Here is a 115343-nt window from a genome sequence, read left to right on the forward strand (position 1 = left end):
GTCGCCGACCGGCTGCGCGGCTGCGTGACCTCGCCCGACCAGCTGGTCGCCAGGATCGGCGGCGACGAATTCGTCGCCGTCTACGCCGACCCGCCGAGCCAGGCCGCCGTCACCGAACTGGCCGCCCGCATCCTCAAGGCGCTCTCCGCCCCGGTGCTGCTCGACGACCGCCAGCTGCCCGTGCACGGCAGCATCGGCATCGTGCACGGCAAGGTCGGCGCCCGCGGCCCCGCCGACGTGCTGCGCAGCGCCGACATCACGATGTACCGCGCCAAGGAGCGCGGCGGGAACCGCTACGAGGTCGCCGACCCCGACGCCGACGCCCGCGCCATCACCCGGCACGGGCTGACCAACCAGCTGCCCAGCGCGCTGCGGCGCGGCGAGTTCTTCGTCGAGTACCAGCCGCTGATCGGCCTGGAGGACGGTGCCGTGCTGGGCGCCGAGGCGCTGGTGCGCTGGCTCCACCCGGTGCACGGGGTCCTCGGCCCCGACCAGTTCATCCCGCTCGCCGAGAGCACCGGGCAGATCGTGCCGCTCGGCCGCTGGGTGCTCGAACAGGCCGCACAGCAGGCCCGCGACTGGCACGACCTGCGGTTCACCGGCCCCGCGCCGCGGATCAACGTCAACCTCTCACCCGTGCAGCTGACCCACCCCGACCTGGTCGCCGAGGTCGCCGCGGTGCTGGAGGAGACCGGCCTGCGGCCCAGCGCGCTGTGCCTCGAAGTCACCGAGAGCGCCCTGATCGGCGCCGACGAGGACGCGCTCAAGCCGCTGCGCCGCATCGCCGACCTCGGGGTGGCGATCGCGCTGGACGACTTCGGCACCGGATACTCCAACCTCTCGTCGCTGCGATGGCTTCCGGTCAGTGTGCTCAAGCTCGACCGGTCCTTCACCCGCGGCATGCGGCAGCACCCCGCCGACCCGGTCGAGATGAAGATCGTGGAGGGCATCGTCTCGCTCGCCCACACCCTCAACCTCACCGTGACCGTCGAGGGCGTCGAGACCCGCACCCAGGCCGAGCACCTGCGCGCGCTGGGCTGCGACACCGCACAGGGCTGGTATTACGGCAAGGCGGGCCCCGCCGACCAGCTGCACACCCTGACCCTGGCCGACGCGAGCTGATCCGTCCCCGGGCGCCGCCCCCCGCACAGGACGCGCTGCGCGGGCGGCACCGGGCGCTGTGATGGAATTCCCTGGCAGACCGCATCCGACCAGGGGGTTCCACTGAGTACCGCAGCCGCAGAGACCCTGTCCGTGGCCGCGCTGCTCGTCGTGCTGGGCTTCGCCGTGATCCGGCCGCACGGCTGGCCCGAGGCCGTGGCCGCGGTGCCCGCGGCGGTGCTGCTCACCGCGGTCGGCGCGGTCCCGCTGTCGGCAGCCTGGGGCCAGATCAAGGAACTCGCACCGGTCGTCGGCTTCCTGGCCGCCGTGCTGGTGCTGGCCGAGCTGTGCGCCGACGACGGGCTCTTCACCGCCGCCGGCGACGCCATCGCCCAGGCCTGCCACGGCGAACCGCGGCGGCTGCTCGCCGGCGTCTTCGCCGTCGCCGCCGTGGTGACCGCGGTGCTCAGCCTGGACGCCACCGTCGTCCTGCTCACCCCGGTCGTCATCGCGACCGCCGCCCGCGCCGGCGCCCGGTCCCGCCCGCACGTCTACGCCTGCGCCCACCTGGCCAATTCCGCGTCGCTGCTGCTGCCGGTCTCCAACCTCACCAACCTGCTGGCCTTCACCGCCGCCGGGGTGACCTTCACCCGATTCGCACTGCTGATGGCCGTGCCCTGGCTGCTCGCCATCGGCATCGAATACGCCGTCTTCCGCCGCTTCTTCGCCGCCGACCTCACCGTGGCCGAGCACCCGCCCGAGCGCGGCGAACCGCCCGCCGTGCCGGCCTTCACCCTGGTGGTGCTCGGCCTGACGCTCGCCGGCTTCGCGGTCACCTCGCTGGCCGGGGTGAACCCGGCATGGGCGGCGCTGGCCGGCGCGCTGGTGCTCGGCGTACGGGCGCTGCACCGCCGCCGGGCCACCGTGGGCGGCCTGGTCGCCGCGGCCGGGCCGCTCTTCTGCCTGTTCGTGCTCGCGCTCGGCGTCGTCGTCGAGGCGGTGGTGCGCAACGGCCTGTCGGACGCCGCGGACGCCATCCTGCCGTCGGGCAGCAGCCTGCCCGCGCTGCTCGGGACCGCCGCCTTCGCCGCGCTGCTGGCCAACGTCATCAACAACCTGCCCGCCGTGCTCGCCCTGCTGCCGCTGGCCGAGACCGGCGGCGCGGGACCGGTGCTCGCCGTGCTGATCGGCGTGAACCTCGGCCCCAACCTCAGCTACGCCGGGTCGCTCGCCACACTGCTGTGGCGGCGGGTGCTCCGCGACCACGGCACCGACGCCTCGCTGCGCACCTTCACCCGGCTGGGCCTGCTCACCGTGCCGCCGACGCTGCTGGCGTCCACCGTCGCCCTGTGGGCGGGCCTGCGGCTCACCGGCACCTGACGCGCGGGCCGGCGGTCAGCCGCGCTTCTCCAGGGTGGTCGGCGCCCCCGCGGCCTGCGAGCCGGTGCCCAGCCGCAGATGCGTCGCGTCCGGCATGGACAGCGTGTAGACGCGGCCGGTGGTGCACGCCAGGCCCAGATCCGGGTCGCTGGGCGTGCTGGTGACCGCGCGGAAGACCATCGTGGCGCCCGTCGTCGCGGAGAGCTGGAGGTCCTCGGTGCAGCCCGCGTCGGCCCCGCTGCCCACCACCCGGACGTTGCTGACCTGGCGGCCCACCGTGCTCCCCCGCTTGCCGCCGGTCAGCGTGAGGGTCACCTTGATGTCGTCGGAGCCCTGCGCGAGGCTCCCCGGACCCTCGCCGAACCAGGTGCCGACCCACGCGGCGGGCAGCGCGTCGGCGGCGGCCGGCGACGAGGGGCCGCCCGAGCCCTTGGCGCCCGAACCGTCGCCGCCCGAGCCGCCGGTCTGGCTGAGCACCACTCCCACGACGGCGCCCGCCACCGCGACCCCGGCCACCGCGGCCCACAGGCCAGGCCCGCCCCGCCGCCGCGGGCCGGGGGAGGGCGCCGGGGCGCCGCCGTAAGGGCCGTACGGCGGCTGCGGGGCGGGGGAGGGGGCCGGGGCGCCCTGCATCGGGCGCGTGGGCGCCGGGCCGGCGTAGACCGTGCTGCCGGGACCGTACGGCGACGGGCCGAGGTCCCCTCCCCGCACCGGACCCAGCGCGGCCCGCGTCATCGACTCCCTGGCCCGCAGCTCCGCCGCCAGCTCAGGCACCGCCGCCGCCCAGCCGCCCGGGGCGCCGCCGCCCGGCAGCAGGCCCGCCGCGGCCCGCGCGTCCGGGCGGGCCGCCGGGTCCTTGGCCAGGCACGCCCGCACCAGCGGCAGCACCGCGTCGGGTACGCCGCCCAGGTCGGCCTCCTCGTGCACCACCCGGTAGAGCAGCGCGGGCGCCGAGGGCTCCTCGCCCGGCCGGTGGAAGGGCCCGCGCCCGGTGGCGGCATAGACCAGCACCGCGGCCAGCGCGAAGAGGTCGCCGGGCTCGGTCGCCACCCCCGCGGTGGCCTGCTCGGGCGGCATGTAGCCGGGGGAGCCGATCATCCCGCCGGTGCTGGTGTGCCGGGAGTCCTCCGCCGCCCGCGCGATGCCGAAGTCGATCAGCAGCGGCCGCTCACCGGCCAGCAGCACGTTGGACGGCTTGACGTCGCGGTGGGCCAGGCCGGCGTCGTGCACGGTCCGCAGCGCCGCGCACAGCTCGGCGGCCAGCGCGGGCACGGCGGGCGCCGGCAGCGGGCCGCGTGCCGCGACCCAGTCGGTGAGCGACGGCGCCGGTACGAACTCGGTCGCCAGCCACTGCGGGGCCGCGCCGGGCGGGCTGAAGTCCACCACCGCGACCGTCCACGGCGACCGCACCCGGTCGGCGTGCCTGATCTCCCGGGCGAAGCGGGCACCGAAGCCGGGATCGAGGGCGAACTCCGGCCGCACGGTCTTCAACGCCAGCGCTCTGCCCGCAGGAGTGCGCGCCAGAAACACCTGTCCCATACCGCCCGCTCCTAGCCGCGCGAACAGCGGATACCCGCCGATCGACCGCGGATCGCCGGCCCCCAAGCTCTCCATGCGCAGAGCGTACGACGGCCCGCCCGCCCGTCCCCCGCGGTTCGGCAAACCGCCGTCCTGCCGCGTATCCGCCGGGAAAGGCACCGGTGACGGGGCGTCGCCCATCCGGCATACTCCAACCCGCCGGTCGTGTTGATCAACCCGTGCCGTGATCCGGTACGGGAGCTTCGTGTCCGGGTATGCCCATCGGACGGCACCGCCCACCCACGGTGAGATGCCGCCGTCGCCCCCGAGAGGGAGGAGTGCGCCGCCATGCAGACCTACGGCCCACAGCCGGTGTCCCGCCAACTGCCCACCGAGGAGGCGCGCGACCTGCTCGCGCTCACCCGGGACCTGGCCCAGCGGGAGATCGCCCCCGCCGCGGCCGCCGAGGAGGACGCCGGGCGCTTCCCGCGCGAGACCTTCACCCTGATCGGCGGGGCCGGGCTGCTCGGACTGCCCTATTCGGAGGAATACGGCGGCGGAGGCCAGCCGTACGAGGTGTACCTCCAGGTCCTGGAGGAACTGGCGGCGGCCCGGCTGACCGTCGGCCTCGGCGTCAGCGTCCACACCCTGTCCTGCCACGCCGTCGCCCGCTACGGCAGCAAGGAGCAGCGCGCCCAGCACCTGCCCGACATGCTCGGCGGCTCGCTGCTGGGCGCCTACTGCCTGTCGGAGCCGACCTCCGGCTCCGACGCCGCCGCCCTGCGCACCCGGGCGGTGCGCGACGGCGGCGACTGGACAGTCGACGGCACCAAGTCCTGGATCACCCACGGCGGCATCGCCGACTTCTACACGGTGCTGGCCCGCAGCGGCGGCGAGGGCGCGCACGGCATCTCCGCGTATCTCGTACCGGGCGACGCCCCGGGGCTGTCGGCGGCCGTGCCCGAACGGAAGATGGGCCTGAAGGGCTCACCGACCGCGCAGGTCCACTTCGACGCCGTCCGGGTGCCCGACACCCGCCGGATCGGTGAACTCGGCCAGGGCTTCGCCATCGCGCTCGACGCCCTGGACTCCGGGCGGCTCGGCATCGCCGCGTGCGCCACCGGACTGGCCCAGGCCGCCCTGGACGCGGCGCTCGGCTACGTCCTGGAGCGGCGGCAGTTCGACCGGCCCGTCGCCGACTTCCAGGGCCTGCGCTTCATGCTCGCCGACATGGCCACCAGGATCGAGGCCGGCCGGGCGCTCTACCTGGCCGCCGCCAGGCTGCGCGACACGGGACAGCCGTTCTCCGCGCGGGCCGCCATGGCGAAGCTCTTCTGCACCGACACCGCGATGCAGGTGACCACCGACGCCGTGCAGCTGCTCGGCGGCTACGGCTACACCGCGGACTTCCCGGCCGAGCGCTACATGCGGGAGGCGAAGGTGCTGCAGATCGTGGAGGGCACCAACCAGATCCAGCGGATGGTCGTCGCGCGCCATCTGGCCGGGCCCGAGTCCAGGGGCTGACCCGCGGCGCGGGTGCGGTGGTGCCGGGCCGGCGTCGTCCACGCCGGCCGGGCGCTGCGATCAGGCCGCGAGCCGCTGCTCGGGCATGTGGATGGGCCGCGACTCGGGGCCGCCGACGTGCGAGAAGGGCTGCGTACGCCAGTCGAGGCCGGCGGGCAGCGTCAGCAGCGCCGCCAGCTCCCCCTGGGCGTCCGCGCCGGCGGCACCGTCCGCGGGGCGGGCGTCGGCCACCGCGCGGCCCGAACCGGTGCACACGGTCAGGCCGAACGGATTCCACGGCGTCGGGCAGAGCGCGTGCTGCGGCAGCAGGTCCTCGTCGGTGAAGACCGCGATGGGCCGCCCGCAGTCCGGGCAGGACAGCCGGACGACATCGCCGAAGTCCTCCTCGAACGCCTCGTCGGCGTCCATGAGGTCGTCCGACGCGTCCGCGTCGGAGTCCGCCGGCTCACCGGCGGGGAAGACGAACGCGTCGTCGCGTTCGTGGCCCTCCTCGAACGCGGGCCTGATCCGTTCGCTGCGGCTGTGGCGCACATGGTTACGCATGCTGCGTCTCCCCCTCGGGTGGGATGCCCTTCATCGGGTCGGCCCGGCATCACGCCCGCGGCCATAGCGAGCACTTCCCGCCACGCTACGCGGGTAACCACGCCATAGCGGGCAGACCGGTCCACTCGATGTGGCCTTCGTCACACCGGCCCGGATGGCTGGTTCATGCGCCCCCGCCGTGCGCCCGCGCACCCCCCTGCGCCCCCGCGCGGCTCCTTGCCCCGAGGCCGGATAAGGTGCGAACCGGCGAGGCCAGGCCAGGTCCGCCGGAAGTGGAAGCGTGACGTGATGCAAAGCAACTGGGCGAGGAACCTGACCTTCTCCGCGGCCGAAGTACGCCGCCCCGCCACCGTCGCGGAGCTGCGGTCGCTGGTCGCCGCCGGCCGCCGCGCCAAAGCGCTCGGCAGCGCCCACTCCTTCAGCGACATCGCCGACACCGACGGCACCCTGATCGAACTGTCCGGGCTGCCGCCCGAGATCGACATCGACACCGCGGCCCGCACCGTCCGGGTCGCCGCCGGTGTGCGCTACGCGGAACTGGCGGCACACCTGCACGCCGGCGGCTTCGCGCTGCCCAACATGGCGTCCCTGCCGCACATCTCCGTCGGCGGCTCCGTCGCCACCGGCACCCACGGCTCCGGCGACGCCAACGGCGGCCTGGCCACCTCCGTCTCCGGCATCGACCTGGTCACCGCCGACGGCGGCATCCACACCATGAGCCGGGCCGCCGACGGCGACACCTTCGACGGCGCCGTCGTCGCGCTCGGCGCCCTCGGCATCGTCACCCACCTCACCCTGGACCTGCGGCCCGCCTTCGAGATCCGCCAGCGGGTCCTCACCGGCCTCGAACTCGCCGACGCCACCGCGAACTTCGACGCGATCACCTCCGCCGCGTACAGCGTCAGCCTCTTCACCGACTGGCGCGGCCCGCGCTTCACCCAGGTGTGGCTCAAGCAGCTCGCCGACGCCCCCGACGCGGACTTCCCGTGGGCCAAGCCCGCCGACGCCAAGATGCACCCGGTGCCCGGCGTCGACCCCGTCCACTGCACCGACCAGTTCGACGTGCCGGGCCCCTGGCACGAGCGGCTGCCGCACTTCCGGCCCGGCTTCACGCCCAGCAGCGGCGAGGAACTGCAGTCCGAGTACCTGGTGCCGCGCAGCCACGCGGTCGCCGCGCTGACCGCGCTCGGCGCCCTGCGCGAGACCATCGCCCCCGTCCTGCAGGTCTGCGAGATCCGCACGGTCGCCGCCGACCGGCTCTGGCTCAGCCCCGCCTACGGCCGCGACACCGTCGCCCTGCACTTCACCTGGATCAAGGACACCGCCCGCGTCCTGCCGGTCCTCGCCGCCATCGAAGGCGCACTGGCCCCCTACGAGCCCCGCCCGCACTGGGGCAAGGTCTTCACCACCGCCCCCGCCGAGGTCCGCGCCCGCTACCCCCGCATGGCCGACTTCCGGTCCCTGGCCGCCGCCACCGACCCGGCCCACACCTTCTCCAACGCTTTCCTCGACCGGATGCTCCACGCATGACGGAAACCACCGGGGTGCCGGTAAGGTCGTCCGCTGTGGAAGAGCTGGATCGTCAGATCGTGGAGCTGCTCATGGCCGACGGGCGCATGAGCTACACGGACCTGGGCAAGGCCACGGGCCTTTCCACCTCCGCGGTCCACCAGCGGGTCCGCCGGCTCGAACAGCGCGGCGTCATCCGCGGTTACGCCGCGATCGTCGACGCCGAGGCCGTCGGGCTCTCGCTGACCGCCTTCATCTCCGTCAAGCCGTTCGACCCGAGCGCGCCGGACGACATCCCCGAGCGGCTCGCCGAGGTCCCCGAGATCGAGGCGTGTCACTCCGTGGCGGGGGACGAGAACTACATCCTGAAGGTGCGGGTCTCGACGCCGAGCGAGCTCGAACACCTCCTCGCTCGGCTCAGGACCCTCGCGGGTGTCTCCACCCGCACCACGGTCGTCCTCTCGACGCCCTACGAGTCCCGTCCTCCCCGCCTCTAGCCCCCTTGCGGTGGGCGGTCGCCTTTCCCCCGGTGGTGGGTTGCGCGCGCAGTTCTCCCCCAGCGCTTCGCCTGGGGGTACCCCCACGCGCCCCTGAAAAACGCTCACCCTCCAGCGCAGAGCCCCGCCCCTGCCAGGGGCGAATGCCTGGGCGTAGGAGGACGCAGGCCAAAAGGGGCGCGGGGAACTGCGCGCCCCATCACGACGGCGTCGCAGACAAGCAACGCACCGCAAGTGTGGAGTCCGTAACAGCACCCCGCAGGGAGTGGCGGGGAACTGCGCGAGAAGCCCCCACCGGGGGAAAGGGGCTGGTCCGGGGGGGTCCCCCCGGGGGAGGCCGGGGTGGGGAGGGGGAGACTGGGGGGATGCGCCCCAGTTCTGGTGAGACCAGGCCCTCGTCGGAGGGCACCCCACGCAGCAGGACTGTCATGCTGCGTGCCGGCTTCGTGTACACCCCCAGCGACCCGTTCGCGACAGCGATGGTCGTGGACGGCGACACCGTCGCGTGGGTCGGCGAAGAGGCCGCCGCCGACTCCTTCGCCGACGGCGTGGACGAGGTCGTCGACCTCGACGGAGCCCTGGTCGCACCGGCGTTCACGGACGCCCACGTGCACACCACCGCCACCGGGCTCGCCCTGACCGGCCCGGACCTGGCCGGCGCCGCGAACCTGGCGGAGGCACTGGAGAGGACCGCGGCCTATGCCGCCTCGCACCCCGCCGACCGCGTACTGCTCGGGCACGGGTGGGACGAGAGCCGCTGGCCGGAGCGGCGGGCGCCGACGCGGGCGGAGCTGGACCGGGCGACGGGCGGCCGCCCGCTGTACCTGTCGCGTACCGACGTGCACAGCGCGGCCGTCAGCAGCGGTCTGGCCGCCCTCGTACCCGGCCTGGCGGGGCTGGCCGGGCACGACCCGCGGGCGCCGCTGACGCGGGACGCGCACCATGCCGTGCGGCGGGCCGCCTACGCCGCCGTGACGCCCGCCCAGCGGGAGGCTGCCCAGCGGGCCGCGCTGCGGCACGCGGCCGCGCAGGGCATCGGCTCGGTGCACGAGTGCGCGGGCCCCGACATCTCCTCGCAGGACGACCTGACAGGCCTGCTGGCGCTGGCGGCGGCCGGCGACGGGCCGCGGGTGCTCGGCTACTGGGCCGAGCCGGTCCGCGAGGCCGCGGACCTGGACCGTGTCCGCGACCTCGGCGCGGTCGGCGCCGCGGGCGACCTGTTCGTGGACGGCTCGCTCGGCTCGCACACCGCGTGCCTGCACGCGCCCTACGCCGACGACGCCGCCGTCACTGGCGTCTCCTACCTGGACGGCGAGACCATCGCCCGCCACCTGCTGCTGTGCACGCGGGCCGGCGTGCAGGCCGGTTTCCACGCCATCGGGGACGCGGCCGTCGACGCCGTCGTGGCGGGGGTGCGGGCCGCCGCCGAGGCGGTGGGCCTGGACCGGGTGCGGGCGCTGCGGCACCGCGTCGAGCACGCCGAGATGCTGACCGGCGCCGCCGTCGCGGCCTTCGCCGAATTCGGCCTGGTCGCCTCCGTGCAGCCCGCCTTCGATGCCGCCTGGGGCGGCCCGGACGGGATGTACGCGGCCAGGCTCGGCGCCGAGCGGGCCGCGGAGCTCAACCCGTACGCGGCACTGACCCGCGCGGGTGTGCCGCTCGCGCTCGGCTCTGACAGCCCGGTCACCCCGCTCGACCCGTGGGGAGCGGTGCGGGCCGCCGCCTTCCACCGGACACCCGCGCACCGGATCTCCGCCCGCGCCGCCTTCACCGCGCACACCAGGGGCGGCTGGCGCGCGGTCGGCCGGGACGACGCGGGCGTCCTGGTGCCCGGCGCCCCGGCGGACTACGCGGTCTGGCGCGTCGGCGACCTGGTCGTCCAGGCCCCCGACGAGCGCGTCGCCAACTGGTCGACCGACCCGCGCTCCGGCACTCCCGGCCTGCCCGATCTGACTCCGGGCGGTGAGCTTCCGGTCGCGCTGCGTACGGTCGTCGGCGGCCGTACGGTCCACGCGCGGCCGAACGGGTGACCGGTGGCGGCGCCCGATGCGGCCGAACGGTGCGCGCTGGCGCCGCTGCGGCGTGTCGCATGCCGCGTGGCCGGTCCGCACTGACCTGCTGATTTGGCGAAAGCCCGCAGGTCAAAGGGCTGTTGACAGTGGCCGGTCGGAGGCGAGTAGGTTCGGCGAAGTCCACCACAGGACGTCGAACCGGGGGCCCTCCGCGGTCGCGTCGACCGCCGCTGGGCCATGGGGTGTCGCGCCGCACGTGCACGCCGCCACTGGCAGCCAGGTCCAGCGCGCACGGCGCGGAACGCGGCTCGCCAGTGGGCCTCTCCGCCCGTGAGGGTACGGAGGGTGAGCGTCGCCCGATCGGCAGGTGTGACCCGGGAAGGGCCCGGACGCCCAGTAGACAACGGCTTTGGTCGACCCGCAGCCAGCGGTTCCCAGGTCGGCCCGAAGGGCGTTCGGGCCCGTTCCGCAGCATCGCGGGGCGGGAGCGCCGACTTTGGGCGCGGCGCGGGGGGATGGGAAGCTTTGCCCATCCGCGGCTCACCCTCGCGTCATCACGGGGTACGGTCGCCTTCACCACCCTCCACCTGCAGGAAGGCCGCGACTGTGCGCCTGCGCCCCGAAACCGCTCCCGCCGCGCCCCCGGCTGAACCCGGCGTGCCGGAAAGGGCGCCCGGCGGCCCGCTGGACGCACCGGAGCCGGCGGCGCGACGCGCCTCGCGGCGCGGGCGGTTCGCCGCACTCGCCCGCAGGTCCGCGCCCAGCAGCGCGGTCGCCGCGGCGAGCGGCCTGGCACTGGCCGCCGCCTTCCCGCCCTACGACCTGTGGCCGCTGTCGCTGGTCGCGGTCGCCGCGCTGTCGCTGCTGACGCGCGGCAGGACCGTACGCCAGGGCGTCTGGCTCGGCTTCGCCTTCGGCTGGCCCTTCTTCATCTGGCTGCTCCAGTGGCTGCACACCGTCGGCTGGGACGCCGTGGTGGGCCTGGCCGCGATCGAGGCGGGCTTCCTCGCGGTGCTGGGCGGCTGCCTGGTGCTGGCCCAGCGGCTGCCCGGGTGGCCGCTGTGGGCCGCGTGCCTGTGGGTGACCGAGGAACTGGCCAGGGACCGGCTGCCCTTCGGCGGCTTCCCCTGGGGGCGGCTCGCCTTCGCCAACACCGGTTCTCCTTACACCCCGCTGGCCGCGCTCGGCGGCGCCCCGCTGGTGACCTTCGCGGTGGCGCTCAGCGGCACCCTGCTGGCCGCGGCGGCAGCGGCGGCCGTACGCCTCCACCGCACCCGGGCATGGAGCCCGCGGGCCGTGCTGCCCGCCACGGGGGCCCTGGTGCTGTCCGCGGCCGTGCTGCTGGCCGGCCTGCTCGTACCGGTTCCGACGAACGCCGACGACCACGTGCGGATCGCCGTCGTGCAGGGCAACGTCCAGCAGCCGGGGCTGCACTTCCTCGGCCGCCCGATGATGATCCTGGACAACCACGTCAAGGCCACCCTCAAGCTCGCCGCCGACATCAAGGCGGCCCGGGTGCCCAAGCCCGACCTGGTGCTGTGGCCGGAGAACTCCTCCGACCTCGACCCGTTCTCGAACCCGGCCGCCTACGACAAGATCACCGAGGCCGTGCAGGCGGTCGGCGTACCGGTGCTGGTGGGCGTCCTGGTGGACGGCCCGGACGTCGACCACGTGCAGAACGAGGGCATCGTCTGGGACCCGGTCAAGGGTCCGGGCGCGCACTACACCAAGCAGCACCCGGTGCCCTTCGGCGAATACGTGCCCTTCCGCAAGGAACTGACCAAGGTCATCAGCCGGCTGGACGAGATCCCCCGCGACTTCTACCCCGGCAGGACCACCGGTGTGCTGCAGATCGGCCCGGCGCGGCTCGGCGACGTGATCTGCTTCGAGGTCGCCTACGACAGCATCGTGCGCGACACCGTCAACGCCGGGGCGCGCGCCATCGTCGTCCAGACGAACAACGCCACCTACGGCAGGACCGGGCAGCCCGAGCAGCAGCTCGCCATGTCCAGGCTGCGCGCGATCGAGCACGGGCGGGCCGTCGTCACCGCCGCGACCAGCGGGATCAGTGCGATCGTCGGCCCTGATGGCAAGATCGAACAGCGCAGCAGGGAATTCACCCAGCAGGTGCTGAACGCCGACATCCCGCTGCGCGACGGCACGACGGTCGCCGATCGCGTCGGTGCGGCACCCGAGTGGACCCTCGCTATGGTGGGGCTTCTGTCCTGTGCGGTCGCCATCGCACTCGGCAGGCGGGACCGTACCCGCACCACGAAAGGACAAGAACAGCAGTGAACGACGGCGAGCAGCGGAGCTTCGGGCCGCTCGGCAGGGTCCTGGTCATCATCCCGACCTACAACGAGGCCGAGAACGTGGTGCCGATCGTGCGGCGGGTACGGGCCGCGGTCCCGGACGCCGACGTCCTGGTCGCCGATGACAACAGCCCCGACGGCACCGGCAAGCTGGCCGACGACCTCGCAGCCGACGACCCGTCGGTGCGGGTCCTGCACCGCAAGGGCAAGGAAGGGCTCGGCGCCGCCTACCTGGCCGGCTTCCGCTGGGGCATCGACAACGGCTACGACGTCCTGGTCGAGATGGACGCCGACGGCTCGCACCAGCCCGAGGAGCTGCCCCGGCTGCTGACCGCCCTCAAGAACGCCGACCTGGTGCTCGGCTCGCGCTGGATTCCCGGCGGCCGGGTGGTGAACTGGCCCAAGAGCCGCGAGTTCATCTCCCGCGGCGGCAGCACGTACTCCCGGCTGATGCTCGGCGTGACCATCCGTGACGTCACCGGCGGCTACCGGGCCTTCCGCAAGGAGACGCTGCTCGGCCTCGGCATGGACGACGTCGCCTCCGCCGGCTACTGCTTCCAGGTCGACCTGGCCTGGCGCGCGGTCAAGGCCGGCTTCCACGTGGTCGAGGTGCCGATCACCTTCGTGGAGCGGGAGCGCGGCGACAGCAAGATGAGCCGCAACATCGTCGCCGAGGCCCTGCTGCGGGTCACCGCCTGGGGCATCACCTCCCGGGCCGGCCGGATCACCGGCGGCAGGCCGGCCGTCGCCCGCGAGGGCGGGGCCGACTCCGACGCGGAGGGCGACCGCGAGGCCGATCGGCAGGCCCGCCCGCATGCCGGCGCCCAGCCCGACGCCGACTCCGGCACGGCGGTCACCGCGGAAGCCGGGCAGCCGTCCCCGTCCTAGGGACCGCGGTTTCCCAGGGCCTGCGGTCGTCGGCGGGTCCGCGGTCCCCGGTCAGCCCAGGATGTTCACCGCCCGCGCCACCACCAGCACCACGGTCAGCAGGGACACCGCGGACTGCGCGAGCATCAGCGCCTTCGCCCACCGCGACATCGGCATCACGTCGGTCGGGCTGAAGGCGGTGGAATTGGTGAAGGACAGGTAGAAGTAGTCGAAGAAGGCCGGCTCCCAGTGCGGCGGAGCCAGGTCGGGCGACTGCATCTGGACGAAGAGGAAGTCCGGCATGTCCCGCTCACCCTGGGCGCGGGCGGCCGGACCGCCGCGGTCCAGCTCCCAGTACAGCAGCGCGAAGATCACGGCGTTCGTCAGCCAGATCGCGCCGCCGGTCAGCAGCAGCGTCCCGGCCGCGGAGGTCTCCGTGCCGCGGATCAGATCGTCCACCAGGCGTACCGCCGAATAGGCGTTGGCGCCGCCGATCACCAGGGCCAGCCCGAGCTCCAGGACCCGGATCGTGCGCGAGCCGCGCTCGATGCGGTGCGGGTTGCCCGCCATCAGCGCCACCAGCAGGACCAGCTCCACCGCGGGCATCAGCCAGCGCGGATGCACCGTGAGCCGGGCCGGCAGCGTCAGCTGGATCACCACCACGGCCACCACCGCCGCCGTGGAGGCCCAGCGCGGCTCCCCTCGGGTGACCCGGCGCCAGGCCGGCGACAGCGGTTGCTCGGTTTCCTGCGGATTGTGCGTCACGTCCCACATCGTGTCGTCACCGAGCGTCCCGAGTCCACCGAGGTCAGCGCCTACCGACCCGGCCTTTACCCGCTCTTTGGCACACTTGAGCTATGACGACGAGTACCCCGCCCCCCGTCCGTTCGCGCCCCGCGCAGCCGCGGCGGCGCTCCCGCGCCAGGACCGTGGTGCCGCTGGTGATCGCGGCCTGGGCAGTGGTGGAGATCTGGCTGCTCACGGTGGTCGCCTCGGCTACCAGCGGCCTGGTGGTGCTGCTCTGCATCGTCGCCGGCTTCGTGCTGGGCGCCGCGGCCGTCAAGCGCGCCGGGCGCAGCGCCTGGCGGAATCTGACGGCCACGATGCAGCAGCCGGGGGTGCGGGAGGGCACCGCGGTCCCCGCCCCGGTCGGCGGCGGGCGCACCGGCCTTCACATGCTGGGCGGGGTGCTGCTGATCATCCCCGGCTTCGTCTCCGACGCGGTGGGGCTGCTGCTGCTCTTCCCGCCGACCCGCAAGCTGATCGGCGCGCTCGCCGAGCGCGCCGCGGCCCGCTCGCTGCGCCGCCACCCGCCGCAGCCCGCTGACCCGGGGTCGCTCGGCGACCTCTTCCAGCAGGCCCAGCAGGCCGGTGAGCAGACCCGAATCCACCGCCCGGACGGCAAGGTCATCCAGGGCGAGGTCGTCGACCGGGACCAGCGCAGGAAGGACTGAGACGGGGGCCGGGACCGGCGGTACGTCCGCCGGGGCCGGCGCCCGCCGGACCTGGGTACGACAAAACCGCCCGGCGGAAAACGCAACACTGCGTTCCGCGCCGGGCGGGATGGTCGGTGCCGCCCCCGGACGTCACCCGGGGACCGGCGTCAAGCTGTCTTGCGGTTGTCGCGCGGATGCACCGCGATGTTCATCGCCCCGGAGCGCAGGACGGCCAGCCTTTCGGCCAGCACCTCCTCCAACTCCTCCAGCGTGCGGCGCTCCATGAGCATGTCCCAGTGCGTGCGCGCGGGCTTTGTGGTCTTCTCCTCCGGGCCCTCTCCGTCCACCAGGAGTGCGGTCTGGCCGCAGGCGCGGCACTCCCACTCCGGCGGAATCTCGGCCTCGACCGAGAACGGCATCTCAAATCGATGTCCGTTCCGGCATGCGTACTCAACGGTCTGGCGCGGGGCCAGATCGATACCGCGGTCGGTCTCGTAGCTGGTGGCCCCGAGTCGCGTGCCGCGGAGAGCTCGCTCACTCATGAATCGTGCCTCCCGGGCTTGGTCGCCCACAGGACAGGTGTCGCTGTCGTCGTCATCCGGTCAACGTCCGGTCGGCGGTGAAGATTCCCGATGAGGGATATGCGTCGCCCGTCGTGTCGCCCCTGTTTGTACCCACCGGCGCCCGCTTTGTCACATCTGAGGGGAGATGTCACCCGGCGTTGTCATATCTTTTGCGTGCAGTAACGGTCAAGCTAAGGGGCCAACCGCGTACACTACCGGTCCACACCGCCGGAGGCTAAATCGTGTCCGCCACCGCGCGTTCCCGCGGCACCGGTGCGGTCGGAGCGCCGACGCGGGAGTGGCTACCCGCCCCGGAGCCGCCGAAAACCCGCAGGAAGAACTGGGCGAGCGGGCCGATGGCCAGCGCGTAGAGCACCGTGCCGACGCCGACCCCGCCGCCGAGCAGGAAACCCGCGACCAGCACGGTCAGCTCGATGCCGGTGCGGATCAGCCGCAGCGAGCGTCCCGTCCTGCGGTGCAGGCCCGTCATCAGGCCGTCCCGCGGCCCGGGACCGAAGCGGGCCGCGATGTACAGCCCGGTCGCGACCCCGTTGAAGAGCACCCCGCACAACAGCAGCGGGACGCGGGCGGCGAGCGCCTCCACGTGCGGGACCAGCGCGCAGGTCGCGTCGATCGAGGCGCCCACCAGGACGACGTTGGACACCGTGCCGAGGCCCGGACGCTGCCGGATCGGCCACCACAGCAGCAGCACCACCGCACCGACGAGAATGGAGACGGTGCCGATGCTGATCCCGGTGTGCCGGGACAGGCCCTGGTGGAAGACATCCCACGGGTCGAGGCCGAGGTCGGCGCGGATCACCAGGGCGTCGGTCACCCCGTAGAGGACCAGGCCGGCGTAGAGCTTGACGAGGCGGTCCACCGGCAGCGGGCCGCGAGGAAAGGCGGGTGGACGGGCAGGTGGACGGGAAAGCGGACGGGACGGAAACGGGCGAAACGGCGACAACGGAACCCCCCTGGCGGTCATGTGGGCGCGCGTGCCACTGTGTGGCCTGTAAGGGGAAGTAATCCATGGCCAATCCGCGGAAGGTGGACTGAGTTTCATGTCGCAGTGGACTGCGTCGGTCAGCGCGGCACATCTGGCCCGGCTGCTGGAGCCGGGCCCGGCGCCCGGCGGAGGCGGCCGCAAACTCCCCGCCTACCGCGGACTGGCCGACGGCGTAAGGCTGCTGGTGCTCGAAGGCCGGGTCCAGGTCGCGGCCCGGCTGCCCGCGGAGAGGGAGCTGGCGCTCGCGCTCGGGGTCAGCAGGACCACCGTCGCGGCCGCGTACGAAGCGCTGCGGGCCGAGGGCTTCGCGCGGTCCCGGCGTGGCGCAGGCAGTTGGACGGCGATCCCCGAGGGCCACCTCCTGCCCTCCCGCAGCCTCGAACCGCTGCCGCCGGACGCCGCCGGCTCGGTCATCGACCTCGGCTGCGCCGCGCTGCCCGCGCCCGAACCGTGGCTGACCCGCGCCATGCAGGGCGCGCTCGCCGAACTGCCCGCCTACGCCGCCACCCACGGCGACTTCCCCGCCGGCCTGCCGGTGCTGCGCGAGGCCATCGCCGACCGCTACACCGCCCGCGGCGTGCCGACCATGCCCGAGCAGATCATGGTGACCACCGGCGCGATGGGGGCGATAGGGGCCGCGGCCCGGCGGGTGGTCGGCTTCGGCGAACGCGTCGCCGTGGAGTCGCCCAGCTACGCCAACGTCCTCGAACTCTTCCGCGAGACCGGCGCCCGGCTGGTGCCGGTCGCGCTGCGCGAGGGCCTGGGCGGCTGGGACATGGAGGCGTGGCGCCGCGTGCTGCGCGACGCGGCGCCACGGATGGCGTACGTCATGCCGGATTACCACAACCCCACCGGCACGCTGATCGGCGACGAGCAGCGGCGCGAGCTGGTGGAGGCCGCCAGGGCCGCGGGCACGGTGGTCGTGGCCGACGAGACGATGGCCGAACTCACCCTCGACGGCGATGATTCGGGCGTACGTCCGATGGCCGCGTTCGACCGCGGCGGGACCGTGATGACGGTGGGCTCCGCCAGCAAGGCGGTCTGGGCCGGGCTGCGGATCGGCTGGGTCAGGTCCACACCCGACGTGGTGCGCCGGCTGGTCTCCGCCCGCGCCTACCTCGACCTCGGCTCGCCGGTCGTCGACCAGCTCGCCGTCGCCTGGCTGCTGCGCGGCGGCGGCTGGGACCAGGCGCTCGCAACCCGCCGCCGACGGGCCCGCGAATGCCGCGACGACCTCGCGGCGGCGCTGCGCGAGCACACGCCCGACTGGGACTTCACGGTGCCGCGCGGCGGCATGACGATGTGGGTACGCACGGGTGACGTGTCCGGCTCGCGGGTCGCCGTGGCCGGCGAACGCCTCGGCGTCCGCGTCCCCTCCGGCCCCCGCTTCGGCGTCGACGGCGCCTTCGAGTCCTACGTCCGCGTTCCCTTCACCGTCAGCGGCTCCACGGCGGCCGAGGCGGCCCATCGGCTCGCCGCCGCGGCTGATCTCGTCCGCTCGGGTGCGGCCCCCGACGCCGAATCCACCGGCCTCTTCGTGGCGTAGCCCCCCGCGCCCGGGGGTGCGGCTCCCCTTGCGCGGGGGGCACGCTTCCGCGGGTCGCGGTGGGTGGGGGGTGCCCCTTCGGTAGGGGGTGCCTTTCCCCGGGGACGGGGGTGCGACTCCGTTTGCGCGAGGGCGCGCTCTCCCTGGTCGAAGGGGCGCTGCGGTCCCTTTCGGCGAGGGGGCGCCCCTCAGGGGCGCGGGGAACTGCGCGACCAGCCCCCGCCGGTGGTCCGGCACGGACCGAACAGCCCCTCTCGCACGGTGGCGACGTGCAGCTTGTCGACGGCTGGTCGCGCAGTTCCCCGCGCCCCTGGGGTGGTGGCGGTCCGTCGCCACATGACGGTGGGTGGTGGGTTGCGTGCGCGGTTCCCCGCGCCCTGGGTGGTGGCGGTCCGTTGCCGTACGACGGGGTGGTGGGCCGGGCGTGCCCGTGCGGCGCCAGCCGCGGAGCAGGTGCAGCCCCGGCCCCCCGGGGTGGTGGCGGTCCGTCGTCGTAGGGGCCGCCCTCGGGACGTTATCCGAGGTCGGCCACCGTGCGGATGACGGCCTCCTTGCGGAGAGCGGATGGCTCGGGGTCGGGGGCAGGGGTCGGGGCCGGGGGAATCGTGGTGGGGAGGAGGGCGAGGACGGCGTCGCGGTGGAGGGCCGGGGCCTCGTCGTCGTAGGGGTCGGGGGTGGAGGGGACCTGGATGCGGAGGACGGGGCCCGTACCGAGGCGGGCGTACCCCCGGCCCGGGGGAACCTCCGCGGCCGGGGTGGTGCGCTGGGCGGCGCCCAGGACCGCCTCGACGTGCTCCGGCGCGAGCCGGCCGAGCACGACCCGCGCCCGGGTGTGGGCGATCACCACCGGCGCCAGCGCCTCCGTCGCGTCGAGCTGGTCGGCGACGGCGACGGCGACGCTGGCCGTACGCCCGTGCCGCAGCGGCACGTCGAGGAGCAACTGCGGGTCGGGACGCCCCTCGGCGAGGGCGAGTTGGCTCAGGGCGGTCGGCCGGTCGACCAGGATCCACAGCGGGCGGCGCGCGTCCTCGTCGACCGGGCGGCCTTCCTGCCGGGCGCGGCTGACCGCGACGAGCCGGCGTTCGGTCTCGTGCGCGGCCCATTCCAGCGTGGCGGACGCGCCGAGCAGTCCGTCCTCGACGGCGAGCACTCCCGGGCGCCCGGTCAGGCACGCGTATTCACCCGTGCCGCTGCCGTCGACGATGACGACGTCTCCGTGCACGAGCGACTGGAGCGCGATGGACCGCAGCAGGCTGGTCGTCCCGGTGCCCGGCTGGCCGAGCGCCAGCAGGTGCGGTTCCGTGGAGCGCGACCCGGTGCGCCACACCACCGGCGGCGCGTCGCGGGCCTCCTCGCCGCCCCCGGCGACCGGCACGGTCCGCGGTACGGCCTCGGTGTCGGTGAAGCCGAGCACCGTCTCGCCGGGCGCGGTGACGAAGCGCTGGGCGACGATGTCGGTGGGCAGCGGCGGCAGCGCGGTGAGGGTGAGGTGGTTCTCCTCCTCGTTCCAGTCGAAGCGGTATTCCCTGCCCCGCCCGGCCTTGGCGTGCAGCAACTGCTCGACGCGGGCGCGTGATTCGGCCTCGCCGTCGGTGAAGTAGGCCGGGTAGCGCAGGTGCAGCCGGGTCAGCCGGCCGCCCTCGAAGTCGAAGGAGCTGAAGGCCTTCGCCCAGCTGCCGTCGTAGGCGTAGAGCGGCGCGGGGTCCGCGGGGTCGGACAGGTAGGGCACCAGCGCCTCGTACAGCGACTGGAGCCGCCCGGTCTCCGCCTCGCCGGGGCCCGCGGACGCGGCGGCGCCGCGGTCCCGGCCCATCCAGGCCGCGGAGGCCAGCAGCGCGACGACGGCGAGCAGCGGCCCGTACGGCATCATCAGCACGACCACCGCCCCCGCGGCGGCCAGCAGCAGCGCGGGACCGCGCCGGTCCTTGGGGGTGCGGCCCCACCAGCCGCCGGTCCAGGCCGCCTGCCGCCGCATGCCGCGGGCGATGGTGATGACCGGGTGGAGGACGTCGGAGGCGCCGTCCGCGGCGCTGCGCGCCAGGTCGCGACCGCGGACGAGCGCCGGTCGGCTGCTCAGGATGCTGGGAAGGGGACGCCTTGCCACGGTTGCTCCATGGGGTGGTTCGGGTGCGGGAACCGCGGGGGACGCGCGGCGGTGCAGCGGGGGAGGGGAAGCGGCGGCGGGTGGGACCGAAAGCGGACCCGGGAGCGGGCGACCGCTCCCGGGCCTGCGGGTGGCGTGCGCCGTGCCGTCCGCGGGGACGGCCGGCTAGATCTTGATCCCGCCCAGCAGGCTGGCCAGGCTCGCGCCGCCCGCCGTGATGCTCGGGGCGATGGCGGTGCTCGCGAGGTAGAAGCCGAAGAGAGCGCTGACGATGCCGTGGGACACCTTCAGCCCGTCTTTGCGGAAGAACAGGAAGACGATGACGCCGAGCAGAACGACGCCGGAGATCGACAGGATCATGGGCTTTCTCCTGGGTGATGGGGACGGTCACCATGAGTTCCTCCAGGGTCACAAAAAGTCATGTTTCGCGCTCGGTGGCAAACGGGTGATTTGTAGAGAATTTCCCCCATGTGAGTGGGTTGTGGGGCGCTGTGAGCGGCCCGGCGGCCCGGGGCGCCGCCGTGTTCCTCCCGCCCGATCGGGTGACGCCGGGAGTGCCGCCGCCCGCCCGCCGCGCAGGCGTCCCGCTCCGGCAGGATGGCCCTGTGCAGCTCACCCCGATCACCTGGCCCCGGCTCGCTGAGGCCCTCGCGGAGCGGATCGCCGCGACCCCGCCGCCCGCGGGACCGTGGTGGCGCGTGGCGGTGGACGGCGCACCCGCCGCCGGCACCGCCGGCCTCGCGGACGCGCTGGCCGCCGCGCTGCCCGCCCTCGGCCACCCGGTGCTGCGGGCGAGGGCGCAGGACTTCTGGCGGCCCGCCTCGCAGCGCCTCGAATACGGCCACGAGGACGTGGACGCCTACTACCAGCTGTGGCTGGACACCGGCGCCCTGCGCCGCGAGGTGCTCGACCCGCTCGGGCCCGGCGGCAGCGGGCGGGCGCTGCCGTCGCTGCGCGACCCCGGCACGGACCGCTCCACCCGGGCGGACTACGTGGCGCTGCCGTCCGGCGGCGTCCTGGTGCTCGACGGCCCGCTGCTGCTCGGGCAGGGGCTGCCGCTGGATCTGACGGTCCATCTGCGGCTGTCGGAGGGTGCGCTGCGGCGGCGTACGGAGCCGGCCGAGCAGTGGACGCTGCCCGCCTACCAGCGCTATTCCCGCGAGGCGCTGCCGGAGGAGAGCGCCGATGTCCTGGTGCGCGCCGACGATCCGCGGCACCCGGCCTGGACCGGCTGACGCGGCCGCGGCGTACGGCAGGCGGTACCGCCTTGCCGTGGGGGTACGCGCCCCGCTAGCGTCCTCGAACACCATGACTGTCGCCACCGCGCCGCTGACCGCCGAGCACATACCCCTGGCCGTGCAGCGCTACGACCGCTGGTTCTCGCGCGCCCGGCGTCCCCCGTCCCAGCGGGCCTGGCTGACCGACGGACCCGTGCGCGGCGACGAGCTGGTGGGCAGGCTGCACGCCGTCCCCGGCCTTGAGGCCTGCCGCGCCCTCGACGGCGACGGCCACCTGATCGGCTACCTCGCCGCCCAGCCGGTCACCCTCTCTGCCGACGACCCCGCGTCGCTGCGCACCCACCCGCGCTCGGCCCTGGTGCCCTACGGCGGCCACGCGCTGCCCGGCGGCCGGGAGACCGAGGTGCTGCGCTCGCTGTACGCCAAGGTGGCCGAGCGGCTGGTCGCCGACCGCCGCCTGGTGCACTACGTGCAGGTGCCGGCCGGCGAGGTCGCCACCGCCCCCTGGGCCGACCTCGGCTTCGGGCGCGAGCTGGTGCAGGGCCTGATGGCGGTCAAGGCCAGGGGCCGCCAGCCGCGCGGTGTCGAGGGCCTCGGCATCCGCAGGGCGGGGCCCGGCGACCTGCCGCAGGTGGGCAGGATGGCCGCGGAGTCCTCCCGGCGGCAGCGCGAGTCCGCGATGTTCCAGCCGCAGCCCGAGGGCGCGCTCGCCGCGCTGCGGCTGCACTATGCCGACGCGCTCGCCGACCCGCGCTGCGGCGCCTGGATCGCGTCCCGCAGGGGCGAGGAGATCGCCATGGTGCTCGTCGTGCCCGCCACCCCGGACCCGGTGATACCGGAGTCGTGCGTCGAGCTGGCCGAGGCGTACGTGGAGCCGTCCGCGCGCGGCGAGGGCATCAGCCGGGTGCTGCTGGCCACCGCGCTGGCGTGGGCGTACGACAACGGCCACCGCTACATCGCGGCCCGCTGGCACTCCGCCTCGCCGCTCGCGGCGGGGCACTGGCCCGCGGTCGGCTTCCGGCCGGTGGGCTACCGGCTCAGCAGGGTCCTCGACGCGCGGATCGGCGGAGCGCCGGGAAGCTACTGACGGGCCGCCAGTCGCAAGTCCGGACGTAAGTGAAATCCCGGTATGAATCGGGCATTTCGTGGTGGTGTGCGTCACCGTCCGGCCGCCGCGTGACGGGTGTCACCGGGGGAACACGGTCCGGCTTCCCCGCGACACCCGCTGTTCCCGACCTGGCCCGTTTCTCACCCCGCGTGCCCGCTCGCGCCACCCGCGGTGACCGCCGCGCACACGCACCGGTGTCCGCGGATGGCGAGGAGTAACCGCCGGTACGGGCGAAATGGTGCGGCATGCCGCGTTTGGTTGCCCGCCGCTCCCGGGGTCGTCTAGCTTCGCCCCTACCGCGGGCAGCACGTCCGCGGCAGCCGCCGGGCGGGACGCCGAATCCTGCCGCCGCCCGGTCACGGGAACAGCCGAGCATTCAGGGCAGGAGCGGGGGACCCAGGTAAGCCGCCGTCCGGGAGACCGGACGGCTCGGGGTGAAGCCGTGCCCGCCGCCCGCGCATCGCACAGCGCGGCAGCGGCGGACCGCGGCCGGGCATCTCCTGCCCGAACCCGACAGCTCACCTCGCAGGCGTAGGAGAGGAATTCCCCCATGCCCGCAAAGGGTCAGCACCGCAAGCCCCGCTCGCTCAACCGCCTCACCAAGGTGTGCATAGCCGCCGGTACCGGAGCCGCCGCCCTCGCGCTGCCGCTGGTCTCCGTCGCCCACGCGTCGGCCGCCGAGCCCTCCAAGGCCCCCGCCGCCTCCGCCACGTCGCATTACACCGTGGTCCCCGGCGACACGCTGGCGAAGATCGCCACCGCCCACCACGTGAAGGGCGGCTGGAAGCCGCTCTACAACGCCAACAAGAAGGTCATCGGCGCCAACCCGAGCCTGATCCGCCCCGGCATGCACCTCACGCTGAACACCGCCGTGGCCAAGGCCGCCCCCGCCCCGGCCAAGAAGGCCGCCCCGGCGGCGGCGAAGAAGGCCGTCAGCTCCTCCGGCTACACCAAGCCGGTCGGCGACGCCGCCATCGGCACCCCCTACCACGCCGCGGGCTCCAACTGGTCGTCCGGCTACCACACCGGCGTCGACTTCCTGGTCTGGAGCGGCACCCCGGTCCACTCGGTCGCCGCGGGCACCGTCGTGCACGCCGGCGCCGACGGCTCCTACGGCAACGACGTGATCATCAAGCACGCCGACGGCAAGTACACGCTGTACGGCCACCTGACCAACCCGGTCGTCTCGGTCGGCCAGAGCGTCACCGCAGGCCAGGAGATCGGCATATCCGGCGCCACCGGCAATGTCACCGGCCCGCACCTGCACTTCGAGGTCCGGACCACCCCGAACTACGGCTCGGACATCGACCCGGTCGCCTACCTCGCCGCGCACGGCGTCACCGTCTGACCCGAACGACGGCGCAGACGGCGCCCCAGGATGTGCCCGCCCGGTCCTCAGCACCGGGCGGGCACCGCCTTTTCCCGGGCTACCCGAACATCCCTGCCAGCTCGCCGCGGGAGACCACGCCGAGCTTCGGATACGCCTTGTAGAGGTGGTAGCCGACCGTCCGCGGGCTCAGGAACAGCCGGGCCGCGATGTCCTTGTTCGACAGGCCCTCCGCTGCCAGCCGGACGATCTGCGACTCCTGCGGGGTGAGCCCGGCCGCCCCGTCCACCGTGCCGCCCTCCCGGCCCGCCTCGGGCACCGTGCCGCCCGCCGCGGCCAACTCGCCCCGCGCCCGGCCCGCCCACGGGCGCGCGCCGAGCCGCTCGAAGGCGTCCAGCGCCGCCCGCAGCCGCACCCGGGCCTCGTTCTTGCGCCGCGCCCGCCGCAGCCACTCGCCGTACAGCAGGTCGGTACGCGCCGACTCCATGGCCCGCCGGTGCGGGTCGTGGGCCGCCATCGCCTGCCGGAAGTACGCCTCCGCCTCCGCGTCCGGCGCCCGCAGCGCCCGGCAGCGGGCCACCAGCGCCGCTGCCCAGTCCTGCCCCGAACGCGCCGCCCACGCCTCGAACCGGGCGAAGGGCGCGTCCGCGCGCCCCGGCACACCGAGCCGTACCGCCGCCTCCACCAGGTCCGGGACGCTGCGGGTCGCGCAGATGTGGTGCCGCACCGACTCCCCGCCGAGCAGCGCCAGCCGCTCCAGCGCCGCCTGCGCGCGGCCGAGCCCCAGGTCGAGCAGCCCCTGCGACCAGTACGCCCACGGTGCGCCCGGCGCCATCGCCGTGCCCGAGCCGCCCGCGAGCGCCGTGTCCACCAGGCGGCGGCATTCCTCCTCGTCACCGCGCACCGCGGCGATGTGCGCCAGGGCGCTGCTCAACTGGCTCACCCACTGCCGCTGACCGGTGTCCGCGGCGATCCGCAGCGCCTCGGCCGCCGTCGCGGCCGCGTCGTCGTAGCGGCCGTCGAAGATCTCCGCCTCGGCGCGGAAGAACATGATCGTGGTGAGCCGCCCCACCCCGCCGCTCTCCCGGCTCTCGGCGGCCAGCGCCGTGGTCAGCTCGTGCGACTGGGCGTCCTGCCCGAGGGTCAGGCCCACCCCGCACAGCATCACCAGGTCCCGCGGGTCCACCCGGCCGCCGTGCGCCGCCCGCGCCGCGTCCGCGGCCGCGCCGACGGCAGGCGGGACCCGCCCCGCCGCCTCCCGGCCCAGCGCCGCGGCCAGGAACACCGCCACCGGCAGGATCGGCGCGTCCGCGGGCAGCGCCAGCGCCGCCAGCCGCTCGACGGTGTCCGCGACCTCGTCCGCCCCGAGATACCAGGCGGTGTGCGTGGCCTGCACCAGCATCCGCGCCGCCCGCGCCGGATCGCTCCCCGCGACCAGCCCGGCACCCTCGATGAGCCGCCGGTGCGCCCCGGGGAAGTCCCCCTCCCAGAAGTCCGCGAGCCCGCGCACATGGAGCGCCCGCGCCATCGCCTGCCCGGCGGGCTCAGCGGGGCTCGGCGGCTCCGCGCCGGGCGTGGGCGTCCGGTGGGGTCCCGAGCCGTCGTCGGTGTGCCGGGGGACGGGTGCTTCTGCGCCGGGGGAGCCTGGCGCGTTCCGCTCGTCCGGGCCAGGGGTGTCGCCTGGGGGCCGTACGGGCGGCCGGCGGGGTCCGGTGTCGCCGGCGGAGTGCCCGGGGGAGCCAGGGGGATCGTCCGGGCCAGGGGCGCCCTTGACGGGCCGGTGGGTGGCTGCCGCACGGGCGGCCTGGTCGGCGAAGGCGCGGGCGCGGGGGATCTCGCCGGCCTCGGAGGCGGATTCGGCGGCCAGGAGGAGGCGGCGCAGGCGGGCGCCGGGGTCGGTGCTCAGGCGGGCGGCGCGGTCGTACGCGGCGGCCGCCGCGGTGTGGCCGCTGCGTTCCCTGGCGCGGCCCGCGGTCTTCTCCAGGGCGGTCGCCACGCTCTCGTCGGGGCCGGTCGCGGCGGCCGCCAGGTGCCAGGCCCGGTGGTCCGCCTCGCGCTCGGGGTCGGCGGCCCGAGCCAGCGCGCGGTGGGCGGCGAGGCGCTCGGGCAGCGCGGCCCGCTGGTGGATCGCGGCCCGCACCAGCGGGTGGCGGAAGCGCAGCGCCGTGCCGTCCACCGTCACCAGCCCGGTGTCCTGCGCGGGCGGCAGGTCCGCGACGTCCGCGCCGAGGTCGGCCGCGGCCCGCAGGATCGTGCCCAGCTCGCCGGTGTGGTCCGCGGCGGCCACCAGCAGCAGCGTCTGGGTGCCCCGCGGCAGGTGGCTGGCCCGGCCGTGGAAGGCCAGTTGCAGCCGGCTGGTCAGCGGCAGCGTCCCGGCCCCGGCGCCGGCCCCGGCGTCGGATTCGCGCAGCCCGACCGGCAGTTCGAGCAGCGCCAGCGGATTGCCCTGCGCCTCGGCGAGGACCCGGCGCAGGACCGGCTCGGCGAGCGGCCCCGCCCGGTCGGCGAGCAGCGCGGCGGCCGCCGCCTCGTCCAGCGCCGCGGGGCGCAGCTCGGGTAGTCCCGGCGCGGCGAAGGCGCCCTCGCCGTCCCGCGCGGCGAAGACCAGCGCGACGCCCTCGGCGTCCAGCCGGCGGGCCGCGAAGAGCAGCGCGTCGGTGGACGCCCGGTCCAGCCACTGGGCGTCGTCCACGACGCACAGCAGCGGCCCGTCCCCGGCGTGCTCCGACAGCAGCGAGAGGACCGCGAGCCCGACGAACATCGGCTCGCCCGCGCCCTCCGTCGCCAGCCCGAACGCCGCCCGCAGCGCCCGCCGTTGCGGCTCGGGCAGCGCGTCCAGCGCCCCCTGTGCCGTGCGTAGCAGCAACTGGAGTCCGGCGAAGGGCAGTTCCGCCTCGAATTCGACGCCCGAGCCGCGCACCACCGTCATGTCGCCGGCCGCGGCCACCAGGTCGTCGAGCAGCGCGGTCTTGCCGATCCCGGCCTCACCACGCAGCACCAGCACCCCGCTGTGCCCGGCCCGCGCGCCGTCGAGCAGCGCGCGCAGCGCCGCCGCTTCCCCGTCCCGTCCGTGCAGCATGCCCAGCACGCTAACCGACGTCCTGGCGGCCGCCGTTCACGCCGGGCCCCAGCCCCTGCCGGATCGCCGACTCGACCGGCGAATAGGCCCCGTCGGGCCGGTCCAGCTCCAGCGGCACCGCGGGGTGGAGCGGCGGCTGCGCCAGGAAGCGCGGCTGCGTGCCGTGGTGGGGCTGCGCCGCGTGCACCAGGAAGGGGTGGCACAGGAAGACGTCGCCGGCCCGTCCGGTGGCGAGCACCTCCGGGCGGTGGTCCGTGGCGGCGACCATGGCGGGCGCGATCCCGAGTATCGACGCGCCCGCCTCGCCGTACGGGGCGAGCAGCGCCGGCATGTCCAGGTGCGAGCCGACGCGGATCCTGGTCGGCGCATTGTCCTCGGTGACGTCGGTGAAGAGGAACAGCATGAGCAAGGCCCTGTCCCTGGACCGCACGTTGGCGAAATACCAGGTCTCGCCCTCGGGCAGGTAGCTGCCGTCGATGTGCCAGCCGGCGTCGTCCGGCTCGTCCTCGTGCGGGAAGCGCAGGGGGAAGGAGCCGATGGACGGTCGCGGCGCCCAGCGTCCAGGCCCCACCAGGGCGTCGAACGCGGCATGCAGCACAGGGGTGTTGGCCGCGGCGACGAAGGGCGGCTGCGCCATCCCGCCGACCCAGCGCACCGGTTCGGTCCAGGTCGCCCGGTCGTCCGGGTCGCACCCGGTCTCCTTCCACAGCAGCGCCTCGCACTCCCGTGCGGTCTCCGTGGAGAATGCCCCCTCGATCTTGACGAAGCCGTCCCGCAGGAAGGCCTCCGCCAGCTCCGTACCGCCGTCGTCTCCCGCGTGATCGCCCATGGGCCCGATCATCACGCGGCCGGGCCGCCGCGGGCCACCGGATTTCGACCGGCGGGGGGCGTGTCAGCCCTGGCCGGGGAGGGTGCCCTGCACCTGCCGCAGGAAGGCGCTGTTGTCCGGCGACTTGCGCAGCCTGTCGAGCAGTACGTCCAGGCCGGACTGCGCGTCCCGGCCGTGCAGCACCTGCCGCAGGCCGCGCACCACGGGCAATTCCGCCGCCGTCAGCAGCAGTTCCTCACGCCGGGTGCCGGACGCCGTCACGTCGACGGCGGGGAAGACCCGCCGCTCGGCCAGCGAGCGGTCCAGGTGCAGCTCCATGTTGCCGGTGCCCTTCAACTCCTCGTAGTAGAAGTTGTCGGCCCGCGACCCGGTGTCGATCAGCGCGGTCGCGAGGATGGTCAGCGAACCGCCCTCCTCGGCCAGCCGCGCCGCGCCGAACAGCCGCTTCGGCCCGGACAGCGCGGCGGCGTCCACACCGCCGGAGAGCGTACGGCCGCTGCTCGCACCCGCCGTGTTGTGCGCCCGGCACAGCCGGGTCAGCGAGTCCAGCAGGATCACCACGTCCTGCCCCAGTTCCACCAGCCGCCTGGCCCGCTCCACCGCCAGCTCCGCGAGCGCGATGTGCTCCTTCGCGGGCCGGTCGAAGGTCGAGGAGAGCACCTCGCCGCGCACGCTGCGCCGCATGTCGGTGACCTCCTCGGGGCGTTCGTCCAGCAGCACCACCATCAGGTGGCACTCCGGGTGGTTGGCGGCGATCGCCGCCGCGATGTTCTGCAGCAGGATGGTCTTGCCCGCCTTCGGCGGGGCCACGATCAGCCCGCGCTGGCCCTTGCCGATCGGGGTGACCAGGTCCATCAGCCGCCCGGACAGCGCGCCCGTGCCCTTGAGGAGCCCGCTCTCCAGCCGCAGCCGCTCGCGGGGGTGAAGCGGCGTCAGGTCGGCGAAGTGCCGCCTGCCGTGCTGTGCGGGCCCGCCGTTGACCAGCAGGACGTCGCCGAGGGCGCCCGGCCGTACGGTCGTGCCCTCCACCAGGTCGCCCTTGCGCAGCCCCGCCTTGCGGATCTGCGCGGCGGAGACCTGGACGTCGCCGGGCGACGCGTGCCACCCGGAGGTGCGCAGGCGGCCCTGGCCGCCGGCGCCTTGGATGTCGAGGACACCCGCCACCCGGGCGGATGTCTGCGGCCGTACGTCCGGCCGTTCGAGAATGTCGGTCATGGAGTCGTCCTTTCGCGGACGGAAGAGGAGGGTGCGGCGCGAGCGGAAGGATCACGCTCCGCGGACCGCGGACATCGCCCGGTGGCCCGGGGTCGTGGCAGAAGGGCCACGGCGCTGGGGGCGAACCGGCGCGCATTCGCTGCGCATGAGTGAAGAGGACCGCCGAACCGGGGGCGACTGCCGTCGGGCGGCGGGAATTCGGAACGAGCACCGGCGCCACTGAAAAGAGGGCGCAGACATGTGCTAGTGAAACTGTAGCACGCCCCCCGCACCGGTCAGCGGTTCCGGCCGCCGCCGGTCTTGCGCCGCAGCAGCACGACGGACGCGGCCGCCACCACGGCGAGGCCGCCGCCCACGTACCAGGCACGTGCCGACGCGTTCGAGGAGTGCGCGGCCGGCGCCGGAGTCGGCTTGTGCTCCGCGGGCTTCGGCTGCGCCTGCTCCCGCTTCGCCGGTACCGGGGCCTGCGCGGGGGCGCCCTTGAGGTGGTAGGCGGTCGGCGCGGCGTTCAGGGTGCCCACGGAGGTGGTGTGCCCCGCGGCGGCGAAGCCCCAGTCGAGCAGCTTGCCCGCCTCGGTGTAGACGGCCTGGGGCAGGCCCGACTGCGGGTTCATCACGGTGACGATGAGCGTCCTGCCCTCCCTGGTCGCGGCGGCGACCAGGGTGTTGCCGGCGTTGGTGGTGTAGCCGTTCTTCACCCCGATCAGCCCCGGGTACGGGTGGACGCCGCCCGCGCCGGTCAGCAGCCGGTTGGTGTTCTGGATGCCGAACGACTTCACGTACACGCCGTGCGCGTCGTAGCCGCCGGGGAAATCCGCGCTCACCGTCGAGGCGTAGCCGGCGAAGTCGCGGTTCGCCAGGCCCGCGCGGGCGAACAGCGCCAGGTCGTAGGCGGAGGAGACCTGGCCGGGGTTGTCGTAGCCGTCCGGCGAGACGACATGGGTGTCGTCGGCGCCCAGCATCTGCGCCTTGGCCTGCATCTGGGCCACCGTCAGCGGCACCGAGCCGTTCATGTGCGACAGGACGTGCACGGCGTCGTTGCCCGACGCGAGGAAGACGCCGCGCCACAGGTCGGCGACGGTGTACGTCTGCCCGGCCTGCACCCCGACCAGGCTGCTGCCGGCGCCGATGCCGGCCAGGTCGCCGTCGGTGACCTTGTGGGTCTCGCCGGCGGGGAAGCGGGGGAGGACGGTCACCGCGAAGAGCGTCTTGAGGGTGGACGCGGGCGGCAGTTCGCGGTGCGCGTTCTTCGCGGCGAGGACCTGGCCGGTCCGGGCGTCCGACACCGTCCACGACAGGGCGCTGATGCCGGACGGCAGGTGCGGGGCGCCGTCCTCGCGCTGCACCTGCACCCCGGGTTCGCTGAGCTGCGCTCCGCCGACCTGCGAGTCCCCGGCCGCGTGGGCCGGTGCCGCGAGCACGGCCAGGCAGCATCCGGCACCGAATACGGCGCCGACGCGGTGGCGGACACGGGTGGCTGCACGGCGGTTGCTCATACGTTCACCGTATGAACGCCAATGCCCTCCGGGCGCGGTGGCGAGGCCCATCCGGGCGCCCACGCCCTCCCCCCGAGTGAACAACTGCTCCGACCAGCCCACCCCCTCCGGCGGACGGTGGGACTACTACGGCTCCCCTTCCGCCAGGGGGGCGCTTCCGCCGGCGCGGCGGGTGCGGGGCGCCCTTCGGCCAGGGGCGCCTTCCCCGGGCGCGGGCGTGGGGGTGCCCCTTCCGCGGGCCGCGGTGGCGCTGCGGTCCCTTTCGGCAAGGGGGTGCCACCCGGGGGCGCGGGGAACTGCGCGCTCAGCCGACCACCGGCGGGTGGTCCGAGCGAAGCGAGATGGGGGTACCCCCAGGCGAAGCTCTGGGGGAGGACCGGACTGCCCCTTTCGGCCGGTGGCGACGTGCAGCCAGCCGACGGCTGGTCGCGCCCGCGCGGCGTCAGCCGCAGATCAGGTGCGGCCCCGCGCCCCTGGGGTGGTGGCGGTCCGTCGTCATACGACGGTGGGTGGGGGCTGGTCGCGCCGGCGCGGCGTCAGCCGCAGATCAGGTGCGGCCCCGCGCCGCTGGGGTGGTGGCGGTCCGTCGTCATACGACGGTGGGTGGGGGCTGGTCGCGCCGGCGCGGCGTCAGCCGCAGATCAGGTGCGGCCCCGCGCCGCTGGGGTGGTGGCGGTCCGTCGTCATACGACGGTGGGTGGGGGCTGGTCGCGCCGGCGCGGCGTCAGCCGCAGATCAGGTGCGGCCCCGCGCCCCTGAGAGTCGCCCGCACGGGAAGGGGCGCCCCCGGTGGTTGGTTCCGGAGGCGCGGGGCGGCGGGGGCCGGTCCCCGGGGGCGGGGCGCCGGTGGGGCGCGAGGGGTCAGGTGAGGAGAGTGGCCAGGAGGCGGTAGGACTCCAGAAGCCGACGGCGGTCATATGTGCTGGTCGTCACCAGGAATTCCGCCGCCCCGCTCCGCAGGAGCAGGGACTCCAGCGCCGGCGCGACGTCGGACGGCGTGCCGGCCAGGTGGCCGGCGGCCAGCGCCGCCGAGAAGGCGGACCGTTCACGGTCCGTCATGGGCGTGGACGAGACCGTCGAGGCGGGCTGGAGCGGGGGGAAGACACCGTGCGTGCGCGAGTAGGCCGTCGACCAGGCCTCTGGCAGGAGCAGGCGGTGGGCCGCCTCGGCGGTGGGGGCGACGGCGACCGTGCCGGAGAGGACGACGTACGGGGCGGCGGCCCAGGGGGAGGGGCGGAAGGCGGTCCGGTAGCGCTCGACCGCCCGCAGCATCGCGTCCTCGCCGCGCACCGCCGCGATGACCAGCGGCAGCCCGAGCGCGGCGGCGAGGTCGGCTCCGCTGCCGGTGGCGAGCAGGAAGGGCGCGGGCCGCAGGCCCTCCGCCGGGAGGGCGTGCACCCCGCGGTGGGCGGTCTGCTCGCCGGTGAACCAGTCGAGCAGCTCGCCGACCTGCTCGCCGAAGGCCTCGGCCGCGTCCTTGCCGCGGCCCAGCGCCCGCCGCACCCCGTCGGTGAAACCGACCGAGCGGCCGAGGCCCATGTCGATCCGGCCGGGGAAGAGCGATTCGAGTACGCCGAACTGCTCGGCGACCACCAGCGGCTGGTGGTTGGGCAGCATCACCCCGCCCGTGCCGACCCGGATCCGCGAGGTGGCGGCGGCGATCGCGGCGGCCAGCACCGTGGGCGCGGAGCCGGCGACGCCGGGCACGCTGTGGTGCTCGGAGACCCAGAAGCGGTGGTAGCCGAGGGCCTCGGCCTCCCGCGCGAGGGCCACCGTCTCGCGCAGGGCGCGCGAGCCGTCCTCGCCTTCCCTGATCCTCGACCGGTCGAGGATCGAGAACGGCGTGTCGCGCAGTACGGAACTCACTCTTCTTCCAACGCCCTCGCGCGCCGGTGATTCCCCGCCTGCGCAGGGCGGCGTACCGGGGGCGTACGCGTGCCGTGCGCCCTTGTGGCTCGCCCGGGGCGGGCCTACTCTGTGCCCGGCCCGGCAAATCGGGCGTACGGCAAGCCCGGTCGCCGAGCGCGGCTCCGGGCCGGTCCTGGAGAGGACTCGTGCTATGCCCTTACGCGGACGCCACCGCCGATACCGCCCGAGCAGGGTCTCCCAGGCCTCGCTGACCGTCACCGCGGGCGGGGCCGGCCTCGCGCTCCCGCTGATCGGGCTGAGCAGCGCGCACGCCGAGTCGGCCGGGGTGTGGGACAAGGTCGCCAACTGCGAGTCGTCCGGCAACTGGCACGTCAACACCGGCAACGGCTACTACGGCGGACTGCAGTTCACCTCCTCCACCTGGAAGTCCTTCGGCGGCGGCAACTACGCGGCGCGTGCCGACCTGGCGACGAAGAACCAGCAGATAGCGGTGGCCGAGAAGGTGCTGCGCAGCCAGGGCCCCGGCGCCTGGCCGGTCTGCTCGGTGCGGGCCGGGCTGACCCGGCAGGCGGCCGACGCGTCGCACAAGGTGCATGTGCCCGCGGCGAAGATCCGTCCCGCGCCGGTGCACACCGCCCACGCGGCGAAGACCCCGGCGGAAAAGGCGCCCGCCAAGGCCCCGGCCAGGACCGCGGCCAAGACCCCGGCGAAGCCGGCCGCACACGACCGCTACACGGTCGTCCCCGGCGACACGCTGTCCGGGATCGCCTCCGACCAGCACGTCAGGGGCGGCTGGCCGAAGCTCTACGCCGACAACCGCGGGGTCGTCGGCGGCGACCCCGACCTGATCCTGCCCGGCCAGCGGCTCGCGCTGACCACCCCGCGGGCCGCGCCGGTGAAGGCCGTGCAGAAGGCGGCCCCGAAGCCCGCGGCCAGGCCCGCGCCCAAGGCCGTACCGAAGCCGGCGCCCAAGGCGGCCCCGAAGAAGACCGCCACCGCCGTCTCCGTGCACACCAAGCCGGCCGCCGCCCCGCACCGCAGCGGCTACACCCTGCCGGTGCACGCCTCGCTCGGCACGCCCTACCACGCGTCGGGCAGCCACTGGGCCAGCGGCTACCACACCGGCATGGACTTCCTGGTCCCGACCGGCACCGCCGTCCACTCGGTGGCCGAGGGCAAGGTCGTGACGGCCGGCTGGGGCGGCTCGTACGGCTACCAGGTGGTGATCAGGCACGCGGACGGCCACTACAGCCAGTACGGCCACCTGTCGCAGATCTCGGTCAAGGTCGGCCAGCAGGTCAACGAGGGCCAGCGGATCGCCCGCTCCGGCTCGACCGGGAATGTGACCGGGCCGCACCTGCACTTCGAGATCAGGACGGGCCCGGTCTACGGCGACGACATCGACCCGTTGCGCTACCTCCGCGCTCACGGCGTGTCGGTCTGACCGTCCGGTCGTCCCGTCCGGTCGGCGTACGCGGCCAGCGGCGGCAGCAGCGCGGTGAGCCAGCACGCGGCGAACAGCCAGCCGCCGAGGACGTCCGACGGCCAGTGCACCCCCAGGTAGACCCGGGTGCAGCCGACGGCCAGGGCCAGCAGCCCGCACAGCGCCGCCGCGGCCCGGCCCCGGGCGTCGGGCCGGGCCCGCAGCAGGCCCCAGGCGAGCAGCGCGGCGGCCATCGCGCTGGACGCGGTGTGCCCGGAGGGGAAGGCGTGCCCCGACGCGTGGGCCACCCAGTCGGCCGCGGGCGGCCTGGCGCGGTGCAGCGCCGCCGCGAGCAGGGTGCGCAGCGCCTGGCCGGCCAGCAGCACGAGCACGGCGAGCACCGCCACCCGCGGCGCCGCCCGCCCCGCGGTACGCAGCCTGCCGCCGCCCGCCAGCCAGCCGCCGAGGGCGGCGGCCAGATAGGGCCAGGGTCCCGTCCCGATGCCGGTGACGGCCCGCGCTGCGGCCGCCGCGCCCTGCGGGCGGTGGGCGACCGACCAGCGGTGCGGCCCGGTGTCGAAGCCGTACGGTGTGCCGTGCCTGGCCAGCACCAGCCAGGCCAGCAGGCAGAAGGCGAGGGCGAAGGCTGCGGGCCACACCAGCCGGGACCAGGGCGGGCGGAGGGTCATCGCGCGGGTGGTCCCCTTCCCGGCACCGGGGACGCGGCCGTACGCGCCGGCCGCGGCAGTGAATGACTACAGGTCTGTAGTCAGACTACCGCCACGGCCGCCGCGTACCGGTGGGCGCGCCGACCCGGTGCTACGGGCGGGCCGTCGGCACGTTCTCGTGGACCTTCAGCGGGTCCGTCACCGCGACCGGCTCCAGGATCTGCTCGATCTTCGCCATGACCTCGGCGTCGAGCCGGACGCCGGCGGCCTTGGCGTTCTCCGCGACCTGCTCGGGGCGGGAAGCCCCGACGATCGCGGCGGAGACGTTGGGGTTCTGCAGCACCCAGGCGACCGCGAGCTGGGCGAGGGACAGGCCGGCGTCGGCGGCCAGCGGCTTCAGCTGCTGGACGCGCTCCAGGATGTCGTCCTGCATCCAGCGGCTGATCATGTTGGCGCCGCCCTTGTCGTCGGTGGCGCGGGAGCCGGCCGGCGGCTGCCGGCCTGGCAGGTACTTGCCGGTGAGCACGCCTTGGGCGACCGGCGAGAAGACGACCTGGCCGAGGCCCAGCTCCTCCGAGGTCGGGACGACCTCGCCCTCGATGATCCGCCACAGCGCGGAATACTGCGGCTGGTTGGACACCAGCGGGATGTGCAGCTCGCGCGCCAGCGCGTGGCCGCGGCGGATCTGGTCCGCGGTCCACTCCGAGACGCCGATGTAGTGCGCCTTGCCGGAGTGCACGACGTCGGCGAAGGCCTCCATCGTCTCCTCCAGCGGCGTGAACCGGTCGTAGCGGTGCGCCTGGTAAAGGTCGACGTGGTCGGTCTGGAGCCGTCGCAGCGAGTTGTCGATCGACTCCATGATGTGCTTGCGCGACAGGCCCCGGTCGTTGTGACCGGGGCCTGTCGGCCAGAAGACCTTGGTGAAGATCTCCAGGTTCTCGCGGCGCTCGCCCTTGAGGGCCCGGCCGAGTACAGACTCGGCGCGGGTCTGCGCGTAGACGTCCGCGGTGTCGAAGGTGGTGATGCCGACGTCCAGGGCGGCCCGGACGCAGGCGGTAGCCGCGTCCTCCTCCACCTGGGACCCGTGGGTGAGCCAGTTTCCGTAGGCGAGCTCGCTGACGATCAGGCCGCTGCGGCCGAGGTGACGGTATTCCATGGTGATCGACCTTAATCGCCACCCCGGCGCGCGGTGAAGGCGCCCAGGACCTGGGCGCCTCCGGCCTAGGACGCGTAGGCCTCCAGTTCGGAGAGTTGTCCGGCGGGCCAGCCGGTGTTGCCGGTGACGGTGAGCCGCAGGTAGCGGGTGCCGGTGGGGGTCAGGGTGATGGTGGCGGTGTTGCCGGTGGCGGGGTTGAGGGTGTAGCCGGCGGAGGACTTCAGGGTGGTCCAGGTGCTGTTGTTGGTGGAGCCCAGGACGGAGAGGGTTTCGGTGCGGGTGGCCCAGGCGGTGGCCGGGGGGAGTTTGATCACGACGCGGCCGACGGTCTGTGCGGAGCCGAGGTCGACGGTGATGGACTGGGGGAAGGCGTTGTTGGTCGATTCCCAGTAGGTGTTGGCGTTGCCGTCGACGGCGTTGCCCGCGGTGTAGACGTCGGCGTGGCCGGTGTCGGTCACGCTCCGCCCGCGCGCCAGGTTGGTGTTCGCCGGCGTGGTGGTCGGCGGGGTCGTCGTGGGAGTGGTCGGCGGGGTGGTGGTCGGTGTGGTCGGCGGCGTGGTCCCGCCGCCGGTGGTGCCGCCGCTGCCGCCGGTGGGCACACCGCCGTTGGTCCAGATCGGCGTCGGCCAGGTGCCGGTGCAGGTCTGGCCGGTGTTCCAGCCGGAGTTGCCGCCGCCGTCGGTGATCTGCAGGCTGGTGCCGACGCAGTTGTGGATCGGGGTCGCTGCCTGCCCGATGTTCTTGGCCTTGACGTTGATGAACGTCATGTTCGCGGCGGCCTGCGCCTGGATGGCGTAGGTGCCGGCCCCGTCGATGTTGACGTTCTTGAAGGTGACGCCGGTGACACCGGTCTCGATGGACTGGATGGCCTCGTAGGAGCTGTCGAGGATGTCGGTGTCGGTGATCTGGATGTTGGCGTCGACCTTGCCCTGGAGGCCGTCGAACCAGATCGCCCCGACGCCGAACTGCCAGTTGTAGTCGCTGTTCCCGGTCCTGATCAGGGTGTTGCGGGCCGCGGTGACGGTGCCCGCGACCGCGGTGCCCTGGCCGGCGCTGACGCCCGGGTAGCGGTTGGCGATGTGCAGGCCGCCGCCGTTGCTGATGGTGTCGGCCATCACGTTGTCGGACAGATTGAAGTCCTTGCCGCCGTACGTGACGATGTTGTTCGCCAGGATCGGCAGCACGACCGTGTTGTGGTCGAAGCTGTCGTTCACGTTCGGCACGTTCTCCGGCCACGAGGCCAGGCCGTCGTCACCGACGTTGCGCACGAAGGTGTTGGTGACCGTCGAGTTGGTCACACCGATGTGGAAGTTGACGCCGTCGGCCGTGGTGTCCAGGATCCGGCTGTTCTTGATGGTGAAGTGGTCCATCGGACCGTCCATCCAGGCGCCGACCTTGACGTGCTGGATCCACAGGTCGTCGACGGTGGAGTTGGACATCGCGCCGCCGATGCCGTTGACCTGGTCGTTGTCCTCGCGCTCGCGGATGTCGCCGATGATGGCGAAGTCCTTGAGCTGCACATTGGTGCTCGGGCCGCCCTGGTTGGCGTACTTGCCGTAGAAACCGGCCGCGCTGGACCGGTTCACCGGGTCGCGGCCGCCGAAGACGGTGTACCAGGGGCCGGCGCCCTGGACCGTCACGCCGTCCACGATCACGTGGCTGTAGAGCGTGTAGTTGCCCTGCGGGACGTAGACGACCCTGCCTTGCGCCTTGCCCGCGTCGACCGCCGCCTGCATCTTCGCGGTCGTGTCGGTGGCACCGGTCGGGTCGACGCCGTAGTCGGCGACCGCGTCAATGGCCCCCGAGGGCTTGGAGATCGCCCCGCCGACCTGCTCGAAGTCGGCCAGGTCGATGGTGAAGGTCGGCGACTGGGCGGTCGAGGTCACCTGGACCCGGATCTTGGTGCCCGCCGGGTAGGTGGCGGCGAACTTCGCCCGCGCCTCGTCGTAGAAGTGGTGCGGGTTGGTGTCGCCCGGGTTGTTGTTGAACGGGTAACCCCCGTAGTACCAGCTGTACTTCGAGGTCACCGACAGCGTCTTGACCGACTGCCCGTTGGCCTGCACGTCCAGGGCGGCGTCACGGCCCTTGCCGTCCGAGGTGTCCGGCAGGCTGTAGCGCAGAGACATCGCGTTCGCCGGCGCGGTGAGCGTGAACTCCACGTACTGGCCGACCGCGTTGAGCGTGACCGCCTGGCGGCCCGAGGCCTCCGACGGCAGGTGGCCGTAGAGGCGGTCGGGGCCGATGAGCGTGCCGTTGGTCGCGGCGTACTCGGCCTCCAGCTCCTTGAACGGCACGTTCGCGCCGCGGCCGGAGATGCCGATGGGCGACGGGGCGGGGACACCGCCCGCGGCGTGCGCGGTGGGGGCGCCCACCAGCGTGACGGCGGTCAGCGCGGCCGCGCCCGCCACCGCGAAGGACAGGACCGCCGCGAGACCGCGGCGCCCGATCCGCCCGCGCTGTCGGGGGGTCGGGGAAGTGGGGGGTGTGGGAGGAGTCGGCTGATGGCTGTGCGGAGGGTGCGACACAGGCAGGTCCTTGCGGCTCGGGGGTGGGGGGATATGAAAGCGCCCGGCCGGGGCGCTGGAGACACTACGAGCGTCGCCGCAGTAAGTCCATAAGTCAGCGCAAAACAGCGATAGTTCCTCGCAATATTCACGACATCCAACCGTCATCGAGCGAGGCGGAGCCGGTGATTTCCTGACCGCACGCAGCGGGGCCGCCCGGCGCCGCCGGCCGGGCTGTGACGGGTGGGGGAGCGGAGGTCAGCGGGTCCTGCGCGGGGACACCAGCAGGAAGGGCGCGCCCCCGCGGGCGCGGTGCTCGGTGCACTGCCAGCCGAAGCGGCCCAGCAGTCGCGCGCACCGGGACAGCGCCCGCGCGGCCGCATCGTGGTCGGCCGCGCCGTGCCAGGCGACCTCGGGCAGGCCGTCCTGGCCGCCGGCCGTCACCGCGTAACCGGCGCCGTCCGCCCGGCCCGGCGGGCAGCCGCCCGCCTCAAGGGCCAGCGCGACCGCGTGCACCGCCCGGTCCCGCTCCCAGGGGGCCGGCACGTCAGTGGCGCCGTCCAGCAGCAGCGCCCGGATCCGGAGCAGGCCCTCCCAGGCGGTCGCCACCTCGGCGGCCCGCCGCGCCCCGCCGGGCGGCGCGGCCCCCGTGCCGTCGTCGGCGGCGAAGGCGTCGGCGGCGGGCGCAGGACGGCCGGGCGCCGGGACGTCGGGCCTGGCCGCCGTCAGGTCGGCCCGCAGCCGCAGCCCTTGCGGCGACAGGTAGTAGCTGTGGTGCCCGGCGCGGCCGTGCGGCACCGCGAGGCCGCGCGCGACGAGCGCGGCGCACACGTCGGCCCTGGCGGCCAGCCGCCCGGTCGCCGGGTCGGAGCCGGTGACCGCCCGCCGCTGTGCCGCGGTCAGCGCGCTGCCCATGGGGCTCCCTCCCGGTTCGGTGCCGCCCTGGCACCGTACCCCCCGGCACCGACATCCCCGACCGGCGATAACTCCACTGAATTCGCTACGGAATTCGTAAGGGCGCCGCCCGGTGAAAGCCCGCGGAAGGGCAGGGTGTATCGTCCCGGTCCCACGGCAATTCGGCGGGTGGGGCCGTACGGGCGAAGTCCCGCCCGCAATGGGAGGGTTCATGAGACTGAAGGTTCAGGGCCGCAGGAGATACGCGGCCATAGCGGCGACCGGAATGGCCGCCATGATCGGTTCCGCGGTATTGGCGGCGCCGGCCTCGGCCCATACGCCGGTCTGGTCGGTCACCTGCGATTCGGTGAAGGTCGACCTGACGGCGTACACGGCGAGCGTCACCAACTCGGTGACGCTCACCATCGTCGGCGGCGAGGGCGCGCTCGTCGACACCCCGAGCTTCGGGGGCTCCTTCCACTACCAGGACGCGCTGCCCCCGCACGACGCCCCCGTCAGCCTGCACCTTGTGGTCAAGGCCGGTGACGGCGAGCGATACAACCTGGACGAGACCAAGGTCTCGCCGGTGTGCGACAAGCCGAAGCCGCCGGTGAAGCCGTCCACCACCCCGCCGACCACGGCGACCACGACCCCGGCGCCGACCCACACCACCAACGCCCCGGTGGTCGCGGACACCACGTCGGCCACCGGCAGCGGCGACCTCGCCGAGACCGGCAGCTCCAATGCCACGCCGATGATCGCGGGTATCGCCGCGGCCGTCGTCGTCGTGGGCGGCGGCCTGGTGTTCTGGACCCGCAAGCGCGGCACCTCGACGCACCGCTGACCGGCCCGGCAGCGCCGAGCGGCACCGGCAGGGAAGAACGTCCGGAGAATGCGCCACCACGGCGTGGCGCATTCTCCGGGAAAATCCGGTCGCGCCGACCGCAGGCTTGCGCCGGCCGTGCGAATCCCCCGGCCGTGAGAATCCTTGATCGAATCAGCCGCCGGCTCCGGCCCGCCGGGGCGCCCGCGCCGCATCGGAGATCAACTCCCCCCGAAATTCAGGGACTTGCCGGATTCCGCCGTCCCGCCCCGCCCCCGCCATTCGCGATCACCGCGACCGCCCCGGCCCCGGGGCACCGCCGTCTGTGAAAAGCCGGGGAAACCACCGCCCCTGTCCGGGCCGCCCGCCCGCCCACGCCTAGGATCGAAGGATGGATCTTCGATGGCCGCGGCGCAGGCGGTGGTTGGCCGGGGCGGGGGTGCTCGCGGTTCTGGCGGCGGGTGGCGCGGCTGCGGGCACCGCCGCGGCGACCGGCGGGGGCACGGCCGTGCACCGCAGTGACGCGATGCTCGCCGGCGCCGGCGGCGTACGCCTGGACACCTCGTATTTCACCGCCGGCGGCAGCGCCCGCAGACCCGCGGTCCTGCTCGGCCACGGCTTCGGCGGCAGCAAGGCCGACGTGCGCGGCCAGGCGGAGTCGCTGGCCAGGCACGGCTATGCCGTGCTGACCTGGTCGGCCCGCGGCTTCGGGTCCTCCACCGGCACCATCGGGCTCAACGCGCCCGACGGCGAGGTCGCCGACGTCTCCCGGCTCATCGACTGGCTGGCCGCCCGCCCCGACGTGGAGCTGGACGCGCCCGGCGACCCGCGGGTCGGCGTCTCGGGCGTGTCCTACGGCGGCGCGATCTCGCTGCTGGCCGCCGGCCACGACCGCCGGGTCGACGCGATCGCACCGCGCGAGACGTACTGGAACCTCGCCGACGCGCTCTTCCCGAACGACGTCTACAAGAAGCTGTGGTCCGGCATCTTCTTCTCCTCGGGCTCCGCCGCGCTCCCGGGGGCCGCGCCGAAGGCGCCCCCGGCGGCGGGCGCCGCACCCGCCGACCCCCTGTGCGGCCGCTTCGCCCCCACCGTCTGCACGCTCTACCAGCGCGTCGCCACCGCGGGACGGCCGGACGCCGCGGCCCGCGCCCAGCTCGAAGCGCTCAGCCCGGCCGCGGTCGCGTCCCGTATCAAGGTCCCCGCGCTGATCGTGCAGGGCCAGACCGACTCGCTGTTCACGCTGGCCCAGTCCGACGAGATGGCCAAGGCGATCAGGGCGAACGGCGCACCCGTCGCCGTGGACTGGATCGCCGGCGGCCACGACGGCGGCGACACCGAGGACGCCCGGGTCGACGCCCGGGTCACCGCGTGGTTCGACCACTACCTCAAGCGCGACACCGGCGCCGGGACGGGCCCCGCCTTCCGCGTCACCCGCACCGGCGGCCTGAACTCCACCGACGGCAGCGTGGTGCTGCGCGGCGCCGGCGGCGACAGCTACCCGGGACTCGACGGTACGAAGGCCGCCCGGATCGAGCTGACCGGCCGCGAGCAGCGGATCACCAACCCGGCGGGCGGGGCGCCGCCCGCGGTCTCAGCGGTGCCCGGCTCCGGCGCGGTCAGCGAGCTGTCCTCGCTCGGCGCGGGCCTGTCGCTCGACATCCCCGGGCAGTACGCGCGGTTCGACTCGGCGCCGCTCACCGGCGGCACCCATCTGACCGGGGCGCCGACCGTGACCGTACGGGTCGCCACCGGCGCGCCCGACGCGGTGCTCTTCGGCAAGCTCTACGACGTCGCGCCCGGCGGCAAGGAGGTGCTGCCCGCCGCGCTCGCCGCCCCCGTCAGGGTGCCGGGATCGCGGGCCGGCAGCACCGTGACGCTGCAACTGCCCGCCGTCGACCACGACTTCGCCGCCGGCCACCGGATGCGCCTGGTGCTGGCGACGACCGACATGGGCTACGCCTCGCCGGCCGCGCCCGCGAGCGTGAGCGTGTCGCTGGTCTCGCCCGAGCTGACCGTGCCCGTCGACAGCGACCTCAGCGACGCCGCCGCCGCGCTGCCGTGGTGGGCCTGGGGGCTGCCGCCGCTGGCGCTGCTGGTCGCGGCGGTCCTGCTGCTCACCGGCCGCCGCCGGGTGCGCCCGCGGCCCGCCGACCCGGCGCTGGCCGCGGTGCCGTTGCAGATCACCGGGCTGAGCAAGCGCTACGCCAAGTCCGCCGACCGCTACGCCGTCCGCGACCTGTCCTTCCGCGTGGAGCCCGGCCAGGTGCTCGGCCTGCTCGGGCCGAACGGGGCGGGCAAGACCACCACCCTGCGGATGCTGATGGGGCTGATCCGCCCCGACGACGGCGAGATCCGGGTGTTCGGCGAGGCGGTGCGCCCGGGGGCGCCGGTGCTCTCCCGGCTCGGCGCCTTCGTGGAGGGCGCCGGCTTCCTGCCGCACCTGACCGGCCGGGCCAACCTGGAGCTCTACTGGCAGGCCACCGGGCGGCCGCCGCAGGACGCCATGCTGCCCGAGGCGCTGGAGATCGCCGGGCTCGGCGAGGCGCTGGAGCGGGCCGTGCGCACCTACTCGCAGGGCATGCGGCAGCGCCTCGCCATCGCGCAGGCCATGCTGGGCCTGCCCGACCTGCTGATCCTCGACGAGCCGACCAACGGCCTCGACCCGCCGCAGATCCGCGAGATGCGCGAAGTCCTGATCCGCTACGCGGCCGCCGGGCGCACCGTGATCGTCTCCAGCCACCTGCTGGCCGAGGTCGAGCAGAGCTGTACGCATCTGGTGGTGATGGATCGCGGGCGGCTGGTCACCGCGGGCCCGGTCGCCGACATCATCGGCTCGGCCGACACCGTGCTGGTCGGCGTGGACGGCGAGGTGCCGCAGAGCGTGGTCGACAAGGTCGCCGAGCTGCCCGGGGTGGCCACCGCGGTCCGCGAGGAGGACGGGCTGCTCGCGGTGCTCGACGGGCTGACCCCGGCGCGATTCGTGGCCGAACTCGTCCGGCTGGGCGTGCCGGTGGCCCGGGTCGGGCCGCACCGCCGCCTTGAGGACGCCTTCCTGACCCTGATCGGAGGCTCGGCATGAGCGCCGCACCCCCCGCCCCCGTGCCCGCCCCGGCGCCCTCGCGCGCCGCCGCGGCCGGCTACCGCCCCGGCCGTACGCTGCGGCTGCGGGTCGAGGCCCGCAGGCAGCTCCGCAGGCGCCGCACGATGATCGTGGCGGCGCTGCTGGCGGCGCTGCCGTTCATCCTGATCACCGCCTTCGCGATCGGCGGCACCCCCAAGGACGGGCGCAACGGCCCCACCCTGATCGACACCGCCACCGCCTCGGGCGGCAACTTCGCCGCGACCTGCCTGTTCGTCTCGGCGGGCTTCGTGCTGGTGGTGCCGGTCGCGCTGTTCTGCGGTGACACGGTCGCCTCGGAGGCGGGCTGGTCGAGCCTGCGCTATCTGCTGGCGGCGCCGGTGCCCAGGACCCGGCTGCTGAGCGTGAAGCTCGCGGTGGCGCTGGGCTTCAGCGCGGTCGCGCTGGTGCTGCTGCCCGCGGTCGCGCTGGCGGCCGGGACGGTGGCGTACGGCTGGGGCGACCTGGAGCTGCCCACCGGCGGGGCGCTGGGCGCCGGCGACGCGCTGCCGCGGCTGGCGATCGCGGTGGCGTACATCTTCGTCAGCCAGCTGGTCACCGCGGCGCTGGCGTTCTGGCTGTCGACGAAGACGGACGCGCCGCTGGGCGCGGTCGGCGGCGCGGTCGGGCTGACCATCGTCGGCAATGTGCTGGACGCGGTGACCGCGCTGGGCTCCTGGCGGGACGTGCTGCCCGCGCACTGGCAGTTCTCCTGGGCCGACGCCTTGCAGCCGTCGCTGGAGTGGACCGGCATGCTCCAGGGCGCGTCGGTGTCGGTGTCGTACGCCATCGTGCTGACCGCGCTGGCCTTCCGCGGCTTCCGCACCAAGGACGTCGTGTCCTGACCGGGGCCGGGGGCGCCGCCCGCGGATCCGGCATGTCCTGACGGCACGTAAACCGACGCCCAGTCATGTCATGGCCATGGAAGCGCAAAGGGAGGGCCATCCGGGTAGAACGACCCTACGGAAAACGGCGAAGGCTCTTGTCCCGGGCATGTTCTGTGGATGTGATCGCATCATCCGTCTCGTGCGGTCGTCCTCCACACAAGGAGAGTCCATGCGCAGAGTCAGTCCGCGGTCCACCGCCGCGGTCGCGGCGGCCGGGGCCACCGCCCTCACCGCCGCCGCCTTGATAGCCGCTCCGATCGGCGGTGCGGCGGCAGCCGCGCCGGCCGGTCGCCTGCCGGCCGTCAAGCCGGTCCCCGCGGTCGCCGGCCACCGGCTGATCCACGGGGTGAGCAGCCCGCTGAGCAGTGCACAGTGCCAGGCGGCCTGGGGTGTCAACTGCTACAGCCCGCTGCAGTACCGGCAGGCGTACGGCCTGAACCCGCTCTACCGCGCCGGCGTCACGGGCAGGGGCCGCACCATCGTCGTCGTGGACTCGTTCGGCTCGCCGACGATCCAGCACGACCTGGACGTCTACAGCGCCCAGTGGGGCATCAAGAGCTCCAAGGTGCGGGTCGTCAGGTGGGGCGACGTGCCGCCGTTCGACCCGACGAACCCGGACCACACCGGATGGGCCGGCGAGAGCACCCTCGACGTCGAGATGGCGCACGCGGTCGCGCCCGACGCGCACATCGTGCTGGTGGAGACCGGGGTCGCCGAGACCGAGGGCGTCACCGGGCTGCCGGAGATGATGGACGCCGAGAAATACCTGGTCGACCACGGGGTGGGCGACGTGATCACCCAGAGCTTCGGGGCGACCGAGAACACCTTCCCGGGCTTCGGCGAGGGCGACTTCTCCAGCATCCAGAAGCTGCGGTACGCCTTCCAGGACGCAGCCAGGCACGGTGTGACGGTGCTGGCCTCCTCGGGCGACGGCGGCGCGACCGACGCGATGGCGGACGGCGAGACGGACTACCCGTATCCGGTCAACTCCTGGCCGTCGGCGGACCCGCTGGTCACCTCGATAGGCGGCACCCAGCTGCACCTGGACGACGCGGGCAACCGCGTCGCGCCGGACAGTGTCTACAACGACTACGGAGCGGGCGGCGGCGGCCGGTCGCACGTCTTCGGCCGGCCCTCGTACCAGAACGGCGTCAAGAGCGTGGTCGGCGCCCGGCGCGGCACCCCGGACATCTCGATGGCCGCGGCGGTCGACGGCGGCGCGTGGGTGTATTCCAGCTACGACCCGACGGCCACCGGCTGGGACGTCTACGGCGGCACCAGCGAGGCCGGCCCGCTCTTCTCCGGCGTCATCGCGCTGGCCGACCAGCTCGGCGGGCACCGGGTGGGCGACATCCACCGGGCGCTGTACGCGCTGGCGAAGGGCAACACCAAATTCAGCGGCGTCGTGGACGTCAAGGACGGCACGAACAACTCCTACGACGGCGTGACCGGCTACACCGCGGTGAAGGGCTACGACATGGCGACCGGCGTCGGCACGCTGGACGCCTCGCGGTTCGTTCCCGCGCTCGCGCTGACCAGCTGGGGCCGCTGACCGGCACGGCGCCGTCGCGACTGGTCACCGCCGCGCCCGCCCCGGTGCGGCGGTGACCGCTGTGCCACCGGGTGCCGGAAAGGCCGGATTCGGTCCCCGGGTGGTCCAACCCCATTATCTGTTAGGACTCTTGACAGTTGGGTGGTCCAGACCAGCAGTATTGGTCCAGACCAGCAGACCGCCGTCTGCTGATCCCCCCACCTGGAAGGAGCGCGGTCCATGACCGGACCCGTTCGCAGACCCCGTTTCCGCGCACTGCTCACCGGCGTCGTCACCGCCGCCGCCTCGGCAGGGCTCGCCCTGACCGGCTCCGGCGCCGCGCACGCGGCCACCGCGCTGCCCAGCCACATAGCGGCGCCGTACTTCGAGGCCTACAACGGCGACAGCCTCTCCGGCCTCGCCTCGGCCTCGGGCAACAAGTACCTGACAATGGCCTTCATCCAGACCCAGTCGGCCGGCTCCTGCACCCCGTACTGGAACGGCGACAGCTCGATGCCGATCGCCCAGGCGAACTTCGGCGCCGACATCCACACCATCCAGGCCGGCGGCGGCAACGTCATCCCGTCCTTCGGCGGCTACGCGGCCGACAACGGCGGCACCGAGATCGCCGACAGCTGCACCAGTGTCAGCTCGATCGCCGCCGCGTACGAGAAGGTCATCACGACCTACGACATCAGCCGGATCGACCTGGACATCGAGGACAACTCGCTGACCAACTCGGCAGGCATCGACCGCCGCAACAAGGCCGTCAAGATGGTGCAGGACTGGGCGGCGGGCAACGGCCGCCCGATCCAGTTCTCCTACACCCTGCCGACCACCACCCACGGTCTGGAGGGCGGCTCCGTCGGCTCCGGCAGCGGCCTGGCCGTACTGCAGAACGCGGTGGGCAACGGCGTCAAGCTCGACGTCGTCAACATCATGACGTTCGACTACTACGACAACGCCAGCCACAACATGGCCAACGACACGCAGACCGCGGCCCAGGGCCTGCACGACCAGCTCGCCGTCCTCTACCCCTCGAAGACCGACGCGCAGCTGTGGAACATGGTCGGCGTCACCGAGATGCCCGGCATCGACGACTTCGGCGCCGCCGAGACCTTCACCACCGCCAACGCCACCTCGGTCTACAACTGGGCCGTGAGCAAGGGCATCAACACCCTGTCCTTCTGGGCGCTGCAGCGCGACAACGGCGGCTGCCCCGGCCAGGGCGGCTCCGACAGCTGCTCGGGCACCACCCAGAGCACCTGGCAGTTCAGCCACACCTTCGAGCCGTTCAACGGCGGCAGCACCCCGCCGCCGGCCAACGACTTCTCGGTGTCGCTGTCCCCGGCGTCCGCCACGGTCACTGCGGGCGGCTCGGCCACCTCCAGCGTGCACACCGCGGTCGCCGGCGGCTCCGCGCAGTCCGTGTCGCTGTCGGTCAGCGGCGCCCCGGCCGGGGTCACCGCCTCGGTCAGCCCCGGCTCGGTCACCGCGGGCGGCAACGCCACCCTGTCGGTGTCCACGACCGCCTCCGCGGTCTCCGGCAGCTACGCCCTGACGGTCACCGGTACGGCGGCGGGCGTCAGCCACTCGGCGACCTATACGCTGAAGATCACCGGCGGCACCACCGGCTGCACCGCGACACCGTGGAACAGCACGGCGGTCTACGTCGGCGGCAACACCGTCTCGTACGGCGGCCACACCTGGAAGGCCAAGTGGTGGACGACGGGCGAGACCCCCGGCACCACCGGTGAGTGGGGCGTATGGCAGGATCTCGGCGCCTGCTAGAGCCTGTCCGGTCGAGGAAAGCGGTCCGGCGGCCGGGCCGCCCCGGATTCGGGGTCCGGCCGCCGATCCTCTAAAGTCGCACCGACGTCTACGCGAATGTAGTCGGACTGTAGTCGGAGCGGGCCGGGCCAGTACCGGCAGACCAGGGGACAGGACCACCCATGAGTGCCATCGGCGTCGGCCAGGCCGTCATCCTCGGAGTCGTGGAAGGGGTCACCGAATTCCTGCCGGTCTCCTCCACCGGGCATCTGAAGCTGGCCGAGGGCCTGATGAACATCAAGGTGGACGACGACGCCGTCGTCGGCTTCACCGCGGTGATCCAGGTCGGCGCGATCGCCGCGGTCTTCGTCTACTTCTTCAAGGACATCATGCGGTTCGTCGGCGCCTGGCTGCGCGGGCTGACGAACCGCGCGGAGCGCGACAACCACGACTACAAGTTCACCTGGTGGGTGATCTACTCCACGATCCCGATCGTGATCGTCGGCCTGGCGGCCAAGCGGCTGATCGACGGACCGCTGGGGTCGCTGTGGGTGGTCGCCCTGTCACTGATCGGCGGCAGCATAGTGATGTGGGTCGCCGAGCAGATGGCCAGGTTCAAGCGCGGCGAGCAGGACGTGACGTTCAAGGACGCCATGTACGTCGGCAGCTCGCAGATCCTGGCGCTGCTCTTCCCCGGCTTCTCCCGCTCCGGCGCGACCATCTCCACCGGGCTGATCCGCGACCTGGACCGGTTGGCGGCCACCCGGCTGTCGTTCTTCCTCGGCCTGCCCGCGCTCACCGGCGCCGGGCTCTACGAGCTGAAGGACGCCACCGGCGGCGGGGTGAGCACCACCGCGCTGGGCGTCGGCACCCTGGTGTCCTTCGTGGTGGCCTACGGGTCCATCGCCTGGCTGCTGCGCTTCGTCGCGCGGCACTCCTTCAACTCCTTCGTGATCTACCGGATCGTGGTCGGCTTCATCATCATCGGACTGCTCGTGACCAACGTCCTGGACGCCTGACCAGCGCCGCAACGCACCGCACAGGGCCGGGCCTTGGTGCCCGGCTCTTGCTGTCACCGCATAATTCACGACTTATTTTTTGATGTGTATTGACTCCCCGACAGGCGGCCCCTAGCGTCCAGACCGCATCGCGACCCCACAACGCGACGAGGAGACTCGTGTGACCCAGGTACCCGCCGGGCCCGGCACGCCGGCCCGCACCCCCCGCCACCGGAGACGAACGGCCGCCCTCGCGGCGGCGCTCCTGATACCGGTCGGCGCAGGCATCGCACTGGTCTCCGCCCCCGACGCCGGGGCCGCGACCATCCCGACCGCCCCGGCCACCGTGACCGGCGTCGGCAGCGGCAAGTGCGTGGACGCCCGTGCCGCCGCCACCGCCGACGGCACCGCCGTCCAGCAGTACACCTGCAACGGCAGCACCGCGCAGCAGTGGCAGTTCACCGCCACCGACAGCGGCTACTACCGGATCGGCGTCGCCTCGGCCCCCAGCCAGGTCTGGGACGTCACCGACGTGTCCACCGCGGACAGCGCGCTGACCCAGCTGTGGCTGTACGGCGGCGGCGCCAACCAGCAGTGGCAGCCGGTCGCCGAGTCCAGCGGCGCCTTCCACTTCGTCAACCGCAACAGCGGCAAGTGCCTCGACGTGCCCGGCGCCTCCACCGCCGACAGCGTCCAGCTCCAGCAGTACACCTGCAACGGCAGCGCGGCGCAGTCCTTCAACGTCAGCGGCTCCGGCGGCGGCACCACCACCCCGCCGCCCTCCGGCGGCGACCCCGACCTCGGGCCCAACGTGGTCACCTTCGACCCGTCGATGTCGGCGTCCTCGATCCAGTCCCGGCTGAACACCGTCTTCAACCAGCAGCAGACCAACCAGTTCGGCGGCCAGCGCTACGCCGTGCTGTTCAAGCCCGGCACCTACAGCGCCGACGTCAACGTCGGCTTCTACACCCAGGTCGCGGGCCTCGGCCTGAGCCCCGACGACGTCACCATCAACGGCGCCGTGCACGCGGAGGCCGACTGGTTCCAGGGCAACGCCACCCAGAACTTCTGGCGGGACGCCGAGAACATGTCGGTCAACCCCACCGGCGGCACCGACCGCTGGGCCGTCTCGCAGGCAGCGCCCTACCGGCGGATGCACGTACGCGGCAACCTCGCGCTGGACGACGGCGGCTGGTCGAGCGGCGGCTTCATCTCCGACACCAAGGTCGACGGCCAGATCCGCTCCGGCTCCCAGCAGCAGTTCCTCACGCGGGACTCGACGATGGGCAGCTGGTCGGGCTCCAACTGGAACATGGTCTTCGTCGGCGACCAGGGCGCCCCCGCCCAGTCCTTCCCGACCTACACCACGGTCGCCTCCTCGCCCACCATCCGCGAGAAGCCGTTCCTGTACATCGACAGCGCCGGCAAATACCAGGTCTTCGTGCCCGCCCTGCAGTCCAACGCCTCCGGCACCACCTGGAGCGGCAAGACCCCGCAGGGCCAGTCGCTGTCGATCGACCAGTTCTACGTCGTCAAGCCCGGCGCCACCGCGTCCGACATCAACGCGGCCCTCGCGGCGGGCAAGAACCTGCTGGTCACCCCCGGCGTCTACCACCTCAACCAGACGCTGAACATCACCCGCCCCGACACCGTCGTGCTGGGCATGGGCCTGGCCACCCTGGTGCCTGACAACGGGATCACCGCGATCAGCACCTCCGACGTGGACGGCGTCAAGCTGGCCGGCCTGCTGATCGACGCGGGCACCACCAACTCCCAGCAGCTGATGCAGATCGGCCCGGCCGGCTCGTCCGCGAACCACGCGGCCGACCCGACCAGCCTGTCCGACGTCTTCTTCCGGATCGGCGGCGCCACCGTCGGCAAGGCCACCCAGTCCCTGGTGATCAACAGCGGCAACACGATCATCGACCACACCTGGATCTGGCGGGCCGACCACGGCAACGGCGGCACGGTCGGCTGGGGCACCAACACCGCGGACACCGGCCTGGTCGTCAACGGCGCCAACGTGACGGCGTACGGCCTGTTCGTGGAGCACTTCCAGAAGACCCAGGTGCTCTGGAACGGGCAGGGCGGCAGAACGTACTTCTTCCAGAACGAGATGCCCTACGACCCGCCCAACCAGAGCTCCTGGATGAACGGTTCGTCCCAGGGCTACCCCGCCTACAAGGTCGCCGACTCGGTCACCAGCCACGAGGCCTGGGGCCTGGGCAGCTACTGCTACTTCAGCGCCAACCCGTCGGTGGTCTCCGCCAACGCCTTCCAGGTGCCCAACACCTCCGGCGTGAAGTTCCACGACATGGTGACCGTCTCGCTGGGCGGCACCGGCACCATCGGCCACGTCATCAACACCACGGGTGCCGCCGTCAACAGCGGCCACCAGGTGACGGACCTGACCAGCTACCCGTAAGGGACAGCGCGACAGGAAGGGGCCGGCCCGGGACCGCAGCGTCCCGGGCCGGCCCCTTCCCGCGTCCCGCCGGCCTCGGCGCGGGCGGTCGGGGACGGAGAGAACCCGGCCGACCCATCCCCCCACGGGTGGGCCGGCCGGGCGTATCGGGCCGCGTGACGCGGTCCTCGGTGGCGGCGGCGCCGCGTCAGGTCAGCGTCGCCGCCACCGGGTCCCAGGCCTCCGGCAGGACCGGCACCGCGGGGGCGCCGGACTCCAGCGGGAGGACGGTGTGCTGCGCGGCGGACTCGGTGATCGTGGACATCAGCTCCAGCACGTGCTGCGCCAGCTCGCCCGACGCGCGGTGCCCGGTGCCGCCGCGGATCGCGCGGGCCATGTCCAGGACGCCCGTGCCGCGGCCCGCGAGGGAGCCGGTCACCGGCAGGTCCCGCCAGGTCTCCTCGCCGAACGCCTGGACCTGGAGCGGCCCCGCGAAGGTGTTCGGGTCGGGCAGCGACAGCGTGCCCTCGGTGCCGGTGATCTCGATCATCCGGCGCGGCACCGACGAGTCGAAGCTGAAGGTCGCCGACGCGCTCGGGCCGCTCGCGAAGTCCAGCAGCGCCTGCACATGCGTCGGCACCTCGACCGCGAAGGACGTGCCCGCCTTCGGTCCCGAGCCGATCACCCGCTCGGCGCGCGCCTGCCGGGCCGTCGCCGACACCCGGCTGACCGGGCCGAACAGCGCGACCAGCGCCGTCAGGTAGTAAGGGCCGATGTCGAACAGCGGCCCGGCGCCGTACTGGAAGAGGAATTCCGGGCTCGGGTGCCAGCTCTCCGGACCCGGGCCCTGGGTCACCGCGGTCACCGCGACCGGCTCGCCGATCACCCCGGCGGCCACCGCCCGCGCGGCGGACTGGAGTCCGGCGCCCAGGAAGGTGTCCGGCGCGCTGCCCACCCGCAGGCCCGCGGCCTGCGCCTCGGCCAGGATCTTCGCCCCGTCGGCCGGCGCGAGCGCCAGCGGCTTCTCGCCGTAGACGTGCTTGCCGGCCTGGAGCGCCGCGCTCGCGACCTCGGCGTGGGCGGCCGGGATGGTGAGGTTGACGACGATCTCGACCTCGGGGATCGCCAGCACCGAGCCGACGTCGCCCGCCGCGGGCACCCCGTGGGCCTCGGCCGCGGCCTTGGCCCGCTCGACGTCCAGGTCCGCGACCGCGAGCACCTTCACGTCGGGGAAGGTCGACAGCGCCGTCAGGTACTGCTTGCTGATCACCCCGGCGCCGATCAGAGCGATCCCGACAGGACCGTTGGTCATGACCGCCCCTCGAGTGCCGTCAGGTAGGCGTGGCTCTCGGCGACGGCCTCGAAGACGTCGCCCGCGCAGGTGTCCAGCTCGACGATCCGCACCGCGTCGGGCGCCCCCGCGAGGATCGACGGCACGTCGATGACGCCCTGCCCGACCGCGGTGTGCGGCTCGCCCTTGACGCCGGGGCCGTCCTTGACGTGCAGCGCCAGCACCCGGTCGCCCAGCGAGCGCAGCAGCTCGGGCACGTCGGCGCCGCCCACGGCCGCCCAGTAGGTGTCGACCTCGAGGAAGACCTCGGGCGCCAGCAGGTCGGCGAGCTCCTCCAGGGCGGTACGGCCCTCGAAGCGCGGCTCGATCTCCCACCAGTGGTTGTGGTAGCCGATCCGCATCCCGTGCTCGGCGGCCTTGGCCGCGAAGCCGTTGAGCTGGTCGGCGACCCGCCGCAGCCCGTCGCGGGTGGTGAACTCGTCGTGGTCGATCCCGCCGGGGATGATCGCCAGGTCGGTGCCGACGGTGCCGACCGCGTCGAACACCTCCCCGGCGTCCTTGCTGAACAGCGCGTACGCGTGCGTGCTGGTGACGCTCAGCCCCAGCTCGTCCGCGGTCTTGCGGAAGCCGGCCGGGTCCGCGGTCGGGTCGTAGGGCTCCACCGAGCGGTAGCCGATCTCGGCGAGCCGGGTCAGCGTGCCGTCGCGGTCGGCGGCCATCTGGTCCCGGAGGGTGTAGAGCTGGATGCTCAGGGGCGTTGCCATCGAAACGATGCCTCCTGGAAATGCGGCAGGTGCGGTGCGGGCGGAGCGGGTGCGGCCCGGCGGAGCCGCGGGTGCGGTCTTGGCGTGTCAGCCCACGATGAGCGGGCGCAGAGTGCGGTGGGCGATCTCCAGCCCCTGGGTGGTCCTGGCGGTGTCCCCGCTCCACACGGGGTCCTCGTGCTCGACGGACAGCACCCCGGTGAAGCCGCCCTCGTAGAGCGTGTCCACGATCCGGCGCCAGTCCACGTCGCCGAGCCCCGGCACCCGGTAGCGCCACCAGCCGCTGTCCCAGCCGTCGGCGCGCTCGACCGTACGGCCGAAGAAGCCGTAGCGGTCCCTGGCCCGCGGGTCGAGCTGGGCGTCCTTGGCCTGGGCGTGCGGGATGCGGTCGACGTACGGGCGCAGCGCGGCCACCGGGTCGATGCCCAGCCACAGCAGGTGCGAGGGGTCGTAGTTGAGGTAGAGCCCGAGGCCGAACATCCACTCCCACAGCTCGGGGGAGTAGGCCAGGTTGCCCGGGTAGCCGTCGGGGTGCCAGCCCTCCATCACGCAGTTCTCGATGATGATCCGCACCCCGCGCTCGCCGGCGTACTCCACCAGCGGCGGCAGCTCGCGCTCGGCCAGCGCGATGTTCTCCTTCACCGAAAGGCCCGGGTGGCGGCCGATGAAGGTGCCGACGTAGTCCACGCCGAGCAGCGCGGCCGCGTCGACGTTCGCCCGTACGTGGGCGGCGATCTCGGACCTGCGGGCGGTGTCGGGGTGCAGGTTGTTCTCGTAGTAGGCCAGCGCCGACAGGGTCAGCCCGTGCCGGTCGAACAGCGCGCGCACCTCGTCGGCCTGCCGCTTGCCGAAGGCGGTGACGTCGATGTGGCTGGCCTCGAAGTCCCGTGACCCGGTGGACGGCCAGGTGGCCACCTCCAGCGCCTGGTAGTCGTGCGAGGCCGCCCACGCGGCGATCTCGTCGAGCGGCAGCTGCGGAAGGCAGGCGGTCAGAAAGCCCAGCTTCATGTCAGGAGACCTCTTTCCAGGACCGGTCCGCCGCCGACTCCAGTACGGCCTCGGTGAGGCGCACCATGCGGGCGGCGTCGTCGAAGGTGGGGAAGGCCCCACCGGTGCCGTCCTCGCGGACGGCGGCGTGCACATCGCGGACGAAGGCGGCGAAGCAGTCGAGATAGCCCATCGGGTGCCCGCCGGGCACCACGGACAGGCGGGCGGCGGCGGGGGACAGCACGGCGGGGTCGCGCTGCACCACGGCATTCTCCCCGCGGCTGCCGACGAAGAGCGTCTCCGGGTTCTCCTGGTCGAAGGCCAGCGACGTGGCGCTGCCGTCCACCTCGAACCACAGCCGGTTCTTCCGGCCGGGCGAGATCTGCGAGACCGTCACCGTGCCGGTGGCGCCGCGGTCGGTGCGGAAGAGCAGCTGCACCGCGTCCTCGGTGGCCGGTACCCCGCCGTCCCTGGCCAGCGTCCGGCTGGCCGCGGTCAGCTCGCCGATCCGGTGCCCCGTCACCCACTCGACCAGGTCGCACCAGTGCGAGCCGATGTCGGCGAAGGCCCGGGACGGGCCGCCGGCGACCGCGTCGACCCGCCAGTTGGTGTCGCCGGGCAGCGACAGCCAGTCCTGCAGGTAGTGGCCGTGCACCAGCCGTACGTCGCCGGCCCGGCCGTCCCGCACCCGCTCCCGCGCCTCGGCCGCCATCGGGTGGTAGCGGTAGACGAAGGGCACCGCGGCCACCCGCCCGGACTCCGCCGCGAGCGCGGCCAGCGCGTCCGCGGTCGCCGACGACGTGGTCAGCGGCTTCTCGCAGACCACGTGCTTGCCGGCCCGCAGGGCGAGTTCGGCCAGGCCGGCGTGCGCGTCGTTGGGCGTGCAGATGTGCACCACGTCGACGTCGTCGCTGGTGACCAGCTCCTCCGAGGTGTCGAAGGCCCGCTCCACGCCGAGCGCGGCCGCCGCCTCCTTGGCCCGCGCCGGGGTCGAGGCGCTCACGCCGACCACCGGCGCACCGGTGCGGCGCACGGCGTCCAGATGCACACGTCCGATCATCCCCACGCCGGCTATCGCCGTACGCAGTGACGAATGCGACGCGGTCGTTGACATACCGCCCACAAATGGCCTCCCATTCCGCTTGCTTGAAACGCTAGCCATCGATGTTTCGGTTGACAATGGCAAGATTTACGCTAACTTCTGTCATAAATACGCCGGACGACAGCCCGACGAAAGGCAGCCCCCGAGGTGACCGCAACAAGCGACCGGCAGTTGACCGCGCTCAGCGAACTCGCCGGCCTGGTGGCCGGCGGCGTCACCCGGCGCGCCCAACTCGCCACCGCCACCGGCCTGTCACGCGCCGCCGTCGCCCAGCGCGTCGACCTGCTGATCGCCAAGGGCCTGCTGGTCGAGACCGGCACCGTCGCCACCGAACGCGGCCGGCCCCCGCTCACCCTGCGGCTCGCCTCCGCCAACGCCGTGGTCGGCGCGGTCGACCTCGGCGCCACCCACAGCACCGTCGCCGTCGCCGACCTCGGCGGCACCGTCCTCGCCGAGGCCACCGAGGACCTCGACATCAACGACGGCCCCGAAGCCGTCCTCACCGGCCTGCACAAGCAGCTCGGCCGGCTGCTCGCCGACGCGGGACACCCCGCCGAGCACGTACGGGCCATCAGCATCGGCCTGCCAGGACCGGTCGAGGCCAGCACCGGCACGGTCATCCGCCCGCCGATCATGCGCGGCTGGGACGGCTACCGCGTACCGTCCTTCTTCGCCGACCGCTACCGGGCCCCCGTCCTGGTCGACAACGACGTCAACATGATGGCCCTGGGCGAGTACGGCCACCGCCCGGCCACCGCGCACCTGCTCTACGTCAAGGTCGGTACCGGCATCGGCTGCGGCATCGTCTCCGGCGGCGTCGTGCACCGCGGCGCGACCGGCGCCGCCGGCGACATCGGCCACATCCGGCTGCCCGGCCACGACGAGGTGCTCTGCCACTGCGGCAACACCGGCTGCGTCGAAGCCGTCGCCTCCGGCGCCGCCATCGCCGCGACCCTCCGCGAGGCGGGCCTGCCCGCCGAACACGCCGCCGACGTCGTCCGGCTGGTCGCCGCAGGCGACCCGCTGGCCCGCCGCCAGGTCCGGCTGGCCGCCCAGCGGCTCGGCGACGTCATCGCCACGCTGGTCAGCTTCTACAACCCCGACACCATCGTGCTCGGCGGCAGCATCGCCAGCCTGCACGACGACCTGCTCGCCGACATCCGCGCCGCCGTCTACCGCCGCGCCCTGCCGCTGGCCACCCGCACCGTCGCCATCGAGACCACCCTGCTCGGCCGCCGGGCCGGCATCGAGGGCGCCCGACGCCTCGCCGTCCAGCACCTGCTCTCCCCCGAGGGGATCGGCCAGATGCTCGGCGGCCACTGAGGGCTGTCCCGCTGATCCCCGGCGGGCGCGCGACGACAGCTACGGCACCTCGCTGCGTTGTCGGGCTCGCCCGAACACGACCCGGTATGAGGGCGGCCCTTCGCCTTGCGATGTACCGCGTCTGACGCCGCGCGCTGGTCCACCGCGGATTACGGGACAGCCCTCAGACGCCCCCGACGACGGGCCCTGGAGTGTGCGGAGAATACGACAACGGCGCCTCCTCGATTGCGCCTTTCACAGAACCACCGCCGACCGCCGCGACGGATGGGCATTCTGGTGCCATGGAGTTCTCCGCCGACGACACCACCGCCCTCCGGACCATCCCGGTCACCGCCCCGGAGTCCCCGGTCGCGGCACTCGCCGACGTGGAGGCGTGGAAGGCACGCAAGACGTACCCTTCCATGCTCTTCGCCGGCGGCCCGGTCTTCGGAGTCGCCCGCGAAAGACCCCCCGGCGGCTGGGTGCTCCAGCCCTACTTCAGCGGCCTCGCCCCGCAGGACGCCAGGGACGGCCTCGGCTCGTACTTCCGCCGCGTCGCCAAGGAGACCCGCGACAGCGGCGACCCGAGACAGGCCGCCGAATACCACGCCGCCGGCGAACTGCTCGACTGGGAGGCGCTCAACGACCTCACCGTCTGCGGATGCCGCTACCGCCTCGTCCGGGCCGAGCGCTTCATCCGCATGGGCCCCGACGGCCCAGAACCCCCCCGCGTCACCGACCCCGACCCCAGCGAGCCCGGCGAGTCCTACGACGGGCACGACCCGGCCGCGGGCCTGATCATCGACCCCTACGACGCCACGGGTGTCTCCGACGGCATACTCAAGGCCGAACTCCTCGCCGCCCTGCGCAAACACGGGACGGTGCCGAGCGCCGTGCGCGACGACTCGCGCAGCGCCGCGGTCGCCTACCCCGGCGGGGTGCTCCTGCCCGCCACCTTCATGACCGCCGAGCGCGAGGGCGACCAGTGGCGGCCCGGCTCCAGCGGCACCGCCACGACGCCGCAGTCCGCGCGCGACGGCCTGGCCATGCAGCTGCGCGTCATGGTCCCCTGGCAGCGCGACCTCACCGCCGAGCAGCGCGCCGTCTACAACGACGCGGCCGATCGGCTCGACGCCGAGCGCTGCGACGAACTCGACGTCGCCGGGCGCCACTTCCGCATAGTCCGCGTCGAACGCCTGGTCCGCCTCGGGCCGGACGGGCCCGAGGGCCCCCGGCCCTCCGACCCCGATCCCGTGCCGCCGGTCATGGTCCAGGACCGTGAGCTGCGTGCGCAGGGCGTGCCGCGGGACGAGGAGGATTCCTCGGCGGAGGAGCTGGACGAGAGTACGCAGAAGTTCCTGCGGCTCTTCGAGGAAGAACGGCGCCGCCGGGAGGCTCTGCGCCGCCCCTGACCCCCTCCCACCCCTGCGGGGTGCGGCCCCCACCTCCCGGCGCCGTTCTCCCCCAGCGCTTCGCCTGGGGGTACCCCCGCGCGCCCCTGGGTGATTGCCCCTTGCGGTGCGGTGCGTTGCTTGCTTGCGCGTGCATCGTGATGGGGCGCGCAGTTCCCCGCGCCCCTTTGGGCCCGGCGTCCTCCTGCGCCCGGCGTTGGCCCCTGCCAGGTTCCCTCTGCGTAGGAGGGTGAGCGTTTTTCAGGGGCGCGGGGAACCGCGCGCCCCGCCGACGAGGCGGGAAAGGAAGCAACGCCACAGCAAGTGGCAATCACCCAGGGGCGCGTGGGGGTGCCCCCGGGCGAAGCGCTGGGGGAGAACGGAGCGACCAGCCACGACGGCAGCCAGGCAAGCGATGCATCGCACGGGGCAGCCACCCCGGGGCGATTACGGGGCGGAGGTCGGGAGGGGGAGCCCCAGGGAGTGGAGGTTGGCGTAGGTGCGCCATGGGCGCCAGTGGGGGGAACGGGCGGAGCCCGGGGGGAGGGGGACGTCGGGGTCGCCCAGGGCTCGCATGCGGATGGCGGACGCCATGCGCCGGGTCACCCCGGGGAGGGCGAGGAGGACGCGCTCGGCCTCGTCACGGTCGGCCCCCGGGTCGAGCCGGAGGACCCCTTCGGCGAGGGCGCGGGCGACGACCCGCACCGTGGACCGAACGTCGGCGCCCACCGACGTGAGATCGGCCGCCGCGAGGTCCGCGGGCCGCGGGAAGAGGTGGGTCAGGCCGCCGCTGGGCGCGGCGAGCGGCGAACCGTACGCGGCCACGACGGCGGCGGACACCGCGGCGTCACCGATGACCGCACGCAGCGCGTATTCCTCCGGGTCGGCGGTGCCCGGTGCCCGCAGCCCCGGCCGCAGGGCGACGGATCCGGCCAGTTCGGGATCGGCCCCGAGCCGCTCGGCGACCGCGTAGGGGTCGGCGTCGAGGTCGAGGAGGCGCCGCATCCGCTGCGTCGCGGTGGTGAGGTCGCGCAGGTCGCCGAGGTGCAGCCGGCAGTCGAGCCAGCCGCCGCGGCCGGGCCGTTCCGCGACCTCGGCGACGCCGAAGCCCCGCGGCAGCCGCAGCGTACGGCGATACGTACGCGAGCCCGGCTCGCCGGTGACCTCCTCGACTCCGGCCACGACACGCGCGGCGAGGTGGTCGAAGACCTGCGCGGAGTCGTAGGCGCCGCGGTAGGCGAGCCGCAGCGGCACGCCGGTCGCCGTGCCGCGGTCGCCGACCGGGCCCGCGGGCGCGGCGTCGGCGTCGGCTACGGAGCCGAAGCGGGAGGCGCGGCCGGGGCGGGCGGCCCGCAGCTCGGTGGGGGTGGCGGCGTAGATATCCCTGATGGTCTCGTTGAACTGCCGCACGCTGGCGAAGCCGGCGGCGAAGGCGATCTCGGCCGCCTGCAGGGAGGTGGTCTGGAGCAGCACCCGCGCGGTGTGGCCGCGCTGGGCGCGGGCCAGCGCGATGGGCCCGGCGCCCAATTCGGCGTTCAGCTGCCGCTGCACCTGGCGGGCGCTGTAGCCGAGCCGGGTGGCCAGGCCCGCGACGCCCTCGCGGTCCACGACGCCGTCGCCGATGAGCCGGATCGCCCGGCCGACGACGTCGGCCCTGGCGTTCCAGTCCGCGGACCCCGGCACCGCGTCGGGCCTGCACCGCCGGCACGCCCGGAATCCGGCGCCCTGCGCGGCGGCGGCGGTCGGGAAGAAGGACACGTTCGCCCGCTTGGGCGTGACCGCGGGGCAGCTGGGCCGGCAGTAGATCCCGGTGCTCGACACGGCGAAGAAGAACGCGCCGTCGAACCGCGCGTCCCGGCTCCGCACCGCCTCGTATCTGCTGTCCTCGGTCGTCATGCGTCCATTATGACCGGCTTCAGCCTTCCTGGCTGGCGGATATCGGACGCCGCGCCACGACGGCCGCCGCTCAGCGCGGGCGGACTGTGCGCGGCCCGACGCACCGGGCGCCCGCCGCCTCGACGCGGGCGCGCAGGCCGCGGTCGGCGGTGACGACCAGGCACGGGCGGCCCGCCGCGCCGGCGGCGAGCGCGGCGATCAGGTCGTCGCCGCTGCCGGGGGCCTCCTCGACGCGGACGCCCGGGACGGCGGGAACACCGCGGGCCGCGCCCTCGGTCACCAGCACGATGTCGAGCGGCACGCCGACGGCCCACTGCGGGGCGCCGACCTCCGCGGGGAGGCCTGCCGCGGCCAGCGGGACCAGGTGGTCGCGGAGCCGGGTCGCGGCGCCTCTGCGGTCCCGCCACCAGCCGTCGGGCACCGAGCCGACGACGTTCGCGCCGTCCACGACGAGCAGCGGCGCCGGCCCGGTCACGACCCGCCGCCGGGCAGGTGCGGGAAGCGGAATTCGCTGCGGCCGCGCAGGACCTCGCCGGGACGCAGGACCGTCGGGGGGTAGCCGGGCCGGTTCGGCGATTCGGGCAGGTGCTGGGTCTCCAGGCACACCGCGCTGTGCGGGCCGTAGCGGCGGCCGTCGGCCCCGGCGAGGGAGCCGTCGGGCTTGTTGGCGGTGTGGACCTGGATGCCGGGCTCGGTGGTGCGCACCTCCAGCGTCCTGCCGCTGCCCGGGTCGTGGAGCGCCGCGGCGGTCCGCGGCGCCGCGGGGTCGGCGGGCGGCCGCAGCACCCAGCAGTGGTCGTACCCGTCGGCGGCCTTGACCCGCGGGTCGGGCGCGCGCAGCCCGTCACCGATCGGGTGTGCGGTGGTGAAGTCGAACGGCGTGCCCGCCACCCGCTGTTGGGGCCCCCACGGAATGGACTCGGTGGAGACCGGCAGGAAGCTGTCGGCGTCGATACGCAGCATGTGCCGCAGTATCCCGCCGGACGCCTCCCGCGGCGCGTCGTCCGGGGCTCCTGTTCCCGCCAGGTCGAAATACGCGTGGTTCGTGAGGTTCGCCACCGTCGGCCGGTCGGTGCGCGCCCCGAAGCTCAGCGCCGGCGTCCCGGCCGCGCCGAGCGCGTAGGTGGCGGTGACGTCCAGCGCTCCGGGGAAGCCCATGTCGCCGTCGGGGCTGTGCAGGGCCAGCCGGAGGGCGCCAGGGAGGGGGCGGCCTGCCAGGGGCGGTGGTGGCGGCCGTCGAGGAGGAAGCGGGCGCCGCCGATGCGGTTGGCGTAGCGGCCGATGTGGCGGCTGATCTGAGGCGCCGTCAGCAGGGCCGGCGCCAGGCGTCGAGCGCCAGGTGCTTGCGCATCGAGCTGAAGCCCGACCTCTTCGCCGCGGGGCAGAACCGGGCGGGCTCCAGCTCGTATTCGACGTGGAAGACCGGCTTGCCCGCCGCGACGAACGGCGACAGCCGCCCGCACTCGCCGTACTGCGCGCACTGCTCGTCGACCGAGAAGTCGAAGTCCGGCAGCAGCTCGCGTACTTGGCCGAGGTCGTTCTTGAGCCCGACGGCGAGCCCGCGCTCGTGGGCGAGCCCGGCGATCATGCGGTTGTACGCGAGCTGGTCGGCGGCCGTCAGCGGGAAGCCGGTGGTGTTGGCGTAGCCCTCCAGGAGATCGGGCTCGACCGCGTCGAAGCCCTTGGCGCGGCACATGTCGAACCTGGCCGCCATCAGCGGCCGCAGCCGGTCGACCGCCCGGATGTCCAGCCAGCGCTCGCCGTTCCAGCCGTCGCCGCGGCCGAGCAGCGCGGCGGGGAAGGCCTTCGCGTCCGGCCGGAAGGACTCCCACGCACCGGCGTTGACATAGCAGATCACCCGCCGCCCGTCGCGGTGCAGCCGCGCGACGACGGAGGCGTCGTTCTCGAACCCGTCGATGTCGTAGACGGGGACGTCGACGGAGGTGTCGACGGTGCCGCTGAGCTGCCACTGCCAGGCGACCCCGGGCCGCGGCTGCCAACGACCGCCCCGCACTGCCCTCTTGGTCGCGGACGGGGACGGGGGCCGGGAGTCGGACGGGGAGGCGGAGGGGGACGGTGTCGTGGGCCGGGCCGGGTGGGGGGATGCCGTCGTCGGACGGGCGTCGTCGCGGCCGCCGGGAGCGGAGCAGGCCGCCGCCGCGAGCAGCAGCACGCCCGCGACGACGGGCCCGAGCCCGCGGGCGGCCGCGGCGGCCCCGGGGGCCCGGCCGGTCACGCGGCGCCCGCCGGGACGTGCTGCCAGGGGTTCGGCGGGCCGCCGGGCACCGCGCAGTGGACGGCCGCGCCCCGCCCCGCGGCCGTACGCGCCACCGCCCGCGCGGCCGCGGCGCCGGGCACGCCGTAGACCAGGTGGCAGAAGCGGGCCGGGGAATGGGCGGCCGTCCAGCCCGGGACGGTCGCCGCGGCATAGTCCGTCCAGCTGCCCTCGTAGGTCACCAGCAGGTCGCCCACCGCCGCGTAACCCGGGTCCGGATGCACCCCCGGGTTCAGCACCGCGGTCCGCGCGCCGTCGCGCCGGGCGGCCGTCACCAGCCGCCGGTAGTACGGCAGCCGGTCGCGCCCCGCCGCGGCCCGGTCGAAGAACACCCCGCTGACCCCGTACCACTCCCGGTGCCGGCGCACGTCGCGCTCGACCTCCTGGGCGGGCCGGGTCGCGTAGTCGGTGTCCACATAGCCGAACAGCCGCACCCCGGCCGCCCGCAGCCGCTCCGCCGCCGCGGCGACCACGGCGTCGGGCCGCCCGTGCCCCGGGCCGTCGGCGACATTGACGACCACCCCGTAGAGCCGCCCCGCCGCCCGCTCCAGCGCCCGCCAGGCACCCGGGTCGACGGCGGGATGCACGTACAGCGGTACGAGCAGCGACCGGGCGGGCACGACGGACCCCGCCACGGGCGCCGGTAGCGGAGCGGCAGCGTAAGGCCCCGCGGTGTGCGGCGGTACGCCCGCGGATGCGGCCGTCACGCCGGGGCGCCGGCGGTCGGGGCGGGGGCCCGGCACAGGGCCGCCAGCGCGTCGTGCAGGGTGCGGATCGGCTGCCAGCCCAGGGCGGCCGCGGCCAGCGAGATGTCCGCGCGGACCCAGGAGACCGAGGCCGAGCGCTCCGAGCCCGCGCCCGACTCCTCGATCCCGCCGGTGTATCCGCACATCCGGGCCAGTTCGGCGGCCAGGTCCCGCACCGCGGTGGCCTGCCCCGAGCCGACGTTGAGCACCGGCGGGAGCGGGCCGGTTGCGGTCGCGGCTCGGGCCACCGCTTCGGCCACGTCCGTCACGTCCACGAAGTCACGGTACGCGCCCAGGTCGCCGGCGGTGACCGGCCCGTCCGGCGGCGCGCCGCGGAAGGCGGCGGCGAGCCGGCCCGGAAGCCCGGACACGGGGGCGCCGGCGCCGACGGGGTTGAAGACCCGCAGCACCACCGCGTCGAGCCCGGAAGAGGCCACCGCGAAGGTGCCCGCGAGTTTCGTGGCGCCGTAGACGCCGGTGGGCCGGGGGGTGGCCGACTCGCTGAGCGCCGTCCCCGGCACCCCCGGGCCGTACTCGGCCGCCGAACCCAGCTGCACCAGCCGGGCCTTGGGCACCGCCGCGGCCATCGCCTCGCAGAGCGCCGCGGCCCCGCGCGCGTTGACCGCCGCCAGCGCGCTCGCCGGACCCGCCGTGAGCCCCGCGCAGTTGACGACCACGTCGGGGCCGAGCGCCGCGAGCCCGCCGGCCAGCAAGTCCACCGGCACCGTGCCCAGGTCGACGGGCAGGTCGGGTGCCCGCCGCCCGCCGGTGGCCGACCGCCCGCCGTGCAGCACGGTCGCCCCCGGCATCTCGCCGAGCCGCGCGGTCACCGGGCTGCCGAGGAAGCCCGTACCGCCGAGCACCAGAATCCTGCTCATGCGCCGCTCACGCCCCCTTGAGCAGCGACCCGCGCAGGCTGCTGAATTCGGCGTTGGCCCGGTCGTAGTCGTCGGGCCTGCCGATGTCGAGCCAGTAACCGCCGAAGTCGTGGGCGCGCGGCGGGCGGTTGGCGGCCAGCAGGTCGAGCACCACCTCGTCGAAGCCCAGCGGCAGGCCGGGGGTGTAGTCGGACAGGGTGCCGCGGGAGACCCCGTAGACGCCCATCGACACCCGGTAGTCCATGCTCGGCTTCTCGGTGAAGCCCACCACCTGACCCTCGTCGGTGGTGAGCACCCCGAAGTCGATGCTGACGGTGCGCTGGTAGGTGGCGATCGTCAGCGGCGAGCCGGATCCGGTGTGCGCGCGCAGCAGCTCGCCGAAGTCCAGGTCGGTGAGCACATCGCCGTTCATCACCAGGAAGTGCTCCGGCAGTTGGTCGCGCATGGTCAGCAACGGGCCCATCGTGCCCAGCGGGTTGTCCTCGGTCACGTAGTCGACGTCGAGTCCCCACTGCGAACCGTCGCCCACATAGGCGCGGATGATGTTCCCCAGGTGCCCGATGGCGATCGTGCAGCGCCGGAAGCCCGCTGCCGCGAGCTGTCTGAGCACGATCTCCAGGATCGCGTGGCTGTCGCCGATAGGCACCAGCGGCTTGGGCAGTGCGGTGGTGTACGGCCGCAGCCGTACGCCCTTGCCGCCGGCGAGGATGACAGCGTGCATGGTGGGTCCCCCCAGATGTGGTGCGGGCATGGTGACATGAGGTCCTGAGACAGTGATGACGGAGCGTCAGACGTTGTAGGCGGCGGTCTTGTAGCGGGCCAGGTGCGCGGGGTCGCGGAAGAAGTCGATGGTGCGGGCGAGGCCCTCCTCCAGCCGGTGTGCGGGCGCCCAGCCGGTCGCCTCGCGCAGCCGGGCCGCGTCGCACACCAGCCGCATCACCTCGGAGCCGGCCGGGCGGAGCCGCTGCGGGTCCTCCAGGACCGCGAGGTCGGCGTCCATCAGGGTGCCGATCAGCCGCACCACGTCGCCGACCGAAATCTCGCCGCCCGTACCCGCGTTGAAGGTCCGGCCCACCACCCGCTCGGCGGGCGCGGTCCCCACCGCGAGGAAGGCGGCCGCGGTGTCCTCGACGTAGGTGAAGTCCCTGGTGGGCCGCAGGTCGCCCAGCGTCACCTTCCGCTCGCCCGCGGCGACCTGCCCGATCACGGTCGGGATCACCGCCCGCATCGACTGCCGCGGCCCGAAGGTGTTGAAGGGCCGCAGCGTCACCACCGGGGTGCCGAAGCTGGCGTGGTAGCTGTCCGCGAGCCGGTCCCCGCCGGCCTTGGACGCCGCGTACGGCGACTGCGTGACGATCGGGTGGTCCTCGCTGATCGGTACGGTCTGCGCGGTGCCGTACGTCTCGCTGGTCGAGGTGTGCACCAGGCGCGGGATGCCCGACTCCCGTACCGCTTCGAGGACGTTGAGGGTGCCGCTCACATTGGTGTCGACATAGCTGCGCGGCGCGCGGTAGGAGTACGGGATCGCGATCAGCGCGGCCAGGTGGTAGACGGTGTCGCAGTCCGCGACCAGGTCGCGCACCGAGCCGGGGTCGCGGACGTCACCCAGGACGACCTCCACGCAGTCCGTCACGTCGGACGGCAGCAGCTCCAGCCAGCCGTGCGACGAGAAGGAGTTGTACTGCACCATCGCGCGCACCCGGCGGCCCGAGGCGACCAGCGCCTCGACCAGGTGCGAGCCGATGAAGCCCTCGGCGCCGGTGACGGCGACGGCAGTTGCGGTGGACACGGAGACTCTCCTTGTGACGAAGGTGTGTTGAGGTGTGTGGGGCTCAGCGGTGGGTGGTCACCCGGGCCGTGACGGTGGTTGCCGCGGCGAGCAGGACGGCGGCGGCGCCCGCGCCGGTCAGCCCGATGACGGTGCCGGGCGAGCCGGTGCGGGCCGCCAGCAGCGGCAGGGCGGTGCCCGTCGCCGCGGAGAGCACGGCGGCTGCCCACCAGGGCCGCCCGCACGACTGCAGCACCAGCGCGAGCCACAGCATGGAGCCGAGCGCGAGCAGCACCCCCAGATGCGGTGCGTCCCACGCCGCCGCCCCCGGCAGGACCGCCGACTCGACGCCCGCCAGCGCCGCCAGCGCTGCCGCGTAGGCCCCCAGGCACCGCACCAGCACCGGCCACGACCTGCGCAGCAGCCGCTCGGCGACCCCGGTCCGCCGCAGTGCCACCAGGCACCGGCTCCGCAGCCGGAAGAGCAGCCACTCGGCCACCCCCATGCTCACGGTGAGCGAGGCGACGAATTCCCCGGCCAGCGCGGCGGCGACCACCATCCCCCCGGCGGCGAGCCCCCCGACGGCCAAGGGAACCGAGCGGTGCAGGGGCACTCCCGTGGGCGCGCCTGCGGCGGGCTGCGCCGTGCGCGACGGGCGATCGCGCCTTCGCAGCCGCGCCGCGAGCGTGCGGGCGGCGTCCCCTGCCGTACGGGGCGGACCGCCGCGCCTCCGCCACCGTGCGGCGCGCTCTGCCGTACGGGGCGGGTCGTCGTCGCCCGCGTCTCGGCGTCCGCGCAGGCGGTCGGCCAAGCGGCGGCGAACCGTGGTGCGGGTCGAAGCGGCCGGGCGGAGGGCGGTGGCGACCGCCACCGCCGTGGCGGCGGCGACCGTCGACGTGAGGAGTGCGGCGACCGCGGGGGAGGGGAGCCCGGCGGCGCCGCAGGCGGCCGAGACGGTCAGCGGGGCCAGGACGTACAGCAGGGAACGCTCGCGGCCGAGGACCAGCAGGACGGTGGCCGCCGCCATGTAGAGGGCCTGGCCGAAGGCGAAGGCCGGGGCCGACGGGTGGGCGAGGCCCGTGACGGCGACGGCAGCAGCCGTGGCCAGCGCGGTGCCCGCGGCGCCGCCGGTGAGCAGGCAGCGGGCGGCGGCCCGCTGGCGCTGCGCGAGCAGCAGCAGGCCGGCCCGGTGCGCGAGCCCCTGGTTCCAGCCCCAGCTGCACAGCGCGGCCGCCGCCCAGCCCGCGACCGCCGCGGTCACGCCGAACGGCCCGTCGGGCCCCTCCGCCCAGCGCCCGCCGATGACATAGGCGACGCCCGGCAGGGCGAAGGTCAGGCCGCGCAGGACGCAGCGCTCGACGTCCGTCTGCCACGGGTCGGCGCCCGGCTCCGGCTCGGGGTAGGCGCGCGGCACCAGCGCGAAGAGCGCCTCGGCGAGCGTGAACAGGTCGCGGTGCTCATAGCGTTCGGTGATCTGCTCGTCGGTGAGCCCCTCGGACTCCAGCAGCGCGGCGACCTCGTCCGCGTGCGCCGCACTGGAACAAGGCCCGGCCAGCCGCTCCGCCAGCTCCACGACCGGGTCGGCGGCGGCCCACGACGGCACGCGCCGCAACGAGGCCACCCGCACGACGCACCCGTCCGACGCCTCGACCACACGCAGCCCCCCGTTCACGCGCCCCCACCTGCCCGACCTACCGGCCCCGGCCGGCTCGCCCCGAGCCCTCCCGGCGCGCCGGAACGGCCCGCCGCCCAGGGCGTGTCGACGCCGCCCGACCCGCCGCGTACCGCACGTCCGGTCATCCCGTGCCCTCCGTCAGGGCGGGGCGCCAGATGCGGGACATCCAGGTCACGCCGCCGTACTGCTGGGCGGTGCGGGGCTCGGACGGGGAAAGGGCGGTGTAGATGGCGCGGAAGGCGTCGATGGTCTGGCGCAGGGTGAACTGGTCGATCACCCGGAGCCTGGCCGCCTCGCCGAGGGCCGCGCGGCGGGCCGGGTCGCGCAGCAGTGCGAGGGCGGCCGCGGCCATGGCCGCCGGGTCGCGCGGCGGGACGACGAGGCCGGTCTCGCCGACGGCCTCGCGGACACCGCCGACGTCGGTCGAGACGGTGCAGCGGCCGCAGGACATCGCCTCGATCAGGGTGAAGGGGAAGCCCTCGCTGATGCTGGAGAGCATCACCACCTGGCCGGCCGCGTAGGCGGTGCGGATGTCGTCGACCCGGCCCTCGAAGGTGACCGCGCCGGCCGCGCCCACCGCCGCGGCCAGCGCCTCGCACCGCGCGCGGTATTCCTCACCGCCGCGCGGCGTGCCGCCGAAGATGCGCAGCCGCGCCGCCGGTATCTCCTCGCGGACCAGCGCGAACGCGCGGATCAGCGTCTCCAGGTCCTTGATGGGGTCGATCCGCCCCGCCCAGGTCAGCGTCGGCGCCTCGGGTTCGGGACCCGCGGGCGGGAAGGCGCTCGGGTCGACCCCGTTGTAGACGGTGCGGATACGGTCCGCGTCGGCGCCGCCGTGCTCCTCCCAGCGGCGGTTGTAGCGGTTGCCCGGGGTGATCAGCGCGCTGTGCCGGTAGGACTCGCGGGCCAGCAGCCGGAAGAAGTGCAGCATCAGGGACTTGACCGGCCAGCGGTAGGGGCCGGTGCGGTGGCCGAGGTAGCGCTCCCGCTGGTAGACGCCGTGCTCGGTGAGCAGCAGCGGCACCTCGTCGCGGTGGTGCGCGAGCAGGCCGGGCAGGGTGGCGAGCCCGCCGCTGACCGCGTGCGCCACCCCGGTCGGCGCCGCGGCGGCCAGCGGGCGCAGCGCGTGCTCCAGCAGGTCCGTGCCGGTCAGCGCGTCGTGCTGGGCGGGCTGCGCGGCCGCCACAGCCGTGTCCGGCCGCCGCCACAGCCCGGCCAGGGTGCGTACCGCCGCTTCCGAGCGCAGCCCGGCGGACAGCACACCGGCGTCCGCCCATCCGCCGAGTTCGTACAGCGCGGGTCCGAACAGCTCGTCGGTGCCGTCCCCTTCGGCCAGCAGCGCGGTCAGCAGCCGCTCCCAGGCGCCCAGGAAGGCCCGCCGGTCCCGGCCGCGCGGCCCCTTGCCGCCCCGGGTGCCGCCCCACATCGGCACCGACTCCAGCGCCTTCACCTGCGGCGGCAGTTCCCACACCGGCTGTTCGAGTCCGGTCGCGGTGACGGCCGTCACCCGGAAGTCCACGTCGGGCATGGCGCGGACGAGCTGGTCGCACCACACGCTCACCCCGCCGGGGCTGTGCGGATACGTCCCCTCGGTCAGCAGCGTCACCTGCGCGATGCGCGACGGCGGCTCGCCGAAGACTGCGTGCATGAAGTGGTGTCCCCCCTGGACAGGTGGTCAAGGCAGAAAGGTGGTGACGGGCCGGCGGCGCGCGGGCGCCCCCGCCGGGCGGGCGGGCCGACGACCGCCCCGCCCGCCCGTGTGCTTCGGACGCCGCGGGCTACTGCCGCGCGCTGTCGGAGGGTCCCGCGGGCACGGCGTCGGAGACGCCCTTGGGCACCGGCAGCCGGCCGACGGGGGCGGCCAGTTTCGCCGGTGCTTGCGCCGCGGCCGCAGGCGCCTCGGGCACCGCGGCGGCGGGCAGCACCAGGGTCACCGAGCCCTGGAGCAGGCCCGGTTGGGCCCAGCCGGACAGCCGGCCCGCGTAGCCGCTGCCGAAGGCCGTCGTGCCGAGCAACTGCGCCTGCCGGGTGCCGGCCGGCGCGGTCGCGTCGACCTGGACACCGCTCGGCGCGCTGATGGTGACCGTGTCGTCGATGCGGTAGGCGGTGACCTTGCCGCCCTTCCAGGCCGCGCTCCACGCGGCCCTGCGCTGCAATTCCTCGGCGATGTCCGCGGTCCGCAGATTCACCGTGGGGGTGTTCGCCGCGAAGAGCGCCGCGTAGCCGGAGAGCACCCGTTCCAGCACCGGGTAGGCGATCCGGTCCTCGGCCAGGTTCGACTGGTGCATGAAGTGCGGGCGCGGGTTGTTGCCCAGGACGTGGCCGAGGTCGATCCTCGCCTCCAGCGGCACGATGTACGACGCGTAGCCGGTGGCCGGGTCCAACGGGGCGATCAGGCAGGTGGAGTTGCCCGAGGTCGCGCAGGCGCCGCTGCCGCCCTGCGCGAGGTTGGTGTAGATCCAGTTGTACTCGTCGGCCTCCTCCTGGGCGGTGCCGGCGTTGTAGAAGACGTTCATCGGGAAGCGCGGCACGGTCAGGGCCGGGCCGACCTGGCGCTGGTCGGACTCGCGGGAGTTGTCGCTGGCCAGGTACTTCACGCCGAGCCCGCTCAGCGCGGTCGCGAGGTTGGGGTTGTCGGCGGGCTGCTGCGGCAGCACCTTGAGGCCGGAGTGCTCGCCGGTCACCAGCTCCTGGCTGTTCAGCGACAGTCCGTGGGAGGCTGCCCAGCTGCGGTTGTCCTTGACCGTGTCGGTGATGTCGGCCTTGCTCACCCACTTCGTGGCGCCGCCCGCGGTGGTCTCGCAGCGCCACGGCACCACGCTGACGTCCTGCTCGCAGCCCAGGAAGGGGTGCAGATAGGTGTGGTTCACCCAGCGGTAGCTGTTCTTGTCGGCGACCAGCTGGTCGGCCAGCGGGTCGGACGTCGTGTCGTGGTCGGCCTTCCAGTCCTCGCTGCCGCCGCCGTTGAAGACGAAGTCGAAGGTGAAGCCGTGCGCCTTCGCCCACTGCGCGGCGTAGGCGGCGTCCGCCGCCGTCATCCGGATCGGGTCGGCGTCCTCGCCGGTGCCGATCGGGCAGTCCACGTCGCCCGGCGTGCAGTTGAGGGTGCTGTTCCACCGGTCGTCGGCCAGGAAGACGTCGTCGACCTGGACCTCGAAGTAGTTCCGGTCGGCGCCCAGGTGGATGCCCTGGGTCATCCACTCCACGATGCCGCGGGCCAGCAGCCGGAACTGCTGCTGGTACTGGTTGTAGACGAAGGGGATCACCAGCTCGGTGCGCCCGTCGTGCGCGTACTGCCCGACCAGCACACCGCGCTGCGAGCTGCCCGGGATCGGGGCGTCGACCAGCGGTGTGAAGCTCGCCCCGGCGGCCTGCGCGGCCAGCGGAGTGGCCAGGTAGCCGTAACTCTCCGCCTGGTAGGGGTCGTTGTCCTCGAAGGGCACCGGGCCCGTGAGGTAGCCGAAGTCGCCGGCGGCGCCCTGGGCGGTCACCTGCCCCTGCGTACCGTCCAGCTGGCCGAGGTAGCCGCCGGTCTGCGCGTAGTTCAGCCCGACCGCGGGCTGCGCGTAGGTGTAGGCGTCCACCTGCCTGATGCCGAACGTCGTCTCGTACGCCGTCAGGGCCGCCATCTCCGCGGAGCCCGCGCCGAACGGGTTGTCGTTCGGCAGCACCACTGCCTGGAATTTGGCACGCGGCCGCCCCGACACGGTGTCGCTCAGGAAGCCCGCGGTGATCACCGGCCGGCCCGCGGCGGCCAGGTTCACCGTGGTGTACGGAGTGCCCGCGCCGTCCAGCTCCGAGGTGATGGCGGCGGTGGCCGGACCCCCGTCGTCCACCACGAGCACCCTGAGATCGACCCGCGGCGGCACCGCGGTGTGCGCCGCTGTCGGCGCGACCGCCAGTGCCACCAGTGCCGCCGCCGAAGCGACGGATGCGGCACGCAATGCTCTGCCCATGAATTACCTCCCCCGGGGGCCGCCGATTCCCGATCGGCGTGCCCCCACGCACAACGGCCCTTTTTCGGCCGTATTTCCGGGGACCATGGTGGGGCACTTCGCGGAGAAGTTGTGGCCATTCTGCGGAGGTGATCGCGAAGGGTGTGCCATACACGCGGTGGCGTTCGAAGGGGTTGGGCTCTCACCTGCGGTGATACCGCGTGTCATGTTCGCGGCGCGTGCGGATTATCGACCTTAATGATGAACGTCCGGGCATATTTTCGATTTGTACTCCGATCGGGGAAAGAATCGAAATCATGTACGGAACGAGTGGCGCTCGCGACGGGGGCGGCGCCGTCACGCACCCCGCGGAGCCACCTGCGAAAAACGGCTGAGCGCGCTGTTCTCCCCCAGGTGAAAGCTCTGGGGAAGAACAGCGCGCTCAGCGGCTCAACGCACAGTGCGACCGGGGATCAGGGCTGCCCGAAGTCGATCGGGGGCGGGGACGGCGCCGGTGTGGGCTCAGGGGAGGGCGGCACCGGGGAAGGCGGGGTCGGGAGCGGATCCGGCGACGGGCCCGGGACCGGGTGGGGCTCGGGGGTCGGGACCGGGGGTCCCGGCACCGGCTCGTCCGGCGGCGGCACCGGCGGGAATGGGTCAGGGTACGGACTGGTCATCGCACACTCCGTAGGAGATCGCTTACCGTTCGCCCCTTCGCGTACCCCGCCCTCACGCGCCCATGCGGCCCTCGCCTCCTCACGCGTCCTGGGGGGTCGACCCCGCCCCGCACCGCAGCCGCACCGGTGCCCGCCGGCCAAGCGCGCCCACCCGAACGGGTCCACCGCCCTGGGACGTAGCGCCGCGGCCAACGCGGGCCGCCCGTAAGGCAGTCGGCCGCGCCGGAGGCCCCGCCCCGCGCGGTCCCGGCGGGCGGGCGGGGCGGTGGCGCCGTTGGATACCGGAAAGTGCCGGCCGCGCCCTTGGAGCGGTCACGGGACCGCCCCCGGCACAGGAGAGCCGTATGCGCGCCGGGCTCATATCCGCAGCCGCCCTCACCCTGGCCACCCTCGCGGCTGCCCCGGCCCTCGCGGCCGCCGCGCCCGCGCCGGCCGCCGCCGGAGGCCCCGGCTTCACCGCCACACCGGCCACCGCCGCCCCCGGCGACACCGTCGCCCTGCGTGCGACCGGCTGCGCGGGCCCGGCGACCGCCTCGGCCCCCGGCCTGTTCGGCACCGTGGCGCTCGGCCCCGGCGACGGGACCGGGCAGAGCGCCACGGTCACCGTCGGGCGGTACGCCAGGCCCGGTGCGCGCTACGACGTCACCTTCGGGTGCGACGCCGGGCAGAGCACCGTACCGCTGGCCGTCGAGGAGCGCGGCGCGGCCGTGCCCGGCGCCGTGCGCACCGGTCTCGGCGGGGGTGTGACCGGCCCGAATTCGGTCAAGGTGGTCGCGGTCGGGGCCCTGGTCGGCGCGACCGGCCTGGTCGCCGTACGCCGTCGCCGCACAGCCGCGCACTGACCCGCGCGGATGATGCGGCGAAGCGGAGCATAATGGTCGTAATGCCTGCGAATCATGCTGAAGGTGCCCCGGCGGCCCGCCTCGCGGACGCGGGCCGTTGACCGCAGGTCCGACCCCCGGAGCGAGCGCATGACAGTGCCCAAGCGGCCGGTCCGCAGTGGTTACGACCCCAGGGTCGGCCCGGTCCTGCAGCAGGGACGGCCTCCCGAGACGGAGATCGGCCCGGGGGAGCGCCTGTCCATGAACGGCATGGGAAGCTTCGACTGGCATCTGGACCACCAGACGTTCGAGCTGGACGCGGCCGGCCTCCAGGTGTTCGACCTGGAGCCGGAGGAGTTCGACTCGCGCCCCGAGTCGCTGGTGCTGCGGATCGCGCCCGAGGAGGGCTCCCGGCTGGACTACGCGCTCAGGAGGGCGCTGCAGGCCGGGCAGCGCAGCTACGGCGGCTACTTCCAGATCACCCGCAGGGACGGCACCAAGCAGTGGACTTATACCCAGGGCACCATCCTGCGCGACTCCCGGGGCAACGCCTACCGCATCGTCGGCATCGTCAGGGACGCCACCGACGAGCTGACCCAGGCGCCCGACATGCAGCCGGGGCCGCCGCTCGCCGAGCCGCAGAGCATTGCCGTGGTCGTCCGGCAGACCATCGAGGCGCTGTCCCGCGCGGTGACCGTCGGGGACCTGGCCGCCGTGCTGACCGGCGCGGGCGGCCTGGAGCGCTTCGGCGCCGACGGCCTGGTGCTCGGGCTGATCGACGGCGGCAACCTGCGGTTCGTCGGTGCCAGCGGCAGCGCGATCAGCGGCATGGGCGAGCTGCCGCCGCGCCGCCTGGACGGGTCGCTGCCGCTGGGCGAGGCCGTGGTGACCCAGCAGCCGAACTTCGTCACCTCGCTGGCCGCGCTGGGAGAGCGGTTTCCCGCGATGCGCGCCTATGTCGCGGGCACACCGGACGTGCACGCCGCCGCCTTCCTGCCGCTGGTCGCCCAGGCCCGCTCCATCGGCGGCCTCGCGCTCTTCTACCGCTCGGGTGACGTCCTCACCACTGCCCACCGCGAGCTGTGCGCGGCGCTCGCCGCCATCGTGGCGCAGTCCCTGCAAAGGGCGATCCTCTTCGACCGCGAGCGGGAGTTCGCCACCGGCCTGCAGGCCGCGATGCTGCCCAGGGACATACCCCGGGTCGCCGGCGCCGGTGTCGCGGTCCGCTACCATGCGGCGTCCAGCGGCCGGGAGGTCGGCGGCGACTGGTACGACGTGGTGGCGCTGCCGCAGAACCGGGTGGGCCTGGTCGTCGGCGACGTCCAGGGCCACGACACGCATGCCGCGGCCGTCATGGGCCAGCTGCGGATCGCGCTGCGCGCCTACGCCGCCGAGGGCCACCCGCCGTCGACCGTGCTGGCCAGGGCGTCCCGCTTCCTCGCCGAGCTGGACACCGAGCGCTTCGCGACCTGCGCCTACGCGGAGCTGGACCTCGCCGGCGGCTCGGTGCGCATCGCCAGGGCCGGCCACCTCGGCCCGCTGGTGCGGCACACCGACGGCAGCACCGGCTGGCCGCATGTGCGCGGCGGCCTGCCGCTGGGCCTGGCCACCAGCCTGGACCTGCAGGAATTCCCCGAGACCCGGGTCGACCTGGTGCCCGGCGAGACCCTGGTCTTCTGCACCGACGGGCTGGTCGAGGAGTGCGGCCTGGACATCACCATCGGCATGGAGGCGCTGGCCGAGGCGGTGCGCGACGGCCCCGACCCCCCGGAGGCGCTGGCCGACCACCTCGCGGGCAACCTGTGGGAGCGCTGGGGCTCGCAGGACGACGTGGCCCTGCTGATCCTGCGCCGCGACCCCGACCCCGGCACCCCGCGGGCGCCCCGCGTGCACCTCTACGTCCACCAGGCCGACCCCGAGGGCCTGGCCGACGCCCGCCTCGCGCTGCGCCAGGCGCTGGAGGCGTGGCAGCTGCCCTGGCTGGCCGACGACGTGGAGGTGGCAGCGGGCGAACTGCTGGTCAATGTGCTGCTGCACACCGAGGGCGGTGCGGTGATGACCCTGGAGGTGATGCCCGAGCCGGTCCGCCGGGTCCGGCTGACGGTGCAGGACCGCTCCAGCGTGTGGCCGCGCCGCCGCTCGCCGGGCGAGGCCGCCACCTCGGGGCGCGGCCTGCTGATGATCGACGCGCTGTCCACCCACTGGGGTGTCGAGCCGCGGGGCGACGGCAAGGCCGTCTGGTGCGAGTTCGGCCCCGCGGCCCAGCCCAGCCTGCTGGGCTGACAGAGCGCGGCCTCCCGCCGGCGGCCGCGCCGGCGGGAGGCCACCCGGTCAGCTGACGTTGATCGCCGCGTCGTCGATGACGAAGGACGTCTGGAGCTTGGAGCCCTCGGTCCCGGTGAATTTCACCGTGACCGTCTGCCCGGCATAGGCGCCCAGGTTGAACGAGCGCTGCGTGAAGCCGGACGCCGCGTTGGCGTTGGTGTACGTCGCCAGGGTGGTCAGCACGGTGCCCGACGAGTTCAGTACCTGCGCCTTGAGGGTGTCGTAGGCGGTGCTGCCGGTCTCCGCGGTGTCGATGTGCAGCCAGAAGGTCAACTGGGCCGCGCAGCCGGACGGGACGGCGACCGACTGGGAGAGCGTGTCGGTGGTCGCGGTGCCGTAGCCGTCGAGCCAGGCTTTGTACGACCCGCTGTGCGCCGCTTCGCCGCTGTCGTTGTTGATCACACCGCTGGAGGCCGACCAGGAGGAACTGCCGGACTCGAAGCCGGGGTTGGCGAGCAGCTGGCGGGCGGTGCAGCTGCCGCCACCGCCGGTGGTGCCGCTGGTGGACGTGGTCGGCGGGGTGGTGGGCGGTGTGGTGCCGCCGGAACCCGCCAGCCAGGCGGTGGCGTTGAGCGCCAGGGCCGCGTCGGTGCCTGCCGGGTCGTTCCAGCCGTCGTAGAGCGTGTTGCCCGACTGGCCGGTGCCGTCGTCCACCGGTGAGCTGTCGCCCCAGATCGCCACCCGGCCGCTGCCGAAGGTGCTGGTGGCGAAGAAGGCGCCGCTGTTGCCGGACGAACCGGCGCGGTAGAGCAGGCCCTTGACGTCGGGGTTGTCGGCCGGCTTGAGGGTGAAGGTGGTGCCGTCGCGCAGGATGCTGCCGGTGACCGTGCCGAACGGGCCGTGCAGCACCGGGTCGGAACCGCTGCTGATCGCCCGGGGGTTGTCGGTGCTGATGTCGAGCAGGTCGACGGAGAAGCCGAACGGGTCGGTGTTGTCGACCCCGTTGCTGGTCAGCAGGTCGTTGATCACGCACGGAGAGTCGCAACCGTCGTTGTTGCGGTCGCTGTTGTTGTGGTCGGAGATCAGGAACAGCCCGCCGCCGTTCTTCACGAAGGTCATCACCGCGGTCTTCTCCGCGGCGCTGAGCTTCACATTGGGCTCGATCAGCACGAAGGTGTCGAAATTGCTCAGGTCCTGCGCGTTGGAGCCGCTGCCGTAGGTGATGGTCCGCCCGGAGGGCAGCGTGTTCAGGCTGTAGCCGCCGGCCTTCTGCAGGGCGACGCCCCACGAGGACAGCGCGCCCGTCCAGTCGGTCTCCGCGTTGGGCGTGGAGTCCTGGCCGAGCGGGTCGGGCTGGCTGGTGCTGATGATCCAGTCGGCATTGCCGGCCGTCTCCGCCTTGGTGTTGTCGAAGAGCACGCGGTGCGTGGCGGCCGCGGCGGGTGCGGCGGAACCGGTCGGCGCGGCCTGCGCGCTTCCGGTGGCGACGCCGGCCGCGGCCAGGGCGATCACGCCCAGTGCCGCGGTCGCGCCGAGCGCGATCCTGCTGCGGGACGTACGGGGACCAGGCATCCGTCAACCTCCATGTGGGGGGCGGTGGGTGGGGTGCGGGCAACGATTCTGCGCGCGTAGAACCTGTGACCGATGTGGCAGGCGTTACGAGTGGGTGAACGCTGCAGGTCAGCTCCCTCCGGGCGGCCTGCCGCCGTTCGCGGCTTCACCCGGACGGTGGTAGGTCCGCGTGCCGGGTTGCGCCGGGCGGGTGCCGTGCGCCGGTGCGCTGGCGCAGCGCCGACGCTCGCGGCGGCGGCGCAGGGCAGGATGGCCGCGCAGCCGCATGGACACGGTCGGCGCGGGTACCCGCGCCTCGTGGGCGCCCGGCCCGCGCGCCCGCCCGCCCGGCCCGCGGCACGAGGAGGAGCACCATGCCGATCGCCACCGTGAACCCCGCCACCGGGGAGACGGTCCGTACCTTCGACGCGCTCGACGCGGACGGTGTCGAGCGGCGGATCGCCGCCGCCCGGAGCGCTTTCCGCAGCTGGCGGGAGTCCGACTTCGGCACCAGGGCACGGCTGCTGCACGCGGCCGCCGACCTGCTCGACAAGGAGCGGGACGACATCGCCCACATCATGACCCTGGAGATGGGCAAGACGCTGGTCTCGGCCCGCGCGGAGGCGGCCAAGTGCGCCAAGTCGATGCGCTGGTACGCCGACCGCGCCGAGGCGCTGCTCGCCGACGAGCACCCGGACCCCGCGGACGTCGAGGACAGCGGGGCGGCCCGCGCGTACGTCCGCTACCGGCCGCTGGGCGTGGTGCTCGCGGTGATGCCGTGGAATTTCCCGCTCTGGCAGGTGGTCAGGTTCGCCGCGCCCGCGCTGATGGCCGGCAATGTCGGGCTGCTCAAACACGCCTCCAACGTCCCGCAGACCGCGCTCTACCTCGGCGAGCTGTTCCACCGCGCCGGCTTCCCCGAGGGCTGCTTCCAGACCCTGCTGGTCGGCTCGGGCGCGATCGAGAAGATCCTGCGCGATCCGCGGGTGGCCGCGGCGACGCTCACAGGCAGTGAGGGCGCGGGCCGGGCGGTGGCCGCGGTCGCGGGTGACGAGGTGAAGAAGACGGTGCTCGAACTGGGCGGCAGCGACCCGTTCGTGGTGATGCCGTCGGCCGCCGCGGACCTGGACCGCGCGGTGCAGGTCGCGGTGACCGCCCGGGTGCAGAACAACGGCCAGTCCTGCATCGCCGCCAAGCGCTTCATCGTGCACACCGACGTCTATGACGCCTTCGCTGAGCGCTTCAGCCGGGCGATGAGCGCCCTGCGGGTCGGCGACCCGGCGGCGCCGTCCACCGACGTCGGCCCGCTGGCCACCGAGCAGGGCAGGGCGGAGCTGGAGGAGCTGGTCGGGGACGCGCTCGACCGGGGAGCCGAGGCGCTGTGCGGGGCCCGCAGGCCCAAGGCGCTGCCGCCCGGCTGGTTCTACGAGCCGACCGTGCTCACGGGGGTCACCCCGGCGATGCGCATCCACCGCGAGGAGGCCTTCGGCCCGGTCGCCACCCTCTACCGGGTGCCGGACCTGGACGCCGCGGTGGAATTGGCCAACGACTCGCCGTTCGGGCTGAGTTCCAACGTGTGGACCACCGACGAGGACGAGCAGCGGCGCTTCGTGCGGGACCTGGAGGCGGGCGGGGTGTTCTTCAACGGCATGACCGCCTCGCATCCGGCGCTGCCCTTCGGCGGTGTCAAGCGGTCGGGCTACGGCCGCGAGCTGTCCGCGCACGGCATCCGCGAGTTCTGCGACATCACCACCGTCTGGTACGGCCGCTGAACCCGTCTGTATTGTCATGTACATCTGCCTCCCCACGGGGAGTCGTCTTCACCCATGGGGAGGCAGAATCGGTGGGGCCGGGGCTCGTCGGGCCTCAGCCCGGGACCGTCAGGTGACCGTCCAGACGAAGGTCGCGGTATCGGCCGCGCCCTGCCCGTCCGTGGCGGTCACGCTCACCGTGCTGGTGCCGGCCCTGCCGGGAGTGCCGGAGATCACCCCGTCCCGGCTGATGGCCAGCCCGGCCGGCAGCCCGGTCGCGCTGAAGACCGGGGCGGCGCCGCCGGTCGCCCTGGCCGCGACCGCGAGCCGCACCGGGGTGTCCGCCGGGCCGCTCATGCCCCGCGGGTTGACCACGGTGACGGTGGACGCGGCGGTGCCCGTCGCGCCGACCGTCCTGGCGCTCATCGCGGTGGCCACGGTGAGCGTGCCGGTCAGCGGAAGATTCCGCGACGAGTCGCCGACCATGATCTGGTAGGCGCCCGCAGGCGTCGTCCAGGCCGACGTCGTGGTGTTCCAGTACGCCAGGTCGTGCGCGCTGACCGGGAAGGTCACCTTCGCACTCGCGCCCGGCTGCAGGTCCACCCGCTGGAAGCCCTTGAGCTGCTTGGCGGGTTCGCCCGTGGACGCCGGGTCGCCGACGTAGAGCTGGGCGATCTCGGCGCCTGCCCGGGTGCCGGTGTTGGTGACGGTCGCGCTCACCGTCGCGTTGCCGCTGCCGTCCAACGCCCCCACCTGCAGGCCGGAGAAGGAGAAGGTGGTGTACGACAGGCCGAAGCCGAACGGGAAGAGCGGTGTGATGTTCTGCGCGTCGTACCAGCGGTAGCCGACCTTGAGGCCCTCGCTGTACTGCACGTTGCCGTTGCCGGGCCACTGCGCCGCGGTGTGCGCCGGCACGTCGTTCAGCGAGGCGGGGAAGGTCACCGGCAGCTTGCCCGACGGGTTGACGTCGCCGAACAGCAGCGCGGCAAGGGAGTTGCCGACCTCCTGGCCCGCGTACCACTCCTCGATGACGCCCTTGACCTGCCCGAGCCACGGCATGGTCACCGCGGAACCGGTGTTGAGCACCACGACGGTGTTCGGGTTGGCCGCCGCGACCTGCTGGACCAGCTGGTTCTGCGCGCTGGACAGGTCGATGCCGCCCAGGTCGGTACCCTCGTTCTCGCCGTAGCCGACGCAGACGACCGCCACGCTCGCCGAGCGGGCCGCGTTCACGGCCGCGTTGACGTCGTTGCCGTCGTTGTACGTCACCGTGGCGCCCGTGCCCGCGCGGGCCTTGACGGCGTCGATGGGCGCCTTCGTGCCCGAACTCGTCGCGGTGGCGCTGCCGCCGCCGACGCTGCGCACCCCGGCGCCGCCGTCCGGGCCGATCACCGCGATCGAGGTGGCGTCGGCTCCCGACAGCGGCAGCACACCGCTGTTCTTCAGCAGCACCGAGCCCTGCTCCGCGACCTGCCGTGCGGTGGTCTGGTGCGCGGCGCTGGTCACCACCGAGTCGCGGTTGCCGGTCTTGTGCTTCTCGAAGATGCCGAAGCTGAACATCTCGGTCAGCACCCGGGTGACCATGGTGTCCAGCGTCGCCTGGCTGACCTGGCCGTTGGCGAGCGCCTGGGCCAGGAAGTCGGCGTAGAAGTAGCCGCCCGGCATCTCGACGGTCATGCCGTTGTTGGCGGCGTCGACCGTGGAGTGCGCGCCGCCCCAGTCGCTGGTGACGAAGCCGTTGAATCCGGCCTCCTGGTAGAGGCCCTTCTTGAGCAGGTCCGCGTTCTGGCAGGCGTAGACCCCGTTGACGGTGGAGTAGGCGCACATCACCGACGCCGAGGCGCCCTTGCCGACCGCCGCCTGGAAGGCCGGCAGGTAGATCTCGTGCAGGGTGCGCTGGTCGATGATCGCGTTGTCGGCCGGCCCGTTGCGGTTGGTCTCCTGGTTGTAGACCGCCACGTGCTTGGCCTGCGCCATGACGCCCTGGCTCTGGATGCCCTGGATGCTCGCGGTCGCCATCTGGGCGCTCAGGTACGGGTCCTCGCTGTAGGTCTCGAACGCCCGTCCCCAGCGCGGGTCCCGCACGATGTTCATCGTCGGGCCGAGCGCCACGTCCGCGCCCTTGCCGGCGAACTCGGCACCGGCCACCGTGCCGTACTGCTTCTGCAGGCCGGTGTCCCAGGTCGCCGCGGACGACACCGCGGAGGGCAGCTGCGTGACACCGCCGAAGCCGTCGCCGACCCCGCTGGGGCCGTCGTGGTAGCCCATGGCCGGGATGCACAGCGAAGCGATCGCGTCGGTGTTGCCGATGTACGGCTGCGCGGCGCCGTTGCCGTGCAGCATGGTGAGCTTCTGCGCCTGCGTCATGTGCGACAGGACCTGCGCGACCCGGTCGGCGACCGGAGCGGTCGAACCCACCCACGGGCACACGCCGTTGCCGCCGTCACCGCCGGTGCCGCCGCCCGGCGGCCCGGTCTGGCCGCCACCGGGGGAGAGCACCTGCACCTCCCACAGCGAGTAGCCCCACTGGGTGGCCCGCTGGGTGCCGTACACCCGCAGATAGCGGGCGTGCGCGGTGAAGGAGCGCGTCTCGGTGCCGCCGGTGCCCGCCGCGGTCGAGTACGCCGTCGCCCAGGTGCTGCCGTTGTCGCTGGTCTGGATCTGGTAGGCGGTGCCGTAGGCGGCCTCCCAGTTCAGCGTCACCCCGCAGATGTCCTGCGAGGAGCCGAGGTCGACCTGGAGCCACTGCGGGTCGGCGGCCGCCGAGGACCAGCGGGTGCCGGTGTTTCCGTCGAAGGCCGCGGACGCCGGGAAGGTGCCGGTGTCCTGGGTGGACGACGCGGTGGCCGGACGGCCGGTCGCCGCACCGGAGTTGCCGCAGGGCCCCGGCGTGGTGCCGCCACCGCCGGTCGCACCGCCGGTGGCCGTGCCGCCCGAGCCGCCGAAGACCTGGAATTCCCACAGCGAGTAGCCGTACTGGGTGGCACGGGCGGTGCCGTACATCCGCACGTAGCGGCCGGTGCCCGAGACGTTCAGCGTCTGGTTCCCGCCAGTCGCCGTGGTGGTGGAGTAGACGCTCGTCCAGGTCGTGGCGTTGTCGGAGACCTGGATCTGGAAGGACTTGGCGTAGGCCGCCTCCCAGTGCAGGACGACCTGGGTGACGGGCTGCGAGGAGCCGAGGTCGACCTGGACCCAGCTCGGGTCGGCGAAGGCGCTCGACCAGCGGGTGCCGTCGTCGCCGTCGACCGCCGCGGAGGCGGGCGTGCCGGCGTTCTCGGTGGAGGACGCGGTGGCGGGCTTGCCCTGGGAGAGCAGCACCGGGGTGGCCGCGCGGGCGGCCCTGGGGGTGGCCACCAGGGCCAGCGCGACGACCAGGACGAAGCCGACGAGGGCGGCGAGCCGGGTCTGGGCGGCGGTCGGCCGCCGTCGTCGAAGGGGTGGGGGAGCGCCGAACGAGGCTTGCAGCATGGGGGGTCCGCCTCTCTCACCGGCGGCCCCTGGGCCGCCGGGCCGGTGTGGGGGGGAAGGCCGGATGCCCGGGTCCCGTGCTGCGGTGGGACCCGGGCATCCGGGAGCTTGCGCTACTGCGAGACGCGCACGTAGTCGACCAGCATGCGCTGCGGGAAGACCGTGGTGGCGTCCGGTGCGCCGGGCCAGTCACCGCCCACCGCGTTGTTGAGGATGATGTAGAACGGGTGGTCGTACACCCACGGGCCCCGGGTGGACTCCACCGTCGCCTTGTCCGCGGTGAAGAAGGCGTGGCCGTCGACCGAGAAGGTCATGTGGCTGGAGTCCCAGTCCACGGCGTAGGTGTGGAAGTCGTTCGCGAAGTCCGAGCCCGCCACGGTGTAAGGGGAGCCGTAGCCGTTGCCGCCGTTGTAGGCGGGGGCGTGCAGCGTGGAGTAGACCGAGTCCGCGACCTTGCCGACGTGCTCCATGATGTCGATCTCACCGGAGTTCGGCCACGGTGTGCCGGTCTTGAAGTTCGACCCCAGCATCCAGAAGGCCGGCCACAGGCCCTGCGTGCCGGTGACCTTGATCCGCGCCTCGACATGGCCGTAGGTGAAGTTGAAGTGGTCCGAGGTGTTGATCCGGCCCGAGGTGTACTGGTGGCCCTGGACGTTCTCCTTCCTGGCCTCGATGACCAGGTCGCCGTTGCCGTCCATCGTGGTGTTGTCGCCGTTGGTGTAGTACTCCAGTTCGCCGTTCTGGCCGCCGCCGACGTCCTGCGTCCACTTGGAGGTGTCCGGCTTGGTGCCGGCCGCGCCGTTGAACTCGTCGCTCCACACCAGGTGTTCGGGGTTGCCCGGGTTCGGCGGGAGGGCGGGCGGCGAGGTGGGGTTGCCGCCGGTGCCGTAGACGTCGAAGGTCCACAGCGAGTAGCCGTACTGGGTGGCACGGGCGGTGCCGTACATCCGCACGTAGCGGCCGTTGCCGTCCACGTTCAGGGTCTCCTTGAAGCCCTTGCCCGTGGTGGTGGAGTAGATGCTCGTCCAGTTGGTGCCGTCGGCCGAGGTCTGGATCTGGTAGGCGGTCGCGTAGGCCGGGTCCCACTGCAGGACGACCTGGGTGATGTGCGCGGTCGCGCCGAGGTCCACCGCGATCCAGCCCGGGTCCACCCAGCCGTTGGAGTCGCTGGTCGCCCAGCGGGTCGCCGGGTCCTCGTCGAAGGCCTTGGACGGGGTGCAGCCGGTGCAGCTGTTGGCGTCCTGGTAGGTCGAGGCGGTGCCGGGCTTGTTGTACGACAGCAGGGTCGCGTTGCCGGGCGGGGGAGTGGTGGTGCCGCCGGTCGTACCGCCGTTGGTGCCACCGCCGTTGGTGCCGCCGCCGCCGGTGAAGACCTGGAACTCCCACAGCGAGTAGCCGTACTGGGTGGCGCGCTGGGTGCCGTACACCCGCACGTAGCGGCCGGTGCCGCTGAGCGTGATCAGCTCGGTGGCGCCGGGGCCGGTGGTGGTGGAGTACGCGCTGGTCCAGTTGGTGCCGTCGGCCGAGACCTGGATCTGGTAGGCCTTGGCGTAGGCGTTCTCCCAGCTGAGCTGGACGCCGCAGATGTTCTGCGACGCGCCGAGGTCGACCTGGAGCCACTGCGGGTCGGCGGCCGCGCTGGACCACCGGGTGCCGGTGTTGCCGTCGACGGCGGAGGAGGCCGGGGTGCCGGCGTTCTCGGTCGAGGAGGCGGTCGCGGTCTTGTTCAGCGCCGCGTTGGTGGTGCTGCAGGCCGAGTTGCCGCTGCCGGTGGTGCCGTAGACCTGGAATTCCCAGAGGGAGACGCCCCACTGGGTGGCGCGCTGGGTCGTGTTGATCCGGACATAGCGCCCGGAACCGTTTACGGTAAGGGTCTCGTTGCCACCGGCCGAGGTGGTGGTGGAGTAGACGTTCGTCCACGTCGTGCCGTTGGCCGAGGTCTGGATCTGGTAGGCCTTGGCGTAGGCGGTCTCCCAGTTCAGCGTGACCTGGGAGACGGTGGCGGTCGCGCCGAGGTCGACCTGGAGCCACTGCGGGTCGGCGGCCGCGCTGGACCACCGGGTGCCGGTGTTGCCGTCGACGGCGGCCGAGGCGGGGGTCCCGGCGTTCTCCGTCGAGGAGGCGGTCGCGGTCTTGCCCTGCGAGAGCAGGGTGCCCGCGGCCTTGGCCTGGCTCTGGGTGACCGCGAGCGCGAACGCCGCGAGCACGGCCGCGACGAAGGCGAAGACGAGGGAGCGGGGTATGCGTCCGGACAGTTGTGGGGGGTTGCCGATCACGGCGTCTCCTGGGTGCGTGTGAGAGCGCTCTCTGGTTGCAGCGATGATTACGGCGCTGTTGCTGACACGTCAAGAAAGTGAACGAGATTGGTCCTACTGTTTCGAGGCGTCAGAGCTAGCCGTCGACCCCTGAACGATCAGTGGACTCCTTGCCCGCATAGACGAGTTATGCGGCAATCCGCTGAGTGCAAGGTCTTGACACGCCGTCCGCCCCGCCCGAGCCCGTGGCGCCGGGGGGTGAACCCGCCGCGCCGCGACGTGCCGTACGGCCCTGATCCGCTCCCTCGTGCCTAGGCTGTGCCGGGCCAGTGAGATCGCCCGGTGCGGGAAAGGTCATGGGATGCCCGACGTTCCAGAACCCATGGTCAAGCTCGTCCGTTGGTCGGCGGAGCCGGCCTCCGCCCAGGTGCTGCGGTCCACCGCGGCGTCCGTCATCTCCTATGTCGTCGCCGTGTGGCTGCTGCCGAACCCGGCCCCGCTGACCGCGCCGCTCACCGCGCTGCTGGTGGTCCAGGTGACCCTCTACTCGACGCTCACCACCGGGATCAGCCGGGTCAACGCGGTGGTCGCCGGCGTGGTGATCGCCATCGTCTTCAGCGTGCTGGTGGGCCTGAGCTGGTGGAGCCTGGGCCTGATCATCCTGACCTCGCTGCTGATCGGCCGGTTCGTGCGGGCCGGTGAGTTCGAGATCGAGGTGGCGATCAGCGCGATGCTGGTCCTCGGGGTGACCCGGGTGGCCACCACCGCCTGGGACCGCATCTGGGAGACGCTCATCGGGGCCGGTGTCGGGCTGCTGTTCAACCTGCTCGCGCCGCCGGTGTGGGTGCAGCCGGCCGGCGAGTCGATCGAGTCGATGGCCCGCCGGATGGGCCGGCTGTTCCGGGAGATCGGCGGCGAGGTCGCCGGGCACCTCCCGGTCGCGCGCGCCGCCGCCCGGCTGCACGAGGCACGCCGGGTCGACCACGACATCGCCGAGGTGGACGCCTCGCTGCGGCAGGCGGAGGACAGCCTGCGGTGGAACCCCCGGGTGCGCGAGGGAGCGCTCTCCCGGATCGTGCTGCGGACCGGCCTCGACACCCTGGAGATCTGCGCGGTGGTGCTGCGGGTGCTGTCCCGTACGCTCACCGACCTCGCCAAGCACCGCACCGACGAGCCCCTCTTCCCCGACGACGTGTCGGATCAGCTTGAGCAGTTGTTCGACCACATCGCCTATGCGGTGGAGAGCTTCGCGGTGCTGATCACAAGCCAGGTTTCGGCCAATGCGGAGACCGCGGAGGAGCGGCTCACGAAAGCGCTTGCGGACAGCGCCGAGAGCCGGGACCGGATCGCCGACCTGCTGCTGGTGAAGGTCAGGGAACACCCCAGGCAGTGGCAGCTGCACGGCGCCCTGCTGGCGGAGGTGGACCGGATCCTGGACGAGCTGGGGCTGGAGAAGCGGTCGGAGCGGCTGGTGGAGGAACTGGACAAGGCGGGCAGGGAGGCGACCGAGCGCTTCCCCCGGCTCGCCCTGGTCAAGCGCCGCCTCGGCGACATCGGGCTCTACCGGCGCTCGTCCGCGGCCGTCCGCGACGTCTTCAAGTAGCCCGACCGGGCCGCCGCGCCCGCCGCGCCGACTTCCTTTGCCCGCGCGTGAATCGTTGCCTTCCGAGGCGTAGACGCCGCCGTAGCGCGTCTGTAACACTCTGCCAACACGCACGCAAATAATGAGCAGAACAACGATTGATCTGCATGGGATGAGCGCAACTTCACATGCTCATCCCGCACGTTTCGGATAGCCCATCTCGCCCTTCCCCTGATCTTCCCCACACGACACAGAGGGACGTTATGAGAACGAAGCGCTCGATCCCGCGGCTGACGGCGGGGGTGGTCGCCACCAGCCTGCTGCTGCTGGGTGGTTCCGCCCTGCCCGCCGTGGCCGCGGGAGTGCCGGACCTTGCCGCAGGCAAGGCGGCCTCGGCCAGCAGCACCAGCGGCGGCAACACCGCCGACCGGCTCAACGACGGCGACCAGAACTCCTACTGGGAGAGCTCGGGCAGCGCCCTGCCCCAGTGGGCGCAGGTCAACCTGGGCAGCAGCACCCTGATCGACAAGGTGCAGCTCAAGGTGCCGGCCTCCTGGAGTGCGCGCACCGAGACCCTGTCGCTGCAGGCCAGCGACGACGGCACGCTGTTCTCCACGGTGGTCGGCTCGAAGGCGTATACCTTCACGCCGGCCAAGGACAACACGGTCACCATCAGCTTCCCGGCCACCAAGGCGCGCTACCTGCGCGCCGACGTGTCGGGGAACACCGCGGGCAAGTCCGCCCAGCTGTCCGAGATGACCGTGCAGGCCGCCGCGGCCGCCACGGACAACCTCGCCGCGGGCAAGACCACCGCCGAGTCCAGCCACGCCGACGTCTACGGCTCGGGCAACGCGGTCGACGGCAATGCCAACTCCTACTGGGAGAGCGCCAACAACGCCTTCCCGCAGTGGCTCAGGGTCGACCTGGGCTCCGCGGTGCCGGTCAACCAGGTGGTGCTGAAGCTGCCGCCCGCCACCGCGTGGGCGACCCGTACCGAGACGCTCGCCGTCCAGGGCAGCACCAACGGCACGACCTTCAACGACCTGGTCGCGTCCACGGGTTACACCTTCAACCCGTCCACCGGCAACACGGTGACGATCACCTTCAACACCGCGACCACCCGTTATGTCCGGCTGAACATCACCGGCAACACCGGCTGGCCGGCCGGCCAGATATCCGAGTTCGAGGTGTACGGCCCCGCCACCGGTGACGTCACCGCCCCCTCGGCGCCGGCGAACCTGGCGTACACCCAGCCCGCCTCCGGCCAGATCAAGCTGACCTGGAGCGCCGCGACCGACAACACCGCGGTGACCGGCTACGACGTCTACGCCAACGGCCAGCTGCGCACCTCGGTCACCGGCAATGTGCTGACCTACACCGACAGCCAGCCCGACACCGCGACGGTGTCGTACTACGTACGGGCCAAGGACGCGGCGGGCAACCAGTCCGGGAACAGCAACACCGTCACCCGTACCGGCACCTCCGGCGACACCCAGGCGCCCACCGCGCCCGGCAGCCTCGCCTACACCCAGCCCGGCTCCGGCCAGATCAAGCTGACCTGGAGCGCGTCGAGCGACAACACCGCGGTGACCGGCTACGAGGTGTTCGCCAACGGGACCAAGGTCGCCACCACCGGCGGCAGCACCCTGACCTACACCGACAGCCAGCCGGACTCCGCCACGGTCGCGTACTTCGTGCGCGCGATCGACGCGGCGGGCAACGAGTCGGGCAACAGCAACACGGTGACCCGCAACGGCAGCACCCCGCCCACCGGCGGCACCAACCAGGCGGTCGGCAAGCCGATCACCGCCACCTCCACCGTGCAGAACTTCGTCGCGGCCAACGCCGACGACGACGACCTGAACACCTACTGGGAGGGCAGCGGCACCAGCTCGCTGACCGTCTCGCTGGGTTCCAACGTCGACACCGGCTCGGTCGTGGTCAAGCTCAACCCCAGCGGCGCCTGGGGCGCGCGCACCCAGACCATCGAGGTCCAGGGACGTGAGCAGAGCGCCGGCGGCTTCACCCAGCTGGTCGCGCCCAAGAGCTACTCCTTCGACCCGGGCTCCGGCAACTCGGTGACCATCCCGGTCACCTCGCGGGTCGCCGACGTCCGGTTGGTCTTCAGCGGCAACTCCGGCGCGGGCGGCGGCCAGGCCGCCGAATTCCAGGTCATCGGCGTCCCGGGCCCGAACCCGGACCTCACCGTGACCGGGCTGACCGCGTCGCCCTCCGCCCCGGTGGAGACCGACCCGATCACGCTCAGCGCGACCGTGAAGAACGCCGGCACCAACTCCTCGCCGGCCAGCAACGTCAACTTCTACCTCGGCACCGTCAAGGTCGGCACCGCGAACGTCGGCGCCCTGACGGCCGGCGCGAGCACCGTCGTGACGGCGAGCATCGGCGCCAAGGACGCGGCCAGTTACCAGCTGACCGCCAAGGTGGACGAGGCCAACACGGTCGTCGAGCAGAACGAGACCAACAACTCCTACACCAACCCGACCGCCCTGGTGGTCAAGCCGGTCGACACCTCCGACCTGGTCGCCTCCCCGGTGGCCTGGTCGCCGGGCAACCCGTCGGCGGGCAACAACGTCGCCTTCTCGGTCGCCGTCAAGAACCAGGGCACCGTCGCTTCCGCTTCCGGCGCGCACAACATCACCCTGACCGTCGCGGACGCCACCACCGGCAGCGTCGTCAAGACGCTCACCGGCTCCTACAGCGGCGCGATCGCGGCCGGGGCCACCACCAGCCCGGTCAGCCTGGGCGGCTGGACCGCGGTCAACGGCAAGTACACGGTCAAGACCGTGATCGCCGCCGACGCGAACGAGCTGTCGATCAAGCAGGCCAACAACACCAGCAGCCAGTCGCTGTTCGTGGGCCGCGGCGCCAACATGCCGTACGACGCCTACGAGGCCGAGTCCGGCGTCCTGGCCGGCGGCGCGACGGTGCTCGGACCGAACCGCACCATCGGCGACCCCGCGGGCGAGGCGTCCGGCCGCAAGGCCGTGCACCTGGCGAGCAACGGCGCCTCGGTCGAGTTCACCACGCTGAACAGCACCAACACGCTGGTGACCCGCTTCAACATCCCGGACGGCACCGACTCGACCACGCTCGACATCTACGTCGACGGCACCTTCCTGAAGACCATCAGCCTGACCTCGAAGTACGAGTGGCTGTACGGCGACGAGGCCAGCCCCGGCAACTCGGCCGGCTCCGGCGCCCCGCGGCACATCTACGACGAGGCCAACGTGCTGCTCGGGACCACCGTCCCGGCAGGCCACAAGATCCGGCTGCAGAAGGACGCGGCGAACTCCGCGGCCTACTACAACATCGACTCCGTCGACCTGGAGCAGGCGACCGCGATCGCCAACCCGGACACGACGAAGTACGTCGTGCCGGCCGGCTTCACCCAGCAGGACGTGCAGAACGCGCTGGACGCCGCACGGCAGGACACCACCAAGCTCGGTGTCTACCTGCCTGCCGGCGACTACCAGACGTCCAGCAAGTTCAACGTCTACGGCCGCGCCATCAACGTGCTCGGCGCCGGTCCCTGGTTCACCCGCTTCTACACGCCCACCGGGCAGGAGAACACCGACGCCGGCTTCCTGGCCTCCGCCAGCGGCACGAAGTTCAGCGGCTTCGGCTTCTTCGGCAACTACACCAGCCGCATCGACGGCCCCGGCAAGCCGTGGGACCTCACCGGTGTGACCGGTATGACGATCGACAACGTGTGGATCGAGCACACCATCGTCGGTGTCTGGGGCACCAACGTCGACAACTCGACCATCACCAACCTGCGGATCCGCGACACCTTCGCCGACGGCGTCAACCTGACCAACGGGTCCAGCGGCAACACGGTCAGCAACATCGAGGCCAGGTCCACCGGTGACGACAGCTTCGCGCTCTTCCCGGCGATCGACCACACCAACGAGCAGGAGGTCAACAACACCTTCCAGAACCTGACGGTGAAGAACGTCTGGCGGGCGGCGGGCCTGGCGGTCTACGGCGGCGGTGGCAACACCTTCAGCAACCTCTACATCGCCGACAGCCTCACCTACCCGGGCATCACCGTCGGTTCGCTGCAGTTCGGCGGCATCCCGGCGCTCGGCTTCGAGTCCTCGCCGCAGACCACCTTCTCCAACATCTCGCTGGCGAGAGACGGCGGTCACTTCTGGGGACAGCAGGCCTTCCCCGCGCTGTGGATCTTCTCGGCCGAGTTCAAGCTCCAGGGTCTGCGGTTCAACAACATCGACATCACCGACCCGACGTACGCCGGTGTGATGTTCCAGACCAAGTGGAACGGCAGCACCTCGCTCAACCCGATCAGCGACACGGTCTTCACCAACCTGTCGGTGACCGGCGCCCACAAGAGCGGTGACGCCTTCGACGCCAAGTCGGGCTTCGGACTGTGGGCCAACCCGCAGCCCGAGTCCGGGCAGGGCCCGGCGGTCGGCTCCGTGACGATCAACGGGCTGCACGAGAGCGACAACGCGGTGGACATCCAGAACACCACCACCACCTTCACCATCAACGCAACCGGCTAGGGCCGCAGGCCGGAGGCGGTGCCCGCGTTCGAAACCTGAACGCAGGCACCGCGCCGCGTCCGTGACGGAGCGTAAGCGCGGCCGGATTGTATTCAGGTGATGAACGTGGGGGCTTGACGCCGCATTGGTCTAGTCCTACGGTCACCGATGCGCCGACAGTCAGGTCGGCGTCCACCGTTCATTCATCTGAATCAACGGACCGGGCTGTCCGCTATCGGAAGGCCTCCCCCCCATGCAAAGACCGCGCATCGCGCTGAAGACGCTCGGCGCCCTCACCGCAGTGCCCGCACTGGCCGCCGGCCTGCTGCTCGCCACCGGCGCCCCCGCACACGCCGCGGCCAACCCGGGCCCCGGCTTCCCGGCGCAATATGCCGCGCCCTACGCCGAGGTGTGGAATTCGCCGTCGGCGTTGACCAACGCCAAGAACGCCACCGGCATCAAGTACTTCACCCTCGCCTTCGTCATCGACGGCGGCGGCTGCAACGCCACCTTCAACGGCGACACCTCCATCACCGACGCGAGCTGGACCTCGGCCGTCAACAGCCTGCGGTCCTCCGGGGGCGACGTCATCGCGTCCTTCGGCGGCGCCTCCGGCACCGAGGAGGCCCTCGCCTGTACGTCGGTCTCCGCGCTGGAGACGCAGTACAAGCGGGTCATCGACGGGCTCAACCTGACCCGGGTCGACTTCGACATCGAGGGCAGCGCGCTCAACAACACCGCCGCCAACGACCGGCGCAACACCGCGCTCGCCGACCTCCAGCAGCAGTACGCCGTCCAGGGCAAGCGCCTGGACGTGCAGTACACCCTGCCGGTCGACCCCAGCGGCCTGGAGTCCAACTCCCTGAGCCTGCTGAACAACGCCAAGAGCCACAACCTGACCGTCAACCTCGTCAACATCATGACGATGGACTACGGGTCCGCGATGGACATGGGCAACGCCGCCATCAGCGCGGCGCAGGGCCTGCACACCCAGCTCGGCCAGATATGGAACACCAAGTCCTCCGCCCAGCTGTGGGCGATGGAGGGCAACACCCCGATGATCGGGGTCAACGACACCTCCAGCGAGGTCTTCTCCACCTCCGACGCCCAGGACGTGGAGAACTTCGCCAAGTCCAACGGCATCCAGGAGCTGTCCTTCTGGGCGCTCGGCCGCGACAAGGCCTGCGCCTCCAACGGCGGCTCCGCCCAGAGCGGCTGCAGCGGCACCTCGCAGTCCGCCTGGCAGTTCTCCAGCATCTTCAACGCCGTCACCGGCGGCGCCACCACCCCGCCGCCGACCGGCGGCGGCCCGATCCACTCCGGCTACGCCGACAAGTGCGTCGACATCGCGGCGGCCGCGACCGCCAACGGCACCGCGGTCCAGCTCTACGACTGCAACGGCACCACCGCGCAGAACTGGACCGTCGGCTCCGGCGGCACCCTGCAGGCGCTCGGCAAGTGCATGGACGTCGCGGCGGCCGGCACCGCCAACGGCACCAAGGTGCAGATCTACGACTGCAACGGCACCGGCTCCCAGGTCTGGCAGAAGGGCACCGGCAACACGCTGGTGAACCCCCAGTCCGGCAAGTGCCTGGACGCCACCGGCCGCAGCTCCGCCAACGGCACCCGGCTGCAGATCTGGACCTGCGCGGGCGGCACCAACCAGCAGTGGACGCTGTCGTCCTGACCGGACGGCAGTACGGCGGGAGCTGACCGGAAGGCGGCACTTTACGGCCGGAAGGAGCAGCGCCCCGCGCACGCCCGGCCCTGGGCGGGTCGCACGACCCGCCCGGGGCCGCCGCAAATCGCGCGCCCCCGCGGCGGTGATCGGCGAGTATCGGATCATCAGGCCGCCGCGGGACCGCCGCGGCGGCGCCGCCCCGCCCTCGCGAGGAGCCCCGATGAACACCGCTGAACTGCTGGCCGACGCCTACGGCCGCATCAAGGAGGTCGTCCACGACGCCGTCGAGGGACTGACCGCCGACGAACTGGCCGACCGCGTCGACCCGGCGGCGAATTCCGTCGGCTGGCTGGTCTGGCACCTCACCCGGGTCCACGACGACCATGTCGCCGCCGTCGCCGGCCGCCCGCAGACCTGGACCGAGGACGGCTGGGACGAGCGCTTCGGCCTGCCCTTCGACGCCGCCGACATCGGCTACGGCCACAACCCGGACCAGGTCGCCGAGGTGAAGGTCGGCTCCGCCCAACTGCTCACCGGCTACTACGACGCGGTGCACGAGCAGACCCTCCGCTACCTGCGCACGCTCGACGACGCCGACCTCGACACGGTGGTGGACCGCCGCTGGAGCCCGCCGGTGACCCTCGGGGTGCGGCTGGTCAGCGTGGTCTCCGACGACCTCCAGCACGCCGGCCAGGCCGCCTTCCTGCGCGGCATCCTGCTGCGCCGCCGCGGCTGAGCGGCGCAGGGGCCGCGGGGGCAGCCCGATGCTAGAATTACTTAACCTAAGTTAAGTAACTGACCCGGGCGGGGTGTGAACGGCCTGATGGCGACCGAAGACGCGACCAAGCGAATACAGCGGCGGCCACCGCGTATCGCAGCCGACCATCCGAACTACAAGTGGGTGGCGCTGTCCAACACCACCCTCGGCATGCTCATCGCCACGATCAACTCCTCGATCGTGCTGATCTCGCTGCCCGCGATCTTCAACGGCATCAGGCTCGACCCGCTCCAGCCCGGGAACGTCAGCTACCTGCTGTGGATGCTGATGGGCTACATGCTCGTCACCGCCGTCCTGGTGGTCACGCTCGGCCGCCTCGGCGACATCCTCGGCCGGGTCAAGATCTACAACGCCGGCTTCCTCATCTTCACCGTCACCTCGGTGATCCTCTCCGTCGACCCGATGCACGGCGGCGGCGGAGCGCTGTGGCTGATCGGCTGGCGGGTCGCCCAGGCGGTCGGCGGATCCATGCTGATGGCCAACTCGGCGGCGATCATCACCGACGCCTTCCCGGCCCGCCAGCGCGGCATGGCCCTCGGCGTGAACATGGTGGCCGGCATCGCCGGCTCCTTCATCGGCCTGGTCCTCGGCGGCCTGCTCGCCGAGTGGAACTGGCGCTCCATCTTCTGGGTCAACGTGCCGATCGGCCTGATCGGCACCGTGTGGGCCTACCGCTCGCTGCACGAGACCGGGGTGCGCCGCCCGGCCAGGATGGACTGGTGGGGCAACATCTCCTTCGCCGCCGGCCTGACCGCGCTGCTGGCCGGCATCACCTACGGCATCCAGCCCTACGGCGGCCACACCATGGGCTGGACCAACCCCTGGGTGCTCGCCGGACTCATCGGCGGCGTCGCGACGCTGGTGGCCTTCTGCCTGATCGAGAACGCCGTCGCCGAGCCGATGTTCCCGCTCGCGCTGTTCCGCAACGCGGCCTTCGCCGGCGGCAACGCGGCCACCCTGCTGGGCTCCATCGCCCGCGGCGGCCTGCAGTTCATGCTGATCATCTGGCTGCAGGGCATCTGGCTGCCGCTGCACGGCTACAACTACGCCGACACGCCGCTGTGGGCCGGCATCTACCTGCTGCCGCTCACCGTCGGCTTCCTGGCCGCGGGACCCGTCGCGGGCGCGCTGTCCGACCGCTACGGCGCCCGGCTGTTCGCCGCCTCCGGCTTCGTGGTGATGGCCGGCTCCTTCGCCGGACTGCTGCTGATCCCCACCGACTTCAGCTACTGGGTCTTCGCGCTGGTGGTCTTCCTCAACGGCCTCGGCGGCGGCCTGTTCGCCGCGCCCAACACCTCGATCATCATGGCCAGCGTGCCCGCGGAGTCCCGCGGCGCCGCCTCCGGCATGCGCGCCACCTTCCAGAACGCCGGCATGGTGCTGTCCATCGGCGTCTTCTTCTCGCTGATGGTCGCCGGCCTCGCCCGCTCGCTGCCGCACACCCTCAGCACCGGCCTCATGGGCCAGGGCGTGCCCGCGGCCAACGCCCACGAGGTGGCGAACCTGCCCCCGGTCGGCACCCTCTTCGCCGCCTTCCTCGGCTACAACCCGATCCAGCAGTTGCTCGGCTCCGACCTGCTCGGCAAGCTCCCCGCGGCCGACGCGCACACCCTGACCGGGCGGGAGTTCTTCCCGCACCTGATCTCGGGTCCCTTCCACGACGGCCTGGTCGTGGTGTTCGCCCTGGCGATCGTGATGTCCTTGGTCGCAGCAGGCGCGTCGCTGATCCGCAGTCGCCGCACCAGCACGGACAGCTGACCGCGGCAGGACCCAGGAGGCGCCCCGCCATGACCGACACCGACGGGCGCGGGGCGCCCTCCTCCTCCGCCGTCTCCCGGCTGCGGCTGGTCATCGCCCGGCTCTACCGCCAGCTCGCGCAGGCCTCGGGCGACGACCTCAACCTCACCTACGCCCAGCTGTCCGCGCTGGCCAGGACCCTGGAGCACGGCCCGCTGCGGATCGGTGAGCTGGCCGCCCACGAGCAGGTCGCGGCCCCCTCACTGACCCGGACGATGGCGCCGCTGATCGCCGCGGGCCTGGTCGCCAAGCAGCCCGACCCCTCAGACGGCCGCTCCTGGCTGGTCAGCACCACCTCCGAGGGCGCCGACCTGCTCGGCCGCATCCGCCGCGAGCGCTCCGAGCTGCTGGCCCGCAGGATGGCCCGGCTCGACCCCGGCCGGCTCGACACCCTGCTGGCGGCGCTGCCCGTCCTGGAGCAGCTGCTGACCGAGCCGGAGCCCGAGCCCCCGGCCGGGACCGGCGGGGGCTGAACCGCCGTCACGACCGGGTCCGGCCCGCCGTCACACCCGGGTCGAGCCGCCCGCGCCCGGCTCCAGCGGCGGCGCGGAGAAGCCGCAGTGCGCCCGGCACTCCGGCTGCGGCGGCGGAGGGGCCCCGTCCTCCCGCAGCGCCCCCGCCGGCACCAGGGTGAAGGCCAGCAGCGCCGCCAGCCCGCACAGGCCCGCGCAGATGTACATCGACGAGCCGAAAGCCGCGTCCACCCTGTGCGGCGAGCGGTAGGCCTGGTTCGACAGGCCCACCAGCAGCGGCAGCGCGGCCACGATCAGCAGTTGCGCGACCCGGGCCGCCGCGTTGTTCACGCCGCTGGCGATGCCGGCGTGGTCGACGGCCACCGAGGCCAGCACGGTGGCCGTCAGCGGTGCCACGAAAATGCTCATCCCCAGCCCCTGCACCACCACCGCGGGCAGCACGTCGAGCACGTACGACGACGAGCCGGGGCCGAGCCGGGTGAGCAGCAGCAGCCCGGCCGCGGTCACCAGCGGGCCCACCGTCAGCGGCAGCCGCGGCCCGATCCGCTGGGCCATCGCACCCGCGGGCGCCGACAGCAGCAGCAACAGCACGGTCACCGGCAGCGTCGCGAGCCCGGCCCGCAGCGCGCTGTAGCCGGCGGCGATCTGCAGTTGCACGGGCAGCACGAAGAACACCCCGCCGATCGCCGCGTACAGACACAGCGTCACCACGTTCATCGAGGTGAAGAGCCGGGAGGAGAAGACCGACAGCGGCAGCATCGGGTGCTCCCGCCGGCGCTCGGTCCGCACGAAGGCGACCCCGCAGGCCACCCCCGCCGCCGCGGGCACCACGATCGACGGCCACGGCGGATGGCCGGCTGCGGTGATCAGCGCGTAGGTGATGCCGGCCAGGCACAGCGCGGCCAGCGCGGCGCCCCGCACGTCGAAACTGCCGGACGCCGTACGGTCGCGGCTCTCGGGCACATGGCGGACCGCGATCGCCACCACCACCGCGGCCAGCGGCAGGTTGACCAGGAAGATCCACCGCCAGCCGGGGCCGTCCACCAGGTACCCGCCGAGGAAGGGCCCGACCGCGCCGGCCACCCCGCCGAGCCCCGACCAGGCGCCGACCGCCTTGGCCCGGTCCTCCGGCCGGAAGGACGACTGCACCAGCGCCAGCGAACCCGGCGTCAGCAGCGCGCCGCCCACCCCCTGCAGGGCGCGGGCGGCGATCAGCACCCCGGTGCCCGGCGCGGCCCCGCACGCCGCCGAGGCCAGCGCGAACCACACCACGCCGATGACGAAGACCTTGCGCCGCCCGTAGCGGTCGCCGAGGCCGCCGCCGAGCAGGATCAGCCCGGCCAGCGTCAGCAGGTAGCCGTTCACGGTCCACTGGAGGTCGGCGAGGGTCGCGCCCAGGTCCTCGCCGATGCGCGGGAGCGCGATATTGACGATGGTGCCGTCGAGCAGCGCCATCCCCGACCCGAGCACCGAGCACGCCAGCACCCAGCGACCCGTCGCCGACGCCAGCGGTACACCCACTGCGGGCTGCTCCGGTGTCATACGGCCACCTTATGGTGTCGCCGCCGCGGCCGGGGGGCGACGCGGTCATGGCTCGCGCGAGCGGGGCGGTGCTGCGGTGCGGGCGGGCGACGGATAACAATGGTCGGGCCCGACGCAAGCCGTAGCTAAGGAGACGTGGATGCCGCACCAGCGTGCCGGGACACCGGCCCGGCCGGAGGACCTGGTCGACGTACCCCGCCTGATCACGGCGTATTACGCGCTGCACCCCGACCCGGAGGACCCTGGGCAGCGGGTGGCGTTCGGGACGTCGGGGCACCGCGGCTCGTCGCTCGACACCGCGTTCAACGAGGACCACATCGCGGCGACCAGCCAGGCGATCTGCGACTACCGCGGCGGGCAGGGCACCACCGGCCCGCTCTTCCTCGGCGCCGACACCCACGCGCTGTCGGAGCCCGCCAGGGTCACCGCGCTGGAGGTCTTCGCCGCCAACGGCGTGACCGTGCTGCTCGACGAGCGCGACGGCTGGACGCCGACCCCGGCGGTCTCGCACGCCATCCTGACCTTCAACAGCGGCCGCACCGCCCACCTTGCGGACGGCGTCGTCGTCACCCCGTCGCACAACCCGCCGGCCGACGGCGGCTTCAAGTACAACCCGCCCAGCGGCGGCCCCGCCGCCTCCGACGCGACCACCTGGATCCAGGACCGGGCCAACCAGCTGATCACCGACGGCCTCAAGGGCGTCCAGCGCATCGGCTACGCGCGGGCGCTGGCCGCCGACACCACCTCCCGCTACGACTTCCTCGGCCGCTACGTGGACGACCTGCCGTCCGTGCTCGACCTGGTGGCGGTGCGCCGGGCCGGCGTCACGATCGGCGCCGACCCGCTCGGCGGCGCCTCCGTCGAATACTGGGGCCGGATCGCCGAATGGCACGGCCTTGACCTGACGGTGGTCAACCCGCAGGCCGACCCCACCTGGCGCTTCATGACGCTGGACTGGGACGGCAAGATCCGGATGGACTGCTCGTCGCCGTACGCGATGGCCTCGCTGATCGCCCGCAAGGACGACTACGCCATCGCGACCGGCAATGACGCCGACGCCGACCGGCACGGCATCGTCACCCCCGACGGCGGGCTGATGAACCCCAACCACTACCTCGCGGTGGCCATCTCCTACCTGTCGGGGCACCGCGAGCAGTGGGGTCCCGACCTGGCCATCGGCAAGACCCTGGTGTCGTCCTCGATGATCGACAAGGTCGTCGCCGACCTCGGCAGGCCGCTCACCGAAGTGCCGGTCGGCTTCAAGTGGTTCGTGGACGGGCTGCGCGGCGGCACCCTGGCCTTCGGCGGCGAGGAGTCGGCCGGCGCGTCCTTCCTGCGGCGCGACGGCGGCGCCTGGACCACCGACAAGGACGGCATCCTGCTGGCGCTGCTCGCCGCCGAGATCACCGCGGTCACCGGGCGCACCCCCTCCGAGCACTACGCCGACCTGACCGGGCGGTTCGGGTCGCCCGCCTACGCCAGGATCGACGCGCCCGCCGACCGCCGGCAGAAGGCCGTCCTGGCGAAGCTGTCGGCCGACCAGGTCCCGGCCAGGGAGCTGGCGGGCGAGCCGGTCACCGCGGTGCTCACCGAGGCGCCCGGCAACGGCGCGGCGCTCGGCGGCATCAAGGTGTGCACCGACAACGCCTGGTTCGCCGCCCGCCCTTCGGGCACCGAGGACGTCTACAAGATCTACGCCGAGTCCTTCCACGGCGCCGACCACCTCGCCGAGGTGCAGCAGGAGGCGCAGGCGATCGTCGGCGCCGCACTGGGCGGCTGAGCCCGCGCGCCGCGGCCGGGGGGCCCAAGGAGGCCGGGACCCCCGGCGCGGGGACGGCTCAGGCCGGCTGGGCTGCCTGGGGGCCGGCTTAGGCGCCGCCGCGCAGCAGTTCCGCGTGCGAGCCGACCTCCGCGATCCGGCCCTCGTCCATCACCACGATCCGGTCGGCGTTCCTGACGGTCGACAGCCGGTGCGCCACCACGAAGACCGTACGGCCGCGCACCAGCCGGGTGAGCGCCTGCTGCACGAGGGCCTCGGAGCGCGAGTCCAGCGCCGAGGTGGCCTCGTCCAGGATCAGCACCCGGGGGTCGCGGATCAGCGCCCTGGCGATGGCGAGGCGCTGCTTCTGCCCGCCGGACAGCCGCCCCCCGGACACCGCCGCCTTGCCGTCGTTCTGCTCCAGGTCGGGCGCCTGCAGCACCTCGCCGATCGAGCGGGCCGACTCCAGGCCCTTGCCGATCTGCGGCGTCAGGGTCAGCAGCGTGGTGACCGAGCCGGTGAGGCCGGAGAAGTACGTCTGCTGCGCGGCGGTCTCGATCGCCTCGACGTCCCTGATCACCTTGTCACACCGCCCCTTACATCACCACCACGGACCGCAGGACGTCACCGGCCTGCATGCGGGTGAAGGCGTCCTCGATCTCGTCCAGCGCGATGGTCTCGCTCACGAAGGCGCCCAGGTCGAGGCGCCCTTGGAGGTGCAGGTCGATCAGCATCGGGAAGTCGCGCGACGGCAGGCAGTCGCCGTACCAGGACGACTTGAGCGCGCCGCCGCGGCCGAAGACGTCGAGCAGCGGGAGCTCCAGCCGCATCTCCGGGGTGGGCACCCCGACCAGGACGACGGTGCCCGCCAGATCCCGGGCGTAGAAGGCCTGTTCGTACGTCTCCGGGCGGCCGACCGCGTCGATCACCACGTCGGCGCCGTGCCCGCCGGTCAGCTCGCGGATCGCTTTGACGGGGTCCTGGACCCGGGAGTTGACGGTGTGGGTGGCGCCCAGCGCGGAGGCGGTGGCGAGCTTGCGGTCGTCGAGGTCCACCGCGATGATCCGGGCGGCGCCGGCCAGCCGCGCCCCGGCGACCGCCGCATTGCCCACCCCGCCGCAGCCGATCACCGCGACCGAGTCGCCACGGCCGACCGCGCCGGTGTTGACCGCGGCGCCGATCCCGGCCATCACACCGCAGCCGAGCAGCCCGGCCACCGACGGCGACACCGAAGGGTCGACCTTCGTGCACTGCCCGGCCGCCACCAGGGTCTTCTCGGCGAAGGCGCCGATGCCCAGGGCGGGGGAGAGCGCCGTGCCCGCGGCCGTGGTCATCTTCTGCCGGGCATTGTGGGTGTCGAAGCAATACCAGGGCCGCCCGCGCAGGCACGCCCGGCACCGGCCGCACACCGCACGCCAGTTGAGGATCACGAAGTCGCCGGGCACCACCTCGGTGACGCCCTCCCCGACCTCCTCGACCAGACCCGCGGCCTCGTGCCCGAGCAGATACGGGAAGTCGTCGCCGATACCGCCCTGCCGGTAGTGCAGATCGGTGTGGCAGACCCCGCACGCCTGGACCCGCACCACCACCTCGCCGGGACCCGGGTCGGGCACCGTCACCGTCTCGATCCGTACCCGCTCGCCCTTGCCGGGTGCCACCACCCCGCGGACTTCCTGTGCCATGGCTGAGCCCTCCTTCGCCGACGTCCACCGCTGACCCTAGGGGTCGGAGGAGGGCCCGCGGCAGTATGCGGCAGGGTCCGACCGGGTGGCGCCCCAGCAGGCGGCCCGCGCCGCCCGCCTGCCGCACGGTCCCGCCCGCCGGTCAGCGGCGGGCCGCTCCCCTGGCCCGGCGGTAGAGCACCGCGCCGCCGAGCAGCAGCGCCAGGCTGCCCGCGGCCGCCGTGCCGACACCGCCGGCCCCGGTGTGCGCCAGCGTCGGGGCGTCGGGCGCCGTCTCTGCGGGCGACACCTGCTCGGGCACACTGCCGGGCGGTGCCGGGATCGGGGCGTGGACCGGCGGCGGCGGGGTCTCGCCGTTCACCGCCGTGTTGCCGCCGGACGGGTTGCCGACGCCGACCGCGCTCACACCGTTGCCCGACAGGTTCAGCGGCAGGTCGAGCGGCAGCAGCAGCCCGTTGCCCGCCAGCACACCCGCCGAGCCGTGCGTGTCACCCGCCGCGTGCGCGCCGCCCGAGCGGCCGCGCGCGATACCCGAGGCCACCGACTCGTCGGCCGCGGAACCCGCATGGCGGGCCGGGCGGGCCGAACCGCTCCTGCCGGGTGCCGCGGCCGACGAGGACGACCCCGACGACACGTTCGCACACGCGTTGCCCGACACCGAGTTCAGCAGGCCGACCACACTGATCGTATTTCCGCAGGCATTCACCGGCACATGCACGGGAACCTGCGCCGAATTGCCCGACAGGACTCCCGGTGAACCCGAGGCATCCCCTTCGGCGGCCGCATCAGCCTGCGCATATCCCGCGGAGGCCAGCACGCCGCCGGCGACCATCGCGGTGACAAGTCCCTTTCGGGCGAGCCTGTTCATACGATTCCTGCCTTCCGGACATCAACACGGGCCGCATGCCCGCACCGTGACAACGTCGCAGAGGGCCAATCACGTCATGCCGGCGGCTGATTTCATCCCAACGGGTGGGTTTTCGCCACCGAGTTGTGACAGCCGGATATTCACACCGGAGAAAGCGGTGACGACATGGCGGCCCGTCAGGCCGCCGCCGCTTCCTCGTCCTCGATACGCGCTCGGGCCGCCGCCAGCGCAGGGACGATCTCCCGGGTACCGGTGGTCACGCACAACGTGTACGCGGTGTCCCGGAGTTGCTGCGCGATGCGCGGGTCCGTGCTGTCGGCGTCGGAAAGTGCCTCGTAGCGTTCCACCAGGTTCCGCAGGACCGTCGGGTGGGCCATCAGCATCTTCGTACTCCTCGGTGATCGGTGAAGTCGCCCCCCGTATGCCCGCTCCCCACGAGGCGCATGCGGGATACACGCGCAATGTCGCGCACGTCTCATCGGCGCACGGGCCCGCCGCGCCGCCGCCCGCGCCCCCCAACTGCCCCCGCACGGAAGAGGACCGGGCGGGGGACCTGGATGGATGTCCCCCGCCCGGCCCGTGGAGCCCGGCGCTTTTCGCCGACGGAGCGACGAGTCGACCGATCGATACGGCCTGACCGCCGCCCCTTGCCCGACTCTCGCCTTAGTCGATACTGCGCAGGATGTGCGTCTCGCTCAGGTCGTCCTCATATCCCGCCAGACGGATCGGGGCGCACCGGGACCAGGTGTCCAGGGGGCCCTCGTCGTCCATGAGCGCCGCGGACTCGCCTTTGTGCTCCGCCGCTGTCTCTTTGCGCTTGAGCTGATCTCGTGACACCGCGCACTCCTTAGCGTCGCGTCGACCGGATGCGCCCTACGCGGCCATGGCCCTGCGTCGGACGCCCGGATGGATTCCAATTTCGGGCGGTGCGGACGCGGTGGCGCCTTGCGGTAGCCGGAATCGTGGCCGAGGTGGCGACTCGCTCCGGGACGGGTCCAAGGGGCCGGTACATCCCCTGGAACCTGCTCGTCCAGCACAGCGTATTCTGTCCGGCCCCGCCGCCACCAGCCGGTTTTGCCTCGTGTTCAGCTCCGGGGCGCCACCCGTACAACCGGCCGGACCCGGACCCGGCCGCCGCAGCACTGGGCACGGTTGCTACCGTTTCCCGTGCTCAAGAGCGAGAAGTACCGTAAAAACCCGACTGGGCCATCCGGGTCCGAGATACCCGGCCCGGCGCCCACCGGGCGCAAAAACCGGCTGCTCGCGGATATCGGCCCGCTGCGCGAGCACGCCGACTTCCGCCGTCTGTGGTTCGGCAACACCGTGTCCTACATCGGCCAGCAGATGACGGCGATGGCCGTCGCGCTCCAGGTCTACGCGATCACCGGCTCCAGCTTCTACGTCGGCCTGGTCGGCCTGTGCTCCCTGGTGCCGCTGGTCGTCTTCGGGCTCTACGGCGGCGCCGTCGCCGACGCCGTGGACCGCCGCAGGCTCGGCCTGGTGACCTCGACCGGCCTCACGGTCCTGTCCGCGGCGCTCGCCGCCGTGGCGATACTCCATGTGCGGTCCATCGCGGTGCTCTACGCGATCGTCGCCCTCCAGGCGGTCTGCTTCGCCATGAACTCCCCGGCCCGCTCCTCGATGATCCCCCGCCTGCTGCCCCCCGAGCAGCTGCCCGCGGCCAACGCGCTCGCGTCGCTGGCCGGCGGCGTCGGGCAGATGGCAGGACCCATGCTCGGCGGCGTCTTCGTCGGCCTGTGGGGCTACCAGGCCGCCTACCTGATCGACGCCGCCGCCTTCACCGCCTCCCTCTACGCGATGTGGCGGCTGCCCGCGATGCTCCCGGGCGACGGCGACGGGGCCGTCCGCCGCCGCCCCTCGGTCGTCGAGGGCCTGCGCTACCTGGCCGCCCGGCCCAACCTGCGCACCACCTTCGTCTCCGACCTCGCGGCCATGGTGCTGGCCCAGCCGCGCGTCCTCTTCCCCGCGGTCGCGGGCCTGTGGTTCGGCGGCGACACCCGCACGGTCGGCCTGCTGGCCGCCGCACCCGCGGTGGGCGCCCTGCTGGGCAGCGTCTTCTCCGGCTGGTACGGCCGCGTACGCCGCCAGGGCTTCGCCGTCCTGGCCGCGGTGGCCTCCTGGGGCGCCGCGGTCGCCGTCTTCGGCCTGACCCGCAACCTCTGGCTCGGCCTGTGCTTCCTCGCCCTCGCGGGCTGCGCCGACACCGTCAGCATGGTCTTCCGCAACACCATGCTCCAGTCCGCCGCCCCCGACGACATGCGCGGCCGCCTCCAGGGCGTCTTCCTCGTCGTGGTCGTCGGCGGCCCCCGCCTCGGCGACTTCCTCGCCGGCACCACCGCCGACCTCTTCTCCCCGACGACCGCCGTCGTCGGCGGCGGCCTCGCGTGCATCGCCGCGATCACGCTGACCGCGCTTTTCCAGCGCGGCTTCCTCTCCTACGACTCCCGGCGACCGGTCGCCTGAAACGCCGGTCGCCCGGCGCGTGCGCCGGCCGGGACGCGGGCAGTCGCCTGCGACCGCGGGCGGGCGCCGGGGCGCCGTACCCGGCGGGGCGCTGACACTGCGCGACGCCTGGCGCTGGGGGACCTCCCACCGAAGGCAGGGGGACTGCTCTGCGTTGTCGCAGTCGTCCGGGTGTTGTGAGGGCGACTCATCCGCCCTGCGACGTACCGCGCCGGACGCCGTGAACCTGCGTGGTCGCAGGAACCAGCCGTGGAGCAGGGCGGCTGCAATGGCCGCGAGGTGGTGCTGTCACGGGCCGGCCGCTGCCGCCGCGGCCGTCAGGAGGGTCGGTCGCTCTGCGGTGCCCGCCGCCGGCGACCCGCGCGGCTCCGCCGTCGAACCGGGGCAGGCGGCGCGCAGCGCGGCCAGCAGCTCTCCGGCGAGCGCGGCCCGTACCGAGGGATCCAAGTCCGCGCCCCGCCCCGAGGTCACCGCCCGGCCTCGCCGACGTAGACCCACGCGCCGCCCTCCCGCACGAAGCGGCTGTCCTCGTGCTGCTCGCCCGACGCGCCGCCGGCGCGGTAGCGCGCCCGGAATTCCACCGTCCCTTCCGAGTGGAAGGCGCTGCCCCCCGTGCTGCCGAGGATCTCCAGGCCGGTCCAGCGCACGTCCCGGTCCAGGGCCAGCTCGCGCGGCCTGGTCGAGGAGTGCCAGCTGCGCAGCAGATAGGCGGCGTCGCCCACGGCGAAGGCGCTGTAGCGCGACCTCATCAGCTGCTCGGCTGTCGCAGCCGCGGTACGACCCGCGTGCAGCGCGCCGCAGCAGTCGGCATATGCGGCGGCCAGGCCGCAGGGGCAGGGGGCGGGCTTGCGTGGCGCGGACATGCTCCGATTGTCGCGGACGATCGCTGCGCCATTCGCAGCAACGGGTGTTTCGTCCGCGGCTGAGCGGAAATGCGCTGACGGGGCAGCGGTCCCGCGGTCCCGCGCGACGGAAGGACACCACCGTGAGTACGGCACCCCAGCAGCACGCAGAACCCTCGGCCCAGGTCACCGTCACCCTCGACAGCTGCGCCAAGGAGGACGCCAGGACCGTGCTCGACGCGCTGCACACCAGCTTCGCGGGCGACCGCGGCACCGAGGACCCGCCCCGCGAGGCGCCCGGCGGCGGCCCCATCGTCTGGACCGCCACCTTCGACGTGGCCCGCACGCTCGCCGTACCGGGCAGCCCCGCCCGACTCGCCGACCCCGTCACCCTCACCGCCCAAGGCGGCTACCACGCGGTCGACCGCCTCCGCGAGGGCCTCGCCGAATCCTTCGCCGTCACGGTCGTCGGCACGGCCTCCGGCGACCAGGAGGAGGAAGTGGGCTTCCGCCTGGAAAACCGCTGACCAGCTCTTCGGGGCGACCTTCAGCATGCTGCGGCGAGCACCGCCGGTCACTTGTCCAGGGCGACCCTGACGAGCGCCGCGGCCAGCACCGCCGGCTCCGCGTCGCCCGCGGCCCGCCGCAGCGGCGCGGGCCGGTCGGGCAGGCCTGCCTCAGCCGCGCCCTGCAAGGCCTTGCTGTCGAAGAAGGGTGCGATGTCCGGCCACACCAGCTGGACCTCCCGCAGGAAGATGTCCGCCCCGGCCGGCCCGATCCCCGGGAACTCCCGCAGTGCCGCGCGCAGCGCGCCCAGATCGGCGCCGGCCTCCTCGTGCAGCCTCCGCAGATCCCCGCCGTAGCGCTCGGTCGCCAGCGCCGCGCCCTTGCCGAGCTGAGTCGCGGTGCTCTCGTCATAGCGCCGATAGCCGCCGCGCCCCAGCGCGTCCACCCGCTCCTGCCAGGTCGCTGCGGCCATCCGCCGCGGGTCCCGCAGTCCCGCTTCCGCGAGGGCGCGTGCCGTCGCCACGGCCGTACCGCTGCGGATGCGTGCGCTCAGCAGCACGGTCAGGACGAGCAGCCGGTACAGCGGCTGCGGTGTGTCGCGGAGCGCGATCCCGGCCTCGGCGGCGTACGTCTGGCCGTACGCCGCCAGTACCCTCTCGACGCGCTCGCCCTCTCCCATGCCGAGTCCTTACCCGGGCATACGAGACATACGCATCTCCCCTGCGGGGTGGCTCGATGACCCTGCCTCCTGCGGTGACGCCGCTCCCCACCGCCGGTGGGGGCTGGCCGCGCCGTTCCCCGCGCCCCCAGGTGGTTGCCACTTGCCGTGGCGTCGCTTTCTTTCCCGCCTCTTCGGCGGGGCGCGCCGTTCCCCGCGCCCCTGAAAAACGGTCATCCCCCTGCGCAGAGCCCAGCCCCTCCCAAACGCCCGGACGCAGGAGGACGCAGGCCCAAAGGGGCGCGGGGAACGGCGCGCCCCCTCACGATGCACGCGCGGACAAGCACCGCACCGCAAGGGGCAATCACCCCAGGGGCGCGGGGAACTGCGCGACACGCCACGACACAGCGGCACTGTGAACGCGACAGGACGTGGCACCCACCGAGGGGCGCGGGGAACTGCGCCACACGCCACGACGCGGCGGGACTGTGAGTGCGACAGGACGGGGCTGCCCCCGGGAAGGTCAGGGCGGCGCGTGCGCTGCGCGCACGGCGGCGATCGTGTCGGCCTCGGAGGCCGGCTTGTCCGGGCGGTAGCGGACGACGCGGGCGAAGCGGAGGGTGAGGCCCGCCGGGTAGCGGGAGGAGACCTGGACACCGTCGTAGGCGATCTCGACGACAAGCTCCGGGCGGACGGCCACGACGTGGCCGTCGTCGCTGACGGCGAGGTCGAGGAGGCGATCCGTCTGCCAGGAGAGCACCGCGTCGGTGAGCCCCTTGAAGGTCTTGCCGAGCATGACGAAGGACCCGTCCTCGCCCCGCGCCCCCAGGTGCAGGTTGGACAGCTTGCCGGTGCGCCGCCCGTGCCCCCACTCGGCGGCGAGCACCACGAGGTCCAGTGTGTGGACCGGCTTGACCTTGATCCAGGAGGCCCCGCGGCGCCCGGCCGCGTAGGGAGCGTCGTCACCCTTGACGACGACCCCTTCGTGCCCGCGCTCCAACGTGGCCGCCATGAAGTCCTCGGCCGCACGCAGCGCCGCGGGGTCCGCGGGGTCGGCGACGACGGCCCGCCGTACCCGGGCCCGCTCGGGTACGAGCGCGTCGAGCTCCGCGCGGCGCTCGACGTACGGCAGGCCGAGCAGATCGCGGTCGTCCGCGTAGAGCACGTCGAAGAAGACCGCGTGCACGGGCATGGCGCGGGCGGCCGCGGCGACGTCGACCCGGGAGCCGACGCGGCCCGCGGTCTCCTGGAAGGGCCGCGGCCGCCCCTCGGCGTCGAAGGCCAGCACCTCCCCGTCGAGGACGAACCGCAGGCCGGCCAGGGCGCGTACGGTCGTGACGATCTCCGGCAGGCGGTCGGTGACGTCGTCGAGCGTGCGGGTGAAGAGCCGGACGTCGTCGCCGTCGCGATGCGCCTGGATGCGGATGCCGTCGAGCTTCTCCTCGACCGCGCACGGCCCGCCGATCTTGGCGACGGCCTCCGGCACGGACTTGGCGGAGGCCGCGAGCATGGGCAGCAGCGGGCGGCCCACGGCGAGCCGGAAGTCGGCGAGCGCGGCCGGGCCCTGGGCGAGCAGCGCCTGGGCGACCGGTTCGAGGGCGCCGGCCAGCATGACCGCCCGCCTCACGTCGGCGGGTGACGCCCCGGTGGCCGCCGCCAGGCCCTCCGCCGCGGCGGCGTCGAGCGCGCCCTGCCGGACCTCGCCGGTGATCAGGCCGATCAGGTACTCCTGCTCGACGGCGGTGGCCGCGCCCAGCAGGTCCTGGAGCAGGCCGCGCCGCCCTGCCTGCGCGCCCTGGCCGGAAACGGCGGCGACCGCGGTGAGCGCCGCGTCCACCTCGGCGACGGTCAGCGCGGCGCCGGGCGCGGGCGCCGCCCGGTCCCGGAGCGCGGCCCAGCCGACGCCGAGCCGGCCCTGCGGGAGCCGGCCCGCGAGGTAGGCGATGGCGATGGGGGCGTCCTGCGGTCCGACGTCCCGGAAGAAGCCGGCGAGGAGTTCGGTCTTGCGGGATCGCGACGACGTGTCCGCGACCTCCCGCGAGACCCGGGCGACCTCGGCGAAGAGCATGTGTCCATCCTGCGACGGCCCGGGGCGAAGTGCGCGGGTTCACTCGAACGGGTAATCGAAAAGGTGTGCGAACAGGGGTTATGGTGAGGGCATGAGCCATCAGCAGACGTCACTCTTCGCCACCGGCGCACCGGCCCTCGGCAGCCTGGACCGGGCGCGGCGCACCGCGCTCGGGCGCGGCGCGTGGATAGACGTGCTGCCGGGCTGGCTGAGCGGTGCCGACGACCTCTTCGCCGAGCTGGCCGACCGGGTCCCGTGGCGCGAGGAGCGCCGCGCCATGTACGACAGCGTGGTGGCTGTGCCGCGCCTGCTCGCCCACTACGGCGAGGGCGAGCGGCTGCCGGACCCGGTGCTCACCGAGGCCCGCGACCGGCTGAGCGGGCACTATGCGGCGGAGCTGGGGGAGTCCTTCGTCAGCGCGGGCCTGTGCTTCTACCGGGACGGCCGGGACAGCGTCGCCTGGCACGGCGACCGTTTCGGGCGCGGTGCCACGCGCGACACGATGGTCGCGATCCTCTCGCTCGGCGAGCCCCGGCCGCTGCTGCTGCGCCCGCGCGGCGGCGGCGCCCCCGCCTCCAAGGTGCCGCTGGGCCACGGCGACCTGATCGTGATGGGCGGCAGTTGCCAGCGCACGTGGGACCACGCGATACCCAAGACCCGCTCGGCGGTCGGCGGCCGGATCAGCGTCCAGTTCCGCCCCCGCGGCGTGGCCTGACGCCCACCCCGCGGGCCGGTTCCGTCCGGGGCGGCCAGGGCGGGATGTGTCCGCAGGTGCGGGGCGCGGGTGGGCGCGCATGATGGAAGGGGGCCGTCCGGAGTATCAGCCGGGCGGCGGACCCGGCCGGTTTCCGCCGCTTGCGGGTGGGCAGGCGGGCGGGTGGACGGGCCGGCGCGGCGGCGCAGGCGTACCACCCCGAGCAGGAAGGACGTGGTGATCCGTGCGAACCGCATCCCTCTCAGCATGTCCGGCCGCCGTCCTGCGGGCGGCGTCCGGCGCAGACCTCAGGCCGCCGGGTGAAGCAGGTGCGGCGACATGACCGAGCGGATCGACGGCACCATGGGCGACGACGTGTATCAGCCGGACGACAGCAGCGAGATCCAGGAGGACACCGGGCCCCTGGAACCCGAGGACACCCTGGACGACCGGGGGATCGCCGAGGTGCTCGACGAGGGGTATTCACCTCCCGAGCGTCCCTTGGGCGTGGACGACGTCGGTACGACGGCGGCGGAGCAGCAGGCGGGCGAGAGCCTGGACGAGCGGTTGCCGCGCGAGCGCCCCGACGTCGAGCCGAGCCCGGACGACGGCCTGGGCGACGCGAGCGACACCGATGGCGAGCTGGTCGACGTGGAGGCGGGCGAGCTGCGCTCCGGCCGGCTGGTCGCCCCCGACGAGGGGTCGCACGCCCGCCTGGACGGCATGGTCGGCGAGGACGTCGGCATCGACGGCGGCGCGGCATCGGCTGAGGAAGCGGCCGTGCATGTCGTGGAGGACACGGACTGGCCGATGGAGGAGGACGACGAGGAGTGACCGCGAGGCCGTCCTGCCCGGTGGTGAAGGCCGGGCCGGGCGCGCGGAAGCGACGCAGCGAAGGCAAGGAGTCGGTGGCATGAGCGAACTGATGAAGCCCCAGGACACCCCCGGTGTGCCCGCCGGTCACGCACGCATCAGCGGGCCGGCGAACGTCCGCAGCCAGGCCGAGTATTTCGACGCCCGCGCCCGCGCCGACGCGGACGCCGTACAGGCGGCCCGCACCCACCACGACGGGCTGTCGGCCCGGGTGATCGCGTCGGGCGAGGGTGTGCACGAGCTGCTGGAGCGGCTGCGGCACCGCGGCACACCGAGCCGCGCCGACCTGCGGCTGCTTGCCGACGCGCTGGCCAAGCACTGCGAGGGCACCGAGGTCACCGCCCGCCGGGCGCTGGAGCGCCACCCCGCGGCGGCCGATGCCGTGCGGGAGGACCGCGCCGAGGGCGAGCGGCTGCTCCAGACGCTGTCGTACCTGATAGCCGGCAAGCTGCCGGAGGAGACCTACCCCCTGACGGCGAGTGGCGCGCTGGCCGACATCGACCAGTACGTCGGCCACGAGCAGCGCGACCTGGCCCCGGCGATCGACCGCGAGCTGTCCCCCCTCGAAAGCGCCCGCCTGGCCCGGTCCTTCCCGGGCTGAGGCCGGCGGCCCGCAGCACTCCCCACCAGCCTGCCGTCCGGAGAATGCGCTGGCCCCAGGCGCGGGCCTGCGGCCATGATGTGATCATGGCGCGTGATTTCGACGATCTGGTGGCCGAGGCCGACACGGTGTCCGTGGACGGCTGGGACTTCTCCTGGCTCGACGGACGGGCCACCGAGCAGCGCCCCTCCTGGGGGTATCAGCGGCTGATGGGGGAGCGGCTGGCCCGTGCCACGGCCGGGCTGGACATCCAGACCGGCGGCGGCGAGGTGCTCGCCGGGGTGCCGCGGCTGCCGCCGCTGATGGCCGCGACCGAGTCCTGGCCGCCGAATCTGGCCAAGGCCACCGCGCTGCTGCACCCGCTCGGCGCCGTCGTGGTAGCCGACGACGACGAGCCGCCGCTGCCCTTCGGCGACGCGGCCTTCGACCTGGTCGTCAGCCGGCACCCGGTCACCGTGTGGTGGCACGAGATCGCCCGGGTGCTGCGGCCCGGCGGCACGTACTTCTCCCAGCAGGTCGGCCCGGCCAGCGGTGTCGAGCTGGTCGAGTTCTTCCTCGGCCCGCAGCCCGGCGCGCGCGGCGGGCCGCGCCACCCGGACCGGGTCGCGGAGGGCGTACGGTCAGCCGGCCTTGAGCTGGTGCGACTGCGGCCCGAGACACTGCGGATGGAATTCCACGACATCGGCGCGGTCGTCTACTTCCTGCGCAAGGTGATCTGGATGGTGCCCGACTTCACCGTCGACCGCTACCGCGACCGGCTGCGCGAGCTGCACGACCGCATCACGGCCGAGGGCCCGTTCGTCACCCGTTCCACCCGCATGCTGGTCGAGGCCCGCAAGACGGCGGTGTGACGGGGGCGGCGCGAAAGACGGAGGGCCGCCGCCCTGGGACAGGGCGGCGGCCCGTCGGGTCACCGTGTCGGATCGGCCGTCAGTCGCCCGGCCGGGCCGCTTACGGGTACGACGTCACAGTCGACGGCGTGGTGCCGGTGCCGGACGTTCCCGGACCGATGTTGTTGATCACATGGGCGTATTGGCCCATTCCGCCGAGCGAGACCACCAAGAGGTCGTGGAACTTGATCCCCGACGTGGCCGGTGCCTCGAACCCGTGGTCCTGGATGATCGTCGGGTCCGCGGTGTAGTTGCAGTAGCTGCCCAGGCCCCAGCCCTCGTGCGTGGTGACGTTGTCGTCCACCTTGTACGCGGCGAAGCCCCGGATACTGCCGTTCTGTACCGCCGCCTGGTTCGGGGCGTCGTACGCCTTCTCGTTCTGGAAGAAGATCGTCCTGCCGTTCTGGCCGTGCCACTCCACGTCGTACTTCTTGAAGTGCTCCACGAACAGGCCGGTGGCCAGCACGTTGTTGCCGTTGACCTTCAGGCCGATGTCGGCCGGGTTGACCGTCCAGCCCGTCGGCGCGCTGCCGTGGTCGGCCCGCCAGATCCAGGTGTGGTCGATGATCACGTCGTTGCTGTTGATCTCGAACGCGGTCTGCGCCTGCGCCGGACGGGCGCCGCCGACCCGGACGAAGACGTCCTGGATGGTGGTCGGGTCGGACGCGTGGCTCGCGGTCGAGCCCTGTGCGCCGACCTGGAGCAGCTGCGGCGAGTTGCCCGCACCCGCGTCGATCAGGAAGCCGGCCAGCCGGACGCCGTCGACGTCCGAGACCTTGATCGCGTCGACCCCGTTGTCCGGGACGACCGTGGCGTAACCGAGCCCGAGCACCACGGTGTTGGCGCGGGTCACGTTGATCGGCTGGTCCACGTGGTAGATGCCCGGCGTGAAGACCAGGTTGAGGCCCTGGGCCAGCGCCGCGTTGATGGTCGCCGCGGACACGCCCGGCTTCGCCACGTAGAACTGGCTCAGCGGGATGGACGTACCCGGGGTGTTCGGCCACGACACGCCACTGGCGTTGGTGCGCAGGTTCGGCACGAACACCGCGTAGTTGCCGCTGCCGTCCAGGTACATGTACGGCTTCTCACGCGACTCCGGGGTGGTGTTCAGCGTCGTGTAGACCGGGTTCGGGAAGCCCTGCGCGGGAGCGCCCTGGACACCCGAGAACACCATGTTCCACACGCCGTTGGTCCAGCCCTGGATGGAGCTGTCGCGGGTGTACCACTGCTGCTGCGAGTACGGGCCCACCGTACCGTCGATCTTGCTGTCGGCGATGTAGCCGCCGGACGCCCAGCCGTAGCTGGCAGGCGCCAGGTTCAGGCCGCCCTGGACGTGGACGCGGCGGAAGGGCGCCGCCTGCGCGACGGCCCAGCGGTCGGTGCCGTTGACCGGCTTGACGGCCAGGTTCTCCACCGAACGCCAGAAGTTCTGGGTGGCGTTGCCGTTGAACCAGCCCGCGTCCACGGTGATGTCACCGTTGATCTGGACGTCGTCGGGGTTCTTGCCCAGGCCCGAGACCGAGGTGTAGAAGCCGACCTGGTCGTTGAGCCCGTTGTAGGTGCCCGGCTTGAAGAACACCTGGTACCGGGCGTCGCCGAACTGGTTGCTCTCCTGCTGCTGGAAGATCGTGTCCAGCTGGCCCTGGATGTTCGGCGTCGAGGGGTCGAAGACCTTGACGTTGGAGCCGAGGTCGCCGCCGCCCTGGATCGGGCCACCGGTGTCGGTGGGGGGCGGGGAGGTCGTGCCGCCGCCGTCACCGGCGGTGCCGTAGACCTGGAATTCCCACAGCGAGTAGCCGTAGCCGGTCGCGCGGGCGGTCCCGTACACCCGGACGTAGCGGCCGGAGCCGCTGACGTTCAGCGTCTGGTTGCCGCCGGTGCCGGTCGTGGTGGAGTAGACGTCGGTCCAGTTGGTGCCGTCCGCCGAGGTCTGGATCTTGAAGGCCTTGCCGTACGCGGACTCCCAGTTGAGCGTCACCGAGCTGATGGTGTCCGTGGCGCCGAGGTCGACCTGCAGCCACTGCGGGTCGGCCGCCGCGCTGGACCAGCGGGTGCCGGTGTTGCCGTCGACGGCCGCGGACGCCGGGGTGCCGGCGTTCTCGGTCGAGGACGCGGTGGCGGTCCTGCCCTGCGAGAGCAGGGTGCCCGCGGCCGGCGGGGTGCTGCCGCCCGTGGAGCCGTAGACCTGGAATTCCCACAGCGAGTAGCCGTAGCCGGTCGCGCGGGCGGTCCCGTACATCCGGACATAACGCCCGGAACCGTTTACGGCGAGTGTCTGCACACCGCCGGTACCGGTCGTGGTGGAGTAGACGTCGGTCCAGTTGGTGCCGTCCGCCGACGTCTGGATCTTGAAGGCCTTGCCGTAGGCCGTCTCCCAGTTGAGGGTGACGGACGAGATCGTGTCCGTGGCGCCGAGGTCGACCTGCAGCCACTGCGGGTCGGCCGCCGCGCTGGACCAGCGGGTGCCGGTGTTGCCGTCCACCGCCGCGGACGCCGGGGTCCCGGCGTTCTCGGTCGAGGAGGCGGTGACGGTCTTGCCCTGCGAGAGCAGGGTGTCGGCGGCATGCGCGGAGCGCATGGGCACGAAGAGCAGCAGCGAGGCGATGAGCGCGGTGATGACCGCCGCGGCCGTCTTGCGCCGGTTCGACAACACCGAGGTTCTCAGTGCGGTCGTCCCGGTGGAGGGAGCGAGCATGGGCAACTCTCCTGGTTCCACGGGTGGGGGAGCAGTGGGGTGCGCGTCCGGCCGTCCCGCGGCCGGACGTGGAAAACAGGTGCTGTTCACGTTCCGGACAGCGCTCTCCCGGTGGAGACCCGGTAGAAATGAGAGCGCTCTCCCGGCACTCACGGCGATGTTTCTCCCTGTGTTTCATCCATGTCAAGAGTTGTGCACGAAGCCGGGTCGGCGAAAAGGTGAAGCCTCCTCAAGTCCGGCATATGGCCCGTAACTTGCGACAGAGCTTGAACCAGGGGTGGTGACCAGCGCGTATCGCAGAGGGTGTTCGGGATCCGGCCCGACCGTCACCCTTGTCGCACCTCGGTCGGGCAAGGGGCGGGCGCCGGACGGGCGGTGACGCGCCTTCAGTTCGTGAACGCGGAAGCGGCGGGTCCCCTTCTGTCCGGGACGGTCAGGCGACCAGGGGTCCGGCCAGCACCGACGACGCCGCCTCCCGGTCGCCCTTCCACACCAGGCCGGCGCCGTCGGCGGGCAGCCGGCCCCAGAGCATCAGCAGCAGCTCCGCGGCCGTCCCGGTGACCCCGGCGGCCGGTGTGCCGGGGCCGTACGTCCAGGAGCTGCCGGTGTCGGTCGCCTCGAAGATCACCGCGCGGGCCGGGGCGGCGGCCCGGCCGACCGCGATCTGCCGGGGTGCGAAGGTGTCGAAGACCTCGGCGATCCCGTCGGCGGCCAGCTCCGGGTCCATCGGGTCGGGGGCGGCGCCCCGCGCGTGCTGGGCGTCCCAGCGGTGCACCAGGGTCTCCAGGCAGCGCCGCCGCTGCCAGAAGCCCACCGTGTGCGGCGGGTGGAAGGTCCAGGCGGGCGCGGCCGGATCGGCGTCGAGTACGGCCAGCAGGTCCGCCGTGTGCCGGTCGAACCAGCGCAGCAGGGCCGCGCCGTCACGCGGCGCGGCGGGGAAGCGGTGCCCCGGATGGCGGGCGGTGATCGCCGTGGCGGCCCGCTGGTGGCCCGCGCCCAGATGCGAGGCCAGGTCGTACAGCGTCCAGCCGCCGCAGTGCTCGACCCGCGCGGTCAGGTCGCCGAGCAGCGCGCCGCGGAAGGCGTCGGTCTCGCGGCACAGCGCGGGGAGATATCCGGCGGTTTCCATGCATAAACCCTAAACCCGGCGTGTCGCACCGGCCGGCTGCGACGCGGCCGGCCGGTGCGACACGCCGGGTTCCCCGGGCCGGCAGCGCGAAGGCCGCCCCGGCGGATGCCGGGGCGGCCTCGGGGAGCCGGCGTCAGGGCGCCGGTCCGGCCGTGCGCGAGGGCACGGGTGCCGCGGGGTGTCAGGCGGCGGTGCTGCCGGACTGGCGACGGTGCTTGCGGGCGTAGTAGAGCGCGCCGCCGCCGACCAGCAGGGCGCCGGCCGTGATGCCCAGGGGCAGGGCCGGCGAGGAGCCGCCGGTCTCGGCCAGGGTCTGGGTGGAGGTGTTGTCGCCCTGGCCGCCGGAGGCGGAGCCGGAGCCGTGGCCGCCGGTGGAGCCGCCCCCGTTGCTGCCGCCGCCGTTGCCGTTGCCGCCGTTGGACCCGCCGTTGCCGTGCGTGTCGATCGGCTTGACCGACTTCACGGAGCCGTCGGTGTTCAGCAGCACCTGCTTGTTGTTCGGGTGCTTGAAGTCGAAGGCGCCGTCGAGCGAGTTGGCGCGGCTGTCGAAGGCCGCGTCACCGATGCGGCCGGTGTTCCAGTTGTCCTCGATGAACTTGGTGATCGAGGTCTGCTCGGTGCGGGTGTGGTCGACCGAGTTGACCTTGCTGTAGGGCGAGATCACCAGCAGCGGCTGCCGGGTGCCCGGACCGCAGCGGTCGGCGTAGCCGCCGGCCGACTTCGGGCCCGCCTGGCAGGCCGGGCTGTCGGTGGCCTTGCCGTTGGAGCCGACCGTGGCGTCCTTCGAGCCGTTCTGCGGCTTGGCGTACGCGTGGTCGTACCAGCCGTCGGAGTCGTCGTAGGAGATGACGACCGCGGTGTCCTTCCACTCCGGCGACTGCTGGAGCTGGTTGATCTCCTTGATCAGGAAGTTCTGCTCGTCGATCGGGTCCGAGTACGCGCCGTGGCCGTCCTGGAACTCCGCCGCCTTCAGGAAGCTGACGGCCGGCAGGTTGCCCGCCTTGAGCGCCGAGTCGAAGTCCGTCAGGTCGTAGTTGTGGTTCGCCTGGCCGTTGTGGCCGATCTCGGCGGTGTTCTTCGGCGCCAGGTGGTGCGGGTTCGACGTGGACTTGTAGTACTGGAACGGCGAGTGGTGCGGGCTGTAGTCCACCGAGGGGGCGCCGCCGACGTTGGTGTGGGTGGCCGCCTGGCAGCTGGCGTAGTCACCCGACTTGCCGTCCCACGCGGTGGCGGGGCGGAAGCCGCCCTGGAACCAGCCCCACGTCACACCCTGCTTGTTGAGCAGGTCGCCGACGTTCTTGCCCTGCATCACGGCCAGCGCGTTGGTGCCGGTGTGGCTGGCGTCCGAGCAGTCGTCGAAGGCCGGGTCGGGGTCGTTGGTGACCGTGCCGACACCCTTGGCGTCCGGCGAGAGGACCGTGTACTTGTCCGGCGTCGCGGTCTGCTTGGGGTTCTCGGTGCCCGACGCGGGGTCGACCGAGATGACACCGTGCGTCTGGCCGGAGACCAGGTTGAGCGCACCGGGGGTGGAGGGGCCGTACGTGGTGCTGAACGAGTTGTCGCCGAGCGAGTAGTGCTGGGCGTAGTTCCACAGACCCGTGACGGTGTTGCCGTCGTAGTAGTCCATCACCAGGCCGGGCTCGCCGAACAGGCCGCCTGAGCAGGTGCTGGTCTCGGTGTTCTGCACGTACTGGTCGGCCTTGCCGCCGTTGGCGGCGTACTGCTCAGGGCCGTAGTTGTGGTTCTGGTCGCAGGTCACGGCCTGGTCCGGGCCGAGCCGCTTCGGCTTGTACTGGTTCGGGTTGGTCTTCAGCAGGCCCGCGTGGCTGAGGGTGTCGATGTTCTTCGGCGTGTCCTTGGCCGCGGTGAACTTCGTACCGTCGGTGTTGGCCGCGACCGGGTAGCTGCCGAAGTAGTGGTCGAACGAGATGTTCTCGTCGAAGATGACCACCAGGTGCTTGATCGGCGTGGCGGTCTTGCCGCCGCCGTGGTTGTTCGAGTCGGCGTAGGCGGGGGCCGTGCCGCCCGCCAGTACGAGTGCCGCAGCCCCGGCGAACGCACCCCAGCGCGCTGCACGCCTGCGCGAGCCCGCCCTTCTTGCCCTGCCCGTACCGCCTGTGGTGCTCATGCTTTCTCAGCCTCCGCTAAGTGGCGCTTTACG

General features: G+C 73.3%; 84 protein-coding genes, 3 pseudogenes and 1 riboswitch (1 of these 88 running past the window's edge). Of the genes and pseudogenes, 39 read left to right on the forward strand and 48 right to left on the reverse strand.

From position 1 onward, the window contains the following. Positions 1 to 1122, forward strand: partial view of an EAL domain-containing protein gene (locus tag OG900_34560; protein ID WUH94771.1) — the 3' portion only. It extends 1047 nt beyond the left edge of the window; 1122 of the gene's 2169 nt are visible here — the last part of the coding sequence; its start codon lies beyond the left edge, outside the window; the stop codon is at positions 1120 to 1122. A gap of 102 nt (positions 1123 to 1224) precedes the next feature. Then, positions 1225 to 2481: an SLC13 family permease gene (locus tag OG900_34565; GenBank protein ID WUH96025.1), complete on the forward strand. Its 1257-nt coding sequence runs from the start codon at positions 1225 to 1227 to the stop codon at positions 2479 to 2481. Between the two features lie 15 nt (positions 2482 to 2496). On the opposite strand, the gene OG900_34570 is transcribed toward OG900_34565, so the two are convergent. Further along, a complete protein-coding gene (locus OG900_34570; GenBank protein ID WUH94772.1) occupies positions 2497 to 4095 on the reverse strand; it encodes a serine/threonine protein kinase in 1599 nt (532 codons plus the stop codon). A 252-nt stretch (positions 4096 to 4347) separates the two neighbouring features. Here OG900_34570 and OG900_34575 point away from each other — a divergent pair, with 252 nt between their 5' ends. Further along, positions 4348 to 5523 carry an acyl-CoA dehydrogenase family protein gene (locus tag OG900_34575; protein ID WUH94773.1) on the forward strand — a complete coding sequence of 392 codons (1176 nt, stop codon included), beginning with the start codon at positions 4348 to 4350 and terminating at the stop codon, positions 5521 to 5523. A 60-nt stretch (positions 5524 to 5583) separates the two neighbouring features. On the opposite strand, the gene OG900_34580 is transcribed toward OG900_34575, so the two are convergent. Then, a complete protein-coding gene (locus OG900_34580; protein WUH96026.1) occupies positions 5584 to 5931 on the reverse strand; it encodes a hypothetical protein in 348 nt (115 codons plus the stop codon). Between the two features lie 423 nt (positions 5932 to 6354). On the opposite strand from OG900_34580, the gene OG900_34585 reads away from it, so the two are divergent. From OG900_34585 to OG900_34605, 5 genes are all read left to right on the forward strand, one after another. Next, a complete protein-coding gene (locus OG900_34585; protein ID WUH96027.1) occupies positions 6355 to 7596 on the forward strand; it encodes an FAD-binding protein in 1242 nt (413 codons plus the stop codon). A gap of 35 nt (positions 7597 to 7631) precedes the next feature. Beyond that, the gene (locus OG900_34590; protein WUH96028.1) at positions 7632 to 8072 is read left to right on the forward strand and encodes an Lrp/AsnC family transcriptional regulator; all 441 of its coding nucleotides are present in this window, start codon (positions 7632 to 7634) and stop codon (positions 8070 to 8072) included. Between the two features lie 428 nt (positions 8073 to 8500). Next, positions 8501 to 10102: an amidohydrolase family protein gene (locus OG900_34595; protein WUH94774.1), complete on the forward strand. Its 1602-nt coding sequence runs from the start codon at positions 8501 to 8503 to the stop codon at positions 10100 to 10102. Between the two features lie 666 nt (positions 10103 to 10768). Continuing rightward, a complete protein-coding gene (gene lnt / locus OG900_34600) occupies positions 10769 to 12379 on the forward strand; it encodes an apolipoprotein N-acyltransferase (protein ID WUH96029.1) in 1611 nt (536 codons plus the stop codon). After that, positions 12376 to 13284, forward strand: a complete 909-nt coding sequence (locus OG900_34605; GenBank protein ID WUH94775.1) for a polyprenol monophosphomannose synthase — start codon at positions 12376 to 12378, stop codon at positions 13282 to 13284. Before lnt ends, OG900_34605 begins: the two co-directional genes overlap by 4 nt. Positions 13285 to 13335: 51 nt before the next feature. Here OG900_34605 and OG900_34610 read toward each other — a convergent pair whose 3' ends face one another. Next, positions 13336 to 14028, reverse strand: coding sequence for a hypothetical protein (locus OG900_34610; protein ID WUH94776.1), 693 nt, complete (start codon positions 14026 to 14028; stop codon positions 13336 to 13338). A gap of 92 nt (positions 14029 to 14120) precedes the next feature. Between OG900_34610 and OG900_34615 the strand changes: the two genes are divergently transcribed. Then, positions 14121 to 14717: an FxsA family protein gene (locus OG900_34615; GenBank protein WUH94777.1), complete on the forward strand. Its 597-nt coding sequence runs from the start codon at positions 14121 to 14123 to the stop codon at positions 14715 to 14717. A gap of 149 nt (positions 14718 to 14866) precedes the next feature. Here OG900_34615 and OG900_34620 read toward each other — a convergent pair whose 3' ends face one another. Continuing rightward, complete coding sequence (locus OG900_34620; protein WUH94778.1) at positions 14867 to 15241, reverse strand: RNA polymerase-binding protein RbpA; 375 nt, start codon at positions 15239 to 15241, stop codon at positions 14867 to 14869. A gap of 256 nt (positions 15242 to 15497) precedes the next feature. Beyond that, complete coding sequence (locus OG900_34625; protein WUH94779.1) at positions 15498 to 16325, reverse strand: hypothetical protein; 828 nt, start codon at positions 16323 to 16325, stop codon at positions 15498 to 15500. Between OG900_34625 and OG900_34630 the strand changes: the two genes are divergently transcribed. Continuing rightward, entirely contained in the window at positions 16324 to 17814 is a 1491-nt protein-coding gene (locus OG900_34630) for a PLP-dependent aminotransferase family protein (GenBank protein ID WUH94780.1), read from the forward strand. The genes OG900_34625 and OG900_34630 overlap by 2 nt on opposite strands. 514 nt (positions 17815 to 18328) lie before the next feature. Here OG900_34630 and OG900_34635 read toward each other — a convergent pair. Next, positions 18329 to 19918: a hypothetical protein gene (locus OG900_34635; GenBank protein ID WUH94781.1), complete on the reverse strand. Its 1590-nt coding sequence runs from the start codon at positions 19916 to 19918 to the stop codon at positions 18329 to 18331. A 165-nt stretch (positions 19919 to 20083) separates the two neighbouring features. Continuing rightward, complete coding sequence (locus OG900_34640) at positions 20084 to 20278, reverse strand: hypothetical protein (GenBank protein WUH94782.1); 195 nt, start codon at positions 20276 to 20278, stop codon at positions 20084 to 20086. A gap of 245 nt (positions 20279 to 20523) precedes the next feature. Between OG900_34640 and OG900_34645 the strand changes: the two genes are divergently transcribed. From OG900_34645 to OG900_34655, 3 genes are all read left to right on the forward strand, one after another. Continuing rightward, a complete protein-coding gene (locus OG900_34645) occupies positions 20524 to 21153 on the forward strand; it encodes a uridine kinase (protein ID WUH94783.1) in 630 nt (209 codons plus the stop codon). 73 nt (positions 21154 to 21226) lie between these two features. Beyond that, on the forward strand, positions 21227 to 22243 hold the full coding sequence (locus tag OG900_34650; GenBank protein ID WUH94784.1) for a GNAT family N-acetyltransferase: 1017 nt from the start codon (positions 21227 to 21229) through the stop codon (positions 22241 to 22243). A 377-nt stretch (positions 22244 to 22620) separates the two neighbouring features. Then, positions 22621 to 22809, forward strand: a riboswitch (cyclic di-AMP (ydaO/yuaA leader). A 5-nt stretch (positions 22810 to 22814) separates the two neighbouring features. After that, positions 22815 to 23612, forward strand: coding sequence for a LysM peptidoglycan-binding domain-containing M23 family metallopeptidase (locus OG900_34655; GenBank protein WUH94785.1), 798 nt, complete (start codon positions 22815 to 22817; stop codon positions 23610 to 23612). 79 nt (positions 23613 to 23691) lie between these two features. Here OG900_34655 and OG900_34660 read toward each other — a convergent pair whose 3' ends face one another. The 5 genes and pseudogenes from OG900_34660 to OG900_34680 all read right to left on the reverse strand — a co-directional run bounded on the left by OG900_34660 (position 23692) and on the right by OG900_34680 (position 32076). Next, on the reverse strand, positions 23692 to 26670 hold the full coding sequence (locus tag OG900_34660; GenBank protein WUH94786.1) for an AAA family ATPase: 2979 nt from the start codon (positions 26668 to 26670) through the stop codon (positions 23692 to 23694). 10 nt (positions 26671 to 26680) lie between these two features. Then, a complete protein-coding gene (locus OG900_34665) occupies positions 26681 to 27499 on the reverse strand; it encodes a phytanoyl-CoA dioxygenase family protein (protein WUH94787.1) in 819 nt (272 codons plus the stop codon). 63 nt (positions 27500 to 27562) lie between these two features. Further along, positions 27563 to 28717 (reverse strand): annotated as a pseudogene (rho, locus tag OG900_34670) (transcription termination factor Rho). 272 nt (positions 28718 to 28989) lie between these two features. After that, positions 28990 to 30210, reverse strand: a complete 1221-nt coding sequence (locus OG900_34675) for a D-alanyl-D-alanine carboxypeptidase (protein ID WUH94788.1) — start codon at positions 30208 to 30210, stop codon at positions 28990 to 28992. An 861-nt stretch (positions 30211 to 31071) separates the two neighbouring features. Then, entirely contained in the window at positions 31072 to 32076 is a 1005-nt protein-coding gene (locus tag OG900_34680) for an LLM class flavin-dependent oxidoreductase (GenBank protein ID WUH94789.1), read from the reverse strand. A gap of 193 nt (positions 32077 to 32269) precedes the next feature. Here OG900_34680 and OG900_34685 point away from each other — a divergent pair, with 193 nt between their 5' ends. Then, positions 32270 to 33523, forward strand: a complete 1254-nt coding sequence (locus OG900_34685) for a transglycosylase family protein (protein WUH94790.1) — start codon at positions 32270 to 32272, stop codon at positions 33521 to 33523. Here the strand turns inward: OG900_34685 and OG900_34690 are convergent. The 4 genes from OG900_34690 to OG900_34705 form a co-directional block, all read right to left on the reverse strand. Beyond that, positions 33505 to 34191, reverse strand: coding sequence for a phosphatase PAP2 family protein (locus OG900_34690; GenBank protein ID WUH94791.1), 687 nt, complete (start codon positions 34189 to 34191; stop codon positions 33505 to 33507). The genes OG900_34685 and OG900_34690 overlap by 19 nt on opposite strands. Before the next feature lie 130 nt (positions 34192 to 34321). Continuing rightward, complete coding sequence (locus OG900_34695; protein ID WUH94792.1) at positions 34322 to 35326, reverse strand: aldo/keto reductase family protein; 1005 nt, start codon at positions 35324 to 35326, stop codon at positions 34322 to 34324. Positions 35327 to 35391: 65 nt separating this feature from the next. Next, positions 35392 to 37773 (reverse strand): discoidin domain-containing protein, encoded by a 2382-nt coding sequence (locus OG900_34700; GenBank protein WUH96030.1) that lies wholly within the window; start codon positions 37771 to 37773, stop codon positions 35392 to 35394. A gap of 315 nt (positions 37774 to 38088) precedes the next feature. Beyond that, complete coding sequence (locus OG900_34705; protein ID WUH94793.1) at positions 38089 to 38745, reverse strand: hypothetical protein; 657 nt, start codon at positions 38743 to 38745, stop codon at positions 38089 to 38091. 211 nt (positions 38746 to 38956) lie between these two features. Here OG900_34705 and OG900_34710 point away from each other — a divergent pair, with 211 nt between their 5' ends. The 7 genes from OG900_34710 (at position 38957) to OG900_34740 (ending at position 50279) form a co-directional block, all read left to right on the forward strand. Continuing rightward, the gene (locus OG900_34710; protein ID WUH94794.1) at positions 38957 to 39568 is read left to right on the forward strand and encodes an LPXTG cell wall anchor domain-containing protein; all 612 of its coding nucleotides are present in this window, start codon (positions 38957 to 38959) and stop codon (positions 39566 to 39568) included. A 370-nt stretch (positions 39569 to 39938) separates the two neighbouring features. Further along, complete coding sequence (locus tag OG900_34715) at positions 39939 to 42629, forward strand: alpha/beta fold hydrolase (GenBank protein WUH94795.1); 2691 nt, start codon at positions 39939 to 39941, stop codon at positions 42627 to 42629. Continuing rightward, on the forward strand, positions 42626 to 43513 hold the full coding sequence (locus OG900_34720; GenBank protein ID WUH94796.1) for an ABC transporter permease: 888 nt from the start codon (positions 42626 to 42628) through the stop codon (positions 43511 to 43513). The genes OG900_34715 and OG900_34720 overlap by 4 nt, the downstream gene beginning before the upstream one ends. A 211-nt stretch (positions 43514 to 43724) precedes the next feature. Further along, entirely contained in the window at positions 43725 to 45107 is a 1383-nt protein-coding gene (locus OG900_34725) for a S53 family peptidase (protein ID WUH94797.1), read from the forward strand. 219 nt (positions 45108 to 45326) lie between these two features. After that, entirely contained in the window at positions 45327 to 46877 is a 1551-nt protein-coding gene (locus OG900_34730) for a glycosyl hydrolase family 18 protein (protein ID WUH94798.1), read from the forward strand. A 161-nt stretch (positions 46878 to 47038) separates the two neighbouring features. Beyond that, complete coding sequence (locus OG900_34735; protein WUH94799.1) at positions 47039 to 47875, forward strand: undecaprenyl-diphosphate phosphatase; 837 nt, start codon at positions 47039 to 47041, stop codon at positions 47873 to 47875. A 244-nt stretch (positions 47876 to 48119) separates the two neighbouring features. Further along, positions 48120 to 50279 carry an RICIN domain-containing protein gene (locus OG900_34740; GenBank protein ID WUH96031.1) on the forward strand — a complete coding sequence of 720 codons (2160 nt, stop codon included), beginning with the start codon at positions 48120 to 48122 and terminating at the stop codon, positions 50277 to 50279. A 187-nt stretch (positions 50280 to 50466) separates the two neighbouring features. Here the strand turns inward: OG900_34740 and OG900_34745 are convergent, their stop codons facing one another. The 4 genes from OG900_34745 to OG900_34760 all read right to left on the reverse strand — a co-directional run bounded on the left by OG900_34745 (position 50467) and on the right by OG900_34760 (position 54414). Then, positions 50467 to 51570 (reverse strand): Gfo/Idh/MocA family oxidoreductase, encoded by a 1104-nt coding sequence (locus OG900_34745; GenBank protein WUH94800.1) that lies wholly within the window; start codon positions 51568 to 51570, stop codon positions 50467 to 50469. Beyond that, entirely contained in the window at positions 51567 to 52313 is a 747-nt protein-coding gene (locus tag OG900_34750; GenBank protein WUH94801.1) for a sugar phosphate isomerase/epimerase, read from the reverse strand. The genes OG900_34745 and OG900_34750 overlap by 4 nt, the downstream gene beginning before the upstream one ends. A gap of 87 nt (positions 52314 to 52400) precedes the next feature. Further along, positions 52401 to 53321: a sugar phosphate isomerase/epimerase gene (locus OG900_34755; protein ID WUH94802.1), complete on the reverse strand. Its 921-nt coding sequence runs from the start codon at positions 53319 to 53321 to the stop codon at positions 52401 to 52403. A 1-nt stretch (position 53322) separates the two neighbouring features. After that, the gene (locus OG900_34760) at positions 53323 to 54414 is read right to left on the reverse strand and encodes a Gfo/Idh/MocA family oxidoreductase (protein WUH94803.1); all 1092 of its coding nucleotides are present in this window, start codon (positions 54412 to 54414) and stop codon (positions 53323 to 53325) included. Positions 54415 to 54549: 135 nt separating this feature from the next. On the opposite strand from OG900_34760, the gene OG900_34765 reads away from it, so the two are divergent. Both OG900_34765 and OG900_34770 read left to right on the forward strand, forming a co-directional pair. After that, positions 54550 to 55725, forward strand: coding sequence for an ROK family protein (locus OG900_34765; GenBank protein WUH94804.1), 1176 nt, complete (start codon positions 54550 to 54552; stop codon positions 55723 to 55725). Between the two features lie 281 nt (positions 55726 to 56006). Further along, the gene (locus tag OG900_34770) at positions 56007 to 57116 is read left to right on the forward strand and encodes a DUF5954 family protein (GenBank protein WUH94805.1); all 1110 of its coding nucleotides are present in this window, start codon (positions 56007 to 56009) and stop codon (positions 57114 to 57116) included. A 426-nt stretch (positions 57117 to 57542) separates the two neighbouring features. Here the strand turns inward: OG900_34770 and OG900_34775 are convergent, their stop codons facing one another. The 11 genes and pseudogenes from OG900_34775 to OG900_34825 form a co-directional block, all read right to left on the reverse strand. Further along, positions 57543 to 58991: a helix-turn-helix domain-containing protein gene (locus OG900_34775; protein ID WUH94806.1), complete on the reverse strand. Its 1449-nt coding sequence runs from the start codon at positions 58989 to 58991 to the stop codon at positions 57543 to 57545. A gap of 70 nt (positions 58992 to 59061) precedes the next feature. After that, a complete protein-coding gene (locus OG900_34780; protein ID WUH94807.1) occupies positions 59062 to 59466 on the reverse strand; it encodes an NTP pyrophosphohydrolase in 405 nt (134 codons plus the stop codon). Further along, a pseudogene (locus OG900_34785) lies at positions 59463 to 60274 on the reverse strand (galactose mutarotase). Before OG900_34785 ends, OG900_34780 begins: the two are co-directional and overlap by 4 nt. Before the next feature lie 23 nt (positions 60275 to 60297). After that, positions 60298 to 61227 carry an endo alpha-1,4 polygalactosaminidase gene (locus OG900_34790; protein WUH94808.1) on the reverse strand — a complete coding sequence of 310 codons (930 nt, stop codon included), beginning with the start codon at positions 61225 to 61227 and terminating at the stop codon, positions 60298 to 60300. Next, positions 61224 to 61886 carry a spherulation-specific family 4 protein gene (locus tag OG900_34795; GenBank protein ID WUH94809.1) on the reverse strand — a complete coding sequence of 221 codons (663 nt, stop codon included), beginning with the start codon at positions 61884 to 61886 and terminating at the stop codon, positions 61224 to 61226. Before OG900_34795 ends, OG900_34790 begins: the two co-directional genes overlap by 4 nt. Positions 61887 to 61969: 83 nt before the next feature. Further along, complete coding sequence (locus OG900_34800; protein WUH94810.1) at positions 61970 to 62890, reverse strand: NAD(P)-dependent oxidoreductase; 921 nt, start codon at positions 62888 to 62890, stop codon at positions 61970 to 61972. Between the two features lie 7 nt (positions 62891 to 62897). Continuing rightward, entirely contained in the window at positions 62898 to 63611 is a 714-nt protein-coding gene (locus OG900_34805; GenBank protein ID WUH94811.1) for a sugar phosphate nucleotidyltransferase, read from the reverse strand. Between the two features lie 66 nt (positions 63612 to 63677). After that, positions 63678 to 64679: an SDR family NAD(P)-dependent oxidoreductase gene (locus OG900_34810; protein WUH94812.1), complete on the reverse strand. Its 1002-nt coding sequence runs from the start codon at positions 64677 to 64679 to the stop codon at positions 63678 to 63680. A gap of 43 nt (positions 64680 to 64722) precedes the next feature. Then, positions 64723 to 66330, reverse strand: a complete 1608-nt coding sequence (locus OG900_34815) for a hypothetical protein (protein WUH94813.1) — start codon at positions 66328 to 66330, stop codon at positions 64723 to 64725. A 124-nt stretch (positions 66331 to 66454) separates the two neighbouring features. Next, entirely contained in the window at positions 66455 to 67981 is a 1527-nt protein-coding gene (pelF, locus tag OG900_34820; GenBank protein WUH94814.1) for a GT4 family glycosyltransferase PelF, read from the reverse strand. A 130-nt stretch (positions 67982 to 68111) separates the two neighbouring features. Next, on the reverse strand, positions 68112 to 70289 hold the full coding sequence (locus OG900_34825) for a hypothetical protein (GenBank protein ID WUH94815.1): 2178 nt from the start codon (positions 70287 to 70289) through the stop codon (positions 68112 to 68114). 1000 nt (positions 70290 to 71289) lie between these two features. Between OG900_34825 and OG900_34830 the strand changes: the two genes are divergently transcribed. Both OG900_34830 and OG900_34835 read left to right on the forward strand, forming a co-directional pair. Further along, entirely contained in the window at positions 71290 to 71787 is a 498-nt protein-coding gene (locus OG900_34830) for a hypothetical protein (GenBank protein WUH94816.1), read from the forward strand. 240 nt (positions 71788 to 72027) lie between these two features. After that, positions 72028 to 74049 (forward strand): SpoIIE family protein phosphatase, encoded by a 2022-nt coding sequence (locus OG900_34835; GenBank protein ID WUH96032.1) that lies wholly within the window; start codon positions 72028 to 72030, stop codon positions 74047 to 74049. Positions 74050 to 74097: 48 nt separating this feature from the next. Here OG900_34835 and OG900_34840 read toward each other — a convergent pair whose 3' ends face one another. Further along, positions 74098 to 75603 (reverse strand): hydrolase, encoded by a 1506-nt coding sequence (locus OG900_34840; protein ID WUH94817.1) that lies wholly within the window; start codon positions 75601 to 75603, stop codon positions 74098 to 74100. 353 nt (positions 75604 to 75956) lie between these two features. On the opposite strand from OG900_34840, the gene OG900_34845 reads away from it, so the two are divergent. After that, the gene (locus tag OG900_34845; protein WUH94818.1) at positions 75957 to 77354 is read left to right on the forward strand and encodes an NADP-dependent succinic semialdehyde dehydrogenase; all 1398 of its coding nucleotides are present in this window, start codon (positions 75957 to 75959) and stop codon (positions 77352 to 77354) included. A gap of 108 nt (positions 77355 to 77462) precedes the next feature. Here OG900_34845 and OG900_34850 read toward each other — a convergent pair whose 3' ends face one another. Further along, on the reverse strand, positions 77463 to 80801 hold the full coding sequence (locus OG900_34850; protein ID WUH94819.1) for a discoidin domain-containing protein: 3339 nt from the start codon (positions 80799 to 80801) through the stop codon (positions 77463 to 77465). 113 nt (positions 80802 to 80914) lie between these two features. Next, positions 80915 to 83008, reverse strand: a complete 2094-nt coding sequence (locus OG900_34855) for a discoidin domain-containing protein (GenBank protein ID WUH96033.1) — start codon at positions 83006 to 83008, stop codon at positions 80915 to 80917. A 409-nt stretch (positions 83009 to 83417) separates the two neighbouring features. Here OG900_34855 and OG900_34860 point away from each other — a divergent pair, with 409 nt between their 5' ends. From OG900_34860 to OG900_34885, 6 genes are all read left to right on the forward strand, one after another. Then, entirely contained in the window at positions 83418 to 84659 is a 1242-nt protein-coding gene (locus OG900_34860) for an aromatic acid exporter family protein (GenBank protein WUH94820.1), read from the forward strand. Positions 84660 to 84901: 242 nt separating this feature from the next. After that, complete coding sequence (locus OG900_34865) at positions 84902 to 89182, forward strand: discoidin domain-containing protein (protein WUH94821.1); 4281 nt, start codon at positions 84902 to 84904, stop codon at positions 89180 to 89182. 232 nt (positions 89183 to 89414) lie between these two features. Continuing rightward, a complete protein-coding gene (locus OG900_34870; GenBank protein ID WUH94822.1) occupies positions 89415 to 90848 on the forward strand; it encodes a ricin-type beta-trefoil lectin domain protein in 1434 nt (477 codons plus the stop codon). 214 nt (positions 90849 to 91062) lie between these two features. Beyond that, entirely contained in the window at positions 91063 to 91578 is a 516-nt protein-coding gene (locus OG900_34875) for a DinB family protein (GenBank protein ID WUH94823.1), read from the forward strand. 192 nt (positions 91579 to 91770) lie between these two features. Further along, on the forward strand, positions 91771 to 93378 hold the full coding sequence (locus OG900_34880) for an MFS transporter (GenBank protein ID WUH96034.1): 1608 nt from the start codon (positions 91771 to 91773) through the stop codon (positions 93376 to 93378). Positions 93379 to 93407: 29 nt separating this feature from the next. Further along, on the forward strand, positions 93408 to 93890 hold the full coding sequence (locus OG900_34885; GenBank protein ID WUH94824.1) for a MarR family transcriptional regulator: 483 nt from the start codon (positions 93408 to 93410) through the stop codon (positions 93888 to 93890). 30 nt (positions 93891 to 93920) lie between these two features. Here OG900_34885 and OG900_34890 read toward each other — a convergent pair whose 3' ends face one another. Further along, on the reverse strand, positions 93921 to 95432 hold the full coding sequence (locus OG900_34890; GenBank protein WUH94825.1) for an MFS transporter: 1512 nt from the start codon (positions 95430 to 95432) through the stop codon (positions 93921 to 93923). 139 nt (positions 95433 to 95571) lie between these two features. On the opposite strand from OG900_34890, the gene pgm reads away from it, so the two are divergent. Continuing rightward, positions 95572 to 97212: a phosphoglucomutase (alpha-D-glucose-1,6-bisphosphate-dependent) gene (gene pgm, locus OG900_34895; protein ID WUH94826.1), complete on the forward strand. Its 1641-nt coding sequence runs from the start codon at positions 95572 to 95574 to the stop codon at positions 97210 to 97212. 88 nt (positions 97213 to 97300) lie between these two features. Here pgm and OG900_34900 read toward each other — a convergent pair whose 3' ends face one another. The 6 genes and pseudogenes from OG900_34900 to OG900_34925 form a co-directional block, all read right to left on the reverse strand. After that, positions 97301 to 97771, reverse strand: a complete 471-nt coding sequence (locus tag OG900_34900) for an ATP-binding cassette domain-containing protein (GenBank protein ID WUH94827.1) — start codon at positions 97769 to 97771, stop codon at positions 97301 to 97303. 16 nt (positions 97772 to 97787) lie between these two features. Next, positions 97788 to 98873 carry an S-(hydroxymethyl)mycothiol dehydrogenase gene (locus OG900_34905; GenBank protein WUH94828.1) on the reverse strand — a complete coding sequence of 362 codons (1086 nt, stop codon included), beginning with the start codon at positions 98871 to 98873 and terminating at the stop codon, positions 97788 to 97790. Between the two features lie 142 nt (positions 98874 to 99015). After that, positions 99016 to 99531, reverse strand: a complete 516-nt coding sequence (locus tag OG900_34910; protein WUH96035.1) for a chaplin family protein — start codon at positions 99529 to 99531, stop codon at positions 99016 to 99018. Then, positions 99508 to 99741 (reverse strand): annotated as a pseudogene (locus tag OG900_34915) (chaplin). Before OG900_34915 ends, OG900_34910 begins: the two are co-directional and overlap by 24 nt. Before the next feature lie 176 nt (positions 99742 to 99917). Continuing rightward, on the reverse strand, positions 99918 to 100124 hold the full coding sequence (locus OG900_34920) for a DUF5133 domain-containing protein (GenBank protein ID WUH94829.1): 207 nt from the start codon (positions 100122 to 100124) through the stop codon (positions 99918 to 99920). Between the two features lie 280 nt (positions 100125 to 100404). Beyond that, complete coding sequence (locus OG900_34925) at positions 100405 to 100578, reverse strand: hypothetical protein (GenBank protein WUH94830.1); 174 nt, start codon at positions 100576 to 100578, stop codon at positions 100405 to 100407. 384 nt (positions 100579 to 100962) lie between these two features. Here OG900_34925 and OG900_34930 point away from each other — a divergent pair, with 384 nt between their 5' ends. Beyond that, complete coding sequence (locus OG900_34930) at positions 100963 to 102225, forward strand: MFS transporter (GenBank protein ID WUH96036.1); 1263 nt, start codon at positions 100963 to 100965, stop codon at positions 102223 to 102225. A 288-nt stretch (positions 102226 to 102513) separates the two neighbouring features. Here the strand turns inward: OG900_34930 and OG900_34935 are convergent, their stop codons facing one another. Further along, the gene (locus OG900_34935; GenBank protein ID WUH94831.1) at positions 102514 to 102672 is read right to left on the reverse strand and encodes a hypothetical protein; all 159 of its coding nucleotides are present in this window, start codon (positions 102670 to 102672) and stop codon (positions 102514 to 102516) included. Between the two features lie 20 nt (positions 102673 to 102692). Then, positions 102693 to 103088, reverse strand: a complete 396-nt coding sequence (locus OG900_34940) for a YchJ family metal-binding protein (protein ID WUH94832.1) — start codon at positions 103086 to 103088, stop codon at positions 102693 to 102695. A gap of 122 nt (positions 103089 to 103210) precedes the next feature. Here OG900_34940 and OG900_34945 point away from each other — a divergent pair, with 122 nt between their 5' ends. Next, a complete protein-coding gene (locus OG900_34945) occupies positions 103211 to 103594 on the forward strand; it encodes a hypothetical protein (protein ID WUH94833.1) in 384 nt (127 codons plus the stop codon). A 47-nt stretch (positions 103595 to 103641) separates the two neighbouring features. On the opposite strand, the gene OG900_34950 is transcribed toward OG900_34945, so the two are convergent. Both OG900_34950 and OG900_34955 read right to left on the reverse strand, forming a co-directional pair. After that, positions 103642 to 104253, reverse strand: coding sequence for an endonuclease (locus OG900_34950; GenBank protein WUH94834.1), 612 nt, complete (start codon positions 104251 to 104253; stop codon positions 103642 to 103644). A gap of 502 nt (positions 104254 to 104755) precedes the next feature. Beyond that, positions 104756 to 106300 (reverse strand): ATP-dependent DNA ligase, encoded by a 1545-nt coding sequence (locus tag OG900_34955; GenBank protein ID WUH94835.1) that lies wholly within the window; start codon positions 106298 to 106300, stop codon positions 104756 to 104758. Positions 106301 to 106391: 91 nt separating this feature from the next. Between OG900_34955 and OG900_34960 the strand changes: the two genes are divergently transcribed. From OG900_34960 to OG900_34975, 4 genes are all read left to right on the forward strand, one after another. After that, positions 106392 to 107015, forward strand: coding sequence for an alpha-ketoglutarate-dependent dioxygenase AlkB (locus OG900_34960; protein WUH94836.1), 624 nt, complete (start codon positions 106392 to 106394; stop codon positions 107013 to 107015). A gap of 318 nt (positions 107016 to 107333) precedes the next feature. Beyond that, a complete protein-coding gene (locus OG900_34965) occupies positions 107334 to 107828 on the forward strand; it encodes a DUF5709 domain-containing protein (GenBank protein ID WUH94837.1) in 495 nt (164 codons plus the stop codon). Between the two features lie 79 nt (positions 107829 to 107907). Then, a complete protein-coding gene (locus OG900_34970) occupies positions 107908 to 108468 on the forward strand; it encodes a hypothetical protein (protein ID WUH94838.1) in 561 nt (186 codons plus the stop codon). Positions 108469 to 108554: 86 nt separating this feature from the next. Next, complete coding sequence (locus OG900_34975) at positions 108555 to 109319, forward strand: class I SAM-dependent methyltransferase (protein ID WUH94839.1); 765 nt, start codon at positions 108555 to 108557, stop codon at positions 109317 to 109319. 100 nt (positions 109320 to 109419) lie between these two features. Here OG900_34975 and OG900_34980 read toward each other — a convergent pair whose 3' ends face one another. The 3 genes from OG900_34980 to OG900_34990 form a co-directional block, all read right to left on the reverse strand. Then, positions 109420 to 111936, reverse strand: a complete 2517-nt coding sequence (locus OG900_34980) for a discoidin domain-containing protein (protein WUH96037.1) — start codon at positions 111934 to 111936, stop codon at positions 109420 to 109422. Positions 111937 to 112486: 550 nt separating this feature from the next. After that, positions 112487 to 113182, reverse strand: coding sequence for a maleylpyruvate isomerase family mycothiol-dependent enzyme (locus tag OG900_34985; GenBank protein WUH94840.1), 696 nt, complete (start codon positions 113180 to 113182; stop codon positions 112487 to 112489). A gap of 181 nt (positions 113183 to 113363) precedes the next feature. Continuing rightward, positions 113364 to 115310, reverse strand: coding sequence for an alkaline phosphatase family protein (locus tag OG900_34990; protein ID WUH94841.1), 1947 nt, complete (start codon positions 115308 to 115310; stop codon positions 113364 to 113366). Positions 115311 to 115343 lie beyond the last annotated feature (33 nt).

The organism is Streptomyces sp. NBC_00433, from assembly GCA_036015235.1.
GTDB lineage: Bacteria > Actinomycetota > Actinomycetes > Streptomycetales > Streptomycetaceae > Actinacidiphila.

Excerpts from the sequence above, each read along its gene's own strand:
- OG900_34860 (WUH94820.1), top strand. The coding sequence starts at position 83,418 with ATGCCCGACGTTCCAGAACCCATGGTCAAGCTCGTCCGTTGGTCGGCG.
- OG900_34575 (WUH94773.1), top strand. The coding sequence starts at position 4,348 with ATGCAGACCTACGGCCCACAGCCGGTGTCCCGCCAACTGCCCACCGAG.
- OG900_34970 (WUH94838.1), top strand. The coding sequence starts at position 107,908 with ATGAGCGAACTGATGAAGCCCCAGGACACCCCCGGTGTGCCCGCCGGT.
- OG900_34615 (WUH94777.1), top strand. The coding sequence starts at position 14,121 with ATGACGACGAGTACCCCGCCCCCCGTCCGTTCGCGCCCCGCGCAGCCG.
- OG900_34990 (WUH94841.1), bottom strand. The coding sequence starts at position 115,310 with ATGAGCACCACAGGCGGTACGGGCAGGGCAAGAAGGGCGGGCTCGCGC.
- OG900_34955 (WUH94835.1), bottom strand. The coding sequence starts at position 106,300 with ATGCTCTTCGCCGAGGTCGCCCGGGTCTCGCGGGAGGTCGCGGACACG.
- OG900_34950 (WUH94834.1), bottom strand. The coding sequence starts at position 104,253 with ATGGGAGAGGGCGAGCGCGTCGAGAGGGTACTGGCGGCGTACGGCCAG.
- OG900_34625 (WUH94779.1), bottom strand. The coding sequence starts at position 16,325 with ATGAAACTCAGTCCACCTTCCGCGGATTGGCCATGGATTACTTCCCCT.
- OG900_34850 (WUH94819.1), bottom strand. The coding sequence starts at position 80,801 with ATGCTGCAAGCCTCGTTCGGCGCTCCCCCACCCCTTCGACGACGGCGG.
- OG900_34760 (WUH94803.1), bottom strand. The coding sequence starts at position 54,414 with ATGTCAACGACCGCGTCGCATTCGTCACTGCGTACGGCGATAGCCGGC.
- pelF (WUH94814.1), bottom strand. The coding sequence starts at position 67,981 with ATGCACGCAGTCTTCGGCGAGCCGCCGTCGCGCATCGCGCAGGTGACG.
- OG900_34730 (WUH94798.1), top strand. The coding sequence starts at position 45,327 with ATGACCGGACCCGTTCGCAGACCCCGTTTCCGCGCACTGCTCACCGGC.
- OG900_34905 (WUH94828.1), bottom strand. The coding sequence starts at position 98,873 with ATGGCACAGGAAGTCCGCGGGGTGGTGGCACCCGGCAAGGGCGAGCGG.
- OG900_34715 (WUH94795.1), top strand. The coding sequence starts at position 39,939 with ATGGATCTTCGATGGCCGCGGCGCAGGCGGTGGTTGGCCGGGGCGGGG.
- OG900_34920 (WUH94829.1), bottom strand. The coding sequence starts at position 100,124 with ATGCTGATGGCCCACCCGACGGTCCTGCGGAACCTGGTGGAACGCTAC.
- OG900_34725 (WUH94797.1), top strand. The coding sequence starts at position 43,725 with ATGCGCAGAGTCAGTCCGCGGTCCACCGCCGCGGTCGCGGCGGCCGGG.
- OG900_34755 (WUH94802.1), bottom strand. The coding sequence starts at position 53,321 with ATGAAGCTGGGCTTTCTGACCGCCTGCCTTCCGCAGCTGCCGCTCGAC.
- OG900_34620 (WUH94778.1), bottom strand. The coding sequence starts at position 15,241 with ATGAGTGAGCGAGCTCTCCGCGGCACGCGACTCGGGGCCACCAGCTAC.
- OG900_34825 (WUH94815.1), bottom strand. The coding sequence starts at position 70,289 with ATGGGCAGAGCATTGCGTGCCGCATCCGTCGCTTCGGCGGCGGCACTG.
- OG900_34965 (WUH94837.1), top strand. The coding sequence starts at position 107,334 with ATGACCGAGCGGATCGACGGCACCATGGGCGACGACGTGTATCAGCCG.
- OG900_34735 (WUH94799.1), top strand. The coding sequence starts at position 47,039 with ATGAGTGCCATCGGCGTCGGCCAGGCCGTCATCCTCGGAGTCGTGGAA.
- OG900_34570 (WUH94772.1), bottom strand. The coding sequence starts at position 4,095 with ATGGAGAGCTTGGGGGCCGGCGATCCGCGGTCGATCGGCGGGTATCCG.
- OG900_34865 (WUH94821.1), top strand. The coding sequence starts at position 84,902 with ATGAGAACGAAGCGCTCGATCCCGCGGCTGACGGCGGGGGTGGTCGCC.
- OG900_34800 (WUH94810.1), bottom strand. The coding sequence starts at position 62,890 with ATGAGCAGGATTCTGGTGCTCGGCGGTACGGGCTTCCTCGGCAGCCCG.
- OG900_34985 (WUH94840.1), bottom strand. The coding sequence starts at position 113,182 with ATGGAAACCGCCGGATATCTCCCCGCGCTGTGCCGCGAGACCGACGCC.
- OG900_34980 (WUH96037.1), bottom strand. The coding sequence starts at position 111,936 with ATGCGCTCCGCGCATGCCGCCGACACCCTGCTCTCGCAGGGCAAGACC.
- OG900_34890 (WUH94825.1), bottom strand. The coding sequence starts at position 95,432 with ATGACACCGGAGCAGCCCGCAGTGGGTGTACCGCTGGCGTCGGCGACG.
- OG900_34665 (WUH94787.1), bottom strand. The coding sequence starts at position 27,499 with ATGGGCGATCACGCGGGAGACGACGGCGGTACGGAGCTGGCGGAGGCC.
- OG900_34685 (WUH94790.1), top strand. The coding sequence starts at position 32,270 with ATGCCCTTACGCGGACGCCACCGCCGATACCGCCCGAGCAGGGTCTCC.
- OG900_34745 (WUH94800.1), bottom strand. The coding sequence starts at position 51,570 with ATGACCAACGGTCCTGTCGGGATCGCTCTGATCGGCGCCGGGGTGATC.
- OG900_34630 (WUH94780.1), top strand. The coding sequence starts at position 16,324 with ATGTCGCAGTGGACTGCGTCGGTCAGCGCGGCACATCTGGCCCGGCTG.
- OG900_34580 (WUH96026.1), bottom strand. The coding sequence starts at position 5,931 with ATGGACGCCGACGAGGCGTTCGAGGAGGACTTCGGCGATGTCGTCCGG.
- OG900_34710 (WUH94794.1), top strand. The coding sequence starts at position 38,957 with ATGAGACTGAAGGTTCAGGGCCGCAGGAGATACGCGGCCATAGCGGCG.
- OG900_34830 (WUH94816.1), top strand. The coding sequence starts at position 71,290 with ATGCGCGCCGGGCTCATATCCGCAGCCGCCCTCACCCTGGCCACCCTC.
- OG900_34940 (WUH94832.1), bottom strand. The coding sequence starts at position 103,088 with ATGTCCGCGCCACGCAAGCCCGCCCCCTGCCCCTGCGGCCTGGCCGCC.
- OG900_34775 (WUH94806.1), bottom strand. The coding sequence starts at position 58,991 with ATGACGACCGAGGACAGCAGATACGAGGCGGTGCGGAGCCGGGACGCG.
- OG900_34770 (WUH94805.1), top strand. The coding sequence starts at position 56,007 with ATGGAGTTCTCCGCCGACGACACCACCGCCCTCCGGACCATCCCGGTC.
- OG900_34885 (WUH94824.1), top strand. The coding sequence starts at position 93,408 with ATGACCGACACCGACGGGCGCGGGGCGCCCTCCTCCTCCGCCGTCTCC.
- OG900_34750 (WUH94801.1), bottom strand. The coding sequence starts at position 52,313 with ATGGCAACGCCCCTGAGCATCCAGCTCTACACCCTCCGGGACCAGATG.
- OG900_34650 (WUH94784.1), top strand. The coding sequence starts at position 21,227 with ATGACTGTCGCCACCGCGCCGCTGACCGCCGAGCACATACCCCTGGCC.
- OG900_34840 (WUH94817.1), bottom strand. The coding sequence starts at position 75,603 with ATGCCTGGTCCCCGTACGTCCCGCAGCAGGATCGCGCTCGGCGCGACC.
- OG900_34835 (WUH96032.1), top strand. The coding sequence starts at position 72,028 with ATGAACGGCATGGGAAGCTTCGACTGGCATCTGGACCACCAGACGTTC.
- OG900_34870 (WUH94822.1), top strand. The coding sequence starts at position 89,415 with ATGCAAAGACCGCGCATCGCGCTGAAGACGCTCGGCGCCCTCACCGCA.
- OG900_34655 (WUH94785.1), top strand. The coding sequence starts at position 22,815 with ATGCCCGCAAAGGGTCAGCACCGCAAGCCCCGCTCGCTCAACCGCCTC.
- pgm (WUH94826.1), top strand. The coding sequence starts at position 95,572 with ATGCCGCACCAGCGTGCCGGGACACCGGCCCGGCCGGAGGACCTGGTC.
- OG900_34975 (WUH94839.1), top strand. The coding sequence starts at position 108,555 with ATGGCGCGTGATTTCGACGATCTGGTGGCCGAGGCCGACACGGTGTCC.
- OG900_34705 (WUH94793.1), bottom strand. The coding sequence starts at position 38,745 with ATGGGCAGCGCGCTGACCGCGGCACAGCGGCGGGCGGTCACCGGCTCC.
- OG900_34585 (WUH96027.1), top strand. The coding sequence starts at position 6,355 with ATGCAAAGCAACTGGGCGAGGAACCTGACCTTCTCCGCGGCCGAAGTA.
- OG900_34880 (WUH96034.1), top strand. The coding sequence starts at position 91,771 with ATGCTCATCGCCACGATCAACTCCTCGATCGTGCTGATCTCGCTGCCC.
- OG900_34720 (WUH94796.1), top strand. The coding sequence starts at position 42,626 with ATGAGCGCCGCACCCCCCGCCCCCGTGCCCGCCCCGGCGCCCTCGCGC.
- OG900_34690 (WUH94791.1), bottom strand. The coding sequence starts at position 34,191 with ATGACCCTCCGCCCGCCCTGGTCCCGGCTGGTGTGGCCCGCAGCCTTC.
- OG900_34695 (WUH94792.1), bottom strand. The coding sequence starts at position 35,326 with ATGGAATACCGTCACCTCGGCCGCAGCGGCCTGATCGTCAGCGAGCTC.
- OG900_34640 (WUH94782.1), bottom strand. The coding sequence starts at position 20,278 with ATGATCCTGTCGATCTCCGGCGTCGTTCTGCTCGGCGTCATCGTCTTC.
- OG900_34660 (WUH94786.1), bottom strand. The coding sequence starts at position 26,670 with ATGCTGCACGGACGGGACGGGGAAGCGGCGGCGCTGCGCGCGCTGCTC.
- OG900_34845 (WUH94818.1), top strand. The coding sequence starts at position 75,957 with ATGCCGATCGCCACCGTGAACCCCGCCACCGGGGAGACGGTCCGTACC.
- OG900_34675 (WUH94788.1), bottom strand. The coding sequence starts at position 30,210 with ATGAGCAACCGCCGTGCAGCCACCCGTGTCCGCCACCGCGTCGGCGCC.
- OG900_34875 (WUH94823.1), top strand. The coding sequence starts at position 91,063 with ATGAACACCGCTGAACTGCTGGCCGACGCCTACGGCCGCATCAAGGAG.
- OG900_34805 (WUH94811.1), bottom strand. The coding sequence starts at position 63,611 with ATGCACGCTGTCATCCTCGCCGGCGGCAAGGGCGTACGGCTGCGGCCG.
- OG900_34595 (WUH94774.1), top strand. The coding sequence starts at position 8,501 with ATGCTGCGTGCCGGCTTCGTGTACACCCCCAGCGACCCGTTCGCGACA.
- OG900_34960 (WUH94836.1), top strand. The coding sequence starts at position 106,392 with ATGAGCCATCAGCAGACGTCACTCTTCGCCACCGGCGCACCGGCCCTC.